Here is a 115,343-nt window from a genome sequence, read left to right on the forward strand (position 1 = left end):
CAAGATCAAGGCTAATGAGGATTTTTAATGACTACTATAACGTTGATAGGTTTATATTAGATGAAAGTATATTCGGCAGCTTATTATCAGACTATTCAGGTAGAAAAGTTGAAAAAGATGGACCAGTGTTATCGTTTGGAAGAATAAATTTTTTCAGTTCTAGAGGTCCGTTAGTAGAGATTGTAGACAACTATTTAAGAGAGCATTATGAACAAACATTTAGTAATGACATATATCGATTAGATGTAGCAGTACTTGGAGAAACAGAGCCTCACACAAAGAATTATAACGGTATTTATGAAAGAAATCATTTGTGGTACAACTTAAAAGCACTATATCCATTACCACAGAGTTTATTACCATCGATTAAATTTGCAAAAGCGCAGATTGTACTGTCAGATAGCTGGAAATTAGGAGAAATAAATAGCTGTTTTCCGGTTGGTAGAATAGAAGAAGAAGGAAATAAATTTGTATTGGGAAACGATAAACTTTCAGGGCAATATTGGAATTTAAAACACAAGCCAATTTTAGAAAGATTTAGCGTTACTCATAACTATAAAGTAGAAAATTATACAGATCAGAAGGTCAGAAAATATGTTTTAGCAGAACACAACGTTTACTATAAAAATGATTTGGATTCAGAGCAAAAAGACTCAATACACGAATTAGAAAATTACATTTTAGTATTTTATCCAGGAGTACTGAAGTGGCACGAACATCGACATTTGCACAGAAGTTGGAAAGATAGTCGAATAATATCTCTAATAAGTTAAGCACTTATATTTAGATCCTCATATATTATATTAATAATAGGTAAAAGTGTATGAAATAAAAAGAAAAGGACTTGCTTTCTCATGCTAAAAAGGACATGACTTGAATAGCAGCAGGTAAATATAAGAAATTTGTCTGGCGCTAGAAAAGCTAATTTTGTGAGGTATGAAATGAGTTTTAGCAAGAGTAAGTTTTTTAAAGAAGTATCAAGTAAAGATATTAATAAAAGAAATGAAGAAGGAGAGACGATCTTGCATCAAGCAGTAGAAATCTCTGATTACAAAACAGTGAGATTATTAATAAAAAAAGGAGCAGAGGTAAATGCAAGAGATAAAAAGGGTTATACACCACTGCACTGCGCAGTATTCGCAAAAAGTTTAGAAAATGTAAAAGTGCTGATAAGGAAAGGAGCAGAAGTAAATGCCAGTCAATATGTCAGTGGATGTACGCCACTGCACTCTGCGTGCAAAATGGGAGGAGCAGGAGTTGAAATAATAAAAGAGCTGGTAAAGGCAGGAGCTGAGGTTAATCAACTGAATAAATATGGTGCAACACCAATGTATTACATTTGGGAAAGTGAAAAGTATTGTTCATGGAATAGAGAAGAGAGTGAAAAGGCAAGTAAATTTTTGAGAGAAAAAGGAGGAGTAATAAAAAATAGAGAACTGACATGCTATGGAATAGAGAGGCTAGTAGGAGAAATAGCAGACATGTTGAATGGAAGCTACATGCCGGAGCTAAAAATAATAGAGATAGGGGAAATAAGGAAGAGAGACAAATCGCTAATAAAGAAAGAATGTCAAAATTTAGCAAGCAAGATAATGAGCCAAGTAAACGAAATGATAGATGAGGTGGTGAGAAGGAAAGCTTAAAAAAAAGGTCAAAGAAAAGGTGAGGTAGATTATGTTAAAGTTTGGTAAGAAAGAGGAGTCACTATTAGAGAACTCATATAAAAATATTTATGAAAGAGACGAAAAGGGGAGAACAGCTCTACATTATGCAGTAGACGGAAAAATAGTGAGTTTATTAGTTGAAAAAGGAGCGAATGTAAATGCAGCAGATATAGGAGGATACACAGCACTGCACCTAGCAGTAACGGAGAAACGTCTAGAAATCGTGAGAGAATTGATAAAATCAGGAGCAGAAGTAAATGCTGAGGAATATGGAAATAAATGCATACCTCTACACCTTGCGTGCATGGTAGGAGAAAAAGAAATAGTGGAGGAGCTAGTGAAAGCTGGAGGAGAAATAGAACAAGCAGATAAATTTGGAATGAAAGCAATGGATTATGCGAAAAATAGCAAAGAAGTAACCAAGGTGTTGAAGAAAGAAACAGACAGAATTGAGAAGCTATTTATGAAGGGCTAAAAATATGGAGAAAGAAATAGAAAAGAAAGTAATGAATTTAGAGAAAAAACCTTTGAATGAGCTGAGAAAAATATGGAAGAAGGTATTTGTGGAAGAAGCACCTAGATACTCAAAGAAATATCTGATACCAAGATTAGCTTATAGAATGCAGGAAAAAGCATATGGAGAAATGTCAAGAAAGGGGAGAAAAAGACTAGAGTATCTGGCAGATCGGCTAGAGAAAGGAAAAAGAATAAGTAGCGATAAATTACCAGTAGAAGGGACAGAGCTAATATTAGAGAGAGGGGAAGAAACGCATGCGGTAATGGTAACAGACAAGGGTTTAATCTACAAAGAAGAGTTTTATACATCATTGTCAGCAGTGGCAGGAAAAATAATGGGAATGAGCTACAACGGACCTTTATTATTTGGGATGCGTGATAAAAATGAAAATTGAAGAGAATAAAATGCTAAAAGAAGTAAGGTGTGCGATATATACAAGAAAATCAAATGAGGATGGACTAGAACAAAAGTTTAACAGTCTTGATGCGCAAAGGGTAGCATGTGAAAAATATATAAAGAGCAAAGAAGGCTGGGTAGCATTGGCAAAAAAGTACGACGATGGAGGATATTCAGGAAAGAATTTAGAAAGACCAGCGATAAAGGAATTATTTGAAGATGTAAAAAAAGGAGAAGTAGATTGTGTAGTAGTATATACTCTGGATAGGCTATCAAGGGAAACAAAAGACAGCATTGAAGTAACATCATTTTTTAGAAGGCATCGAGTAAATTTTGTAGCAGTAACGCAGATATTTGACAATAATACGCCAATGGGAAAGTTTGTACAAACAGTGTTATCAGGAGCAGCACAACTAGAAAGAGAAATGATAGTAGAAAGGGTAAAAAATAAAATAGCAACATCAAAGGAACAAGGTTTATGGATGGGAGGAACTTTGCCGCTTGGATATGATGTAAAAGATAAAGAATTAATAATAAATGAGAAAGAAGCAAAGACGGTGAAACATATATTTGAGAGGTATATGGAGCTGAGATCAATGGCAGAATTGGCAAGGGAGTTAAATAGTCAAGGCTACCGAACAAAATCAGATATTTTTAAAAAAGCAACGGTGAGAAGAATAATAACAAATCCAATATATATGGGAAAAATCAGACATTATGAGAAAGAATATGAAGGAAAACATGAGGCGATAATAGAGGAAGAAAAATGGCAAAAAGCGCAGGAATTGATAAAGAATCAACCATATAGAAAAGCAAAATATGAGGAAGCATTGCTTAGGGGAATAATTAAGTGCAAGAGCTGTAGTGTAAATATGACGCTGACATACTCAAAAAAAGAAAATAAAAGGTACCGATATTACGTATGCAACAATCATTTAAGGGGAAAAGGTTGTGGATCAGAAAACCGAAATGTAATAGCAGGAGAAGTAGAAAAAGAAGTAATGAGGAAAGCGGAGCAGATATATGAAAATTGGAGAGAAAAGACCGAAGAAAAATGGGAAAATTTAAGCTTTGGAAAACAGAAAGAAGCAGTGAAAAAGTTAATAAAAGCAGTATTGGTGAGAGAGGATGGAATAGAGTTATGTTCTGAATCGGAGGAAAAATTTATACCAATGAAGAAGAAGGGAAACAAATGTACAGTAGTAGAGCCAGAAGGTAAAACAAACAATGCGTTACTCAAAGCAGTTGTAAGAGCCCACCTATGGAAACGGCAACTAGAGGAAGGAAAATACGAAAGTGTGAAAGAGCTGAGCGTTAAAATTAATATAGGTACAAGACGTATACAGCAAATTTTAAGGTTGAATTATTTAGCTCCGAAGATTAAAGAAGACATAGTAAATGGAAGACAGCCAAGAGATTTGAAATTAGTTGATTTGAGGGGAATGTTCAAAAAAGTGTGTCAAGCCGCATTTTTAGTTCAACTCAATTTTCAATCTATCTGGAAAGAAAATATCAAGTTGAGACATAGTTAAAGCCCAATTAGGTAGAGCCATAATCCACTTTTGCTCTACCTTTTTTATAGCACAATATACCTGTTTGTACAAGGCATTTGTACTAGTAAATGAACCCTTAGTTTTAGTAAATTTCCTGATTTGTCTATGCAACCCCTCAATTGGATTAGTGGTATAAATCAGCTTCCTAACTGGCCCAGAATACTTAAAATAACTGGATAAGTTTTCCCAATTGTTCTGCCAGGATTTTATAACTAAAGGATACTTTTCTCCCCATTTTTCTTCCAGCTCAAGCAGATAATTCTCAGCAATTTCTTTACTTGAAGCACGATATATTTTTTTCAGATCATTCATGAAAACTCTCATATCTTTACTAGATACATATTTCAGAGAATTTCTTATTTGGTGTACTATACATAGCTGCACTTCTGCACTGGGAAATACACTGTTGATGGCTGCAGGAAAGCTTTTTAGCCCATCTACACATGCAATCAGAATATCTTCTACTCCTCTTTCTTTGAGGTCATTTAAAACTCCCAACCAGAAGTTAGCTCCCTCACTTTCAGCCAGATAAAAACCTAATACTTCTTTTCTGCCATTTTGATTTATACCCAATATATTATACATGCATTTACTTACGCAATGTCCGTCCTCCTTGACCTTAAAAAACATGCCATCCATGAACACTATTGGATACACTGATTGCAGTGGACGGCTGCGCCATTCATTGATTATTGGTAGCAGTTTATCAGTAATATTGGATATCTCTGCTGCTGATATTTTATGGTCATATATTTCCTCAACGTGTGAAGCTATGTCTCTGTATCCCATGCCACTGGCGTATGTACTTAAGACCTTTGCTTCAAGTTCTGGATGTAGGCTTGTTTGCCTTTTTTTGACTATTTGCGGTTCAAAGCTTCCTTCTCTGTCTCTTGGTGTTAATAGTTCAAATGAGCCTGAACCTGTACGTAAAGTTTTTGCATTCCTTCCATTTCTTCGGTTATTTTCTTCACTTTTAGCTGACATGTGGCTTTCTATTTCACCTTCCAGACTTGCCTCTAGCAGCCTTTTTATAAACGGTGTTAATGCTCCATCTCTTCCTGTCAATGGTCTTCCTTCTCGTATAGATGACAGGATATTTGTTTCTAATTCTTTATAATCTACCAAACCAGTAGTTCTATTTGCTTGACTCATATCAAACCTCCATTTTTTATATCAATTTATTACTTTTTTTTCGGTTTGACACACTTTTTTGAACATTCCCGATTTGAGAGAAATACCGATGCTGTGGAGTGAGCAAATAGAGAAATTTTACAAATTAGCACTATCTTGTTCCTAAAAACCAGTCGCGATAACCTATACTAATCACAGAAAATTAACAAATTGTAATTACTTACGCTGTATTAAGTACACATTCTGATAATATAACTTAATATATCAGATTTTAAAAGTGTTAAGGTATACAAATATTATGTCTAACAATGAAATAACTCCTGAGCAACAGGAAAAATTGAATAAAGAATTGATGAGGTCTGCATATGGAGGAGATATTGCAAAAGTTACAAAGAGGATATCAGAGGGAGCTGACGTTAATTATAAGGATGATCATAGTAAAACTCCATTGCATAAAGCTGCAGAGAAAGGTCACTTAGATATAGTAAAAAAGCTTATAGAAAGTAAAGCTGATATTAATTCTAAGGATGATCAGGGTGAAACACCACTACACAAAGCCGCATACTATGGTCACTTAGCTGTAGTAGAAAAGCTTATAGAGAAGGGTGCTGATGTTAATTCTAAGGATAATACAGGGCAAACTCCACTTCATGAAGCTGAATTCAAGGGTCACAAAGAAGTAGCAGACAAGCTTATAGGCGAGAAGTTATTATTAAGTTTAACAGGGAGAATATCAGAAACACTTATGAAAGACGACGGTTTCAAAGCAAGCATAAAAGGTGAACCAGGACCAAAGGGCGAAAAGGGAATGAAAGGTGATGCAGGATCAACAGGTCTTGAGGGAAGAGATGCGGATCCTGAGAAAGTTGCCGAGAAATTGGTCACTGATCCATCTCATAAGAATAAGTTGTTAACAGAGATTGCTAATAATTCGGATTTTCAGGGTGCAGTAGTAAAGAGTGTAAAGGGTGATACTGCGTTTCAAAATTCTGCTAGGGGGCCAGCGGGTAGCCCAGGGCCAGAAGGTCCTAAAGGAGAAAAAGGAGATCCAGGACTTAAAGGTGAAGATGCAAGACCAGAGAAGGTTGCAGAGCAACTTGTGACTACTAAGTCAAAAGAATTAGGAAAAGCAGTACTAGATGTTGCTAATAATGAAAACTATAAATTTTTAGATCACAATAACACACAAGCAAGTATGTCATTTAAGATCGTCAAGGGAGAAAATTATGGTGATATCAGTAGTACAAAGGTATCAAATGAGAAAAATAACGATGTTGGTAACTTTTCAAGTATAGGATACTTTTTTCAGGATAATGAGTTATATATACGCAATTATTTCACTGATAGGAATATCAAAATACCTCAGGAATTTAGCTTTTTAAGAGTAGTGCGTGATGATGATGGAGAACTAAAGTTGGCATTATGCAACAGCTTAGGAAATTTACTGTCCGAATATAAAAAATATGATTCAGAGTACAGAGAATTGCCAGATTTCGTTGAAAATTCTCATATATGTTTACAGAAAGGTAGAACTTTAAATTTATCCTATGATTGGAGACCATTATTTCAGTTAAAGAACGATTCTGAGGGGCGGAGTGTAAGTGTTTATAAAGTTATAACAAATAGAAAAGTAGGTCAGCTTATTGATGAGTTTATCTATTATGATCGTAATAATAATCTTCACTACAAAAATTACCATAATCTAGAAACAAATAAAGACTGCTGTTATCGCGAGAATTTATATGTTAATTTTGGTAACAAGCTATTCATATACGAAAATGATACAGAAAATGATAACATACCTGTTCAATTAGAACAAAGCCTTGATTTATTCTGATAAGTCAGATAGTACAACCAACATAACATTTTATAATCCTATTATGTATATTTTAACTAAAGTTAATAGGTATACAATAAACCCATATTTAAAATTTGGTTATACTTAAAAAAAGAGTAAGGATTTTTAACAACTTATCTAAAATATAATCGAAAATCTATATTGTAATAAGAAATAAAAGGACATTACTGAATAAGTAACATCCTTTTGAAGAAGGTGAGCTGTTTTGTTTATCTTGATGTTTGCAAAGATTGTGTCACCTGAATTGGCTCTTGACCAGACATGAATGTAGAAGGCTGTTGTTCACCTATTTTTTCCTGCGAATTTACTTTTCTCAATTGTGACCTAGTTTTAATTAAGTCGTCCGAAGAAATAATCATCCTCTCTGGTGTAGAAGGAATAGATGTACCTTTTCCACTATCAGAACCACCAAGGTAACTGAAAGAACTGCTTTTAGACTCAATACTGTCATCGATATCACTGAACGTACTAATGGCACTAAAATAGCTACTATTAGAAGCTAAGCTACTAACAGAATTACTGCGAGTTGGAGTTCTATTAGATAAAATATCTAGATTTTGTTTGACAGTGGGATGATTGAAAACATCTTCACTCAGAGAATTTTGTGAAAATGAATTTATAACCTCATTCAAATTAGTCAGTGAGGCACTTATATTTTGTACTTTTTGAGTGAATGCCTCAGTAAGGTTGCCAGTGCTATTACGTCGCGTTGTTCCTATTTTACCTCCTATTGTTGCAGTTGGTGTTTCACCTTGACACTTCACATTACTTACTTTTTTGCTTTTACTACACTTACTTGCTGCCTTATTAAGGTTCTCTATAGAGTTAGAAAGTTTATGCTCTATTTTACATTCTCTAATAATCCTCTCAATTTCATCATGATGTTCAGAGAAAATTTCATAGAGATTGTTATCATTTTGAGCTAACAAATTTTGCAACTTTTTAGCATCTAATTTATCGACAAAACTTGCTTGAGAACCAGCTTTTTCTGATATTTTTCTGTTTAATTCAGAGAATATTTCCTTAATTAAAGCAGACTTATTTACAGTCTTGTCTTGCAAAATTTCACTAACAAGCATCTCCTTCACATTGTTGAAATTTTTCGTTTTTTCTTCTGTTTTTAAAACAACAGTTTGACTCTGTAAGTCTATTGAATATGGAATGCTATCCAAATTAGATATACTTGAACCCAAATTACCCAATTTACTTCCCACTTTTTTAAGTGTATCACTTGTGCCCTCCCTTGTTTTCTGTGCTACAGAACTTCCAGCTTCTTTTAATGAATCTCTAGCATTTATAAAGCCTTTTTTTATTGTGCCTGCAGTATATTGTGCTCCTTCAACAGTTTTTTCAGCTGACCATTTAAGTCCTTTATATCCAGATTGAACTGATTTTACAGCGACTTTTACAGCGAAATATAAAGTAAGACCAACTATAGCACCTGGTATAGCAAGTGTTACACCAACTGCTAAAAGTGGTAATAATGCTGTAAATAACCCACTTGCTGTACCTACTACAAGAGCCTGATCTCCTTGTTTCATTCGAGAGAATTCTGTATCTCCTTTTAACAGGTCAGTGATTCTTTCCTTTAGCTTTTTGTGATTATTAACACTCTTCATATTCGATAGATCTTCAGTAAATTTCTTAAAATCAAGATCATTTTCTTGTTGAGTTACAAGAGAATATGAATTTGTTTCATTAGGTAACATTTTCAACCTCACTATTAATTCAATATATTATATTTTATATATGTCATCATTAAATTAGTGTTAACTTGATTACTAATATTGGTATAGCTTAAAATAATTTAGCTGGACATGATTTTATAGAGACTCAAATTTACGATTAGAGCCTAGAGTATAGTAATTATAAATGACTCAAGAGACTTTGTTCAGCCAAAATAATTAGATTCAAACTGATAAGGCTGTATATAGAATATCAGAGGATTATCCTGATAATAGTGTTAAATCAAGATTGGAATATACGAGTAATTATGCTATTTATTAGAAATGATTTTGTTAAAAAGTAATTATGCAAAAAAGTGAGAATTTGACTGAAGATAAAAAATTAGCATCTGAGATTCTACAAGAGGTTGCAGATACTGGTAATACTAATAGTAATAAAGTGACGTTGTTTGAAATTAAAACAGCTCTACAAGAACGTGGTTTTGGTATTTTAATAATTATTTTCTCCTTGCCACTGTCTGTACCCATACCAGTTCCACCTGGCTATACAACTATACTTTCCATACCTTTAATCCTATTTTCACTGCAGCTTCTGCTTGGGTTTCATTTTCCCTGGATGCCAAATTGGTTAGAAAGAAAATCCTTTAAACGTTCAACACTAGACCTTGTGGTCAAAAAAACTTTACCTGCATTAAAAAAAATAGAAAAGTTCATGAAACCAAGAATGTCCTTTATCTTCCTAGAGCCAGGTGAAAAGATTTTGGCATTTATAATGTTAGTTTGTGCGTTGGTGATAGCCAATCCGTTTCCGTTAACTCACTTTATTCCAGCAATCGGTACAACTCTTATTTCACTTGGTATTATGAGTAAGGATGGGCTTGTCTCGATACTTGGAGTGTTGGTATCTTTATGTGGAATATTATTTGCTCTTATTGTAATAGTTAAAGGCCCACAGCTTATAATGAGTGCGTTTTCTTTTCTAAAAGTTTTGTGCATGGTTAATCTTTAACTGTGAGAACCTATTTTGAAAGGGAATAAAGAAGAGAATAAGATGAGGTAAGCAAAAAATAGGAGAGTAACAAGCGATATAAGTGATAAAGAATGAGAGCCAAGTGTTACACTAAGGAGCGATAGGTCGGCTGAGAAAGCATAATATCAGAATAATTATTAATGCAATAAGATATATAATGAGACGTGGTTGCCAGTGGAGCAAAAGATTTTTCACCATTGGAGACAGTGTACGACTATTTTCTCAGGTAGTGGCAAATTGGAAAAAATACATGATATGCTAGTAAAAGAGGTAAGAAAAATGGTTGGCAAAAATGAAACACCATCAGTAGGAATAATTGATAGTCAATCAGTGAAGACTACTCAAAAAGGGGATCTATAGCTGGCAAGAAAATAAAGGGTAGAGAACGTCATATTGTTGTAGACACAATAGGCCTAGTTATTATGGCAGATGTTCACAGTGCAAGCGTTCAAGATCGTCATGTTGCTCTAGATCTTTTTATTCGAGCTAAAGTAAAGCCTTAAAAGATAATTATATCATAAGGATTATTAATATTACCATAATAATATCTGCCATATATAATGAAAATTAACCTTGTTCATAGAAACTAAAACAAAATGAAGAATGTTTCTAAAATATTCCATATACCTTCACACTATAGTGTAATACATCTAAGTTACTACTGATCACTTGCAAAAAATATTTAAGTGTAATATACTCAAAGTACTATGTATTTGTGTGGGGGCAAAAATGAATCAACACTTCAAATTAACTAATCAAGAATTTAATAATAATACTGAGCTATTCGATTTATTAGAACTAAAGGCTGTACAGGTTGTAGGTAAGAATTATCAGGAGCTTAGTAAAATTTTAAAGAAACAATATAATAAGCTAGTGCTTGTAAATCACCCTGATAAAGGTGGAGATAAAAATAGATTTAATCAAATTTATAATGCTTATCAAGGACTAAAAAAATACATTGAACCTTTAGAGTCAGGGAATCCTTGTATTAAAGTGAGTGTTAATGCTGAAAGTAATGGTCGTTTAACAGAAAGAGAATTTTGCTATAGGCAGAAATTGTTTGTGAAGTTGGGAATAGGTAAAGAAGCTATAGGCAAAGATTTTGAAAAATTGAATTCTATGTTAGAAAAAAAGCTTTCTTATGATCCTTTATCAAGAGATTGTATTGCGCAATTACGTTCTTATATTTTGCCTCTAGACAAAAAAGAGGATCTAATAAGAGAAGACAAAAAAGCATTAGCATTAAAGTTTATAGAACGTAAAAATGCCTTATTAACTTTTCAAAATTTTGCTTGTTTGCCCTTGTCTCTACTAATTACTATTACTATAGCTTGCTACTTTTCATGTGTGATCATACTACTCAACTTCTTTGTCAACAAAGTCACTGGTTTATTACTAAATTACTATATGAAAAAATATGAAAATTCAGAGATTTCTACCGATGAATTTATAAGTAAAATGAGCTATATTGTGCTAGGCAGCAAATTTCTTATTATGTATCCTTCAGCTGCTTTTTCTATCTATTTAATTACAACAAATTTCATTGCTAATGGAATAACTGTTGGTGGAGTTATACTTGGTCCAATGGTGTTATTAGCAACATTTATTGAAACACTAGCTCCTGTTTTTTCGAAAGCTTGTGAAATATACACTGAAAAACATACAAAAGATTTGTTAGAAGAGGATCCAAGGGATAGAGTGGAAAAGGAAACTGACTTATTGGAATGGTACGATCCACGAAAACTATTAATGCCAATTATCATGCCTCTTGTTAGGAAATGCTTTGCAGAATTGGCAAATGAACTTGCTGAGAGAAATTTTGATGAGATAAGCACTGATTTGTCTGGTGCTCGCACTGAGCAGTTACCTAAAAAACCTCAAACAATTGAATTTGCAGAGCGGAATATTACAGTATAGTACGAGTTCCTTCATTGTGGAGAGTAGCTTGCGTTTCTTGGAAATTTGAGGCTACTTTCATCTTTTCAGAATGAATTAATCCTCTAGATCTATCGAAAGAACCTCGGTTTATAGCTTCACTTACTGACAACCCTCCTAGTAAGCAATTCTTGCCTATTTTTTCGTCATAGTTTTCTACTTCCTCTAGTAGATCTTCATCATTCACTTCTACTATTACCAAATTTTCATTTTCCTTATCAGGATATAATCTCACTTCTAACTCTCCAAAACTAGTATCGAAAGTCAGTACTATATCACTACCATCTGCAAGGTCTGTGTAATTCCTTATTCCTCCTTGAGTAATAATTTCTACTTCACTTTTACCGATCTTTATTACACTTCTTGCATGCTCTATTTCTTTCTGAGTTAGTACTAGATCTCTTACTTTGTTTGTTACTTTTGCAACATCTATTATACTATCTTCTGAATATTCCAAGTAGAAATTAGAGTTGTCTATTCTTATGTCGTTCAGCTCACAATTGGTTGCACTTTTTGCAACTTCAATAAACTTATGAGTCTTTCTAATATAATCTTTATATGCTTTTATAATATTAGTTTTGTGGTCTTTGAATTCCGATTCCAATGTAATCATTACTTCCATGCTATCCTGAGAATAGAAGACAGCTCCTCTTGCTACCAATTTATATATTATATCATTGGCAACTTTAGAATTCTTTTCTAATCTATTAATTTTTTTTGTTACATAATCTAGAAAGTTGTATTTTTTATTTTTAGAAGATTTTTTAGCAAAATTTAGCACTATCCCAGAAACTATAGCCTTATTGACTAATTTTTCTAGCTGTTCCATATCTTTAACTTGAGATATTTCATTTAAAAATCTGTCTAGTACTATCTCTTGATTTTGTATGTTCCATAAAGTACTTGGTTGAAGTAAACACTTTCTCTCCTTACTGTGGATTTTTGAGTCCTTTTTTTCAGGATGAGTTGCTCCTGCTTTTAGAAGTAAATCCTCTGCTTCTTTGCACGCAGCCTTGGCATAACTAAGTACTTTCGACATACCTGCTCTATTTTGAATAGTGAAAATCATTTTCAGATCCTGACTACTATTGTGTTTATTAAGAAATTTTTCTAAATTTTCAATAGCTCGAGCGTTAGCAGATTTACCTATCATATGAGGTTTTTTACTATCTTTAGATAATACTGTACCTAGGAGTATATCATATACTTCCTTACTCAACTTCTTCTGATTTTTAGTTAAGAAGCATTCTAAACTGTTGACGTTATTATTATCAATCACAGTTTGTAAAGGGGTTTTTCCTGTATTGTCTTGTATGTTAGGATTAGCTTTTCCCTCTAAGAGTAGATCTATAATAGGATAAGCATAATTTCTATTAGCAGCATAATGTAAAGGTGTTTTCCCTTCATTGCTTTTTATATTAGGATCAGCTCCTGCTTGTAAAAGTAAATCTACTAAAATAGAACCGTCATGATTGAGTTTTGAAGCAGCATGTAATAATGTTAATCCAGACTCTCCTCTTTTAAGATTAAGAACAACTTTTAAATCTTGATCGTTCTTATTATCTTTTAAGAACTTTTCGAGTTTATCAGTATCGTACTGATAAAAACACCCTATACCCTTAAGAGTCTTTAATAATTCTTTATTTAACTTTTTTTGATTTTTGGTCAAATTCGCTGTACAAGCAAGCCAGATACACACTAGCTCCTCAAATGAGTATTTACTAGCCAGTAGAGATCTACCTCTACTGAGTTCAGATGGAATCCATAAATATTTTTTAATTAACTCATACTCTTCATCCAATAGTTTGTTTGCTGCTAACCACTCTTGCTTAGCACTTAATTCTTTTCCTTGTTCAAATAAACTATGATAACCTTCATCTAAAAACTCATCTTCATAATGAATTTCTTTCTGGTTACAATTACCTCTATCATAACTAATTTCCGTTTTAGTCAATTTGTCTGCTTTGATATTTGCTTCACTGAGCTCATCTAAGAGTGATCTTCCGGGTTGAAGATGTAGAGCTTTTAATTTTAGATCTTCATTTTCTTTTTGTAGTGCATTTAACTCTCTAGTTAAATCCTGCTTTTCTAAATTCAATGGCCTGTTTGGTTCTAGACACTTTTGCTCAGAACTTGACTCTGGTTTTATTCCGTCAAGAAAAGAAGCGTAACCTAAATCTGATTCCTGACTACACCCACCTTTATCACAATCATTTTCCGTTTTGATATTTGTCTCACTGAGCTCATCTAAGAGTGATCTTGATGATTGAGATTGTTGAAGTTGTAATTTTAACGAATTCCATTTCTTATGTAACATTTTTAACTCCCCAGTCAAATAATGATTTTCTGTTACCTTTTGGTCAAAAGCACTTCTTAGATGGTTAATGTCTAGTGAATACCTCTGAGCATTTGCTAATGTTAAATCTTCCAGCTGCTTTTCCTTCTCTCCCAACCGCTCTTTTAACCGATTTATTAAAGCCTTAGCTTGATCCAAATCTTGATTTAGCTCTTTAATTTCTATATTTATGTAATAAATGTTATCTTTTTCATTCTTTAACTCCTCATTCAAGAGGTTAATTGTAGAATTCTTAGTACGAGATTCATCTTCCAGATCTCTCTTGAGCTTTTCTACCTGTTGTTCTAATCCTTCACTTTCTTCACAGATGTTACGTGCCTTTCTTTCCTGTTTCTCCATTGTAACTTCAAGCCTTTTAATTTTCCCTGTTAGGGTTTGTATTTCTCTGGTCAGTTCAATTACTTCTTCGTAATACTCTTCTGCTCTTTTCTTATAGTATTTTTGTAACTCTAGATTTTTTTTAAGATCAAAATTTTCTTGTTGTAGATTTTCTATTTTACTTTTTAAACTATCTATTACTTGATTTTTTTCGTTGATAACCTTAAATCCTTCTTCAAGCAAACCTTCAAATCCACGAGACGTAGTGTCTTCAAAACCATTACTATCATGTGCTATCTGATTTGAATTAAGCATACCTATACCCCCTACTAAAATCAACATATAGCGTATTATATATCATAATTATAATTAATTGAAATATGAATTTTATAGAATAGGTTTATATGTAAAACATTATGATACCATTAAAGCAGATTGATAATTCACAGTCTTTTTGAAGGGATAACTTTAATGAGAGGAATATACTAATTAGTGTTATAGAGAATTGAATTATTTACTGCTTCAAAAAAGGTCGTATATTTGTGAGAACAAGCCGCGTGAAAATAGGATTGTGAAAATAGAAGATTTAAATTATTTCCATAAGCTTAGGCAAATTAGTTCGTATGTAGATTTAACAAAAGCAAGCTAATATAGCTGATTTCAGCGTATAATAAAATCACCATATAAAAAAGTTCGTATGTATCGTTTGGTAGACCAATCCATCCCAAAACGAACTCTTCTCTCACTAGCCGGTTTTAGTTGTTGGGAATGGTTGTTTTATTTAAATTTTTAGTAATATATACTATTAAGTCAGTATTAATTCGTTAAGAACTTTCATTAAAGATTATCAAAAAAACTTCTAAATAGGGATTGACAAGTTTTAGAGATGGAGTATTTTATGAAAAGTATATTGAGCTATTAATTTTTTATGTATAATAAATATGATAGTGAAAATATTTTTCTTTATATTATGAGGTAGCTGTTTTATTCAGAAAAAGATTTTTTTCTTACTTTGAAATTGAGTGATTTTTATCGAGGGTTAAATGATTAATGAATTATTTGCTGCTGTACGTAGTGGAGATGGTGCGACCTGAAAGTCTTCGGTCATATTGTTTAAAAGGAGAGGAATTCATTCAGAAAGAAACTGAAAGGATTCTAAAACTTATTAAACCAGATGTTTTGCCGTCTGAGTCTACGCATCAGTGCGAATCGGGCAACCGGTTGGTGCCAAGCGATGCGGACAATGAACCTCCTCTTGAAAAAGAAGATGCTCAATCGTGAGAGGGGCATAAACTGCAAGCATCATGTGGTTGGAGGGCTAGGCTAGTGGTATGGTGAACGTAAGTGAAGCTTTATAAGTACCGATACGATGAAAGAGCTAAAGATGCTGATAAGCTCTGACCAAAAGGTAATGTGGATAAGTTACATTTTTCATTTCTAGATGTACGCAAATAATAACTCCACCGGTATAGAGAAGCCACCTAACCCACTGTTGTATGACTGGAGAAACAGGGTAAGCCTGTATTTTCGCCTACATGGCAAGCAAACCGCAAGGAATGCTGATGGAAGTGCAGGTAAAGGAGAATGGAGAAAGCGAATGCCATTTTGTAACGAAATGGATAGAATTTGTAACATTAATTCGCGTGAAAACGAGCAGACTTCCATTTGGTCCCTCGTGACAAGAAACTTTGTTAACCACTTAAGGTAGGAAAGCAGATGATTACAAGTAAACCTGTAAGTGCATCTACCGAAAGCTTTGAAGCATGGAAGCAATTGCCATGGAAGAAATGCCAGAAAGTTATTGTGAGGCTACAAAGACGTATTGTTAAGGCTGTCCAAGAAGGAAGATGGGGTAAGGTAAAAGCTTTACAACATCTTCTCACACGCTCTTTTAGCGGAAAAGCTTTGGCTGTTAAGAGAGTAACTGAAAACCAAGGAAAAACCACAGCAGGTGTAGATCGTCAACTATGGTCAACTTGCAATGCTAAATTTCAAGGAATAAAGCTGTTAAAACAAAGAGGATATAAACCTTCTCCGCTCAAACGAATTTATATCAGTAAATCTAATGGCAAAAGAAGGCCTCTCGGTATACCCACGATAAAAGATAGAGCGATGCAAGCATTATATCTGTTTGCTCTGGAACCGATAGCTGAAACGATCAGTGATCGTCACTCCTATGGCTTTAGACCTAAAAGATCCTGCGCGGATGCTATTGCTGCTTGTCACTTATTACTGGCAAGACGCAATCGACCACAATGGATACTAGAAGGTGATATCAAAGGGTGCTTTGACAACATTAACCATGAATGGCTTATGAAGCATATTCCTATGGAAAAGAAAATTCTTCATAGATGGTTAAAAGCTGGTTTCCTAGAATCGAAAACTCTGTATCCCACAACTGCTGGCACTCCGCAAGGAAGTATAATTTCTCCAATACTAGCTAACTTTACCTTAGATGGTCTTGAACAGTTATTAGAAAGTCGCTTTGGTAAATTAGGTAGCAAAAGAAGAGGAAAAATCAGAAGTGGAGTGAATGTAATCAGGTACGCAGACGACTTTATTATTTCAGGTTTCACACATGAAGTACTGGAAAAGGAAGTTAAGCCTTTAGTATCATCTTTTCTTCATGAGCGAGGTTTAATTCTGTCAGAAGAGAAGACAAAGATTACATCTATTACAACAGGGTTTGACTTTCTTGGTTGTAATGTACGTAGATATAATAAGAAGTTAATTATTAAACCTTCGAAAGAAAGTATTAAAAGACTTCTTAATAAAGCACGTACATTGATAAAAGCAAATATAGCGAACACTCAGGCTATAGTAATTAAGTCACTCAACTCTCTACTGAGAGGATGGGGAAATTACTATCACCATGTGTGTGCTAAAAAAGCGTTTAGAAAGATCGACAATGAAATTTGGCATAGTTTATGGAAATGGGCAAAGAAAAGACATCCTCGTAAAGGATTACGTTGGATAAAGAATCGTTACTTCAAAGTAATGGGTCAACGCCAATGGGTTTTTGCTGCACCCATATGCAAGAACAAACCAAAAGAGATACGGTATTTAAGACTGCTTAAGCTGATTGATATACCTATCAGACGACATGTTAAAATCAGAGCGGATGCAAATCCCCTTGACTTAAAATGGAAAAAGTATTTTGATGAGAGAGTGAAACGAACAAGAATGTTAGCAAGCTCCTTTTCAAGAGAAGGTTCTCTACTGTTGGTGTCACCATTAAGAATGATGTTTCCTGAGGAATCATGAAGGACAAGCCGGTTCTAGAAAAGAAGAACTTAGATAAGGGGCTCAAGCGTAGTGTGGGGAAACCTGCATGCTGCGTTTCTAAGGGAGGGGGTAGTAGTAATACTGCTTCCTTACCTGACCTAATCAAGTTGCGGATCTTATCAATAAAGGGGATGATGTTAATGCCAGGGACAATAGAGGCAATACTCCTCTACATTTAGCTGTTCTTGCAGATAAATTACAGGTAGTAGAAAAGCTTATAGAGAGAGGAGCTGATATTAATGCTAAGAATAATCATGGCGCTACTCCTCTGCACTGGGCTGCTCTTAATCAGAATGTCAGTATAGTAGAAAAGCTTATAGAGAAAGGGGCTAATGTTAATGAGAAGAATAAATATGACAATGTCCCTCTGCACTATGCTGCTTTTTTTAATGGTTGCTTAGGTACAGCAGAAAAGCTTATAGAGAAAGGAGCCAATGTTAATGCTAAGAACAATGATGGCGCTACTCCTCTGCACTGGGCTGCTCTTCATGATAATTTACAAGTAGCTGGTCTTTTTATAAATAAGCGTGCTAATGTTAACGCTAAAGATGAGAATGGTTGGACACCTTTGCATACTGCAGCTGCTCGTGGCAATTTGGGTGTAGTTAAGCTCATTCTTGATAAAAGTGATTATGTTGATGATAGAGGAGCTTTAGCCGTAGCAAATACGCTTAATGAAGAAAACAGCTTAGAAATACGAAACCTTCTAGAAAAAAGAATAAGAAGAAATGAAGAAATCACCCAACATCTTAACTTGCAAGAAGAAAGCAGCTCCCTATCAACACGTGTCCATAATCGCCTCAGTATTGCACAAGAAGATGAAAATTCGTTGCAAAATGATAAGATAGGTCCTGATAAAATAGGAGTTACAAGCGGAACAAGTAAGCCATCTTCATTTATCAATATTTTTGCTTACACTACGGTAGATACTATTAAAGGTATTTTTCAGTTTGTTTCTTCTCCTTTTAAGGCAGCTATAAGTATGGAACCTTCTAAAGCTATTACAGTTCAAGGTATTGATAACAACGGTATACTTCTTTTATTAGATGTATTTATAAGGAAAATCACAGGTCAGAAGTATATTTCCACAGTAGTTCAGTCTATATCACCATTAGAAGCACAGGGCTATGCATTAAATATTATAGAGGAATTTGAGAAAGTAGTAGAGCAAGCTGCATTAAAAAGTGGGATATCAATACATCGGTTAAATATTGATTGTGTAGAAATGCAGAAAGAGGTTACTGCAAAAATCACGGGTGGTAAGTTTAATGACATTTCAGGAGTTTTAAACTCATATGTAGAGCAAGCATGCCACGATAGAGAAACAGGTAAGTTAAGTCCAAAGAAGTTTAACAAATTTATGGTTATATTTAATAAGGAACTAGATTTAATAGTAAATCAATCAATGCAACAGATATTACACAATAGAGATAGTACATTAGAAGTTGAAGAACAGCAAATAAACTTAGAGCCTCAAAGTTATTTAAGTAATACTTCTGTTCAAGGTCATTTAATTCAGGATAGAGGTTTAATAAATCAAGGTAAGGCTTAATTCCTTAGCTTTTTGATTTCATCTAGTAAAAGGTTGGTAATTTGATCTTATAACATCAATGGGCACACCAGCCTTTATTTTGTATGCATTCAAGCAATGTGTCTAAAAAAATAATCATACACTGTCTTCCATAGAGGAAAATCTTTTGCTCTACTGGCAAATACCTTTCATTATGTATTGTATAACATTAATAATTGTTCTTATTTTGTGCTTTCTTGGCCACACCTTGTACAACTCTTGGCTCAAGAAATTTCCATTTTTTGTCACTTACATCACCTGGATATATTTTTTACTGATCCTATCATATTATCTTCCTGATTTCCTTTCAAGATATGTTCTAAAAAGTAGAATCCGTTCAGCAGGGTGACAAAATAAGATAGAAAAGACAGCCATAGAAATAAATGGTGTCATTTCAATATGATGCTTTCTCTGTCATCCCAGTACTTGACACTGGAATGACAACATTTTTGCTTCGATATTTACACATTAGCCATGCATCTGAACGGATACAAAAGTAGAATTTAGAATTCTATCTAAAAGGATACCGAAAAAGAGCAGGAGTCCTATCTGGGAATTATTTTTAAATATGGACATGCATTGATTAGAATCGTCTGGATTGAAATTTTTGTGTTGGTGGTGAAATATGAATCCTATGGCAAGTAAAGCAATATAAAAGATGTTATTTAATGATGATAGTATACCAGCGTACAACCATGCCATTAAGGATATTAAGTAAAATCTTTTCAACCAAGATTTTGTTGTATTGCCAAAATATAATGCAGTAGATTTCATTCCTAATTTCTCATCATCTTTTTTATCTTGATGAGCGTATATAGTATCATAACTAAGCGTCCAAAAGACGCATCCTATATAAAATAGCAAGGATTCTATGCTAATCTGGTTTGTTATTGCTGCTGAACCCATGAGTGATCCCATGTTGAAAGTAAACCCTAAAAACAATTGTGGCCACCAAACGTAACGCTTTAGCAAGGGATAGATAACTATCATGCACATTGAAATTATTCCAAGTATAAGAGTAGTTTTATTGGTTAATAATAAGATTACCAGGGCAATAGACAGTAACAGTGAAAGTAAAGCCAAAGCCTGCTTTATGTTTAATGCACCACTTGCAAGTGGCCTATATTTTGTTCGTTCAACGTGCGCATCTATTTCTTTATCGAAGATATCATTGATTATGCACCCTGCAGGTCTCATTAAAAATGCACCTATAGTAAACAAAACAAGGAGAAAAAGAGCCTGATACGATAGAGAAGTTGAGGCTAAAAGAATGCCGCTTAAGCTAGAAAATAGCACAAGCCATAAACCTGTTAAACTGTGTATTCTCATTAATGAGAAATAATGGTTGAAATACATTAATTAAGTGTGATTATGTAATATTTTGCTTACATTGACAAAATTATCGAATGCTAAATCAGGCTTAAAAACTAACTCAGGTATAAATCGCAAATCAACATAACACAATATAGATTTACGTATTGACCATGCAGATTGGTTCATTTCATTAACAACAGTGCTGATATCATCATTATCATTTTGGATGTTCAATGAAGATAACACAATATATACATCTGCTTTCTTCAAATCTTTGCTTAGCTTTACATCAGATACTACTACTTTTTCATTAAGAACATTACCTTCCATTAAGACTTTTGATATTGCCCTATGTAATACCGATGCTACTTTTAGGTTTCTAATTTCCTTTTTCATATTCAACTACTATAACGTCCTTTCTTCTTGCACTAATTGATAAGCTTCCAAAATATCTCCAACTTTAATATCGATATTACCCTCTAGCGATATTCCGCATTCAAAGTTTACACCTACTTCTTTAACGTCATCTTTAAATCTACGTAGTGCTTTTAACTTTCCTTCATGCACCAATTTGCTGCCACGTACTACCTTAATTAAAGAATCTTTTTTTATAACTCCATCAGTGACATAACATCCGATTATATTACCGGCTTTGGATGCATTAAATATTTGCCTTACAGATGCAGAACCAACACGAACCTCTCGTGTAACAGGCTTTAACATTTTAGTTAGATACATCCTCATGTCTTCAATAAGCTCATATATTATATTGTAAGTATGTATTTCTATACCTTTTTGTTTTGCTAATTCTCTTATTTTTGAATCCACTTTTACATTAAAAGCTAAAATTACTGCGCTTGATGCTTCTGCAAGCAGCACATCTGAATCTGTTACTCCTCCTACTGCTTTGTGTAGAATATTTAATTTCACTTGCTCTTTACCAAGCTTATCAATTGAGCTTGATATTGCTTCAATAGAACCAGTGACATCGCACTTTAAAACTACAGATAGTTCTTCTGTTTCACTATCATTACGACTGAATATATATAAATTACTGTCGTCTAAATCTTCTTGCTTTTTCTTGATTAATTCTAACCTGTATTCAACAATTTCACGAGCCTGCCTTTCAGAGTTTACAACAACAAATTTATCTCCAGCATTTGGTACACCATTTAAACCAGTAACTTCAACTGGAGTAGAAGGTAGTGCCGCTTTTTCTCTTTGACCAAGGTGATTAACCATACTGCGTACTTTGCTGTATGTTGTACCAACTACCAATATGTCACCAATCTTTAATGTCCCTTCTTCAACTATTAACGTAGCTGATATTCCTTTAGCTTTATCTATTTTGGACTCTATTACCCATCCAAGTGCTCGACAATCCTCTATTCCTTCTAGCGTCATTAATTCAGCAATGAATAAAATTGCCTCTTCTAGTTTATCTAAGTTGATTTTCTTTTTTGCTGATACTGGCACAATTATAACATCACCACCAAGTTCTTCGGGGATGAGGTCATACTGAGGCAAACTATTAATTATTCTTTCTACATCGCCAGGTTGTGATTTATCAATTTTATTAATGGCAACTATAATAGAGACATTTGCTGCTTTTGCATGGTTTATTGCTTCAACTGTTTGTTTCATGATTCCATCATCAGCTGCAACTACTATCACAACTATATTAGTAATATTGGCACCACGTGCACGCATTGCAGTAAACGCCTCATGCCCTGGTGTATCAATGAAAGTAATTTTTTGCTTATTTTTTGTCGTTAATTGATAAGCACCTATATGTTGAGTGATGCCACCTGACTCTTTTTCTGCAACATTGGATTCACGAAATGCATCAAGCAATGATGTTTTACCATGATCCACATGTCCCATAAAAGTAACGATAGGTGGTTTTGGTCTTTTAGGTAAGTTTTCTCTGTTGCTTATGAAGAGTAAATTCTTTTCTTTATCAGCATCACTTACTCGTTTAGCCGTATGATTAAATTTTTTTGCTATTTCGCATGCTATATCTGGATCTACTAGATCATCTACTCTATAGCTCTCCCCAACTTCTTCTTTGAGCATTTTTAGCACACTCTTGCTATCTTCTGCCATACGAATAGATAACTCCCTGATAGTTATTTTGTCTGGTATAATAACTTCTCTTGCTATATTTTTACCCTTAGTAAACTTTGATTGTTTACTTCTTATACCAAATTTTTGCTTAAATACAGGGAGGTGTTCATTTCTTTCATCTATTGCCTGTGTAATTACTAGCTTAGAATGCTTAGAATATATATCTTTGCTAGCTTTAAAAGACTTTTTATCATTGTTCTCATATTCAATACTATCTTCTTTTTGTTCAACTGAGTTAGTATTACTTAAAACTTCCTTATTTATTTCTTTAGGTACAGAGTGTGATTCATTTTTATCTTCAGCTTCTTGATTGCTTTCTTCTTTTTTTATTTTCTCTTCTTGTTCTCTCTGATTCCTTTCTTTCAGCAAAGTAGCATTCTGTACAGCATTAATGCGGGAAATTTGTTCTTTTTCAGTTAAAGAGCCTAATTTACTCTCGTCAAATAAACTATATTCTTCTGCAGAATGAATTTTTCTTCTTTTTTTTACTATTGTAGTACCAGTACTTTGACTATCTAAAGAGTTTAAATTAATGTCTAATTTAAGCTTGCTTAAGCCTTGTAGGGTTAATTTTTTATTACTGATATCTTCATTATTCATATTGTTTTTATATTAATCCAAGCTTTTTACGTGCTTCTATGATTATTAAATCTGCTGTATCTTTTAGATTGTCTTTATTATTAGTTGAGGAAGAGAGTATGCTACAAAACTCATAATTTGATAAATCTGCTATGTCCTCTAAAGTTTTAATATTATGTTTACTAAGAGCAATTTTATTATCTATTGATAAGGCTAAGTTGATTACATCGTCTTCCATACCTAAATTTTTTAGCTCTTCTATTTTTCTATCATTCTCTGCTTTCAGGTAATTATTTGCTCTATTATGAAGTTCATTTGCAATATCTTCATTGAAGCCCTCTATTGAAGCAAGTTCCTTAATTGAAGTGTTAGATATATCTTCTACACTTGAAAAACCTTCTGTTACCAATAATTGGCCCATAATCTCCTCTAAGTTTAAAGCTTCAGCAAATAAAACTGAACATTGACTAAATTCTTTGTTTCTTCTTTCTGATTCTTGCTGAGTGCTTAATATCTCAATTTTCCATCCAACAAGCTCTGAAGCTAATCTTACATTCTGACCCTTTTTTCCTATAGCTAAACTCAATTGATCTTCAGCAACTATTAACTCTATACAATTTTCATTTTCGTCAATAATGACCTTTGATACTTCTGCAGGAGTAATGGCTTTAATAACAAATTGACCCAAATCTGATGAGTAATGTATGACGTCGATTTTTTCACCGTTTAATTCGTGTATAATAGTTTTTATTCTATCTCCTTTAACTCCAACGCAAGCACCTACTGGATCGATATTCTTATCAGATGAAAAAACAGCAACTTTAGATCTTGAACCAGCGTCTCTAGCTATACCTTTAATTGTTATCAATCCGTCAGCAACTTCTGGTACTTCTTGATTCAACAATGCCTCTAAAAAGCCTTCATGAGTCCTAGAAAGAATGATTTGACGTCCATCGTCAGAGCGCTTAACAGCCTGTATGTAAGCTTTAACCTTATCGCCTTCACGAAATGACTCACCACCAATTAAGTTTCGTAAAGGGAGGTATGCTCCAATTCCGTTTATGTCTATAATAAGATCTGAATATTCTACTTGTTTAACGATGCCATACCTCATTTCTCCTACCTTATCTTTAAATTCCTCATATTGCTTTTTTAACTCTTCATTTTTGATTATTTCAGAAATCTTTTGCTGGGCAATTCTTGCTGAAACAAGATCAGTGTTAAGAGAAATCAACTCACTAATAGTATCTCCAACTTTTGCATCTTCTTTTATTAACTTAGCTTGTGTCAACTTAATTAAGTCACACTCATTTTCATTTGATTCATCATTAATGACTTTTAGTTGTCTATATGAGGTAACTTTGCCTGTGTTTCTATCTATATTAACTACAATTTTACTTTTGCTACCATACTTTTGTTGAGCTACTGCTTCGATAGCACTTTTAAGTGCATTTATTATAATATTAAAATCCAAACCTTTTTGAAGTGAGAGCTCTCCCGCTGTTTTTATTACATCAAGGCTCCCAACTATGTTATTCTTGTTGCTTTTCTGCTTAACACTGCTTTTACGATTAGCAATCATATAAATAAATCCAATTTAATTAGTTATAATTATAGCTTCAACAGGTAAAGAACGCTATCTTAAATGTTAAATGATTGCTAATTTAAGTCAAGTTTTTTCATGTCTTTGTATGACAAGCAACGCCGGAGTAAAGAGTAAAGTTAAGACCGTTGCAGCCAATATTCCACTTGCTATGGTTGCTGAAATATCAACCCACCACTGGCTTGATGGAGCATCATATGTGATTTGTAGCGTAAAAAAACTGATATTTAACCTAGTAATCATAGGTATTAAACCAAGAACTGTAGTTGCAACGGTAAGTAGTATTGGCCTGATGCGAGAAATTGAAGCGTTTATTATACATTGCTTAATGTTATTTTTGCGCACCTTAATTTGCTGATGAAAGGCATCAAGCAATAGTATATTATTATTCACTATAATTCCTGCTAAAGCAATTATCCCCACTCCACACATGACAACTACAAAAACTTTCTGAATAAGAAAGAAAATGAAAAATACACATGTTGTTGATAAAAACACTGCTGTCATTACGATAAATGTATAGTATATGTTGTTAAACTGTGCCACTAGCACCAATATCATCAATGTAATTGCTAATATAAAAGCCTTTAATAAAAATGCTCCTGATTTTTGTTGATCTTCCTTATCACCTTTGAAATCAATCTTTACTCCTTTACTACAGTCTTGAGTAATCGAATTTTGAATGAACTTAACTCTTTCATCAACAAGATAGCCAGTATCAACGTCAGCAGAGATTGTTACTGTGCGTGATCCATCAATCCTACTTAGTTTATTTGCCTTTTTTTCGGGAACGTATTTCACTATGCTACTCATAGAATATGGTCCATTTGCTGTATTAATAAAAAGGTTATCTATAGTTTTCATGTTGCGATTCTTTCTGGGAAAGCGTAGTACAATATCAATTTCTTCATCTGCGTTATTTGGTCTATATTTTCCAATTAATACTCCATTTGTAACCATCTTTATAAAATCACCGATGGTTGCAACACTTACTCCAGAGCTTGTAGCCTTACTCTTATCAATACTCATATTCCACTCTATTTCAGGTGCTGATCTACTATCTTGAATATTTATAAATCCAGATGAAGGTTGGTCCATAATTTTTAGGATTTTCTCTGCTACTGAATTCAAGTTGGATGCACTTCCGCTTAAGTTAATTTGTATTGGCTTGTCAGCTGATGGTCCTGACTTTTGTTCCTGTACATCAATTATTACTCCTTTTATGTTTTGTACACTACTCCTTATATCATTTAGTATTTGCTTAGCTTTGCGCCTGCAGCGCCAATCTACAAGTTCCAATTGAATTTTGGCAATAACGTTGTCTGCAAATTTTCCTGATCGAGCATAAAAAACATAAATTTCTTTTTTAACACCCAAAATACGTTCTTCTACTTTCTTAAGTATCAAATCTCGTTCTTTGGCTGATAAGCTTTCTTTTACTTTAACGCTGATTAAAATGTTATCTGAATCTACATTCGGAAAGAACTTTAATCCAGGACCAAAAGTAAAATATAATATACTAGACAAAAATAAAACAAATACAACAACACATACAAATTTTTTGGGGTGATCTAAGACTTTCTCTAACATACGTACATAAGTTCTTATTATAAGCCCAGTATTTTTTATCTCACCACTTTCTATAGCACTCATTCTTATTATTTCTTTTTTTGAAGTTATGGAAGGTTTACCAAATATTGTACCAAGTGTTGGTATAAAAACCAAAGCCATAATTAGCGATCCAGTCAAAGTTAAAATTATTGTAATTGGTATGTACTGCATAAATTTACCGACCGTATCGGGCCAGAGTAACAGAGGGAAAAACACTGCTAATTTAGTTAATGTTGATGATAAAACTGGATAGAACATATCATGAACTGAGGTGCAAAAGGCTTCTACTTTATCCATGCCACAAATCATCTTTCTATCAGCATATTCGCTGATTACAATTGCATCATCAACCAGCATGCCAACTGCCATAATTAAACTGAAGAGGACAACTATATTTAGAGTAATACCCATTAGGTAAAGAGCCATTATTCCTATGAGAAAGGAGCCAGGTATTGATAGTGCAACAAGAATAGCAGCCCTTGTTCCCATAAAGAGCATTATTATGGTTAGTATTAGTAATACGGCAAATATTATACCATTTTCCAAGTCGTCAAGCACATCACGTACATTTTTTGACTGGTCATTCAAATAAACTACTTTTAAATTTTCAGGTAATTGATCTTTTGCTTTGTCCATTAAGTATTTTACTTGATTTACCGTATCTATTATGTTTTTTCCATTACGTTTTGAAATTTCTAGTACAATGCTAGGTAGTCCATTAATACGAGCAGATCCTTGATGATCCTCAAACCCAAGGTATACTTTTGCTATATCTTTGATTCTCAAAACTGCATCACTTTGAGATCTAATAGGAATATTCATAATATCTTCTATATCTTTTAATAACCCTGATATTTTAATCGAATATTTACCGGTATCATTTTCTAGTGATCCGGCTCCTACCAATCTGTTGTTGTTTGATATAGCTTGAAATATCTCATTTGATTGAATGTTATATTTTGTTAGAACTGTGGGCTCAATTATAACTTCCACTGTTTCTTTACGCATACCTGCTACTTCAACTTTAAGAACATTTGGCAGAGATTCTATTTCTTTCTTTAGTTTGCGTGCTATTTCAGTTAAAGCTCTTTCCGGCAAATTACCAATCAAGCCAACGTTTAGTATCGGAAATAAGCTCAAGTCTATTTCATTGATTATCGGAGATTCTGCTTCAATAGGTAATTTTGATTTTATGTTTAAAAGCTTTGAACGGACATTATCGAGCACTTCTTTATTATTATACTCTGTTCTAAATTCGATTATCATGTGAGCACCATCATTAGTTGCAAAAGCTCTCAATTCTTTTACACCTTCGATGGATCTTAGTTCATTTTCTATAGGAAGCACTAATAGCTTTTCACTATCCTCGACAGAAATACCAGGAAACCCGACAAATACACTAATTATAGGAATCTGTATATCAGGATTGCTTTCTCTTGGCATCTTTATATAAGTGTATGAGCCGAAGGTAAAAATCACGATAAGCAATAATATTACTGTTCTATTCCTCTCTACAAGTAAGCTTTTCATGCCAAACATTATACGTATTTATATCATATTATAGCTAAGATAAATTATATATTAATTAATCCTTATATGTCTTTATGTAAATGATTAAAATTTTTACAGTTTTGCAAGCGTAAGAAAATTTCTATATAATATGACTTTAGTATGGTATTTGAGGGATTATTATGGTAGCAGTTTTAAGTGTGACAGAAGGCAAGAATAAAGTGATCGTATCTGGGTTGATTGGGCTTTCATCAACCTTAGTATTTTTGACAGTGATTCACATTGCTGCAAAAATAGCCATTATAGTTACTGCTGCTGCAGTTACTTACTTATTACTTTTGCTGATTCATAAAATAAGAACTAAAAAAGAACAGCCTGCTGAAATTACTGGTGTTTCAGGAGATAAAGTTTCAGAAGATGAAGGGTATAGCAGTGTTGATGAAGGTGAAGAAAAAGATACCGTAAAAGAACCAGAAAGAACTGAAACTGAGTTAGAAGAAGAATTAAAAAATAAAAGAGCAGAAGAAGAAATGAAAAGTGGACTACCTGAACATATGGACCTTGACGGTAACTCACTTGCTGGGGCTGATGATACAAGTCAGACTAAATGCGCAACGAATTATATGGATTTAATGCTATCCCCTCCTATGCATATGGATGGATATTACCGAGAAATCAAAGAGGTTAATGCTCTGAGAACTTCTGTAAATAATTATCCAATGATAGTACCAGAGCGGCTAACTATGGAAGATATTGTTAAACAACGTGGTTAGAGTTTATATCAAACTCTCCATCTTGTATTGAGAATCAGATGCAATGCCGTAGACTCTACTTGGTGGAATGATTTTGTTCTCTATACCGAAAGCCATGCCTTCAACTATTGCTGCAAGCACCTTTTCAAGGTTGCAATCTGCTCCAGGAACACGGTGCTCTAGGCGGCATCTTTTGGAATCGTTGCCAAAATAGGGAATTCTTATCGCAGCAGTTCTGTTATTCACTCCCCAACTAATCGTAGTTGGAGTATGAATATCTGGGTACTGAAATCTTAAATATGAATCATCATTTGGAGCAAAAAACAACATATGTTTTTTCATCATTGCACATAATCCACCTATGCTGTGAATCAGGTGGTCACTATATTTTTGCTTGTTGCCATAAAATAAGTTATGATTATTTGAATCCATGAGGCTAACATGTACATTTAGTGCGCTGCCTGCTCTATCCAAATAAGGTTTTGCTTTAAAAGAAACATTACCATCGAACTCTTGTGCTGTTCCAATCAGTAATTTTTTTACTAACTCAAAATGCATAATTAAATTATCAGGACTCGTATAACAATCACTTTTTATCTCGTATTGGTTTAAAGAACTCTCTTTCTCACAAAAAAATCCAAGAGAAGCTATTTTATTTTTGATGCTATTCAGAAATAAATATTCTTTTTTTATTCCCTCAGTGTAAAACTCCAGTTCAATACCGAATACAGTATTATGACTCAAATTACTTAACATAATCACAAATTTACTTCAATAAATTTATACTAAATCAGCTATATTTATACAAGTACTTTACTTATTTATCAGTAAATTTAATATCTTATTTATACATAATATATTACTATTTTTTAATAACATACTTCTAATCCTCGGTACAAGCGACATTTACAAATTGATTGTTTTTATTTCAAAAAAATGATCAATTTTAGTGCTTTTATACTCTTTACAACTCGTCAAAAAATCCTCATAATTTTAAGTATGTATTAAGTAGTGTTAGCTTTTTATCTTACATTAAGCTATTGATTATCTTGCATCTTTCTGATTATTGTTCTTTCTTGGTGTGGTATATGAACTTAACTAACCCTAAGGTTTCTACTATGTTTTTTGATCAGATTATTACAGTAACGGACCACAATGTTACTTGGGAAAAAATCCAAAATTATCTCCATAATCTCTATGGAGAAGCAACATATAACAGCTGGCTGAGTTCACTAAGATTTATCAGCAACAGAAATGGAGAAGTTTTGTTGTCTGTACCAACAAGATTTATAAAGGAGTGGATTACAGTTCACTACATGGAAAAAATATTATCATTATGGCAAAGCGAAGATCAAAGTGTATGTTCTATTGATATTCAATTAATTGAAGAAAGAAATTCAAATTCTAATACGATACTAAAAAATAGAGAGGAAAATAATCATAATCTTGGTTCACCACTAGATACCAGATTCACTTTTGATAATTTTGTGGTAGGAAAGTCAAATGAGTTAGCATTTACAGCGGCAAAGCGTGTAGCGGAATCTATAGATCCAATATCAGGAAGCAACCCTTTATTTCTATATGGTGGAGTGGGACTTGGTAAAACACATTTAATGCATGCTATAGCTTGGGACATAGTCAATTCTCCGTCAGCAAAAAGAAAAGTGGTATATTTATCAGCAGAGAAATTTATGTATCAATATATTACGGCGCTGCGGAGCAAAGATATTATGTTATTTAAAGAGCAATTTAGATCAGTAGATGTATTGATGGTAGATGATGTGCAATTTATCAGTGGTAAAGATAGTACACAAGAAGAATTTTTTCACACTTTCAATGCATTGATAGACCAAAATAAACAATTGGTTATATCAGCTGATAGGTCTCCTAGTGATCTTGATGGAGTAGAAGAAAGAATAAAATCACGACTTGGTTGGGGATTAGTTGCAGATATTAATGAAACAACTTTTGAATTAAGACTTGGTATATTGCAGGCGAAAGTGGAACGAATGAATATGTATGTTCCCAAGGATGTCCTAGAATTTTTGGCAAGGAATATAAAATCCAATATAAGAGAACTAGAAGGAGCATTAAATAAGGTTGCTCATACCTCTTTAATTGGAAGAAGCATGACAGTAGAATCAGCTAGTGAGACCCTAATTGATCTTCTTAGGTCAAATCATAGGTCAATCACAATAGAAGAAATACAGAAAAAAATAGCTGAATTTTTCAATATAAAGATTGCAGATATGCAATCTAATAGAAGGCTCCGCAGTCTTGCGAGGCCGAGACAAATAGCTATGTATTTCGCAAAGAAGTTTACGCAAAAAAGTTTACCAGATATTGGAAGAAATTTTGGTGGTAGAGATCATGCTACTGTTATACACGCAGTCAAACAAGTGGAAAATTTCATAAGAACTGACCCAAAATTTGCTGATGAAATCAATCGATTAAAAAAGATGTTTAAGTAGCACTTTATTAATGACAACCAGGCTGTTTTCATTTTTTTGATCAAATATCTTTTTCAAGTAGATTAAGTAAATCAAAGATCATTATTAGTATAAGCTAAGAGAAAATAGCTAGTCGATTGCTTAAAAAGTATATAAAATCACAATTTAAGTAGGAAATATGGCAATTAGACTTATTCCAGATAATCTTGATATAAAATTTAGTAAATATAGAAATTTGACAGCACTTGTTAGCGTTATTCTTATCATTTTTTCAATGCTTACTTTTATGCTGCGAGGAATGAATTTGGGTATAGACTTTACAGGTGGAATTTTGATAGAGATAAAATCTTCAAGCAAGGATGATGCTATTCTCGGTATATTAAAAGAGAGTGGATTTACGATACAGAGTTCAAAAGCTGGTGATAACTTAGTTGTGCGGTTTAAAGATGAGGGAGATGAAGATAAAATTAAAAAGGTTAAAAGTATATTAGAGAGCAAATTAGGTAATTTAGTAACTTATCGCAAAATAGATTATGTTGGTCCACAAATAGGCTCAACGCAGATATTTGAAGGGATATCAGCCATGTTAATTGCAATTATTGGAATATTTTTTTATGTTTGGCTTAGATTTAACTGGCAGTGTGGACTTGGTGGAATAATGGCACTGATCCATGATGTGATTTTAACTCTTGGCTTTATCAGTTTAACGAGTATTGAGTTTAATATTTCATCAGTTGCAGCTCTCCTTACCGTAATTGGCTACTCAATCAATAACTCAGTGGTTATATATGATCGGATTCGAGAGTATCAAAAAAGTGGAAAAAATGCAAAAATAGGTGAAGTAGTTGATGCCAGCATTAATTCGACGCTATTTCGCACTATGTTAACTTCAGGTACTACTCTTCTTGCCGCTCTTCCTTTAGTGCTGATTTGTACAGGTGTGGTCAGAGACTTCTGCTTAATCATTTCTTTTGGCATTGCAATCGGCACCTGTTCCGCAATATTTATCTCTGCTCCTATATTGACCTGCAGAGCGTTGATAAGTAGAGTATAGAACGTTTAACTACGATATAATATTAGCTTGTTATCCCTAATAGTGAAATGAAAATATCTCAAAAAGCTCATACCAAGTAATGAATGGGACATAGAGTGAGTATTAACACTAGCGTGCACATCATTAATTAAAAAATTTCCTATTTTAACTTGAGGTATTTGAACCACTCCAGCTTTTATTTGACCTTTTGCAGTTTCATATATTTTAAAGTCTTGAATGTTTTGTAAGTTAATACCAGCATGTAACGCATCTTTTTGCGATAGAACAATATCAGTTGCTCCGGTATCAAGCAAAAACGTTATATTACGATCATTGACTTGAGCTTGAATATAAAAATGTCCATCGTATGACTTTGTAAATTCGATACTTCCGCCATTTTGAACCCTTCCTTTGTACGGTAGAAAAGTGCTCAGAAACCTATTGCTTAGTTTATCTCCTTGTGAATCAATAAACATTGCAGTAATGACTATTATCAGTAGCCAAATAACTAGATTTTTTGCTGCATTCATATTATTAAAATTTGAAGCCATAAGAGTAAATTTTTAAGATTAGCGTTAAAAGCTATTATTAAAAATAAGTAAATTTTATTGTTTTAGTACAATATTTAATATATACTTTAAGGAGGTATATTCGATTTAATTTCATGTCAGAAGCAAAAAATTTAATTTTAGCAACAATTCTTTCTATATTGATTATAGTATTATGGCATATTATTTATGATAATTTTCTTAACACGAGCCAAAGCCAATCATCGATTGAAAATATTGAACATATCGAATCTTCTAACGACCTTGCTCCTATGATATACCAAAATCGTTCTGAAATTATTAATTCTACTAGAGAACAGAGAGTTAATTTAACCAATAACATGCTTGAAGGATCAATTTCTCTGAAAGGTGCAAGGTTTGATGACTTAATCTTAACTAACTACCACTTAGAACCGAGTTCTTCTTCTCCACAAGTGGTGTTACTGTCACCTGCAGAATCAAAAGATGTATATTTCGCAGAATTTGGGTGGCTCGATCCGAATGAAAAGATTAAAGTTCCAGATTCTAAAACAGTATGGCAAGCAGATAAACTCAATCAAAAAGAGGTCAATTTATTTTGGGATAATGAAAATGGCATTTTATTTAGAATGAAAATTAGCCTTGACGATAACTACATGTTTAAAGTTGAGCAAATTATTGAAAACAATACAAAAGATAATGTAGTTTTGGTTCCCTATGGTAAAATCAATCGTAAACGTGATAATATTAACGAATCCTATTGGATATCACATGAAGGAGTACTAGGTGCATTTAACAATAAACTAGAGGAGTGGACATATAAGGATATTTCCAAGAAACGTTTAATAAAGGCCAGCACAAGTGAAAAAAGTTGGTTTGGTTTTGCTGATAAATATTGGTTTACAGCTATCATACCTGAAAAATCTGATCAAATAAATGTAAGTATTAAGCATACGAATGTTAATAACATTGATAAGTTTCAAGTAGATTTTGTTAAACCTTACAAACACATACTCCCTGGTGCAAGTGTTTCTACTCTGAACTACTTTTTTGCTGGGGCAAAGAAGTTGAATTTACTTGATTCTTATAAAGACACTCTTAATATACCTTTATTTGATAAGGCTGTAGATTTTGGTGTACTTTATTTTATAACCAAGCCAGTGTTTTTACTGCTTGAATATTTTAACTTTGTTTTGAAAAATTTTGGCTTAGCAATATTATTGCTAACTTTAGTAATCAAACTTTTGATGCTTCCCTTATCTAATAGATCATATATTTCGATGTTCAAGGTGAAAAGCCTGCAGCCTGAATTAACTCGTATAAAAGAGTTGTACAAAAATGACAGCTTAAAGCAGCACAAAGAGACAATTGCGTTGTTCAAGAGAAACAATGTAAATCCAATGTCGAGCATTTTCCCTATGCTCATACAAATACCAGTATTTTTTGCTCTGTATAAAGTATTATTTGTTACTATAGAGATGAGACACGCCCCTTTTTATTTATGGATTAAGGATCTTTCAGCTTCTGATCCAACAAACATTTTTACATTATTTGGGTTGTTTAATTATAACTTTCCTATTTCTATAGGCATTTTACCTATAATTTTCGGCGCTACCATGATAATTCAGCAGAAGCTAAGTGAGAAAGATCAAACCAGTAAAGATGATATTCAAGTAAATGTTATGAAGTTTTTACCTTACATTTCTGTCTTTATTTTTTCTTCTTTTCCTGCCGGCCTGGTAATATATTGGATATTTAGTAATATTATAACTCTGGTTCAACAATCATTAATAAAGTTGCTTTTAACAAGAAAAGTAGGAATGAATGTCGAAAATACTAATAGTTAATTCAGTTTATTATACTGAAATAGCAAACCTTTTGCTTGAAGGTGCAACCGATAAATTAAAAGGCAGCAGCGCAAGTTACGATGTAATTGAGGTTCCCGGTGCATTTGAGATACCAGCTACAATTCTCTTTGCGGTCAAAGGCAAGAATACTAATTATGATGGTTATTTAGCTCTTGGATGTGTAATTCGTGGTGAAACTGATCATTATAAATACGTTTGTAAAGGAGTAATCGAAGGCTTAAATGAAGTTATTATGCATTATGCAATACCCCTTGGTATGGGCGTAATTACCGCTGACAGTAAAGATAAAGCACTAATTAGAGCTGACAAAAATAAAAAGAACGTTGGTGGCCATGCAGCCTCAACTGTTTTGCATATGATAGATCTACACAATAAATTAAAATAATGGAGGAAAAACCAGTAGATAAAAAGTGGCGCATAAAAAGAAGTACGGCAAGATTTCTTGCTGTACAAATTGCTTATTCAAATATTTTTGTAAGTTACAACAAAAGCACTTTTAAATTGGAAAATTGTGAGCTTAAGGACTACATAAGTAAGTTGAAAGATATATTTGAATGTGAAGAATTTGAACATCAGTTCTTAGAAAACTTGTTATATAAGGTTATAAAAAGCAGTGAAGAATATGATAAAATAATAGAGTCTTACTTACACCCAAGCTGGTCCCTTTCACGGTTAAATCTTATAAGCTTATCTATTTTGCGTGTTGCAATATGTGAGTTGATTAATTGCGATACACCAGTTCCAGTTGTTATCAATGAGTATACTAATATTGCATCTGATTTACTTGATAAACCAAGCGAAATTGGTTTTATTAATGGGTTATTGGATAAGGCAAAAGATGCAGTTAAATTAAATAAAAATCCTTAGCAATTATAGCCAGCAAACACAGGGTGTCATCCGAGTAGCTGACACATAGCTGTATGAACATTGCAATTTGCGTGGCAGGCGGTGTCATTCCAGTCTGGAATCCAGCTTTTTCATAATCATCAAAACGTTGTATTTTAACATAAAATGGCTGCTTTTATGCTTACCAACTTAGTAAAATTCCTGGATCCCAGACTGGGATGACACCATAGTCAAGCTTTTTCGTAAGTTACCTGCCACTTGAGCCAAAGCCCCCTGCATTGCGACCGGTTTCTTCTGTGCAGAATTCTTCTCTGTCATCCCAAATTACCTGAGATACAGGAGAAATAAGGATTTGTGCAATTCTATCTCCTCTTTTTATTTCATATGGCTGATTACTTAGATTGATTAGGCAAACTTTAACTTCACCTCGATAATCGGAGTCTATAGTGCCCGGAGAATTTAAGACAGTGATTCCATGTTTTGCAGCAAGCCCAGAACGTGGGCGAACTTGTCCTTCAAAACCGTTTGGTATTGCAATCACAATGCCAGTTGGAATAAGTAACCTTTCAAGTGGATTTAAAATAATATAGTCGTCCAATGCAGCATAAAGATCCATGCCAGCACTCTGCATAGTTGCATAACAGGGAAGAGGCAAGCTTTTGCCATGTGATAACTTTTTTATTTCTACTTTAATTTTATCTCTTTGCATTTTTATTCACCAGTTATGAAAATTTGATTGTAGCATGTAAATTATGCCTGTAAAAGATAAGAAAACTACTTGACAAATCTTTCAGCTTCCTTACTATAAAATTCAAAGTGTTTTATTACCTTCAATCTGTTCAGATTAAACGACAAAAGTATTATACAGTTGGCGTCTTATAAATCTTTCCGCTATGTGCACTTTATGTCTTCACAATAATTTCTACCTAATATAAGCTGAAGCGGGCTTATAAAATGTTTAAATACAGTATAGAACGCCAATTTTTAGGATGAGAGAGTAACAACTAGCTAACGCTTTTGCCTTTTTTTATTAGTAAATTTCTTAACGTTTATATAGAGGGTGTCATTCCAGCACTTGATGCTGGAATCCAGCCTTTCTGCAATCTCATCGAAAACGTTGTACCACCTTTCTATGCTAGTTTGCTTGTGAGCAACTTAGATCCCAGTACTGGGATGACAAAAAAGGGGTACTTGAATGACAGTAAAGAGTATCAGGATGATAGGATTTACGCTATAAAGCGAACCGATTTGGTGTGCTGATTTTGTTTGCAGTTTCATAGTACGAATTTTTTACTTCGGTAGTCTTTTTATTGTCATTATAATTACAAGAATAGTTGAGGCCAATTAATATGAAAACTTTTGCAAAAAATTTTAAAGGTAAGGAAAGAAAGCTAGAAGAGTTCAATGAGAAAGTTGAAGACATATCAGCTGTAGCTCAAGATAAGTTTGCACATGAACTTGAAAATATCGCATATGAAAGTGTGCAGAAATTTCGCAGTCTACTTGCTAAAGAAATAAACTCCACTTTCAATAACATTCATTCTCAGAATGTCAATCTACTAAAATCTGGCTTAGTAAACTTGATCAATAAAAAAGGAGAAACAGCGTTAATACGTTCTCTTCTCAATATACTTGTACGATAGAGTTGCTGCTGCAATTTAATATTAAGTGATAACTAAAATAAGTAAGATTTTTTATGGATAAGTCTTACTTATTTTAGCTATATATAGAAAAGGAGGGTTGTTATGTCAACAAGACTAAAGTATCCAATTATAAATATACAACGTAAGTCTAAGCCTAAATCTTTTCCAGTAACTTTAGGAGAGGTTAAATCTTTTTTACGAATTGAAAATGATCAAGATGATAAGTTGATTTCAAGTTTTATTTTTATGGCAACTGATTATGCTCAGTGGCATATGGAAAAGTCTCTAGTAAAGCAAACGTGGCAAGTTTCATATGAAGGTTATATACCTCGTAGAATCTATTTAAGCTATGGTCCTGTGAATAAAATAATATTGGCTACTGATAAGAATAGAAAACTTAGTTATTATTTTAGTGATATAGGAAGCTATATTGAATTTTTCAATTATTTGAACATAATAAGGGCTGATGTTGTATACGAAGCTGGCTATGACAGCGTTCCTGAGCAAATAAAGCTAGGTATTATGCAGCATGTTTCTGCTCTCTATAAAAATCGTGAATCAGAAGTAAGTAGCCATTTATCTGAGGTAAAGAAGGTGTATTCTCCATTTCGCGAACCAAAGGTTGTTTTGTAGTTCCTGTTTGTCATTCAATAGCAGATACAACAGATGGTGTCATCCGAGTAGCTCTTTCTTGTCATCCCAGTACTGGGATCCAGTTTTTTCATGATCATCAAAACGTTGTATTTTAAAATAAAACGGCTACTTTTATGCTTACCAACTTAATAAAATTCCTGGATCCCAGCACTGGGATGACAAGAAAGAGCTACTGGAACGACATCATTATAAAGTGAACCAGTGTCTGGGGATGTGATGACACCATCTGTTGTACCTACAAATTGCAATGTTCTTAGCCGTATCTGTGAGATGGAAAAAATTCAAATTATAAATGAGTTGTATAATAGTATTTATGCAGCATTAAAAGCAAACTCTAATTTAAAGAAATATGTTACTAACATCTATGATTACCTGCCTAAGCAGGTTACTATTCCTTATCTGAGATTGCGCATAGTAAATTATGTTAACCTGCATATGCTATCTAATTTTGCTACAAAAGTAAGATTTTCATGCGACATATATACTTATCATATAAGCAGCATGCTTGCTGCTATAAAGCATGTTAGCTTGGTGGTAAAGAGCATTAGTAGTGAGACCATTTTGGAAAGTAATTGTGCTATAAATCAGCATGATGAAGTTTTACATTCAACAATTAATTTTGATATTTTAATACAAGGAGGTAGCGATGAGCAAATTACAGCTGAAAATTAAAGGTCATGACAATAATTTTGTTGTGCTGAATAATATACGAAACTTAAGGTTTACTTTGCGTAATAACAAAGAGGAGATGAAAGATATTTCCTCTTTTGGCTGGAGAAAAGTGCTTGATTGTGTTGGAAGTAGAAAGATTACAATAAAAATTAATGGCATTTTAAATTCAGTATTGGCTGATGAATTATTGCGTAATTCTGCAATGTTAAACTCTAATAATGATTATGAGATTAGTTTTAATGCTAAGGAGAAGATAAAACTCAGGTGTTCGGTTGAATTGTATGAGAGATATTATGATCCTGCCACTTTTGACAGCTTCACTGTAGTTTTAGCCAGTGCTGAAGTTGTGAACACTTTTCATTAGTGTTAATTTAATTTTTTCATATACAATAATAATAAGTGGGAATAAATTAAAAAAAAATTATGAACGATGAGGATCTTTTCGAAGAAGGCGATGATAATGTTGAAGAGAATAGCGATGACAGAAGAGAAAGGAATTTGAAGAATGAAAATCAGCTCGAAGAGCAATTTAAAGAGTATTTAAAACCTTTCGAGGATATTTTAAGTCAAATTGATGAAGGAGTTGATAATTTAGATAGTTACGAAAGGACTATGCAAGTAAAGCGAAGTATAGATAGGCTCATAGAAACCTTATATAGCCAAGCAGCATCTGAGGATATTGATGTAGAACTTGAAACCACAAAACACACTCGCGATAAATCAGAGTCCAAGAAAAGAGTTCTGGAAAAGAGAAAGAAACAACTGATGGAAGAGATCTTAAGTTTTCAACAACAAAAGGAGCTAATGAATAGTAGGGAAAAACATGAAGTAGCAAGTGATGAAGATGTTCAGAAGGCAAAAGCACGAGTGAAGTCTTCAATTAGGGGGGTGTTGTTTTCAGTTATTGCTCATAGAATGGATCCACGAAGGAGGGCAGGGGAAACTGCTGATGACAATGAAAAGCAAGCTCGTATGTACGGTAGAGAAGCAGTTGGTGGAGTTTTAGGTGGATTATTCAAGGCGTTTTTAACTGCAGTTGCTGCTGTTGTGCGCGAAATTGCTAAACCACTTCAACATATGAATACACAAGAGACGTCTTTTGCAAAACAAGTTGAAGAAAGCAGAAACCAGGATTCACAGAAAGGTCGATCTGTGTAGGTCAAAGTATAGTTTCAAAAATTTTTTTGAAACTATACTTCTTACATTTCCACCTAATCAAAGTTCAGTACTATAATACAGAATACTCTAACTCTGAAGGAAATGTATTTTCCATAATTTCTTGTACTTTATCAAGAAACCCTTGTTCCATTTTACTGGCATCAAATTTTTCTTTTGATGTGTTATTTTTTATTTCCTGATAGTATTCCTTAGCTGCACTCTTTATATCTTCTTGTTTTAAATAACATCTTCCTTCACATTCGTATTTTTTAGATTCTTTTTCTTTTTGACAATTTGTTTTACATTCTTTATACTCTCTGTCGTTGAGAATCTCAAATTCCTTGCTATCCTCGCATTCTGAATTGCATTTAGAAAGTTCTTTTTCTTCTTGTTTATTGCAATAATCATTTTTACATACTTTATCTACCACGTAATTCTCTTTAACAAGTAAATTTAAAAATTCTTGTTTTGGACTCATAAGCTCTTTTATTTTATCAAGCAATTCTTGTTTCATTTTCTCAGCATCAACATTTTGAGTTACTACTAACGTTTCTTTTTTTAATAAGTTTATTCTTTTTTCTTGATCTCCTTTCATTTTCTCTGCGTTTAACTGACTTTCTCGGAATTGTTTATTCGCGTCTTCAATTAATTTATCGTACTTCTTATCTATTAATAACTTCATATGGGTTTTATGTTTTTCAATCTCATCATCTGATAATTTTTGTGCTATTTCTTCTTTTTTATTTTCATAGTATTCTTTAGCTGCACTTTTTATAGCTTCTTCATTTTTGATACATTTTTTTTTACAAGAATCATGTTCAACTTTATCACGTGGTTTCAAGTTATAATGTTTACTACAACGGCTATCGCATTCTGATTTTGCTTTACCTGGGATAGCTTGTGCCTTTCTCAAATCCGAGCATTCTCTTTGGCATGATGAAAGGTCATTTCCTAATGCTTCGCCTGATTTAAATTTCTCTAATATTTCTTCAATGGTCTTATTTAATATTATACGTTTTGGTGCTGCATGTAATGTACTTATGCAATATTCCTTTTTACATAAATCTACCACGTTAGTGTTTTCAATAAAGTCTCTAAATTTAATTTTTGTATCTACTGCGTTGAGTTTGCTGGTTTCTCCAAACATAAAATTTCTCCTAGTAAATTAATATTTTAATACTTATTAGTAAATTTATTATTAAAATAGCATGTTATGCAGTATGTGTATTAAATAATATCTACTCAACGCAAATTACAACAAACGCAGTAGCATAATCTTGATCATCACTTAGAGAAAGGTGTATCTTGTAGTCTTTCGAGATGAAATCCTTTGTCATAGCAAGATGTGGTTTTCCCCTGATGTTACTGTATATTTCTATATCTTTCATTATAATTCCTTGGCTGAATCCAGTGCCTAGCGCTTTAACAAAAGCTTCCTTTGCAGCAAAGCGTTTAGCAAAATATTTTGCTCTTACTTCTTGGCTATTATATTTTTTGCTTATCTCTATCTCCTTCTTAGTATAGACTTTATTGAGAAATTTTTCCCCGTATTTTTGTGATATTCTCAATATTCTGGGTATATATACTATGTCAGTGCCAATACCGTATATCATTTTGCGCTAAAACGATTTATTGCTTCTTCAACTTGTATTTCCTCTACCTCGCCAGTTGCTCTATTTTTTACTTCAACTGTATTTTCACTTACTACTTTTTTTCCAACAATTATTTGCCACGGCAAGCCTATCAGATCCATTCTGGCAAATTTCACTCCTACACTTTCGTCCGTATCATCGTAAAGCACTTTATCACTTTTCAAAGCTTTGTATATTTTATCTGCGGCCTCCGTTACTTTCGTTTGTAGATTGATTAAACCAACTCTAAAAGGAGCTACTGCCTCTGGCCAGATAATTCCTTTATCATCATGGAAAGCTTCTATTATTGCGCCAACAAGCCTTGAAACTCCAATGCCATATGAACCCATATGTATGTTAACATTTTTTCCATCTTGAGAAGTAACACTTGCCTTCATAGGTTTCGAATATTTATCACCAAAATAAAAAATATGCCCTATTTCAATACCTTTACTAACATTTAACTGTTCTTGCGGTATAGGACAAATTTTAGGATCATGCATATCGTCTGCAACTGCATATATGCTCTTCAGGCTTTCAATATCTTCACTCTCTAGCAGTTCAGAAAATTTATTGTCATAATATAGAGTGCTCTCACCGGTGTTTGCCAATATATGAAATTCATGACTTAAATTTCCTCCAATTGGTCCTGTATCTGCCCTCACTCCAATTGGAGTAAGCCCCATGCGTTTGAAGATTTTTATGTAAGTTTTATACATCAAATTATATGAATTCAGTGCACCTTCGTAATCTACATCAAAACTGTATGCATCCTTCATCAGAAATTCCCTGCCTCTCATAACGCCATAACGAGGTCTTACTTCGTCACGAAACTTCCACTGAATTTGATATAAACAAAGTGGTAAATCTTTGTAACTTTTTACCGTATTTCTAATCAAATCAGTTACCACCTCCTCATGTGTTGGACCAAAAAGCATATCGCTTTCATGCCTATCTTTAATACGTAGCATTTCTTTGCCGTAATCATCGTAACGTCCTGACTCTCGCCAAAGACTTGCTGGCTGCACACAAGGCATCAACACTTCAATTGCACCAATTTCATCTCTGATAATATTTTCAATATTTTTAAGTACCAAAAGACCAAGCGGCAGCCAAGAATAAATTCCAGATGCTGTCTGCTTGATTAAGCCTGCACGTAATAAATATTGATGAGAAATAATTTCAGCACCAGCAGGGGTTTCTTTTAAAGTTGGCAGGTAATATTGAGATAAGCGCATTTGATAAATCTGATTGTACTAAGTAATCTTAATACAATCAGACCTGTAGGTAAACTTATTTAAAAAGGAAAGAGAGAGGAGCAGTCTTCTAAGAAGAAATAGAAGCTATCTTAAACCTCAAGTCATCACTTTGTTATCACAGCACATCATCGATGTTTTGGTATAGAGTAATCAGAATCATAAAAATAGCTTAGTGTTAGCTATTTTTATGATAACCTCTCTTAAACAATTGATATTTTACAGTGTTTTTGGTAAAATAATAGCTTAAGGCTTAGAATAAAAGTTTATGAGTGAAGCACAAGGTCCAAATATTGCAGAATGGCAGGCACAGCAGCAACACCAGGAAGCCGCTAGTGAGAAAAGTGGTTTCGGTCTTGGTCATAGTGACTCTGTTGCAACAATTGTGGATGGAATGAAGTGGATGTTCAACTTTCATGAAGGAGCAATTGCTGCTTATAATAATGTGTTTGAAGGTTTGGTCAGTGGTAGCAGTCTAGTAACTTTATTTGGGAAATCAGGTAATATGTTTGGCATAAAATTTCTTGAAAACCTTGCGGAATATTTTTCAGGTGGAGGTGGAGAAGATATGCCATCAGAAGGAATGGATATGGATCACGGTGATGGAGGACTTAATCCAGATGATTATCCCCACGCTAGCAATGAAATGGCTCATAGTGCTGATGGTTTGCATGATATGCATGATGCAGGTGATCATCATGGCCAATCTTTTTCACCTGGTCCTTCACCATATGTTGGTGATGATCATGAGCTTGGTTACTAAATAACTAAGAAGATTTTATTGTAATTAGTGAAAAAAGTTTCAGTTTTAGGATCAACAGGAAGCATTGGAAAAAAGACTGTAGATTTGCTCTTAAAGAGAAAGGAAGAATATCAGGTGGAAGCACTAAGTGCCAATTCGAATTTTAATTTACTTGCATATCAAGCAAAACTGCTTAATGCAAAATATGCTGCCATTTCTGATGAAAGGTTCTACAAAGATTTAAAAGAAGATCTACTTGGTACAAACGTCAAAGTAGAAGTTGGTGCTCCAGGTCTAGCAAATGTTGCTTCTCTACCCGTTGATCTCTCAGTTATTGCAATAGTTGGCATCGCAGGCCTTGAGCCAGTTATAAAGGTTATAGAAAGCGGTACTAAAGTTATTGCTCTAGCAAATAAAGAAAGCATTGTTTGTGGTGGCAAGTTACTGCTTGAAAAAGCTAAAGAAAGGAGCGTACAAATAATTCCCATCGACTCTGAACACAACGCAATTTTTCAAGTTTTGCAAAATGATGATAAATGTGTAGAAAAGATTATACTCACTGCCTCTGGTGGACCATTTTTAAATTATAGCCTTGAACAATTAAGAAATATCACAGTAAATCAGGCACTAAGTCACCCTACTTGGAAAATGGGAAAGAAAATCTCAGTTGATAGTGCAACAATGATGAATAAAGCACTAGAAATAATAGAAGCACATCATTTGTTTAATATTAGTCCAAATAGAATTGAAGCAGTAGTGCACCCTGAATCGATAGTACATGGAATTGTCGTTTATCACGATGGATTCAGCTTTGCTGTGCTTGCAGAAACTGATATGGAAATTCCCATTGCATATGCTTTGTCTTGGCCAGAAAGATCAACTTTGAACTACAAGTTAGACTTAACAAAACAAAAAAAATTGACCTTTCAAGAACCAGACCACAAATGTTTTTCTTCACTAAAGCTAAGCATGGAAGTGTTAAATTCTTCTTCTTCACATACAAATAGTATTGTTTTGAACGCTGCAAATGAGATAGCTGTTAATGAATTCTTGAAATCACGAATCGGCTTTTTAGAAGTAGTAGAGGTAGTAAAATCAACAATAGAAAACTTTGACAAGTACTCTGATATTAACTCACTATCCGACATAACAAGTATCGATTTTGAAAGCCGTATTCTTGCCAATGAAATCATAAAAAGTAAAGGTATCTGTTCAGCAGAGTGATAAAATAAGGTAGACGAGAAAAGACAACTAAATGGGTGTAGCTATCCAGCAAAATTCATTGCAGATAAGACAACATTTTCGATCAAAAAGCTGTATTCCATAATGTCATTCCAGTAGCTGACAACGTGATCCAGATTTCCATAATGTCATCCTAGTAGCTGACACTGGGATCTAGAAAAATTTACAAAGCTTATGCTAAATTCAATGAGATTAAATGAAAACCAGCATCAAGTGCTGGAATGACACCTTACCTGAACAGATAAATCACTTAGCATGTTCGAAATCAATCTGAGAGAAATTTACATCGTTAAGAACTGTATTTGCTCTATACAGAAAACCACATCCTATTGCAAAGAACAGCAATGCAGCTGCAGCAAACGGAACTGGGTTATAAACTGTGAAACATAGACCAACAGCAAGTACTCCAGATAACAAAAAAGCACAAGCATAATTAGTTTGTTTCCTTTTTTGAGCAACTTCTTCTACCTTTATGAACTCTGTTTCTATTATTTCCTTAACATGTTCTGCAATACAATCTCTTGGACTTTCGTTTTCATAGTTTTTAATATTAGGTTTGATATTTGGATGTGTGAGTAATATTTTTACCATATCTATATTACCAAACTGGCAAGCAATGTGTAAAGCTGTGTTTTTTTTCTTCTTACCGGTCTTAATTTCCTCCTCTGCACGAGCATAATTTTGAGGTATAAATCTTTTATTAACAGGTTGTGAATTGTTAAGGTATACACAACCCCCTCTACCCTGATCTACTACTTCTTTCCCCTCAAATTCGTACACTGGATAACCATCATGTTCCTTTGGTTTTTTCTCAATAATAGCTTGCTTGCTTTTAATATTTAAATCGATTTTTTTATGTTCTACAAGCAACTTAGCCATACTCTCTAACTTAGACTGCTCTTCATAACTACTAGAGCTAAAAGCTAGGGGGATGGACATCAAAGGTGTCATTCCATCTTCAAACGCGTTAACATTCGCTCCTTCTTTCAATGCTTGTTGAAAATGATACCAAGCTTCCTCAGGTGTTATTCTTTCACCACTAGCATTTTGAAATTCAATAGCTTTAAACAACTTTTTTGTTGCCTCACTTGTACTAAACATTTTACTTTCCTATAATTAAAACTTTGATAAGTTATACATAGAAAAAATTAAAATATCAACTATTAAGCTAATGATCCAGAATATACTCCTTCGTTAAAGGAGACTGAGCATTTTCAAATATTTCTTGAGTACTTCCGAATTCAACAATCTTGCCATTGCAAAAGAAAATTACGCTGTCAGATAATTTTTTAGCCTGCTTCATCGAATGAGTTACCATAATTATGGTGAACCTCAATTTTAACTCTTGTATAAGGTTTTCGATTGCGTTGGTTGCCATTGGATCAAGGGCAGAGCATGGTTCATCCATTAATAAAATAGTTGGCTTTACTGCAATTGCACGAGCAATGCATAATCTTTGTTGCTGGCCACCAGATAAATTTAGTGCACTATCTTGCAATCTATCTTTCAACTCTTCCCATAAACCAACCTTAGTTAAACTACTTTCTACTATTTCATCTAATTTTTGCTTATTTTTCACCATGCCATGCAATTTAGGCCCATAAGCAACATTATCATATATTGATTTTGGAAAAGGGTTGGGTTTTTGAAATACCATACCAACTTTTGCTCTGAGCAATACAACATCCATATCACGTGAATATATATTACCCAGCCCATCGATTACCAGTTCACCAGTCGCTCTACATCCAGGTACGTAATCATTCATACGATTAAAACAACGCAAAAATGTCGATTTACCGCACCCAGAAGGTCCGATAAAAGTTGTGACTTTCTTTTTGCAAATATTCAAATTTATATCGAATAAAACTTGTTTAGAGCCATACCAAAGATTTAAATTTTTAACGAAAGCGTATTTATCGCTCATACTAAATCCTGCATTGAATAAAGTCCTGGTATTTCCTGTTTATTCTCGCACAACCATATTGCTGCTTGAACCGCCCCTCTAGCAAACGTTGTGCGGTCAATTGCCTTGTGATTTAATTCTACTCGTTCATCGGAATTGACAAACATGACACTGTGATCTCCTATTACTCCACCTCCACGAGATACTGCAAAGCCTATTCCTCCTTTCCCTCTTATATTTGAATTATTATGTGAATATTGATTGAGCTCAAAATCCACTTTTGCAGCGTTAGCAACTGCTTTACCAAACTCTATAGCTGTTCCAGATGGTGAATCCTTTTTTAAATTGTGATGCATTTCCCAAATTTCAACGTCATACTCATTACCTAAAAGCTTGGCAGCTTCTTTTACCAATTTCAGCAACACATTAACTCCAACACTCATATTTGCTGACCATAATATTGGAACTTTAGCAGCATATTCTTTAAAATTTAGACCTTCTATTCCAGTTGTGCCACTAACTAGCGGTTTTTTAAATTTCACGGCCGCCTTAAGGCATTCTAGCATACATTCTTTAGTTGTAAAATCTATTACAACATCGGACGATTCAAATACCTCACTAATAGAACTTGTAACTTTGATTCCTAAATTGCAATTATTGCCTACAATAGGCCCAATATCTAAGCCTATATACTCACTGCCCAAGCGAGCAACAGCACCTGCTATTTCCACTTTGGTATTCGTAATTAATTCATTGAGTATTTTCTTACCCATTCTGCCTAAGCAGCCTATTACTCCAACTTTGATTTTCATAAAGCTTTTTCCACTATGTTAGGCTTTTTTTGAAGCTTTGTCATCTTTATAAGCTTAGCATATTTAGCCTTACACTGATAAAACTATAGCTATACATCGATGAATCTATTGAAAATTGATACGAAAAATTGTAATTAGTCAATTTTCTCCTATGGAGAAAACTTATAAAGAAAAAAAGAGCACCAACTTTGGTGCTCTTTTGTGAAGGATTTGGTTTAATAATAACCGTTTCCTACTATACTCGGATTAGAGACACAATGTCTTTCTGTTGCTAGTGCTCGAGTTGTTGAACTTGGTTATGTAACTTCTGCATCATAAAACTCCTCTGATTCAGTAGTCACTTCCTCAGAGTAAGATCAGATAAATCTTCTCTAAACTTAGAAAGAGATGCAGTAAAAGCATTTATTAACTCTTGTTTTTTTCTTCAATAGTAGTTTTACCTGAAGATTGTCCTTGCTGTGATATGCTTTGTTTCGCAACACTTGTTTCACTTTTTTTACCACCAAACAGCCGCTTACAGCCTGATGAAATTTTTCTTGCAATCCATGAAATTCCTATGTGATCAGCAATCCACTTAAAAAAGTTTTTTATTTTTTTAAACATATTTTACTCCTTAAATTAATAATTTTATTATTATATAAAAAGCATGGTAAGTCAACTATTTTATAAAATAATATAAAGTTTTAGTACTTACTTGCAATTTTCAACAATTTAATAGCGCTGGTGTTTACAACTTCTCCACCAACGCGCTTAGTGACAAAAAATCTAACATAAGGTTTGTTTGTATAAGGGTCTCTCAATATTCTCATTCCTCTGTTATCTACGATCTTATAAGCTTGTTTGAAATCCGCTACTGCAATCATTGTAGGTGGCATATCAGCAGATTGATATACCGGTATTCCCATCAAAGTATCTGGAGTTTCAAGCGATAAACTCGGCTGCCAAAGATACTGACCTGTTTCAGATTTTAGTAGCCTCACGTCCTTTAACGTACTCCTGTTCATCAAAAATGATGCATTTTTAGAGTAATGTTCATTTAGAGAGTAGTACAATATCATTATGGCGTCGCTGTCTAGCTTATCAGCTTTAATTTGCTCTATCTTATTATGACCATTTCCATTTTCGTAAGTTAAAATTCCTTTAGGTTGAAAAGTGCCATCACCTTTAATAAAGGCTTCATTCTCCTTCTTACTGAAAGTTTCGGCAACCTTTTCTACAAGCCAATTTTCAACATTGACAAATGCATCATCGAGCAATTTTTGTGATATTTGCGGCTGAGCATAGAGCTCATAAGTTGTGATGGAAATCTTTTGAATTTTAGGTGTACTTGTGTCTTGTGCAAAATCATACTTGGATTTATAGCCACCATCTTCGTCGTCTACTACTTCACCACTCCAACCTGCACCAGCACGGTCACAATCTTCTATAATATAATCCAGCGTTTCAGTAGAGATTCTTTGACTAGAACATATCTGCCGCATTGGAGATGAATCAGTTATACGCTTGTTTATCCGTTTTACAATATGAGGAGTAACTAAATACCCTCCAATATCATTGTCATCTCCACTTAGGGTTTTGTGTGATAACCTGTTTTCCATTCCTTTGCGAATATAATCAGAAAAATATTTATCACCTGTATTAAAATCTGTGCTAATTTCTGGACGTTGAGCTGAAGTTTCAATAAAATCTAAGCGCTCTTTGCAATTATCAATATTACTATTTATCTTGCATAGCTGCTCAGGTCCTTTGCTTTCGATTTCTTTTAGTTTGCGATCATTTATTAATTTAAATTGCTCCCATGATGAAGCGAGTTCATTAACACGGTGAGCGATATCAGTAAGTGACATAATAGCCTCCTTTAAAAATAAAATTAGAATAGTTATTGTAATTTGAAGGTAATCTTTAATCTCAGTACCTTTTTGTTGTCATGCAAACTGCATTCAGAAAAAAGACCGGTGAATGGCAGCTTAGTATAACTCAAACGCTTTGTTTACAATATGGATCCCAGTGCTGGGAGGCGCCCTCATGGTAAACAACGTTCATACAACTGTATATGTATACTGCCATTCACCGGTCTTTTTTCTGGATTCTAGCATTGGCTTCATGGTAGATACAAATGAACGTAAGCTGCTTGGTAACGAGAGAAAAATGATAATGATTACTTGTTGAAGTAAAAAAAGCAGTGTAGTATTACACCACGCTAAGTATTATACTTAATTGTCAGTACTATACAGCATCCATTTTTTTGTGTCAAGCACTTTTTTTTCACTGAGTATCTGTTCAGGAGAATGTGCAAATAAAGTACGTAGCCGTACAAATTTGCCAAAACAACAAATGATATCCTTTAATTATCCTCTTTTTATCATTTCAGTCACAGCTGTACGAACATTGTGGCAATTTGCATAGTAAACAGTGTCAAGCACTGCCTTTGTGTTCGAGGCAAAATTAGTTTAACATACTGTTTTTGAAACAAGTAGCTTTGCGTGTCTATGATGTCATCCCAGTGCTTGACACTGGGATCTAGTTTTTGGACATTGTTTTTGACATATGTCCTTAAGGACTATTGTTTACTGCATAATTTGCAAATACTTTTTATATCTGGATCCCAGTGTCAAGCACTAGGATGACACCCATTTAGTTATCTTTTCTCGTCTACCTTGTTTTGCCACCCTGCTGAACGGATACATACCGTTTGTTGCTTTTACTCTATATCTGCCCTGCTTCAATCAGTAAGAGATTTCAATATTAATTCTGCACTACTTGCGGGATCACCACTTTTTGTAATGGGTCTACCAATTACGATATAATCAGCTCCTGAATTTATTGCTTCTTTTGGTGTTGCTGTCCTTTTTTGATCATCATGACCTCGATTCATACGGATTCCTGGAGTAATAATTTTAAAGTCTTTACCACATTCTTGGCGCACTTCTTGAGCTTCTAGTGCAGAGCAAACTACTCCATGTAGTCCAATCTTTTTTGCAAGCTTTGCTAGCAAAATTACCTGTGATTTTGCTTCCCTTGCTACTCCGAGTTCACTCAGATCTTCATTGCCCATACTAGTTAGTACTGTTACTCCAATTAGCTTTATTTTCTTTCCTTGCACTATACTTAGTGCTTCTTTAAGCATTTTTGTTCCACCACTGATATGCAATGTTAGCATTTCAACATCTAGAGCTTTTATTGCTTCAACTGTTCTAGCTACAGTGTTTGGAATATCATACAATTTTAGATCTAAAAAAATTGGTACATTGCATTTTGCAACTTCTCTCACTCCAGAAGGACCATGTGCAGCAAAAAATTCTAACCCAAGTTTTACCATGCCAACCTTATCACGCAGACCATTAGCCCAAGATATGGCTTCATTCAAATCTTGTGTATCCAGTGCGCATATTATTGGGTTCATTATCTTGTATAATTTTTTTTATAATAAGAGTAATTGTTGCATTTTACAATCCATATTCAGGGATTGGTCCACTTGCAATGCTTTGTACAGACACTGAACACGATAATCTGGTCGGAGTGGGTGAACGACTGGCATATCCAAGATCTTCCTGTAAAGAATCAGACGTTTCCTCCGATGTTTTGGAACCTTTCATTGGCTTGAATTGCACAAGCTGCCCTAATATAAATTTTATTTTCTGAGTCTCCCCTAATATTATTTTTTTGCTATAATCTTTAATTGTTTCATTTTCTCTTATCGATTCTTCTATCTTATCTATCACATATTGAAGTTGTTTTATTTGACTGTCTCGCTCTAAAAGTGAATTTCTTAAATTTTTCACTTCGTTATTACAATCTTGTCTTATTCTGTCTAACTCAAAAGATTGATTTTTAATTAAACCGTCTGCTTTATCTAGCTCTTCAAATTTCCTTTTTAACTCTTGAGATAAGTTTTTATTTTTCTGATCAATTTCTTTAAATTTACATTGTAATTCATCTAATTTCACACAAAGTTCTTCTTTTCTTTTATGTAATTCTTCTTTTTTCATATATAGTATATGTTTCTCTTTACGTAATTTGTCTATTTCCTTAGATAACTCCTCTTTTTCTTTAGATAATTTCTCTACTTCCTTATATAATTCCTCATATTTATCATTGTCTATTTTTCTTTTCAATTCGATTATAAGTTTTTTCCTCTCAGTTAGATTAGCTTCTTTTTCCTGTAACTGTTTACACAAATATGAGATTTTATGGAGTAGTTCTTTTTCTTGTGCAGCAAGCTCATCTTTCTCCTTCGTTACTTTTTCTAATTCGTCTGTTATTCCAATTATATGGATCATTTTTGCTTCTAATTTCTCCTCCAAAGATTTTTTTTCTTTAAGAAAAGATTTCCTCTCAGCTTCTATTTTTTGACCAAATTTTCTTTCTTCCTCGTATAAATTGTGCTTTTCTTGAGTCAACTCACGCTCTTTGTGAGCAAATTTCTTCTCCACTTTACTAGTGTCAATAATTATTTTATACAAAATCATAAAAGCCAAAACAGATAATACAGCTAAAGCGAGAATTAAAGAACTAGGTACATTAATAAGCGCTAAAGATGTAAGTAACGTGAGAGTAGCCAGAGAACTAGCTATAAAATAAAATGTATTATATTTATTAAGTAAATTGCTCATCACCCATATACAAAACTTCAGCAGTCTTGTATATATTGATTAAAATTGTCTTACCTGTAGAGGAGAACACTTATCACAATTGTACCAGTGATAAACTTTAGTTGATATTCTAACTAAACTCAAAATGCAAGGTGGCATCAGACAGGAGTAGAACATCTAGGAGTAGAACATCTACTAGAATATCCAAAATCTTCTGAATATGAAGCTTCATCCAGCTCTTTATTTGGTAGTGCTGATAAATCTCCATTACTTATATCTGAAGGAGCAAGGCTATCATTAGTTTGTACAGATATTTCTTCAATTACTCCTTTTATTTCTTGATCACTGACTCCAACATTCTTGATTAATTCCTCCAATCTATTCAAAATCTCTAATACAGTTTCCTGCGATATAATCACTTTATCTCCTTCTCTTACATTCTCTTTGAACAAATATATCATGTTTTTTGCCAAATCTTGTGCTAAGCTCACACGATTCTGATGAACTAATGAAGATTGATCATTCAAATCTGAAATTTCTTCTTTTATAGAATGCTTCTCAAATAGTAACTCTTTGTACTTTTCATGTTGAATTTGACTTTCTTCCTCCAGATTGATGCTATAATTTTCCAACTCTTCACTGTTTTTTCTTTCTTTATTAAGAATTTTTTCTAACTCTTTAATCCTACTGAAATATTTAGTTTCTTTCTCTTCCGATTGCTTACTTAGTTCTTCTAAATCTACAGTTAGTTTAATCACTTCTTGAGTTTTTTCATTTAACTTTTCTTGTAATCGTCTTTTTTCTTCTTCTAAATCCGATGATTTAAGTATTAAATCATAAGTTTCAGAACTTTCTTTTTGCAACTGCGCTTCTAACTCTGCTATTTTTTTCTCTTTCTTTTCTAAACATGTCATCAATTCTGTTACTTTTTTAGATTCTAATTCATGTGATTGACTTTCTAATCTCTGGATTTCACTATATTTATCACCTAAATCTTTTTTAGTATCATTCAATTCTTGTTCTAACCTTTTATTTTCATTTATTGATTCATCCAGTTTAAGCTCTGATCGCCCTATTTGATTAACTAGTTTTTGTATTTTGACAACTAGAATTTTAGCATATTCTTCCAAGCCTTGCTTTTCTTGCACTAATTCAGCTTTTTCTTTACTTAACTTTTGTATCTCTTTTTGCGCTTTCCTTAACTTCTCCTCTAACTTTTCCTTCTCTACTTTTCTCCTTTCAAATTCACTCTCTACCGAATCACTTAGCTGCTTGAGTTTTTGTGTTACTTCAGCCAAAACTTCATCTTTTTCCCTTACCTTTCCATTTAATTCCTCCACCTCTCTCATTTTTTGCTGTAATTGTTCTAATATAGTTTGATTATTTCCAGTTAATCTTGTATTTTCTTTTTCCAATTTATTAATTCTTTCGTTTAAGCTGTCATCTACAACTTGTGCAATTTTGTCTTGCATTTTAGTACTGCCTATTTGAGCTTCTTTGCTGCCAAGCTCAATTTCTTGAGTTGTTTGAATGTTAATATTTCTATTACTATTTTCTATCACAATCTCAGATGATTTATGATTGCCTTTCTCCTTATTTCTAAATTTTATTTGATACAAGAATAAGTTACCTATTTTTACATCTTTATTTGCTTTCAATTGATCATCAGTAACACGATTACGCTCGATAAGTTCTATACCATTAGCATCAATATTAATTATAATAGTGCACTTTTTTCCGTCCTCATCACACCAATTCAGAGTCATTTCGTATGCACCATCAGTTACAACATAGTGCCTTATTCCTTCTTCAGAAACAAAACCGTGCATTCCATTTTTTCCATTGCTATGCAGAGTTGAAAACCCTGAAATTCCATTATCTTGACAGAAATTACTATTCAAAAACTCACTGACTTTGAATTTGTTTTTATTAGCTCCCAATTTAACTTCTGCACAACTACCATATATTGACACTGTTTCAACACCACTTTCAATATACCCATTCAATACTTTTTTAGCCTTATCTTGAAGCTCTAGTCTCGCCTCCTTTACATTATTGAAATCTTGGATAACGGCTTTATACACTTCATCTTCATTAAAATTGGCATTGTATTTTATTAAAAAAGATAATATGTGAAAACTAGCTACAGCAGTGTGAATTGATTTATTCTTTTCTTTTATCTTACCGAGCAAAAACAAAAACCTTTGAATGAAGTCATGATAATCATCTTTTTGTTCTTCAATTTTATTATTATATGAATTACCAATCATTATTACCTCACAACTAAATAATTAGTATAGTAATACGAATGCTAAGTTACATCAATCAATAAACTTACAGTAAATTTTCCATTCTCAGTTATAAGCTCTGCTTCTGTACTCTCAACCCATTCTATCACTTCAGCATTGCAAACTGACTGCAAATCATGCTGAGCAGAATAATTTAACTCATCCTCTTTTACACTCGCTTTTATCATCAACTTTTGTATAAGATGCTTAACTGATACGTTATTATCTGCTTTTATTTTTCTCACAAGGTTTAATATCTGCACGAAATTATCTCCCATTTCCTCAGAATACTTATCATAGATAAGTTCTTTCTTGTTAGGCCAATTACTTTTATTGTGAACGGAGTTATAACTATACAACTGATGATATATTTCCTCTGTAATGTATGGCAAAAATGGTGCAAATAACCGCAAAATAATATTGAGTACATATGCCAAACTCTGTTTCGCACTCATGTTTGCCTCGCTGTCCAATGCATCTCCATATGCACGTTTTTTAACTAACTCTAAGTAATTATCACAAAAATCTTTCCAAAAAAATTCTTCTATTGCGCTCAAAGCTTCGCAGTATTCAAACTGTAATAGGTTGTTCGTCGTTTTTTCTATCACTTTATATAATTTGGACAATATCCACTTATCCATCGTCTCACTGATGGAATTTATGCTCAATGCTTGATATTTTTCCATAAATATGGAAACAAATTTGCTGGCATTCCAAAGTTTCGTAACAAGTCGTTTGCCAATTTTGAAGATATTTTCAGAGTAGACTGTGTCAACTCCAAGTCTTGAGTTTGCTGCCCAATAGCGTACTACGTCAGCTCCATAGGTTTCAAGCATTACATGAGGAGTGATGACGTTACCTTTTGATTTACTCATCTTTTTTTTATCATCAGCCAAACACCAACCGCTAATCATGATATTTTTCCAGGGGAGTGAATCTGCATGATAATGCGCCTTCAAAATCGTATAAAAAGCCCAAGTTCTTATTATCTCATGGCTTTGGCTGCGCAGATCTGCAGGAAATATCTTATCATACCGATGGCTTGGTAAACCGAGCTCACTGTTTACTGCTAGTGCACTTAGTTGAGGAGTGATCGCACTTGTTGCCCAAGTATCCATCACATCTTGATCTGGAGTAACTTCTTCTTTAATATACCCTTTCGGCAAATCTTTGAGTGGATCTACAGGTAAATCCTTTACTTCAGCTAGAATGATTTTGCCTTCTTCTCCCTTACGTTTTGAATACCAAACTGGAAATGGTACACCAAAATAACGCTGTCTTGAGATGCACCAATCCCAACTTAGCCCTTCTATCCACACCTCCATACGTTTACGCATAGATTCTGGATGCCAACTACATTCACTCACTTTATCTAATACTTGAGTTTTTTGCTCTAAAGTCTTGACAAACCATTGATAAGTAGGTAATATCTCAAGTGATGCACCAGATCTTTCTGCACACTTTACGGAATGAGAAATGTTAGTACTTTCTATCAAAAGGCCCTTTTCAGTTAGGATTTCAATTATTTTCTTTCTTGCTTCTTTAACTTTTAGTCCATGGATCCCAGTGTCAGCTACTTGGATGACACCGGCATGTGGCTCCTCTGTCATCTGAGTATCTTGACACTGAGCATCTTTCTCCCCTGTCATCCCAGTGCTTGACACTGGGATCCATTTTTGATCACACACTGCATGCAGATTCATCCTTCCATCCTGATCAATTATAATTGTTACCGGCAGATTATGCTTTTGCTGCCAATATATGTCGAGCTCATCACCGAATGTACAGCACATAACAAGCCCAGTGCCTTTATCTATTTTGACCTTATCATCAGCTATTATTGGAACTTTTTCCTCTGTAATTGCCACTATGGCTATTTCTCCAATCAGATGGGCATATCGTGCATCTTCTGGATGACAAAAGACTGCAACACATGCAGGAAGTAATTCAGGTCGCGTAGTTGCAATATGAATCTGCTCATTTTTTTCAGTGGAAAAAACTATCGTGTTCAAAGATGACTCAAAGACTTTATCCTCTATTTCCGCTTGCGCAATTGCGGTTTTATCAACTGGGTCCCAAAGAATAGGTTGCATTTTCCTGTAGGCATATCCTTTGTTATATAGATCAATGAATGACATTTGAGAAAGTGTCACAGCTTCTTTACTAATTGTGTGATACTCTAAATTCCAGTCATAACTAATACCGACTGATTTAAACAATTCCTTGAATTCCTGCTTTGACTTCTCAATAACTTCATGGCACATCTCTATAAATTCTTCTCTGCCAACTTCTTTTGCACGGGTTTTATAGGTCTGCTCAACTAACCTTTCAGTGGGAAGTCCATTATCATCAAATCCAATTGGATAAAACACATCTTTCCCCAGCATACGTTGAAACCTTGCAATAAAGTCCGTATGGCAATAGCTAAATATATGTCCAATGTGCAACTTTCCCGATATCGTTGGTGGAGGCGTATCTATAGTGAAAGTATTATCCTTTTCACCATTCCATTTATAAACTTTACTACCTTCCCATAATATGTTGTATTTGTCTTCAATTTCTCTAAAGCTGTATTTTTCTTCTAACATAAATATTTTTCAATTTTAAGCTTTAAGTTAGCACAATTGAGCAAATACAGCAATTTTAATGTCTGCCATTTTGATTTAGCATTGTTATGATACAAATCCTCCTTGACTTTATAGTTTTAAACATATTCCATAATAAATTTTTAATATTGAGGTTTATTATGTTTGAGTTTCTTTGTTTAAAATATCTTAAAGATATTCTAACTAGCCGACGCTATATACCCAACTCAGCGAAAATAGAACTAGCAGAACTGATTGAAGGCGTGCTGGAATTAGAGGGTAAAAAAAGTGTAGAAGAGGTAAACAATATATTAAGAAGCAAAATGACAAATGAACTAAAAAAAGATCTTAGAAATGTTCTACGTGAGCGATACTCTTTGCCTAGCTTAGCAAAAGTAGGCTTAGCAAAACTGATTAATGAAGTATCAGATGAAATGAAACAAAAAATAAATAAACTTGAACAGCTAGAGATAGAGAATAAAGACTTGCAAACTAAAAAGGATAGAGCTGAACGGTTAAATAGAGCTTTAGAATATGCAAGGAATACAGCTCAGAACGAAAATATAGAATTAAAAGCTGAAAAGAATAAACTAAATACTCAAATCCAGCAATCACAGCAAGAAAAGAAAATATTAGAAGTCAAAAATGAAGCAAATAAACAACTAAAAGAAAAAGCAACATATATCGCTACTGCTAGTACTGGTCTTGCTGTTGGGTTAGTAGTGTATATTACACTTGAACATACAACTAAATTGGACATGTGGTTAATCGTTGTTATAGCAACAGTATCTGCATTCTTAGCTGGTGATTTAATAATGAAACCTAGCTCTCAAGTAAATGGAACACAAGAACCACAAGGAGTAGCAAATAAGAATTCAGTGTAGCTTGATATAGTTTTTTTCATTTCACTGCCTTTCCAAATTTGAAGCAGGTTGTTTGAGCCATAGTACAAAGTAAATATAGTAATTTTACACTAAAATTTTTAGTTTTGTTTCTGTGGGTTAGTTGGTACGATCCTTGCCTTTAAGAAGATGTAAAATCACAATTATTACGAATAACATTCCACCAATAACTGATATAGCTCCACCCGTAATAAAACAAGCACGTGCCAACATTGATGAAATACTTGGCAGATCTGCAACTTTTCTTAAGGCACCATATCCACCAAGCCAAACAAGTCCAGTAATGTGGAGAAAATGTCCCAAGCTATATGCATAAATCTGTAATCTTACTATGGAGCTTTTTATTTCTTTACAGCCCAATTTTGGTAACAGCCAGTAGACAAAATTCATAAAAGCTATAGTAATACCAACTACAGAACCATGATAATGCGCAGGAATAGTGACATTTCCTTCAATAGTTAGCACTCCAAGCACACCTCCATAAATGAACAATACAAACGAGTGAAGAAGATAATTGCCCTTATCATTGAGCAGAGTTTTTATGTTGCAATACACTAATATTGTTAAAAAGCACGGCAGAACTGCTCCAGCAATTCTCATATGCCAGGTAAAAAACTGTATCAATTCAGCACTATCCGCCGAATAAATAAAGTATATAAACGGCGCACCTACGGTCAAAACTGTGTTTATAAATAGTGGTAAAATGGTAATTTTATTTAGACTAATATAGCGAGCATTCAGTATGATCAAATAAACTAAAAACATTGCTTGAGCAAAGGCAAACTGCAGTAAATGTCCGCCTCCCCAAAAGAGATATTCATAAAATAAATTCTTGTCTGAGTGATATAGACCTGGAGGCATATTTTTATGTGCTAAAACAACACAAAGAAATGATGACACAAGTATAATGATCAGGCCAATTTGTCCGATTGAAAGATATGAGTCTTGTTTATTTGATATGTAGGCTAGAGCTGTATTTATCAATATGCTGGTAATGAAAAGACTGAGTCCAAGTAAAAATAATTTGTTTTGTAATACAGGTATATAGTTACTTTTGATAACTTCAGTATTTGGAACAAATGCAGATATAAACATTAGCAGCATGGAAAGGATTGAGAGAATCCATGAGAAGTTAAACCAATGATTGGTGTTTTTTAAGTTTATGATGAAGAGCAGAGATATTATAGAGCACATCCATACCAAAATTGACAAATTTACGTGTATCACCAGTGCATTATCAAAGATATATTGTGCAGAAGGAATGAGAGAAGAAATAAAAGGCAATCGTAGAAAAATAACAATTATTGACAGCACTCCAGAACAAGCAAGAGCAAGTACTGCCAAGAATATCCATTGCCTGCAAAGTGAAGCGTTATTTTGTATGTTGAGCATTTACTTTTAGGTACTATAGCATAAGATAGTATACATTTTTCAAATTGATATGAGTAGTTCAAATGAATGACATCACAACAATATCTTTCATCCTGAAAATGCTGCCTGTTTCATATTGGAGTAGTATTACTGACAGCATTAGTTTGAGCTATAGATATTTCTTTTAGTCCATACTTGATAAAAGTTATTACAGTAAGAGAATCTTTACATAATGGTATGACATTACGTTAATGCTTTTGATCCACAATTAAGAACATTTTCGTTGTGATTTACGTTTCTAGTATGTATATTAATGAATCTTGTTTTCACTAAATAATGAAAATAATAATTGTCATGATAATGTTATTGTATAGTAACTATACAATGGCAAGCGAACGAATAAGTTTAGTAGATAAAAAATTATCTCAAGGATATGTAGCTCCAATACTTACAGAAAATAGCGTTATTTTACCAGACAAGAACGGTACCTTATATTCCTTTGATATCGATAACCCAAGAGTTATAAATTGGAAATTATACCTCTCAAGTAGGAAAAAAATTGGTAATATGAGTTTATCGAGCTACAAAGAAAATGTTTTCTTTGTAGTGGATAACATTCTACACACAATAGATGCGAAAACAGGGGAGATTCAATGGGAAAAAGAATTAAGAGCTCCGGCAAGAGGGAAAGCAATAGTAATAAACAATAAGTTGGTAGTATTGACTATTGATAACTATCTACATGTATTTGATATAAAAGATGGCAGACCCATTTGGGCTTATCAAAATGGTATAAATGAGGTTCGAGGTTTATATTCCATCTCACCAGCAGTCTCTAATGATAAAATAATGGCACCATTTTCAAATGGCGAGTTAATAGCTTTTAATGAAGAAGGTAAAAAACTATGGAGCCAAAAATTAGCTACAAATCTTTTAGACACACAGCTTACAGATGTAACTACTACACCTAGAGTACACGATAATATCTTAATAGCTACGAGCAACTCTTATATTTATAGCATTGACGTAAACTCAGGAAATATTTTATGGTCAAGGCCACTACAAGTAAAAAGTATATCAAACATTGAGTCATATTATAGCCCTCTTATTCCTGCAGAGAAACAAAAAGAAGGCGGAAGAATTTTCATGGTGACTAAAGATAATAAGGTAATTGGCATCGACATACAAAGTGGAAAAACAGTTTGGACATCTGATTTTATAGAGAATGTGCAATTGTTTGTTCCAATTATGTATGCCCATACGCTTTGGGTAACAAGTAATAAAGGTTCAATATTTGCTTTTCCTGGATCTGAAAGTACAGGAAGGGTAATTAAAATACCCGGTAATGTGTTTCATGCTCCAGTATTTACCCATGGTAAGATGTATATAACGACTGAAGGAAATGGTGTTTATTCTTTAGAAAATAGGTTTGTTTTTTATGACTGATTATGATTTGATTATTATAGGTGGTGGTCCAGGTGGTTACAAATGCGCTATTGCTGCTGCAAAACTTGGACTCAAAGTTGCTTGTATAGACAAAAATAGCATTTTTGGTGGCACGTGTTTGCGAGTTGGGTGTATACCATCAAAAGCATTACTCCATTCCTCTTATCAGTATGCTAGCGCGAAAAATAATCTATCAAAACTTGGGATAAAAGTTAAGGATGTAAGTCTCGATTTGAGAGAAATGATAGGCTATAAAGACGCTAGAGTTCAGGAACTTGGAAAAGGCATAGAATATCTGTTTAACCTTTACAAAATTACTAAGATCAATGGACTTGGAAAAATTACTTCTTTTGATCAAGGCAACCTTGAAGTTTCAGTTGAAGGTAAGGTGCTGAAGACAAAAAATATAGTAATTGCAACCGGTTCTGACGTTATTTCTTTGCCAGGAATTAATATCGATGAGAAAAGTATTATTTCATCAACTGGTGCATTGTCTTTAACTGAAGTACCAAAAAAACTTGTCGTAATCGGAGCCGGGGCAATAGGGCTTGAAATGTCTTCTGTATGGAGGAGGCTAGGGTCTGAAGTCACTGTAGTAGAATTTTTTGACAGAATCGCTGCAGCAATGGATGGAGAATTAAGTAAGTCTCTACTTTCTAGTCTACAAAAACAAGGAATAAAATTTTTACTTAGAACTAAAGTTGAGGGAATAAAACAAAGTAGTAACTCTTTGAGTGTGAAAGTTTGCTCTGTAAAAGATAATCAAACAAACACTATAGAGGCGGATAAGGTATTGGTGGCAGCAGGGCGCAAACCATGCTCTGAGGGTCTTGAAAAAATAGAAAAAGACAGTCGTGGCTTTATTAAAGTCAACAATAGTTATGAAACCAACGTAAAAGGAATATTTGCTATTGGTGATGTGATTGGTGGAGCAATGCTTGCTCACAAAGCTGAGGAAGAAGGGGTGGCAGTTGCAGAGATACTAGCAAGGCAATTGCCTCACGTTGATTATGAAATCATACCGTCAGTCATTTACACCCACCCTGCAGTTTCTTCAATCGGTAAAACTGAAGAAGAACTAAAAAGTGCTGGTCGAAAGTATAAAGTTGGTAAATGTCAATTTGCTGCAAACGGTAGAGCAAAAGTCACTGACGATGCTGAGGGATTCGTGAAAGTTCTGACTTGTAGCAAAGCAGATACAATACTCGGTGTACATATCATAGGAGCATACGCTGATACGCTAATCAATGAAGCAGCGGTTGCAATGGCATATGGTGCAGCAGCAGAGGATATATACAGAATTTGTCACTCTCATCCTGATATAAATGAAGCCTTTAGGGATGCGTGCATCGATGCTTTCTTTAAAAAGTAACTGTGGACCTCGGTTCAATCATTGAAAAATGGTATGATTGGCTAAAGTACAACAGGTCTTACTCACCAAACACTTTGGAGTCATACATGAGGGACCTCAAAGATCTTATAAGTTTCCTAAATACTCACATTGGTGAAGAAGTAAATGTTGGCTCTTTAGAAAAATTAAGCATACCTGAACTGAGAAGTTGGTTTACCTCTCGTTATGCAAGAGGTGTAAATGCGAGATCTAACACTCGCGCATTGTCAGTAATCAGAAATTTTTTCAAATATATAAAAAACAATTATGAAATAAATAATGAAGCGGTATTTTCTTTATCAAGGCCAATTCAGAGAAGAACTCTACCTAAAGCACTTTCAATATCTAACATAGAAACTCTATTGAAAGAAATGAAATTGCCTGATCTAGGCGAGCCTTGGGTGGTAAAAAGAGAAATTGCAATTGTCGTTCTGCTATATGGTACGGGCTTAAGAATCACTGAAGCACTGAATCTTAAGGTTAGTGATATTAGCAATGAAAGTTTAATAGTAACAGGTAAGGGAGATAAACAAAGGCAGGTATTTATTCTTCCAGTAGTAAAAAAGTGTATACAAAAATATATAAAAGCTTGTCCCCACTTTGACGAAGCGGGACATCTTTTTGTCGGGGTAAGAGGAAAAAAATTGGGAAGAACTTATGTTGCTAATCGTTTGCAAAAAATAAGAAGATTTTTAAACTTACCAGAAATTTTATCTCCACATGCATTTCGCCATAGTTTTGCTACTCATTTGCTTCAGGAAGATATTGACATAAGATCAATACAACAGCTGCTTGGCCACTCAAGCCTTGAAACTACTCAAGTTTACACTCACCTAAATTATCAAGATGTCTTCAATATGTATAAAAACTTTCAGAAGAGTTTGAATAAAAAATCGAAATCTTAACTTCGTCTTAAATCGATAATATTGCCGAACTGAGTGCTTGCAACATCATTCAGTACTATACTTGCTTTATATAAGCAATAGTGACCAGCAGAGAAGAAAGCAAAAACGTTTTGCAAAAGGTTATGAATGAAAGAGAATAGACAGCAGAATTTAAATTAGAAGCTATGTAAAGAAACAAGTCAAGCAAATAGCAAAAGAGCTAGGCTCTGTGTACAAAATGTTAGCAGGTCAAATTAATTGAGGACGGGGATTTGCGACTAAAGTTCATGCACTTGTTGACGTACTGGGAAACCCATTCAAATTTATTTTGACCTCAGGCTAGAGGAACAAAATTACTCAGTTGACTAAAAATGTCTCTAGCTACACTATATGGCTTCTTTAAAATTTTGTTTACAGAGCCTAGAAAGAAAGCTGAGGAAAAGTAGAGGTTACCTTTACATATGAACTACATCTCAACCTGATATTGTCGTTCCTAATATGTTGGATTTCTTGCATAACTCGAATTCAAAAGTTGATGTCATTCCAGCGCGTGACACTGGAATCCAGATATTGGGTTCCAGCTGGGATGACACCTGTTTATGCAAGAAATCTATTGAAAATTGAGTTAAACTAAAAATTCAGTTTGACACACTTTTGTTAAACATTTTTGGGACGTTAAAATAAACAGATAAATAATTTTCTCTTAAGCTACTTCAACACTTTCATCATGGGTTAAAAGCAACTCCACAAGTTCTTGGCAGTTATCAACTGCACAGTCCAGTACTGTATTCCCTAAATTATTTCTAGCGTTAACGTTTGCATTGTGTTTTAGTAGCGTCCTCGTTATATCAACCTTTTGCCTAATAACAGCCAAGTGTAGTGCAGTGTTGCCATCTTTATCCTTAGCATTAATATTAGCACCTTCTCGAATAAGGCATTCTGCAATATTGCAGCTTCCAGATAAAGCAGAGTAGTGTAATAGAGTTCTACTATTTCTATCTCTAGCATTAACATTAGCACCTTTATTGATTAGAAACTCCACTATTCTTAAGTCTCCACTGAAAGTGGCTTTATAGACAACGCGGTGTAACGCTGTTTCGCCATATTCATTCTTGGCATTAACATTAGCACCTTTTTCAATTAGGCACTTCACTACATTTAATTTTCCATTCTCAGCAGCAAAAAATAATGGGGTTCTGTAGTGTTCGTCCCTAGCATCAACATAAGCATCCTCATTAATTAGGTGTTCCACTATACCCAATTCCCCAACGTCAGCAGCTAAATGTAATGGAGTCATACCACAATTGTCTTTAGCGTCAATATTAGCATACCTTTTGATTAGATATTCCACCATATCTAGATCTCCATTTATAGCAGCAATGTGTAATGGAGTCCTGCCATATTCGCCTTTAGCATTAATGTTATTATTTTTAATAATCAGGTATTTTACTATATCCAATTCCCCAGCGTAATAAGCAGCTGAATGCAATGGAGTATTATCATATTTATCTTTAGTATTAGTGCTAGCACCTTTATTGACTAGACATTTCATTACATTCAAATTTCCACTCTTAGCAGCAATATGCAACAAAGTTTGACCGTGATTGTCCTTAACATTAACAATTTTTACCAATTCACCTGGGTAATATTTTTCTATATGTGTTATTATTGCACTAATTGCTTTACAATCACCACTTTCAGCAAGCAAGTGCAAAGGGGTGCTTTTCCTTATAAACAGTGTTCCTCCATATACATAAAATGAGTTAAAGTAAAAGTTATCAATCAACTTACCGTATGTACTTGCGTATCCCCATACAAATGTAATATGGCTCATACTACCTTGTGCTAAACCACCACTGTTTATCAATTCCAAAGCTTTCCTTAGAACTTCCTCTTCTTGGCCCTCCTTTTGTAATTTTAATCTAGTTATTCCCTGCACTACTCTGTGAATACTTGCCACTTCCTCTTTCAAGTCAATCATTGAATATCTATCGAGTAGCTCAACAGCCTTCCATAACTTTTCCTTATCCTCTGCTATTAACTTTGAAAAGACTTCTTCTATATGAATCTTGTCAGGAGCAAGATAAGCCATTGTTTCCAGAATATTCAACGCTTCACAGCCATATTCTTTTTGTATATGTGTCATCGTAGTATTACAAGTTATTGAAACTGCTTCAGTATAACGATCTTCGCCTTCACAATCTCCTTCTTTAAGTGACTTTCTTGTATGTTGTTGGAACTCCTTTAAGTAATCACTTACCTCAAATCTTCCATAACCTCTCAACTTTGATTTTTTATTTTTGTTGCAAATATATACGGTTGCTTGTTTTAAAGCCAAGGGAACATACTGCAGCTTTTCTGTTAATTCTTCTATTTCCTGATCCTGTAAATTGTCCTCTATGTTCAAAGCTTTTTTAACAAACTCGCAAGCTTCTGTTTTACAAAATTCATTTAACCGTATTACTTTTATATCTCCTTCTTCTACCGAATCCCATTTTTGATCATGAGAAGTAATTAAAACATAAGGTTTTTTATGTCTAGAATGTAAAGATGAAGGTAAAAACTTTCTAATGTATTTATATTCTCTTGCATTATCGAAAATAAAAAGACTTTTTATATCTTCGAAATACCTATATACGTCTTTAATAACAGACCTGATTCCCTTTTCTTGTTCAGTGTCTTCTTCTGTAATAGAAATTTTTGAACCTTCAGGTAATCTTTTATTTAGCTTTTTAGCTAATCCTTTAAACGACTCTTCAAGATCCTTTGGTGTTTCTGCATTTATCCGTACAAGGTTACCATCATAATCTTCTTTACGTTTATAAGCATATTCTATAGCCAATCCATTCTTCCCTACTCCGTCAGGACCGCTAATGACAACTATTTGTGATACTTCCGCTTGCTCATTTGTAGTTTTGTGCAACTCTTTGTATATCTTTTGTAATTCACTCCTTCTACCAGTAAACGTTTTAACTGGATACCTCATATTAAACCAAATAGGTTCTTTACGTGCTTGCTGATTATTTAATACTTCTCCTATCTCATCAACCTTTCTTTCTATTCTCTCTACTCCTTGTTCTATCTTACCTAAAGTACTAGCCCATAGCTCCACTTCTCGAAAAAGCTCTTCTCCCTCTTTGTGCGAAAAAGGACGCGCTTTTATATCTTTTACCCAGTCTGATATTTTTTTTAGAAGATCATTACAAAAGATTTGATTGTCACCAGTATAGCCAAACTTTTTGTTCAACCTACTACTCAACTTACCTAGCAATAATTCTCTTAGCTGAGCTTCATGGGGTAAATTAACCACAAACACCGATTCATTTAAAAAGTCTTCTATCTCTTTATTGCTAACTTCCTTGCCTATCTCACGCTTTATAAAATCCATATTTTGTTTCAAGTATTGAGCAACACTACCACCTGAATCACTAATTCTATATCTTGCACTATCACCTATATCCAGAAACTCATCTTTCGTGTCTATCCTTACAAATGAAAGTTTTTTTCCTTTATTTTCTCCACTTAACATTGCTCTTAGGTTTCTTACTTCGTGTTGTATTGAATATGGTGAATCAAGATCCATATTCGTAGCAAAAAGAAAATGCTTTATTCCATCACTAAACTTTTCACTATTTTTGATTTTTAAATAGGCAGGAAAAAGTTTTAAAATACTAAACTCACCACTTTTTGTTAATAAGCTACTTACACTGATTTTTTTAGTTCCATCTTGGTTGTGCTTAGCTTGTGTAAACTCATATACTATACCTTTATTTTGCTCATGCCGGACAACAATATCATCAAAACCTTGAGCTGGCTCTAACTCTGTGTCTATGGAAAAAGAACATTCTTTACCCATCTTAGACATTAGAGATATTACGATCAATAACTCTTGAAAGGTAATACCATGGTAAAAGCGTTTGACCCCCCACTTAATTAGAATCATCTTCTAGATACATTACCCCTGTTTTTATCCTAATCTTTCACTCAAAACCAAGTTCACCACATCGGGGCTGGCTTTTCCTTTGGTGAATTTCATGACTTCACCAACAAAGAATCCATATAATCTTGTTTTACCGCTTTTGTATTCTTGAACCTTATCTTGGTTGTTATCGATGATTTTATCTATGATCTCTGATATTTGACCTTTATCGGTTATTTGCTTGAGGTCCTGTTCTTCTATAATCAAAGACGCAGGTTTGCCAGTTTCAAACATAATATCAAAAACTTGTTTGCCAAGTTTAGCAGAGATCGTTCCATCGACGATAAAGTCGAGGAGTTCGGATAAAGCATCTGCTTTAATTGGAGAGCTAACAATATCAATATTTGTTTTATTTAAACGACCGAAAAGCTCGACGGTTAACCAGGTAACTGCAATCTTTGAATCATGCTTTTTTGCTAATTTTTCAAAATAATCGGCAATTTCTTTATCAGAAGTGATAACGTCTGCATCATATTCATTGATACCTAATTCCGCTATGTATCGAAGTTTTTTTTGATCTGGCAACTCGGGTAAAGATGATTTAATAGAATCAATTTTGTCTTGGCTTATTTCAACAGGTAGCAAATCAGGTTCAGGGAAATATCTATAGTCACTTGAATCTTCTTTGCTTCTCATCACTTTTGTTTTTCCTAAAGTGACATCAAACAATAAGGTATCTTGACTTATTTCTCCTCCGCTTTCCAAAATTTTGATCTGCCTTTGTGCTTCATAATCTATAGCTTGTACAATATAACGTATTGAATTTAAGTTTTTTATTTCACAACGAGTGCCAAATGTGCTACTACCCTTTGGGCGAACAGAAACATTTGCATCACAGCGAAGTGACCCCTTTTCCATATCACCATCACATGAACCGATGTAACGCAAAATCTGCCTCAATTTTTTCATGAATTCTGCAGCTTCTGCAGATGAACGAAGATCTGGCTCTGAAACAATTTCCATTAAAGCAACACCTGCACGATTTAAATCTATGTAAGTTTTGCTTTCTTCATGAATACTCTTTCCTGCATCTTGCTCTAAGTGAATTCTTGCGATTCTTATTTCTTTTTCATTATTTTTGATAAAAACTTTGCCATTTTTAACTATTGGCTCAAAGAACTGGGTTATTTGATAACCTTGTGGTAAATCGGGATAAAAATAATTTTTCCGGTCAAAGTAAGAGCATTTATTAATTTCTGCAGAAATTGCAAGTCCGGTGCATATTGCTTGCTCTATGCAGCTATAATTTAATACTGGTAGTGTACCTGGCATTGCTGCATCAACTAGAGAAACTTGAGTATTGTGCTCAGTGCCAAATTCCGTTAGTGAACTAGAAAATAGCTTTGTCTTAGAAGAAACCTGAGCGTGTACCTCAAGTCCAATTACTGTCTCCCAGTTTTCTTTTGTCATGTATTTTATTCAATTAATAACTTTATATTCTGCAAACTAGCACAAAAAGTCAAATAAAACTCATTTAACCTATGATCCAAGAGCGGTGTATATCAATAATATAAGAGTTACTACAGTTTCTATTGACTAGGCTGTTATATAATAAAGTTAAGTGCTGCCAAAAAATATCTATAGTAGGCCAAAACATAATTTTGATGGCAACTGATTAGCTAACAAATTTATAAACATCAGTATATAGTTCATCAATGCCTGGCTCTTTACTATTTTTAGCAAAATCTTCTGACTTTTTTACTAAATCTCGTATTTCCTTATCAATAGCTTTGCATTCTTCATCAGAAGCGATTTTATTGTCTGTTATATAATGCTTTAAGGTGCTTATAGGATCATGATTTTGCTTCATATCTTCAACTTCTTCTTTTGAGCGATAAGTAGCAGGATCTGACATCGAATGGCCACGATATCTATATGTCTTCATTTCAAGCAAGAGAGGTCCTTTTCCCCCACGTACGTGCTCAGCTATTTCACTTGTTACCTCATAGACAGAGAAAAAATCCATTCCATCAACTTGTTTTCCAGGAATACCAAAACTCTCTCCTCTTTTATATAGTTCAGTTACTAAAGTTGATCTTTGCACAGAAGTTCCCATTGCGTATTCGTTATTTTCTATGATATAAACCACAGGTAACTTCCACAAAGATGCCATATTAAATGATTCATATACTTGTCCTTGATTTGCAGCACCGTCACCAAAATATGTGAATACAACGTTATCTTTTTTCTTGTATTTATTAGCAAATGCTATTCCTGTACCAATTGGGACTTGTGCACCTACTATTCCATGTCCACCAAAGAAATTTTTTTCAACATCAAATATGTGCATGGAGCCACCTTTGCCTTTTGAACACCCTGTTTCTTTGCCGGTTAGTTCTGCCATCACAACATTCGGATCAGAATTACATGCAAGCATTAAGCCATGGTCTCTATAGCTTGTGATAAAAGCATCACCAGATTTTGATGCAGCTTGAGTCCCAACTGCAACTGCTTCTTGCCCTATTGATAAGTGACAGAATCCGCCTATTAATCCCATTCCGTATAATTGTCCTGCTTTTTCCTCAAATCTGCGTATGAGAAGCATTTTTCTGTAGAATCCAATCACCTGTTCTTTAGTGAAATTTTCTGCTTTCATATTGACTTTCTTTTATTAAATTGAGATCATACCAGAAATTTTTAACATTTTATAATACTATCTATATGGACTACTATCACTGGCTTGAAGCTTTTCACGTTATCTCTGTAATTATGTGGGTGGCAGGTATGCTCTATTTGCCAAGGCTTTATGTTTACCATGCATCTGTAAAACCAGGGTCAGAAAATGACAGCTTACTTCAAATAATGGAGAAGAGACTCCTTAGATATATCATAAACCCTGCAATGCTTTTCTCCCTTAGTTTTGGAATTATGCTAATGATTATTAGGGAAGCATATCGCGAAGGGTGGTTTCATATAAAAGCGCTAGCATTATTCTTAATGTTTGCTATTCATGGCCTACTTGCAAAGCATAGGAAAAATTTTGCAGTGGGCTTGAATAAGAAAACTCACGTTTATTTTCGTGTTTTAAACGAAGCAGTAACAGTGTTAATAATAATTATAGTTATTATGGTTATTGTAAAACCTTTTTGATTTTCTAGCCTAATGCTGAACCATTGAATGGAGTATAAGAATTGTTACTAAATAGTTTATTCTGATGTTCCGTAGTCTAAGTAAAGTACTTAAGGTATAGATTCTTTGTTTTTGTGTGTTATCCTGGTTAACAAGAATTCGCAGTAGTATTATAATGAGTAAGTTAAAAAAGCTTAGTGCTGGACTTTCTTTGACAGGCCTGATTGGTAGTGATGATATAGATATGCAAAGGGCAGGAAATAGAAAGAAGAAATATCAATTTTTGGATAAGACGTTCGCATGGATTGATGCGATGATAAATTTTATTTTTAAACGTGAGAGTAATAACGTAAATGAAGTCCTAAAAGTCACATGGGGACCACTATTTTTTGGTTTAGTGGTGATATTCATCTTTTTTGGAATAGGTGGTATTTGGTCAGCTATAGCTCCAATTGACGGAGCAGTGCATGCAAGTGGAGAAGTTATTGTCTCTTCAAATAGAAAAATAGTGCAACACTTGGGTGGGGGAATAATAAGCAAAATTTTAGTAAAAGAAGGTCAAACAGTTAAAAAAGATGAGCCTTTAGTTTTATTAAGTGATGTTAACGAAAAGGCAAATTTGAGTATAATTAAAGAAAAACTCTTATCATTTTTGGCAACTGAAGCAAGACTTATTGCAATTAGGGGAGACTTAGATACGCTAGAATTTTCTGATGAGGTTAAAAGATTATCTAACGATGAACTTGTAAATAAAGCGATAAAGAATCAGGTAAAGTTGTTCAACTCTCAGAGAAAGAGTATATTAGGAAAAACTGACATACTGCAACAACGTATAAAGCAGTTAAATGATGAATTAGCAGGGCTAAATTTTCAACTAAATGCAGCCCATAAGCAATATGACTTGATAACTGAGGAGTTAGAAACAAAAAGACAATTACTTGATAGTGGCCATATAAGCAAACCACACATTTTAGCTTTAGAAAAACAGTTTGCTGAAATTGAGGGTAGAGTTGGACATTACCGTTCTGCAATATCTCAAGTACAGCAAAAGATTGGAGAAAATGAGTTAGAGATTATAAATGTGAAGAATGATGCTCAAGAAAGAGCAAATGCTGAGCTTAAGGAAGTTAATACATCTATTGCAGACTTAAAAGAGAGGCTGATGGTTGCTGAAGATTCGTTAGCACGTACAATAATTAAATCACCTCAAGATGGTATAGTTACAGATATAAGATACCACACTGAAGGTGGTGTTATACAATCTGGAGTTCCAATCATGAGTATAGTACCATCAGATGATGATCTAATAATAGATGCTAAAGTTCTAACCAGAAACATAGAAGAGATACTGTCAGCAAAAAAGAAAGATAGCAATATAGTCTCTATCGACGGACTAGAAGGGCTGAAAGTTAAAGTAAGGCTGAGCGCTTATAGTGCACGTCGCTTAAGTTTAATTAACGGTATAGTAAACCATATTTCCCCTGATGCTCTTGATGATCCAAGGATGGGGCGTTATTATTCAGTGCGAGTGGTGATACCAAAATCAGAACTTGCTCAATTTAAAAACGTATACCTATATCCTGGTATGCCAGCAGAAGTATATATAGTTACTCAATCCCGCACTCTTTTATCGTTCTTGTTTACACCTATAATTGCAACATTCGATAGATCTTTCATAGAGAGATAATTTATTTTGCTTTTCTAAAAATTTGTTTACAGACCCCAACTATGGATTAAATAAAGAGATAAAAGTGCAGCTAAGAAGAGGAAAACAGGGTAAGCTCGAGTATTTTAGCAATAATTAAGAGGTTACCCATGAAGAAAGATATTTTACTGTTGCGTCGAGGATTTTTGTCGCACAGTCGATGATAATTTTGCTAATATGCTCCTATCAAAAGGCAGAAAACCCACTAGAATACCAGACTTCGGAAATTCTCACCATAATTCTATTATATCATCAATCCCCTTGCAAAAATTTCAAAGCTTTTTACCTACTTTATCTGCCGCTTTATAAATCTGAATTTTCTAAGTTGCCAACATATGACCGATTTATCGCTCTTAAATCACGAGTTTTATGGATTACTTTTGCAATGGTTCTGTAAACAAGCAAAAATCTTCCTACATAGACACTTCTACAATCGCTGTTTGCCAAAAAAAAAGGATCTCCAAGAACAAATGGTAAGAGCACGTATGGTTGGTTTTTTGGCTTTAAATTGCACTTGGTGATTAACGAAATTGGAATCACTTACTCTAACTAAAGGTAACGTTGATGACAGAAAACCTTTGCCAATTCTTACTAAAAGACTGACCGGACTTTTGTTCAGAGATAAGGGCTATATAAAGAAAGAGCTCTTTGAGAAACTCTTCGATAGAGGCCTAAAACTCGTCACTAAAGTAAAAAAAGGCATGAAAAACGTACTCATTTCACTTAAAGAGAATAAGGAAAAGATCGATTATTGAGACTGTTTTCGACTCCTTGAAAAACAAATTTGAGATTGAGCACACAAGACACAGATCGCCAACAAATTTCCTAATTCATGTTTTTTCTGTTCTGATTTCCTATTCCATGCAGTCGAAAAAGCCCTCTATTTCTATGCCTTTCTTTGCTGGCTAATCCATAGTTGGGGTTACAGAGTTTGATATGCAAAAAAATTTACACACAAGTATAGTATTTCCTAAAGTAAATGATAAAGGTATAATGAAGTATTTGAGTTATAATGGCATATAGTGTGGATTTAAGGGAAAAGGCAGTATTGATGATAGAAAAAGGGAAGACAAAGGTTGAGATAGCAGAGCTCATGGAGATAGGAATAGCAACTCTGTACCGCTGGTTAAAAAAGAAAGCTGCTGGTGAAAGCCTAAAGCCATCTAAAAACGGTAGCTTTATTCGAAAAATAGACCCAAAAATACTCGAAGAATATGTTACAAAGAATCCAGATCATACTCTGGCAGAGATGAAACAAAATCTTGGATTTGGAATAAATTCAATTTGGTATAGACTAAAACAGCTAAAAATTACTTTAAAAAAAAGTCACACTATATCAAGAGCGCAATCAAGAAGATAGGCAGCAATTTATTGATAAAATCTCAAAAATAGACCATTCCAGCATCTTATATATAGATGAAGCAGGAGTTGATAATAAGTTATACCGAGAATATGGACGTGCTCCAAGAGGAAAGAAAATTTATGCAGATATTCCAGGGAGAACTCGAGAGAGAATCAGTATAGTAGCCGGGTGGATTGGAATGAGATTTATTGCACCAATGACTTTCAAAGGTGGGTGTGACAAAGAGGTATTCAATATATGGTTGGAGAAGATGTTATTACCTAAATTGCCACTTGGCACAACCATAGTTATGGATAATGCTACATTTCATAAGACCACTAAAACAAAATCATTAATAGAGTCTTTTGGCTGTCATGTGCTGTATCTTCCAACATATTCACCAGATTTGAATCCCATAGAACACTGTTGGCATACCATCAAAAGCCGCCTCAGACCTCTAATGTATAAATGTACAGACTTACAACTTTTGGTTGGTAATACCATAATGGAAATTTATCATTCATTTTAGAAAATACTATAGTGTATTATTTTATAATTATTTTCTATAATATGTAAATCTTTGATTTAAGATGCAAATGCTAACGTAAACATTAAAGGTTAATTAGTAAACTCAGCTGTATAATAGAATTAAAGGAATTAGTAAGATTTTTACCTCAATGAATTATAAATAGGCAAACTTACCTAAAGTTTAATAGTGTCTGTTACTGCTTTTAGGTGTGAGGCTAGAGGGTTATTAGCAATAACAGACACTATTAAACTTATTATAGAACTTCCTTAAAGTAAATACTTAACTTAAAATATTATAATATTTTAACTTAAAATAGATTCATGTAAATGCTTTTTCCTCAAGTTAGTATCGTATTAGTATATTTATTAAATGCTAAAAAAACATTAATCATCATTTACTTTTGATTCAATATTTAGCAAAACACTTGTGTACATTCTATAATCTCTGTTTGCATAGTAAGTGTATATATATTATTATACAGTTAGTTTTACAGCAAAAAATATGGTGAAGTTATTTGCATTATTGATAATGTTTTACTCAAACATATCAATTGCTTCTGCTCCTACTTCTTGGCAATTTGGATTTCCTACGCCTGCAACTGAGATAATGGAGGCTGTAGTTAAGTCACATTCGTTTGTGATGAGTGTAATGATTGCAATTATGCTTTTTGTATGGGCCCTGCTTGCTTATGTAGTATTTCGCTTTCGTAAGGGCAAAGTGAAAAATGTCAGTAAAATAACTCATAATATCTTTGTAGAAATTGTCTGGTTTGTTATACCAACGATTATTGTTGGGGTATTGGCTTTTAAAAATGCTGAATTAATTAAACTACAGGAGAAAGTGCCAAAAGCTGACATAACACTAAAAGTTATTGGTCATCAATGGTATTGGAGTTACCAGTACCCAGAATATCAAGGTATTTCATTTGACAGCTATATAAAAGGAAAAGAAGACTTTACCGAAAGAGATTTAAAACTATTCTCTGTTGATAATAACGTTATTTTACCTATCAATACTAATATTCGTTTACAAGTGACAGCAGGAGATGTAATACATAGCTGGGGAATACCGGCTTTTGGTATAAAAATTGATGCAATACCAGGTAGGCTGAATGAAGCATGGTTTAACGTTACAAAGCCCGGTATTTATTATGGGCAATGTTATGAACTATGTGGTCAAGGTCATGGATTTATGCCAATTGTTGTTGAAGCAGTGAGTAAAGAAGATTTTAATAAGTGGATTGAAGATAAAAAATTAGTAAGTTAAGTTTGGAGTATAGATATGAGTGATGTACCAAAAGGTATAAGACGTTGGCTGTTTTCTACTAATCACAAAGATATAGGGACACTATACATTATTTTTTCCATATTAGCTGGAATTATTGGTGGATTATTATCGGTAATTATTCGTACTCAGCTAATGCACATTAATATACTTAACAATAATTACCAGCTATATAACGTAATGATTACAGGGCATGCGGTAATAATGGTGTTTTTTATGATAATGCCAGCCTTAATGGGAGGATTTGGTAATTGGTTCGTACCTCTCATGATTGGTGCACCAGATATGGCATTTCCTCGTATGAATAATTTAAGTTTTTGGTTGTTAGTTTCATCTTTTATTTTGCTTATCCTCTCGGTATTTGCTGGCGAAGGTCCTGGAACAGGATGGACTTTATACCCACCTTTGTCGCAAATTATGTCCCACCCAAGTGCAGGAGTTGATCTTGCTATACTTGCACTTCATGTTGCTGGTATGTCATCAATTGTTGGGGCGATCAACTTTATAGTCACTATATTCAATATGCGTGCAAAAGGTATGTCACTCACTAAAATGCCACTATTTGTTTGGTCTGTTTTACTAACGTCATTTATGTTAATTGTTGCCTTACCGGTACTTGCTGGTGCTATAACTATGCTGCTAACTGATCGCAATATTGGTACTTCCTTTTTTGATCCTGCTGGTGGCGGTGATCCTGTGTTATTTCAACACCTGTTTTGGTTTTTTGGTCATCCAGAAGTTTACATAATTATTTTCCCTGCATTTGGCATCATAAGTCAAGTTGTATCAACTTTTTCCCATAGGCCAGTATTTGGCTATAAAGGGATGGTTTATGCTATGATAGGTATAGCAGCATTTGGCTTTATGGTTTGGGCTCATCATATGTTTACTGTTGGGCTTAGCGAAGATGCTGCTGTGTTTTTTAGCACTACAACAATTTTTATTGGTGTTATAACTGGTGTAAAAGTCTTTAGCTGGATTGCAACTATGTGGGGTGGGGCAATTGAATTTAAAACCCCTATGCTATTTGCGCTAGGTTTTATTTTTATGTTTGTTGGTGGGGGTATAACCGGAATAATTCTTTCTCACGGTGGAATAGATAAACTTTTACACGATACCTATTATGTCGTTGCTCACTTTCACTATGTCATGTCGCTTGCTGCATTATTTGGAGCCTTCGCTGGTTTTTATTATTGGATAGGCAAAATGTCAGGTAAGCAATATAACGAGTGTTTAGGAAAGGTACACTTTTGGCTCACTTTTATTAGCACCAATGTTACTTTCTTACCTCAGCATTTCCTGGGATTAGCCGGCATGCCAAGGCGTATACCTGATTATCCCGACGCGTTTATCCCTTGGAATTATATATCCTCAGTTGGCTCATATATGTCCTTTGTTTCAGTTATGTTTTTTGTGTTTATAGTTATACATCTCTTCAAATGGGGCAAGAAAGCTGGAGATAATCCTTGGGAAGGTGACACTTTAGAATGGACGGTATCTTCACCACCGCCTTTTCATACTTTTGAAAAACCACCAGTGATAAAATAGAATGTACACAAGTGTTTTGCTAAATGTTGAATCAACAATACTGGATTTTTGGCATTTGCTAAAGCCAAGGATAATGTACCTTGTAGTGTTTACTGCAATTGCTGGAATAGTTGCTGCACCAGGTAGCATTCATCCTTTCCTTGCACTAATATCTCTTATGTGCATTGCTCTTGGTTCAGGATCTGCAGGTGCAATAAATATGTGGTATGACAGAGATATAGACTTGCTTATGGAGAGAACAAAAAACCGCCCTATACCTTCAGGTAGAGTTTCTGCAGAAAGCGCGCTTGAATTTGGCATAACTCTTGGAATATTGTCAGTATTTATCATGGCAATAGCAGTGAACTATGTTTCTGCTGCTTTGCTTGCAATTAGCATATTATTTTATGTTTTTGTGTATACAATTTGGCTCAAAAGGCGTACTCCGCAGAATATTGTTATTGGTGGTGCAGCAGGTGCTTTTCCTCCAATGATTGGCTGGGCGGTTGTAACTGACTCTGTAAGCTGGGAAAGTTGTATTCTATTTTTAATAATTTTTATGTGGACTCCACCACATTTTTGGGCTCTATCCTTAAATAGATCTGAAGATTATACAAAAGCATCGATTCCAATGTTCAATATCGTTTATGGTCCAGAAAAAACGAGGAAATATATATTAATCTATAGCGTGTTACTCGTATTAACTAGCTTACTCCCAGCACTATTTTTGAAAAAGGCTCTATTTTACCTCAGTATGGCAATTATTGAAGGGTGTGTTTTTATTTGGTTTGCTGCATCCGTTATAAGGCTTAAGAGTCATAGCTCGCAGAAAAAAATGTTTTCTTATTCGATTTCTTATCTATTTTCTCTGTTTGCCAGCGTTATTTACTGCTCTATTGATTTGTTTTAACCATGAAAGAACATAAAAACTATCTTTTACTTTCTCTTCTAATAATGCTCGTTGTAGCACTTTTTTTTATTTCCATAATAAAATTTAAAGGTGCGGCTTAAATTGCCTCTATATCTATAAAAATTGTGATTTTATAGAAGCAACGATATACTTTATTAATTCACTACAGTTAAAGATGAAGAAAAAGGAAGTGACAATATACACAGATGGAGCATGCTCTGGTAACCCAGGGACAGGAGGGTGGGCAGCAATCATATTATTTCAAAATCATAGAAAGAACATCTGTGGTAGAGAAGAAAATACTACAAATAATAAAATGGAGTTAACAGCAGTGATCAATGGACTGAAGGTATTAAAATTTCCTTGTAATATCAGTTTGTATACGGATAGCCTCTATATTAAATACGGTATAACAGAATGGATAAATAAGTGGAAAATGAACGGCTGGAAGACAAGTAATAAGAAGTCAGTAAAAAATATAGAATTATGGAAAGAATTAGACGATGTTGCTTTGCAACATGAGATTAACTGGAAGTGGGTGAAAGCGCATAATGGTGATAAATACAATGAAGAAGCCGACAGCTTAGCAAGAAAAGCAATAATCGATGCTTAAAAAAATAGCTATATCATTTTCTATAATTTTATTATTTATATTCTGCTTCTTTATCCCTTTTAAAGGGGAAGGTCCTTTAGAAATCAATATTAGTTATATTAATTTTTATATAAAGAAAAAAATATTAAAGATATTTACCAATTCGGATGTCAGCATGGAGAGTACCTCGGTTATTTGGCAGAAAGATGGCAAGCTAGTCATTACAGATTTAAAAATAACAAATCCTGACTTTACCATAGAAGTTCCTGAGCTTTTCGTACACTTTAAGTTAAGTTCCAAAAAGTTCTCTCAGGTTTTAGCTGGTAATGTACACATATATATCAAGAAGGAAGAGACCAGAGGAATAACAACATCTGTAATGACAGATAAGATGAGTAGTACAAAAAATCTGCTGAAGACAATAAGAAAAATTTTTTTCTACTTAAATGCAGACTCAAGGATTGAAATTACTAACATTGCTGTCAATAAAAGCACGGAAGGTGAATTCTTCATTGATAAAGTATATGTAGGAAAGGAGGAAAATTTTAATGTTTTGAATATTCGTGTTCATACAAAAGATAAAAAGGGGATTCTAGATGATTTATCTATTATGATAAAAAATCGCAATAATTTGTTAAATTTGTATGGAACATTTTATAACCTAAAGTTGGGGCTATTTAACAAGTTTTCCACACTAGTTAAAAGTTACAATTTGGACAAAGAAATAGGGTTCAAAGGGAACTTCTCAATGAGAATTAATGGAAAGGATGAAGTTATGGATGGAAACATATACGTGTTAAATACAGAGAGTCACTCAGGTAAAAACTTAGCCTTGACTAATGTAAATGTAAATTTGACATATAGTGATGAAATCATTAGCGTAAAAAACTTTCATTTTAAGTTAAATGATACTTACCTTTCTTTGATTGGCAAAATGAACTTTGGCACAAATCATGCTTTGCTTAGAGTTAATATTAGTAAACTTGTTGCAAAAGATTTATGTACTTATGTACCAGATGGTCTAGTGAACAATGAATTTAGAAAGTGGTATTGTAATAATATTGATGGGAATATTATAAATACAATTATAAGTTTTAACGGTAAAATCGATAGTTTAATAAATGATGATCTGTCAGGTATTGTAATTGTTGCTGATATAGAAAATGGCAGCGTTCAATTTGATGAGGATTTTGAACGAGTGGAGAAGTTGAACGGTGAGTTAACTCTCAAGGATAACAATCTCAAAATTATTGTAAATAGAGCTAAGTTTCAGAATTTTACTATCAATAGTGGTCATATTGAAATGAACTCTCTCAATAAAGAAGATTCTGTTCTTACCATTAATGGTCAGGCTGTAAGTGATGCTTATGGGTTATATGAGCCTATAAGATTTAAGCTGGATGATGTGGTAAAACTTGAAAGAGATAAAGTAGGTGGAATAGCAAAGTCTGTATTCAATTTTCGCATTTTTAATCTAAACTCTAGTGATAAAAAAGTAGATTTTTCGGCCAAATTTCATTCTGAAATTGATAATTTGGTGGTGTATAATGGAAGTTTTGGTAAGTATGATATTAAGCTCGATTTTGGGAGTGACTTTATAGATTTAAATGGCAGTGGTATGGTAAATAATACACAGCTTCTATTTGACCTCAAAAGTAGCAATAAAAATGAAAATTTTGTCTGGAGTTTGACTGGAGATTTACCTGCTCAAATACTTAATTTCGGTGATGGTTACATAAATGCAAATATAGAATCAGTGGTATATCAAGATAAGACGGGATATATTAATGGTAATATAGATTTATCAGAGCTTGAGTCACGTTCAAGCTACTTAGGGTGGAAAAACCATTTTGAAGATCACAATAAAGTTTTATTTTCTACAAGGCTAAAAGGAGTAGGTGAGTTGCTAATAGACAAACTAGACGTTGTAGGAAATGATCTAGACATAAAATTCAGCGGAAGAGTAGAAAATGGAAATCTATATTTAAATTCTAGCAACTTTAAATTACCTGATAATAATTTTAGTATAGAGATTGAGTCAGGTAAGGAGAAAAATGCCATAACTATTCATGGTGAGAAAATCAACTTAAGTGATGTTTTAGGTTTACTTGGCAAAGATAGTAATCGATTAAATAACAACATAGAAGTTACTATGAATGTTGATAATATAATTATGAAAGAAGGAATTATCATAAAAGATGCTAAGCTAAATGTAACTTGTGCTAAAGGTGATTGTAGTGGAAGTCAATTCACAGGACAGTTTTTAGAAGATAACAGTAATATACTAGTAGAACATAGTGAAATAGGGCTTGAAATATATTCGGATAATTCAGGTATGCTTTTGCGTTCTTTAGGTATTGGTAAATCAGTTAAAAATGGCAAATTATCTCTTTATCTATCTTCTAAGAGAGAAAATGGAGAACATTATGGTATGTTATCTATCAGCAATTTCTATATCAAAGATGCTCCACTGCTTACCACTTTATTATCAATGTCTTCACTGCCTGGTATTGTAAATGCTATAAAGAACGAAGGTGTACATTTTTATAAGTGTAATGCACCTTTTTCATATAAAGATGGCACTGTTGAAATTGAAGAATCTTGGCTTGAAGGAGCGGAACTAGGCATTAGCACTAGTGGTACACTCGATATTAAGGGTTATAAATTCCAGGTTGAAGGACAAGTAATACCAGCATATTCAATTAACAAATCTTTGTTGAAAATCCCTATAATCGGAAAACTTCTGACTGGTGGGAAGAGTAGGGGGATTATTTCAATAGACTACAAAGCAAATGGTGATGATAAAAACAACAACGTATCTGTTAATCCTATCTCTTCGCTAACCCCAAGCTTACTTAAGAGGTTATTAGGAGTATTTGATCGTATTATGACAAAAACTAATAAAAGCATTTTAAAAGGTAGTTTGAAGAAGAAATTTAGCTCAATATGACCAGAAGAAAAGTTATTTATTGATGTTTAGTTAGATGGTAAACGTTAGATACAACAAACAGAGGAAGTTAGATAAAATAATTAAGGGAACAAGAATATAAAGGTTTAACTTGAAGTAACCGGATAAAATCTGAGTCACACTTCCAAGTGCTGGTACCCACGAAAGCAATGCAACTGCACAAATCAGTAGGTGCCTTACGATTTTTGGTGTTTTGTCTTCATTCTCTAATTTGTGATGTGATCTTCTGATAAAAATTGTTATTCTACCTAAATACCAGTTAGCTATTCCACCAAGACTGGATCCTAATACTCCAAAAAGTAATATAAGTAGTTGATCGTAGTTTGACCTAAAGCATAACATAGTGTAAAGTACAAAACCTTGATGTATGGGTAAGATAAGCGATGATACTAGGCTATCTATAAACAATAGGAGATAATTTTCCATACCAAGTTGTTGTACCATCTTCGTTGTCAGAAATTGTAACCCCCATTTGTTTCAATTGCTCTCTTATTTTGTCTGCAGTATCATAATCTTTATTTTGTTTTGCTACTTTTCTTAAGTCTATCAACCTTTCTATTTCTTGATGACTCACACCACTTGCAAACCACTCTTGATAACTTGACTCAAGAATACCAATGAACCTTGCGCTTTTAACAAACTTCTTAGTTAATTTGAGCCTCTCACATTCATTACTTGTCTTATTGATTTCTGTAGCCATTTCATGCAATATGGCTACAGCTTCAGGAATGTTTAAATCGTTTTTCAAAGCCTCTATAAAATCTTTAGAGACTTCTGCATCACTTTCCTCAATACATGTACTACGTAATAACCGATAAAACTTGTTTAAAGTTTCTTGCGACTCAGAGATAACATTTTCTGTCCAATCAAGTGGTTTTCTGTAGTGAGTTTTAAGCAGCGCATAACGTATTACTTCACCCTTTATTCCACTATCTAACAAATCCCTTACTTTGACTATATTAAATAAGGATTTGCTCATTTTCTCTTCATTTACCGTAAGAAACCCGTTGTGTACCCAATATTTTGCAAACGTTGACTCAGCAAATGCAGATTTACTCTGTGCAATTTCATTCTCATGATGAGGAAATTGCAAGTCTATACCCCCACCGTGAATGTCAAAATCTTTGCCAAGGTAAGCATATGACATGGCTGAACATTCTATATGCCACCCTGGTCTTCCCTCTCCCCATGGACTATTCCAGTGACTTGAAAGTTTATAGTCAGTTTCGTTTGCAGGTTTCCAAAGTACGAAGTCTCCTGGGTGTTTTTTATTTTCACCAACTTCAACTCTACTACCGTAGTTTAATTCATCAATTTTTTTTCCTGATAAAACGCCGTATTCAGGGTAAGATTCTACACTAAAATATACATGTTTATTGGATTCATAAGCATGACCAGCTTGCAGCAAAGACTCAATTAACTTGATAATGTTATCTATGTTTTCCGTTGCTTTTGGTTCATATGTTGGTTCTGCACAATTTATGCTTTCCATGTCTTCATGAAAAGTTTTAGTGTAATATTTGCTAATGCTTTCTATATTACTATTTTTCTCATTTGCTGCATTGATTATCTTGTCATCGATGTCGGTTATATTACGCACATAAGTAACTTTTCCATAACAAAATTTAAGCAGTCGAAATAATACATCGTAAACAACAATAGAACGTGCATTACCTATATGTGCTGTATCATATACTGTTGGCCCACAAACGTACATTTTTATATGATCTTTATCGATCGGTGTAAAGGGCTCTTTTTTTTTTGTTAAAGTGTTGTAAAGCTTAACCATATACAAAGCTTTTTAGAAAAGAAAATGCTCCAAATATAAGCTGTGGTCCTTTAACTATTACGACAAGAGTAAGTAATAACCCACACAATGATACTAATACTCCCATTATAGAGAGAAATCCATCTTTGCTCATGATACCCAGTGAAATGAGAGTTGTACCAATTGCAGGAATGAAGTTAGTTAAAGGAAGTGGGATTGCTATCGATAATGCACAAAGCAGCATTATAAATGCTAAAATATTTTCACCAGGACCACGAAAAATGAAAGACATTCTTGGTTTCATGAACTTTTCTATTTTTTTTAATGTAGGTGAAGTTTTCTCTACCACGAGAGCTAGTGTTGAACGTTGAAAAGATTTCCTTTCTAGCCAATTAGGCATCCAAGGAGAATCAAACCCAAATAGAAGCTGCAGTGAAAATAAGATTAAAGGTATAGAAAGAATGGTTGTATAGCCAGGTGGAACAGGTATAGGTACTGATAGCGGTAAAGAGAAGATGATTATTAAAATACCAAAACCACGCTCATGTAAAGCTGTTTTAATATCAAATAATGTTACTTTATCATTATCGTTATTATTAGTATCTGCAACCTCTTTTAGAATATCAGAGGCCAATTTTTTATCTTCAGTCAATTTCACACTTTTTTCCACAGTTACCCTTTAATAACAATATAACTTCTAACTAACATAGTTATTGCTATATTTCAATATCGATTATTCATTTCATGCTGTACTTCATTCTTTTATTAAAGTGTTGTAAAGCTTTTAAGTTATAAGGCTTTTAAGAAGAGAAAGTGTTCCGGCTATAAGTTTTGGTCCTTTAACTATTACAATAAGGGTAACCAATAACGCACAGAATGAAACTAACACTCCTAACGTAGATAAAAATCCATCTTTACCCATAATGCCGAGTGAAATAAGAGTTATACCAATTGCAGGAAGGAAGTGAGTAAAAGGTAATGGAAGAGCTATTATTATTGCACAAAGCAACATCATAAAAGCTAGAATCTTTTCACCCGGACCAAGAAAAATAAAAGACATTCTTGGTTTCATGAACTTTTCTATTTTTTTTAATATAGGTGAAGTTTTCTCTACCACGAGAGCTAGTGTTGAACGTTGAAAAGATTTCCTTTCTAGCCAATTAGGCATCCAAGGAGAATCAAACCCAAATAGAAGCTGCAGTGAAAATAAGATTAAAGGTATAGAAAGAATGGTTGTATAGCCAGGTGGAACAGGTATAGGTACTGATAGCGGTAAAGAGAAGATGATTATTAAAATACCAAAACCGCGCTCATGTAAAGCTGTTTTGATGTCGAACAATGTTACTTTATCACTATCGTTGTTATTGGTATCTGCAACCTCTTTTAGAATATCAGAGGCCAATTTTTTATCTTCAGTCAATTTCTCACTTTCTTCCACGATTAACCTTTAATAACATTCTAACTAACATAATTATTACTGTACTTCAATCATACCTCTTCAATTCTTTAGCCTTGTTTAAACAAATGACACGCACTTTAGTGCGTGTCACGAAACATAAGGAAGCTAACGATCTGGTTCATTAGATGATAGTTTCTCTGAATCCTTAAGTTCTTGTTTAAGGTTTTTAATGCCTTTGCCTAAATCACCCATAACTTGTGGTAACCTACCTGCACCAAACAGAACTAAGATTATTATTAAGACTAGAAACAGCTGCCATGGACCTAAACTCATTTGTACCTCCGTTGAAAATATTAACTTTTAGGTATTAAAACTTGACTGAAGCCAAGTGATACATAAATTATATCACTTTTATTGAATTATAAATCAAGAGTTTTTAATTATCTTATAATAGTTTTAGCCTAACATTAAGTTTAGTTTAGCTGTAGAGTAAAAGGAAGCTCACTAAAAAATTTTGCTAACGTATCATCTTTAGGTCTGTGGTATATGTAGCTAGGAACTCCTGATTGAATAATTTTACCATTTTTCATCACGTAAATAAAATCTGCAACTTTCAACGCTTCTTGCGGATCATGAGTTACCATGAGTACAGGAATATTTTTGCTTCTAAAAAGTGACAATATATGGTGCCTTATTCGATATTTGAGCAGTATATCTAAATTAGAAAATGGTTCATCGAGCAAAACAACATCAGGATTTTGCGCCATTACTCTTGCTATTGCAACTAATTGTTGCTGTCCTCCTGATAAAGCATGAGGGTACATGTTTTCATATTTTTCTATATTAAATAGCTTTAAGATTTCCAATGCAGTAAGGTATTTTTCTTTTTTAGAAGTACTGCAAATAGCAAAAGTTATATTTTCTATTACTGTTTTATGAGGAAATAATGCAGAATGCTGAAAAATCAATCCGATATTTCTACGCTCTATAGCAATTGACACTTTGTTACTTGCAACTAATTTATCATTTATAACAATGGTTCCAGATTTTGGATTTTCTATTCCTGCGATTAATTTTAGAATTGTTGACTTGCCACAGCCAGAATGACCTAGTAAACAGGCAACACTTCCTTTCTTCACTTGAATGTTGATGTTGCTTAAAGCAAAGCCATCTTGATTACTATAAAAGTAACTAATATTGTTAACTAGCATTAATCTTTCAATTGGAATCGTATTATTAAATATAACAGTATTACATTCAAGAAATACAGAAATATTTTTTATTATTGTGAATTAATTGTACAGGGTGCCTAGAAAAATGCGAGACTTTTTGCTATAATTTTGCATAAATAGCAGAAGACATGGGACTATAGCTCAGTAGGATAGAGCGTTGGATTCCTAATCCGAAGGCCGTGCGTTCGAATCGCACTAGTCCCACTTAATTTTGATAAAGTGGTTTAACAATCAAGAAATTATAATTGGTTTGAAAAGTGATTCTAGGAGCTAGATTGCATGGTTTCTCAAACTTGAATTTACAGGTTCAACCTTATTTTCTCTCATTTCGCTGTAACTTGGAAGTGTAAAATTTTTTACATGTAATCCAGTTACTATTACAACTAAAATAGCTAGGACACTGCAAACTAATGCACCAGCTAAAGATGGAACCATCACAGCAGCAGCAACAAACAATCCTGCAATAACAACTCCAACAACATCACTCCTTAATGAGGCGTAAAAACTCTCCTTACTTTTTTTGTATTTAGTTTCTTTTTCATGTGGTGGAGAAAATTGAGCCTCTACAAAGCCGTTAGCTTTCTTATCATTATTTGGTGTGACAGTTGGGCCAGTCCTTGTTGATACAGGTGCTTCATTTTTGTTATTATTACCATTAGTACTAACAGGGAGCACTGTTGCTACAGGTCTATTACCAATATTTCCATTACTGCTGCAAGGTTTTGCTCTATTTTCTTTTACATTGGGTGTTTCTGGTGTAATAAAGTTTAAAAGTACCTGAGTAATTTCTTCTTGTGTATTATTTTGTGTATTATTCACAGCACACTCTAAAGCTGCTTGTCTGCTTTCAGCATTTACATAACCTAAAAATGCTTTAACTTCTTGAACATTGCCTTGAATAATAGCAAGACGCAGAGCGTTAAATTTTTCTTCTTCATTAAATTTACCACTATCCAAGAGTATCTTTATAACATCAGCTTGTTTATTTATTGCAGCTGTACCCAACACAGTTTTGGAAGCAGTATCTTTAAAATCGATTCCGATGTTTAAATTTGTGAGTAACTCAACAATCTTTAGGAATATAATGCGATCGTCGATAATACCAGGTCCTTCTGAACGGACAGCATAATAAAGCAAAGTCCAACCATCTTGGTTTGTTATTTTTATATCTATTTTCTCTTTTTCAAGCTCATTACAAAACTCCTCAGCAGTTATATTAGGGTTGCTAGCTACAATTTTCTTTATCTTGTTGTATGAAGTAGAAAATTGATCATCTTCATTTTTGTTGCTAAGTTCTGCTCTATCTTCTTCTAAATTAGGTGTATTTTGCTCTTCCTTTTCCTTGTTTTCATCAGCAGTTACTTGTTCTTGCTCAGGAAGCTTGAATCCGTTTTCAAGGAAAAATTCTCTAACATTTAGGTTGTCATTTTCATCTGCAAGTTTTAGAAGTAAGTCTCCTAATGAATTGTTCCCTTCGCATTTACTTTGCAAATCAATGTATTTAAATTTAGTCTTTCTTCTTAACCTATTTTGCAAGCTTTCAAGGGTGATTTTATTGTTGTACCTATTATCATTAATTAAAAACCTACCTGCATCTAGACACAATTCCTTGATTTCTTCCTGACTGTACAATATAATTAAACCTACTATTACAATGCTCTATTATACCAACTTTATCAAAGTCAGTCAAGGAATCTTGCAGTATCAAATGGCATGATATATATTGATTTATAATTCTCGAGCAAATGATGGAAGATTTAGCTTATAAGTTAGTGAAAGTAACCGAAGCTGCAGCACTTGCTGCATATAAATTGGCAGGCCTTGGTAATGAAAAAAAGGCCGATCAGGTTGCAGTTGATGCAATGCGTACGGTGCTAAACTCAATGGAAATAAATGGTACAATTGTGATTGGGGAAGGGGAGAGGGACGAAGCACCGATGCTATATATCGGAGAAAAAGTTGGCACAGGAAGTGGCCCTGAGATTGACATCGCTGTTGATCCACTTGAGGGCACTACGATTTGCGCTCATTATAAACAAGGGGCAATGTCTGTTCTTGCTGCAACAAAAAAAGGTAATTTTTTACATGCACCTGATGTTTATATGGAAAAGATAGCAGTGGGAAAAAATCTCCCAGAGGGTGTAGTCTCACTAAAAAATAGGATTGAGAAGAATCTGGACAATTTAGCCAAGGCAAAAGGATGTAAAGCAAGTGATCTTATAGTAACTGTACTTAAACGTGAAAGGCATGATGAATTAATATTGAAAATCAGGAGATTGGGAGTAAAAGTTAAACTAATAGATGATGGTGATGTTGCAGCCGTAGTTTCACTAATAAATGGCAACCACGATATGTATATCGGCATAGGAGGAGCACCAGAGGGAGTGCTTGCAGCTGCAGCACTAAGCTCAATCGGTGGACAGATGGAAGGAAGATTGATATTTGACACCGATCAGTTAAGAGAAAGAGCAAAAATTTTGAATATCACGGACCCAGAAAAAATCTACACCATAAAAGATATGGCAAAGGGTGAATCAGTGTTTATTGCAACTGGAGTAACAAATGGAGAACTTGTGGATGGAGTAAAACTTAATCGAGATATCTGCTTGACCCGTTCATTAATAATATTACCTGGTAAGGTAGTAAAAATACAAACGAAATCAATATCTTGAACATTTATTATATACTAATTATATAATTTTGTAGAAGCTACCTGTAGCTGTCTTGTAAAAAAATGAGTTTACATATTAATTTTAGCTTTACAACATTTGGCATCAAGTTATAATTAAGCTTATTTAGATATAAGAGGTGTGAAATGTTTTCTTGGGTTTCTAGTTTTTTAAATCGTGAGGAGAAAAACTCACCGCTTGAAAAAAATAATAATTCTTCTTTAGAAAGCAAAGAAAGTTTAGCTATCTCATCCACTCAAAGAGATTCTCAATGTGTTTTACCTGATAATCAAAGTGGAAAGAATACAACTAACCCATTTCTTCAAACAAATCTTCAATTTAGTGAGGATGATGTAAAAAGCGTGCTCCAAGACTTCGAAAAATTGGATTATAATGATAGTAAGTGTTTTAACAAAATAGCAGAAGATTATAAAAATGAGGAAAAGAGTGACCTTTTTAACTACGTAATATTGAATAAGCGAAAATACATAACAGATATATTAGATCAGAGGCTTGCCCACAAAGATCAAGAAAATTTTAGGAAGAAATTTAGTGAATATCTTCTTAAAATAAACGAGAAAATGAATTATGGGAAAGAATTTCAAAATAAACTTCAATTGTTTGAAGATAGGGCAGAAGAAGTATTATCAGATTTTAGAAAATTGAATTTTGGCCTTAAGGATAATTTGTGTACAGATGATAAGGATAACGTAAATTATAATAAAGGCTGGCCTGCAGATCCATTTGACAAAATAGCGAATTATTATCGATGGAATAAGAACATTTTCCTTTTTAATTATGTGGTATTAAGTAAGCAAAAAGAAATAATAAGTATATTGAATGAAAAGTCTATTCCTGAAGACAAGCGAAAGAATTTTAAAAAGAGGTTGGGTAGATATCTTCTTCGAGTCGAAGAAGGGATGAGTAACGGACAGGAATTTCTCAAAACTGATAGTGCAGTTGCCTTTTTTGATGGATGTTATGTGCCATGCGCATATGCAAAACGTTCTCTTAATCATTATGATCATCTTAGTATTAATATTTCTAAGCCTGGGTGTAGCTTAGAAATCAGCCGTCTTTTCACTGACAAAATTGAAGGGATGGAAAGAAATAAAAATGAGGTAAAGATAGTAGAAATATACAGTAACGATAAAAGAATAGCAACGGTTGAGAAGAATGATAATGGAAAAAGAAATTACTGCTTTGAAGAAGATGCAATATGCAACATGGAAATTAAGTGGAGTGCAAAAAATGAAAAAGGTGAATTTGTTGACTGCTTTATTAGTTTAAATGCAAATTCTAGTAATATTGAGATTGGTCAGGTAACTATTAATGGTAAAGATGTTCAAGTAAGGGAAATTTTAGAATTAGCTAAGCAAAATAAGGATATGCTTATAGAAAATCAAGCTTTATATGAATTTTTAGAAGAATGTCTGGAGAACGTATTATGTGAGGAAGAGAAGAATATACAACCACAGGGAAAAGAAGTTGTTACAACACCTAGCTCCATTCTCCATGGCGTGGAACTAGATAAGATCAGCGAAGAGGAAGCCATAAAGAAAGGCTAGACTCCCGGGTACTTTGGTAGTTAGATGTATACTACACATTAAACCTAAAGTGCATTATATCACCATCTTGCACTATATAGTCTCTGCCTTCGAAGCGAATCTTCCCTGCATCTTTGCAAGCTGATTCGCTTCCATATTTTATATAATCTGCAAAGCTTATCGTTTCTGCTTTTATAAAGCCCTTTTCAAAATCAGTGTGAATTACACCTGCTGCTTTGTCAGCTGTTGATCCTATCTTTATTGGCCATGCACGTGCTTCTTTGGGGCCCACAGTAAAAAAAGTTATCATACTTAGCACTTCATACATAATACGTGCTACTCCATCAAGTCCTGATTCTTGTAAGCCAAATTCTGATAAAAAATTCTGTTTTTCCTCTTCACTATCAAGATTTGCAATATCTGCTTCAAGTTTCGCTGAAATACAATAAAATTTGCTTTTATTTTCTTCCGCCATTTTTTCCACCCTTTTAGATAGTTCATTACCAGTTATGATATTCGTATCTTCAACATTGCATACATACATAACAGGCTTTGTTGTTAGCAATTGAAGCAACTTCATCTCATCTTCATCGATATTCTCCAAGCTTCTTGCCGGTTTACCTAATTTTAAAGTAGCTAATACCTCTTGCATTAATTCAAGTTGTCTCTTTAGCTCTTTATCACCTTGCTTTGCTTTCTTTTCCAATTGAGGAAGCCTTTTTTCTATGCTATCAATATCAGCTAGAATTAACTCCATTTCCACTATTTCAGCATCTGATATTGGATCTATTTTACTGTTTACATGGCTGATATCGTCATCCGTAAAGCACCTGAGCAGATGAACAATGGCATCAACTTCTCTGATATGACTCAAAAATTTATTTCCTAGTCCTTCACCCTTGCTCGCACCCTTAACCAAGCCGGCAATATCGACGACTTCCAGTTGATTGTAGATTATTTTCCCTGAGTGAGCAATCGCGGCAATTTGTTTCAAACGCTGATCTCGTATTGGCACTTTGCCAACATTTGGCTCGATTGTGCAAAAAGGATAATTTGCAGCTTCAGCTGCACTTGACTCTGTAAGTGCATTAAATAAAGTTGATTTTCCTATATTTGGCAGTCCAACTATACCACAGTTAAAGCTCATATTTGCTATTTAAAGCCTTAATTATTGCATAATTAAAAAATTTTTGCTATACCTAATTAGTTACTTATTAATAAGTTAGTTAATATAATAACATATAGCTTGAATTAAGGTAGAAATTATGGTTGGGCTTAGAAAACGGAAATTACCAAATGGTTTTGACAGTATTGAAAATGCTAAAGGACGCAAGACTTCAGAGAGTAATGTAGAAAAAGAACCTTCTAATAACCAAGTAGTTAAATATGATACTGCAGGTGATGGCAATTGCTTTTTTCATGCAGTGTTTGGTGATAACAGTTCTGGTACATATAAAGCTGAAAGAGCGCAAGATATGAGAATGGAATGGCACAAATTTTTAAGTCGATTTACGTCTTTAGATGATCCAAGTATGCCAGCTCCTTTAAAGGATCAGCTAGAAAAGGTTTTTAATATGTTTTTTAATAAGCCAGGGGATTTAACTGGCAAGTCTGATAAAATAAAGGGTCTGGTTAAGCAAACAAATAGGAAAATTGAAAATGCTGAAGGTAATGTGAAGAGGTTGGTAAGTAGAGCTGTTAGCAAATTTAATATATCGCATAATCAAGCTGTGCTTAATCTAAGTGAATATGCAGAGGCTCTTGATGGCATTGGTGAGAGTGACTATAATGCCGAATATAACAGTGATTTTATTACACGCTCATTTCTTGACAAACCTGAACTCTATCAATCCTATCTAGAAGCAATAGAAAGTAAAAGTTATTTTCCTTTTATTGAAGAAATTCAATTATTAGCTTCTTTAGCTAACATTGAAATTAATGTCCATTGTAAAGTTAGCGGCAGAGAGAAACAACAAAAGTTTGAACCAAATCCTGAAATGATAAACAATGATCAACTAAATCAGATGTTTAATCGTGAGAGTTATAAATTAAATGACGAGTTATGGGGTAGTAAAGAGAGAGAAACAATATATCTTGAAGGAAATCATTACTCTAGGGCTAAAATTGTAACTCAAGAGTTAATAAAACAGCAGCAGGAGCAAGAAGACTTTCTATTAGCAAAACAACTTCAGATAGATGAAATTTTGGAATATTGTGATCTTTCAAAGGATATCTCTGAGAGAGTAGAGATTGAGAGGGAGTTTGATGAGTTATTGGTAGGAAATGCTAATGGAAAAATTGGTGATGTTATAGGGCAGTGCATTAATGATGTACAACAACGTATAAAATGCCTTGAGGAGCCAGTCTTATCAAGAAGGTGCAGTGTGGAAGAAGCACGTGTAGAAAAAACATTTTATCAACAACAAGTACCACAACCTGTAAGATAAGTCTTCATAGTCTATATACTTCTATAGGGGGGCATTCTATAATAAAAGCCATGCTCATTTTTAACCACTGCTTAATAAGAATAAAGTCTTAGCAAAACAAACACAAGAACAATAGGATTTCTTGCTTGCAAAGCAACTCCAAGATCGGGAGGAAAAAGACTTTTTCCTTGCAAGGCAACTTCAAGAGCAACCCTCACGCACAATCTCTTAACCCAAATGGAGGAAGTAAAAATAGAAGATCAGCAGCAACAAATACTTATAAAATAATAACTCTATGGTTAATGTGCGAGATTTAATTAAAAAATGTTGTCATTCGAGTAGCTGACACTGGGCTCCAATGTCAATTACTCGGATAACAAAAAAACACAGGCTTCACATGCATCTGCAGTACTGTATTAGTCTACTATCTTCATTCCCACAACATTATACCCTGAATCAACATGTAAAATTTCTCCAGTTGTACCACTACTCAGGTCGCTTAATAAGTATAGTGCTGCCTTGCCAACATCTTCTATTGTAACATTACGTCTAAGTGGAGAATTACTTCTATTCCATTCCGATATGGAGTGAAAGTCACTTATTCCAGAAGATGCCAAAGTTCTGATTGGACCAGCAGAAATTGCATTTACTCTGATGTTCTGTGGTCCGAGATCACATGCTATATATTTTACACTTGCTTCAAGTGCTGCTTTACATAAACCCATCACATTATAATTTGGCATAACTTTTTCAGCACCATAGTAAGATAAAGTAAGTAAACTACCGCCATTTAACATCATTTTTTCCGCTCTTTGCGCTAAAGCAGTAAAAGAATAGCACGATATATGCATTGCATTAATAAAGTTGTTTAGTGAAGTATTGACATATTTACCATTTAGCTCATTTTTATCGGAGAATGCTATTGCATGTACCAAAAAATCAATAGCACCCCACTTCTCCTTTATTTCCTTAAAAGCATTATCTATAGTTTCCTCATTTGAAACATTACAGTGCAATATTAACTCTACATTTAATTCACTTGCTATTGGTAATAATTTCTCTTTTATTGTTTCATTTTGATAAGTGATTGCAAGCTCAGCTCCATGTTCTGAGAGGGTCTGTGCTATACCATATGCTATTGACCTTTTATTTATTATTCCGGTTATTAACCCTTTTTTGCCCTGCAATATCATAGAATTATTTGCCTTTTTTATAATTTGAAATATTAACTAGGCAAAGTCAATTATGTTTTAACTGTAGCTAACGTATAAAAAAGGTTCTGTCGCATCTATAAACCATAGGAAAAAAGGTGGGATTATAGGAGTTATGAAGCCATTAACATAGCAAAATTCTCAAAAGTAGAAACATTATTTTAATAATTTGTCTTTTTTGAATCATACGAATATTTTCTATGCCTGTGATGGTAATCTTTGCGAAATGGAAGCTTTTAAACCCAAGCATTGGCTTTATTAGTTTTTTGATAAATCTATCAACAATATTATTTAGATATTTTATTTGAAGAACTGTAATCTTCAGAAATTTCTGCATTCAAATCATCAAGAGCAGCAGTATTACTGCCGCTTTTATCAATTACAATTTTCTCAGGAAGATAGTTACTCCTGAAGGCTTTACGAAAGAATGCAAGTGCTGCAGACTTGTCTCTACTAACACACAAGTCTACAGTATATAAATAAACCCATTTACCGTTTAATTTAATGTAAGTCTCTCCAACTACTACCAACCTGCTTCTTTCTTTTCCTTACTGCCTCATCTATCAGTCGTGATAACCCACCTTTGTAACGTAGCATTTTGCTCCCCTTATACTCATCATTTCTTCCAAATCTCGATAGCTCAAAGAGAATCGACATTTCATGTATACAGATAACATCCGCTGAAAAGCTAAATCCTTTGAAATATGGCAACAATTTTTGATTGATACGAAACATCTTTGCTTTTTTTTTAGACAATTATATCATTCTTCTTTCTACTTCCCTACAAATGCGACAGAACCTTTTCATGATACTGTTTATAATCCTCAAGACTCTTTGATATTTTGCCTTTTAACTCTTCTTGCGAATCTTTGCTTTTTAACGTTTCTTGCAAATTTTTGTCTTTTAACAACTCGTTAGCTTTAGATTTTTCAATTTTTGGCTTCCACTCATCATATGTATATTTTTGTTTCCCACCATATTTTGTACCATAACACTCGCTTCCTGCATTAAATATTTCTTCGTTACAGATTTTATCACCCTGATAAAAGTAATCGCTTATATTAATTTTATCGCTAGTTAAAGTTTGTCTAATTGCTGCTTTATTTTCTGCAAATTCTTCTCTGTACTTGTTAATGCAATTTAGTAATTCTTTTTTGCAATCTGTAGTCATAAGCTGTTTCCTTTAATAAAATAATTAATACTTTATTACTAATCTGAGGTATACTAAGGTAGTGATAAGAAGTCCAGCATCTACGAAGTTTATTTAAACTATTTTCAAAACGAATAAAATGTAATTTTAGGTAAATAAAATGAATTACGATGTAATCATTTCAGGTAGTGGGCTAATTGGTCTTATTACTGCTATTGGCCTGAGTAATGACTCTGTATCTGTAGCCGTAATTGAGAAAAATAGTTTACCACGTGCAGTTGATGATAATCGAGCATTTGCTATTTCTCAAGGATCAAAAAAAATACTAGAAAAATTAGGGATTTGGCGGCTCTTAGAAGGCGAAGCTGAACCAATACTTGATATATGCATATTAGATGGAGATAGTCCATTTACTGTGCATTATGACCATAAAATGGTTGGTGAAGAGCCAATGGGCTACGTAATCAAGAGCGCTATTATATGGAATGCAATCAATAACAATTTTTTGCATAAACTCAATATATATTCTCCACGTTCCTATAAAACAATCTCTTGTGACGAAGGATACATGGAAGTTACTCTTGATAATGATCAAAAATTGATATCATCACTATTTATCTGTGCTGAAGGTAAAAACTCTAAGTTGCCAGAGTTGTTTTCTATACCAATGATAAAATTTGATTATAAACAAAATAGCATGGTATTTAATGTAAAACATGAATTACATCACCAAAACTTAGCTGTAGAGCGGTTTTTTCCTGGTGGTCCATTTGCAATTTTGCCAATGAAAGGTGGCTATACTTCTTCAATAGTTTGGACAGAAAAATGCGAAATTTCAAAAATGCTGATGAGCTTATCTGAAGAGGAGTTTATCATAGAACTCAAAAAAAGATTTGGTTCTTATTTGGGAGAAATTGAATTAGAGGGTGAAAGAAAATCTTACCCTTTGAGTTTTACTTTTGCGAGAAAGCTTCATAAAAGCAGAATTTTGCTGATTGGCGATGCAGCACATTCAATCCACCCGGTTGCAGGTCAAGGACTTAACCTTGGAATGAGAGATGTAGAGAGTGTTATTAGACAAATAACTGCTGCAAAATCCTCTGGCATTGATGTTGGCAGTAATTATCTATTGAAGAAAATTTCACGTGATAGATACTTTGATAATTTTACTATGGCACTTGCAACTGATGGACTAAATAGAATATTTTCCAACAGAATACTTTGCGTTAAAGTTCTGAGCAATCTTGGTTTAATGGTAGTTGAAAATTCAGATTTTCTTAAAAAAAGCTTCGTTCGACATGCTATGGGGTTGGTTCTGTCGCATTTGTAGGGAAGTAGAAAGAAGAATGATATAATTGTCTAAAGAAAAAGCAAAGATGTTTCGTATCAATCAAAAATTGTTGCCATATTTCAAAGGATTTAGCTTTTCAGCGGATGTTATCTGTATACATGAAATGTCGATTCTCTTTGAGCTATCGAGATTTGGAAGAAATGATGAGTATAAGGGGAGCAAAATGCTACGTTACAAAGGTGGGTTATCACCACTGATAGATGAGGCAGTAAGGAAAAGAAAGAAGCAGGTTGGTAGTAGTTGGAGAGACTTACATTAAATTAAACGGTAAATGGGTTTATTTATATACTGTAGACTTGTGTGTTAGTAGAGACAAGTCTGCAGCACTTGCATTCTTTCGTAAAGCCTTCAGGAGTAACTATCTTCCTGAGAAAATTATAATTGATAAAAGCGGCAGTAATACTGCTGCTCTTGATGATTTGAATGCAGAAATTTCTGAAGATTACAGTTCTTCAAATAAAATATCTAAATAATATTGTTGATAGATTTATCAAAAAACTAATAAAGCCAATGCTTGGGTTTAAAAGCTTCCATTTCGCAAAGATTACCATCACAGGCATAGAAAATATTCGTATGATTCAAAAAAGACAAATTATTAAAATAATGTTTCTACTTTTGAGAATTTTGCTATGTTAATGGCTTCATAACTCCTATAATCCCACCTTTTTTCCTATGGTTTATAGATGCGACAGAACCTTTTTTAGTGCTGTGCATATTTGGCAATAGACGTTTACTTATTACTAAATTTATTATAGTATAATTTAAAATCCTCATGGTATCGAACCATTTCACTAAGTACAATGATAAAAAAACTAGCCTTTCTATGTCTAATATTCGTTTTGATGAGTAGTTGTAGTTTTAGCAATAGGTGTAATCACACTGCAGGTCATTATAAAATTGGCAATAGCTATACAATAAATGGTATCACCTACCACCCAAAATACTTTAGCTGTTACGAAGAAGTAGGAATAGCATCGTGGTATGGAATAGAAGATCATGGCACAATTACAGCCAACGGTGAAGTGTTTAATCGTCACTTGATTTCTGCAGCACATAAGACCTTGCCCCTACCCTGCTTTGTTCGTGTTACTAATTTAGAAAATGGAAGAAAGCTTGTTATAAGAGTTAATGATAGAGGGCCATTTGTTGAAGGTAGAATAATAGACTTGTCAGAAAAAGCAGCACAAGTTTTAGGACTTCATAAGTCTGGGCTTGCGAAAGTAAAAGTCGAGTACTTAAGAAAGAGGTCAGAACAATTGATACAAAATACTCCTCATTACAAAAGGCAATATGAAAAAGAAATGCAGAAACGTCACCCAAAACAAAACAATGCAGAAAGTAAGGGATATGTAGCATTTTTTGTAAACGCTCAAGTAGCTAAATCAGCTGCATCAAAGCTTCGTAATCAAGGAATAGAAAATGTTAGATTGCTTTTCAAGAATGATCAATATTGCGTAAAAGTAAGTTAAAACCTGCATTACAGATTGTGTAGCATGCCAGAAACTATTTGACAAATGAGAATGTTCCAAAAGCATGTGCGTCAAGTTGAGAAACTATCGTAAAATATAGCAATATTTAAGATTGGTATTTTATTTGTTACATTTCAGGTAGTGACAGCTACCTCAGCTAGAGCTGTAAAAAATAATCTACCACTCAAGAAATTTCATTAAGAAAATAGCATAATCTTATTTCTTGGGAGTGTTAAATAAACCATACGCGTCAAGTTAAGGAAAAATGAACAAATTTAGTGCACTCAAAGTTGATATTCTTGTTTTTCTATATTTATCTTTTAAGGAGAATTTTGACCAGGTTGAGATGAGTTTTTTGAGGAAAATTTGAACTTTACTGACTACACAATTTAATGTTAAGAATAACTCTCTAACCCGCCTTTTTAGCTCAATAAATGCCTTTGTTAAGCTAAGTTCTGTATTCTTTTTCACTTCTGTGCAACCAACTATGCCGTGAAATATAAGAATTGCGCACAATTTAGCATATAGTTCACATAATACTCTGCATGGCTTTCCTTTTAGCTTATCAAGTCTGATATGGCTTTTATACAATTTAAATAATAACTCAATTTGCCACCTTACTCTGTAAATCGTTAATACTTGCTCAGCACTAATTTTATTTTCTGGAACATTAGTTATAAATATTGACCAGTTCAACAATTTTTGATTTCTTTTAGAGGATGTATATCCCTGCGATCTTGCTAATCTATTAGCTTTCCTTCTTCTGGCCATAGACTGTTCTTCAGTTAGTTTCTGACATATAATTCTTACTCTAATTTTTGCTTCTTTTCCTAACAATACCTCGTTTTCTAAAAATAACTTATCCTCTAAACATTCTAATAACTCCATTTTTTGATTTGTTTCTACATCATATATGTTGGTATCGGATTTATAACGACTTATGAAATAAGCTCCTATTTCATTGATTTGTTTAAAAGAACTTGACACAAAATAACCGAGATCAGATATTAGCAAATCATTGCTTAATATATTACTTAAATGTTTCCTATATCCCTGGTCTGATCTTACTCCCTCCGTTAAATTAAGTTGGTCTATTATCTGATTCATGTAGTCGAAAACTAATTGTAACTTTATTCCAGACTTAGTATTGCTTTCATAGCCACTGTAGCTAGTACCATAACCTTTATACATCTCTTCCATACTGTTAGGTAGAGTAATATAGCTACTGTCCAATAATTTAACACTATTAAATTGCTGTAAGATTTTGCAATCAACTTGCAAGATATTTTTGAAGAGAACCACAGATTCATTATACATCCTTTTCATAAATTCCACTGCTTCTTCAGTAAATCTAAAATCCAAACCTTGTTTTGTTATATCTATCGAGTCCTCGTTTAGTAATTGACACATTGTTTCTACGCTACAATTATCAACCCCTATATTACCCAAGACCATGGCTTTTACGAACGATGAACCTTTTAGCTTTCTCTTTCTTTTTATAAACCTTGTTGTAGTTGAGATTTTATCTGCTTTTTCATTAAAAAATTCTTTGAGCTTTTTTGATAAGCTAGTTATTTTATTCATTGGTTCTCTCACTAAAAGTATTTCTGGGAGAACTTATACCTTATTATTCTATCTCTTTCATACCTTTATTTCCTTAACTTGACGCGTATGGTTTATTTAACACTCCCGATAGCTTGCTTAAACCCATAAAATCTCTTCATTTGCTCACTCCATAACATTGGTATTTCTCTTAAATCAGCTAGCTTCAAATCTCTTGGCTGCCTTCCATTTACTATATCTTCTTTAATTTTTGGTGCTAAATAATTTAATCTTAAAATTTGGTGTATACGTCTTGTACCTATATTAATTTTGGCACTCAGCTCTTTCACACTTCTGTATTTTCCTTCTTCTAGTTGCCGTTTCCACAGATGGGCTCTTACCACTGCTTTGAGTAACGCATTATTTGTTTTTCCTTCTGGCTCGATTACTGTGCATTTCTTTCCTTTCTTCTTTATTGGTATAAAATTTTCCTCTGACTCAGAATGCACTCCTATTCCATCTTCTTTTATCATTACTCTCTTTATTAACTTTTTCACCACTTCTTTCTGCTTTCCAAAACTTAAATTTTTCCACTCTTCAGCTTTTTCTTCCAAATTTTCATATAGGAGTTCAGCTCTTTTCATTACTTCTTTTTCTATTTTTCCAGCTACTACAGTTCGGTTTATCGATTCACAACCTTTTCCTCTTAAATGATTGTTGCATACATAGTATCGATACCTTTTATTTTCTTTTTTTGCATACGTCAGCGTCATATTTACACCACAGCTCTTGCACTTAATTATTCCCCTAAGTAGCGCTTCCTCATATTTTGCTTTTCTATATGGTTGATTCCTTATTAATTCTTGTGCTTTTTTCCACTTTTCCTCTTCTATTATTGCTTCATGTTTTCCCTCATACTCTTTTTCATAATGCCTAATTTTTCCCATATATATTGGATTTGTTATTGTTCTCCTTACCGTGGCCTTTTTAAAGATATCTGATTTCGTCCGGTATCCTTCTCTGTTTAACTCCCTTGACAACTCTGCCATTGACTTCAGCTCGGTTCTGTCGCATTTGTAGGGAAGTAGAAAGAAGAATGATATAATTGTCTAAAAAAAAAGCAAAGATGTTTCGTATCAATCAAAAATTGTTGCCATATTTCAAAGGATTTAGCTTTTCAGCGGATGTTATCTGTATACATGAAATGTCGATTCTCTTTGAGCTATCGAGATTTGGAAGAAATGATGAGTATAAGGGGAGCAAAATGCTACGTTACAAAGGTGGGTTATCACGACTGATAGATGAGGCAGTAAGGAAAAGAAAGAAGCAGGTTGGTAGTAGTTGGAGAGACTTACATTAAATTAAACGGTAAATGGGTTTATTTATATACTGTAGACTTGTGTGTTAGTAGAGACAAGTCTGCAGCACTTGCATTCTTTCGTAAAGCCTTCAGGAGTAACTATCTTCCTGAGAAAATTGTAATTGATAAAAGCGGCAGTAATACTGCTGCTCTTGATGATTTGAATGCAGAAATTTCTGAAGATTACAGTTCTTCAAATAAAATATCTAAATAATATTGTTGATAGATTTATCAAAAAACTAATAAAGCCAATGCTTGGGTTTAAAAGCTTCCATTTCGCAAAGATTACCATCACAGGCATAGAAAATATTCGTATGATTCAAAAAAGACAAATTATTAAAATAATGTTTCTACTTTTGAGAATTTTGCTATGTTAATGGCTTCATAACTCCTATAATCCCACCTTTTTTCCTATGGTTTATAGATGCGACAGAACCATATAATATAACCAGTGTATTAGGTTACTATGTAAAAATGATTAACATAGAAGCTTTATCATCAAAATATTATTTACTTATTAGTTTAAAATACGTCACAATATAAAAATGAAAAATAGCCGATTAGCGGTAGTATTCGATTGGGATAATACCTTAGTTGATACTCAAGATAATATTTCTAATGCCATTAAGCATACTTTAGATTTGATGGGATCTGGCAGTAAAGTTATTGATAGAAATTCTCATGAATCAAGAAAGAGCTACATGGTCAATTTGTTTGGTGATCAGTGGAAAAAAGCGAATCAGATATATCAAAAATACCTAGATAATGCATTGTTACAAAATATTACTCTGAATGAAGGAGTAGAGAAAATGCTGCAGACACTGAAAAGCCACAATATTTACCTAGCGATAGTTAGCAATAAGAAAAATACTAATTTACGTCAAGAAGTTGCCTACTTTAAACTAGATTCTTACTTTGAAAGAATAGTTGGATCATGTGATACTGCAGAAGATAAGCCATCTGCAACTCCACTGCTATTTGCACTAGAGGAGAGTACGCTACCTGTAAATAGAGAAAATGTATTTTTTGTTGGTGACAGCATCACAGATATTCTATGTGCACAAAATGCAAATTGCTTACCTATTGTATACGGACAATCAATAAGAGGTTATGAAGATTTGTTATATTTTCAACATTTTAATAAACTTACAGAATTCATAGTAAAGTATTTGAAAGATAGGTGGTAATGACAGAGATCGCTAGTGTACACAGGCGCTTTTGCGCATATTTAATAGATGTAGCAATTTTATTAATTCCAACCTTACTAATTGTGTTGTCATTAGGGGATTTTCCATTAATTTTACATCTGTCATACATGTGTCTAAATTGTAGTTATTTCACATATTTTATATCTTCAAAGGCCCAAGCAACTCCAGGTCAACAGTTAATGAATATATATACTATCACTTTAGATAGTTCTAAAATAGGTTTGAGCTTAGCATTTGATCGCACTATCTCTCAGTTTTTCCTTCCTATGCTAAATAATTCAATTATCACCTTTATCAAACTTTTTCAAACATCAGTAAATGCTTTAAGTACACTAGAAGTGATTATAGTTATGCTTACCTTCAGTTGGTATTTAGTTGCTTGCTTCTCTCAGAGGAAACAGGCATTTCATGATGTGCTATTTGATACGATTGTTGTGAGAAAAATGAATTGATGTTGCCTTGATTGTTATGTAGATTACATTGGTATATTAGCTAAAGAAAGGTTATGAATAAAGAAATAGTAGAACATTTAAATAAATTACTTACAAATGAGCTGACTTCTGTACGCCAGTATCTTTTGCACTTTGCGATTCTTAAAGATAGCGGAATTAATAAACTTGCAGAAAAGATGAAAAACGAGCTTAATGAAGAACTTGAGCATGCAAATAGGCTAGCAGAAAGAATTTTACTGCTTAAGGGCATGCCAAATTTTCAAGATACAAATAAAATCTCAAAGTATGAAGGAAAGTTCACAAAAGATACAATGCAGAAAATCTTAGAAGATAATTCTAACTTAGAAGAAGAAGGTATCAAGGGCATCAAAGAGGCAATTTCCGTTGCTGAAAAAGAAAAGGATTTCGTGAGTGTAATGTTATTAGAAGGACTACTGAAAAATGAGGAAGAGCACTTACATTGGATCAAAGAACAGATTGACCTTATTGAGCTTATGGGTATTGAAAATTACTTGAGAACACAAATATAGAGTGTTAAGAAAAACAGTATTTATTTTCATTATACCTTTTTTACTTCTTTTTTCACTCGGGTTATGGCAGTTATTTAGATTGAGCTGGAAGAATAATATTATCAAAAATATGGATCTTCCAGTTATTCATCTACTGCCTAGTGATAATCTTTCAAAGTTTAACTACAGAAACGTTAAAATCGACGGAATTTTAAGTGATATAGAACTATATGTTTTCGCAGGTCAACGTGGCTATCATGTGCTGTCTCCTATGTTGCTTATCAATGGACATTACATGTTAATAAATAAAGGAATAGTCAGAGAAAAAAAAGAAGAAAAAGCAAAAATTGAAAAAGTAGCTGCTGATGGCGTTTTGTATTGTGATGGTAGCAAAAATTGGTTTATCAAAAATGATATTGCTTCAAATACGTGGTTTACCTTAAGTACAGAAGAAATCTCCAATGATCTAGGTATTAAGCTAGAAAAATGTATATTGTGGCAAGACAATTTTGGTGGCAAATTGACTATACAGCCAATAAAGCATCTTGAATACGCAATTACTTGGTTTGCACTTTCCTTGATTTGGCTCATTATGTGCGTATTTTACTATAGGCAAAATAGATATAAGTCGTAGAGAGGCAGTGTGGAAAAAGAAAAGCTGCAAATAGAAAAAATGCAACAAAGTGGAAGTAAATACTTATTACAAGAATTAATTGTATGTCAGTATTGTAAATATACTTATTGTGGAATAAATAATGCTAAGGGAGGAAAAAGTTACTATCGTTGTTCTAGAAAACGTTTTGGTGAATGTAACAGCAAATCAATACGCGCGGATATACTAGAAGAGGTAGTATGGGAAGAAGTTAAGATGGTAAGAGAGCACATAACGAAGGAAAAGTGTGATTTATCAGAGGCAGATTGGGAGACTAAACTTAATATAATTAGAAAATTAGTTCAACGCATTGAAATTGATGATGATAATGTACATATAGTGTTTCGATTAAAAGAACTCGCTCTCGAAAGACAAAAAGAAGATATTCAACCTTGTACCAGAATTATAAAGAATGTAGTGCTATCAAATGCAATAGGAATGCATAAAGTTAGCAATGCCCTGGCTGCAATATCAGTTGCAGTGAAACTTGGAATTAGTGATGAAGAGATTAAAAAAGGTCTTTTGGAATTTAAAGGAGTAGCAAGGAGATTTTCTTTAATTGCCGATATTAAAGGTGTTAAGTTAATTGAGGACTATGCTCATCATCCAAATGAAATACAAGCAACCCTGGCAGCAGCACGTTTGACCACTAAAGGAAAGGTAACAGGAATTATCGAGCCGCTTCGTTTTGCTCGTGTTCGTAATTTTTTTGATGAGTTCGTACGAATTTTCATGATGTTTGATTATGTAATTCTTACTCCTGTCCATCCTCCAGAAGATAAGCCTATTCCTGGCTGTGGAATTGATGATATAAAAAAAGCCTTGATCAGTAATGGGTTTAATGATGTGAAGATTATGAATGATGCTTTACTCATTTCACATTTTATTAGTAATTCGACAAGTTCAGGAGATGTAGTATTATTTATTGGTGCTGGTAGTAATATAGCTAAACTAGCAAGAGAAACTGCAAAGCTGCTGCTAGTAAAATAAACTTAAGCATTGGTGATTTATATGATAAAATTGTGTAGTAAAACTGGATCCCATTGTCTAGGCAAACAACTGTACAGACATTGCGATATGGGGATAGCTTCCATTAAGAATGGTGTCATCCCAGTGCCCAGACACTGGGATCCAGAAAACTTAACTTTAAATAAGTGGCTGTATAATAAAAACTGGATTCCAGTGTCAAGCACTGACCATCCGCTACTCAAATTACCTGTATATTGCAATGTTCGTACACTGAAATGTTACAGCGCTGGGGTGACATTTCCCGAACGTGAACACAATTGTGAATCTAGTGGAGGTTTAGCATGATGAAAAAGACGATCAGCAGTGTATTTGCAAGAGAAATTTTAGATAGCAGGGGTTACCCAACAATTGAGGTAGAAATAGAACTATGTGATGGAGCAACAGGTAGAGCCGCTGTCCCTTCTGGGGCTTCGACCGGTAAACTAGAAGCATTGGAGCTGAGAGATCAAGATGAAAAAAGGTATTGTGGTAAAGGAGTGCTGAAAGCTGTTCAATCTGTGAGTGGAGTGATAGCAAATAAAATCATTGGCATGGATGCAGCAAACCAGAGTGCAATTGATAAAGTTTTAATTGAACTAGATGGAACAAAAAATAAATCTAAACTTGGAGCAAATGCAACTTTGGGTGTGTCTCTTGCTGTTGCAAAAGCAGCAGCAAACAGCTTTAAAATGCCGTTATATAAGTATTTGGGAGTAGGGGAAGAGCAGATGCCAGTTCCGCTAATTAACGTCATTAATGGTGGAGTACATGCAGATAATAAACTCGATTTTCAAGAATTTATGATTCTTCCGGTTGGTGCTGAAACTTTCAGTGAAGCAATCAGAATATCTGCGGAGGTATTTCATAACTTGCGCAGCATTCTTAAGAAAAAAGGTTATAGCACAAACGTAGGAGATGAAGGTGGTTTTGCACCAGACATTGGTAGCACTGAAGAAGCTCTTAATTTGATAATTCAGGCTGTTGAATCTGCCGGTTATTCGATGAAAAATCACTTTGCACTGGGTCTTGATGTTGCTGCATCTACTTTTTATGAAGATGGAGTTTATAAATTTGAAAACAGAGAACTCACTTCAGAGGAATTGGTTCAGTATTATTTTGACCTTGTAGGCAAATATCCAATAATTTCTATAGAAGATGCAATGAATGAAGACGACTATGAAGGTTGGAAATTACTTACTGCAAAATTGGGAAGTAAAATTCAATTAGTCGGGGATGATTTATTTGTTACAAATTGTGAACTAATAAGTAAGGGAATAGAGGAAAAAATGGCAAATTCTGTACTAATTAAACCAAATCAAATAGGAACACTTACGGAAACTTTTGCTGCTATTGAAATGGCAAAATCAAATGGCTATAGGGCTATTATTTCGCATCGCTCAGGTGAAACAGAAGATACAACGATATCCCACATAGCGGTTGCATCGAATTGTGGACAAATCAAGACTGGCTCGCTGTCGCGTTCTGATAGGCTTGCAAAGTATAATGAATTGATGAGAATAGAAAGTTCATTAGGAGAAAATGCTAAATATTATCGTGAGTTGGCATGGATTTCATAGACGAAGTTAAATTATATTTAAAAGCAGGTGATGGTGGCGATGGTTGCGCGAGTTTTCGTCGAGAAAAATTCGTTGAATTTGGTGGCCCAAACGGTGGTAATGGTGGCAGGGGAGGAGACATAATTTTCATCAGTGATGCAAATCTCAACACTTTGCTTAATTTTCGTTGTCGAAGACACATTAAAGCGAGTAATGGAAAAAGTGGTACGAGTAGAGATAGATCTGGCACGGCAGGAAAAGATATTATACTTAAAGTTCCAGTTGGTACACAAATAATCGATGAAGAAAGTGAGGAAATAATAGTAGATCTTGATAAACCTGACATGGAATTTCAAGTAGTGCAAGGTGGAAAAGGTGGACTTGGGAATACCAATTTTAAATCTGCTACCAATAGGGCACCAAGACATTTTACCCATGGTCAGCCTGGCGAAGAAAGAAATATAATATTGAAGCTAAAAGTTTTATCTGATGTTGGCATTATTGGTATGCCAAATGCAGGTAAATCTAAATTTTTAACCCGCTGCTCGAATTCTGATACGAAAGTAGGCGATTATGAATTTACTACTATAAGACCACATTTAGGTGTAGCAAAAGTGGATTATAGCGAAATTGTAATAGCAGATATTCCTGGAATAATCGCTGATGCTCATCTTGGAGTTGGGCTCGGACACAAATTTTTAAAGCACATAGAAAGGTGCAAAATTTTACTGCATTTAATTGATGTAACGCGCGATGACGTTATCTCAGCTTATAATTGTACACATAATGAACTGAAGCTTTACAATAGCGATCTTGTTGAAAAAGAGGAAATTGTAGTGTTAAATAAATGTGACTTATTGGAAGAAACAGAAATTCTTGAGAAGAAGAATCATTTAGCCAATTATCTTGATAGAGAAGTACTGTGCTTATCAATCGACGATGATTTACAGCCCATTCTGAGGTTATTGAGTGAGAAAATGAAAAAAAGCGACCCTAAAAAAATTGATGTGTATGATCCTTTTAAGATGTGAATTTTTTATTTGACAATCAAAGTCTGGATTCCAGTGGGTAATTTTCCACAGTTGTCTGCATTTTTTGTTCCACAACTTATCTTTTTTTCGGCTTGTGCCATTTCTCACACTGTCTCTTGCTTTCTTGAACTCAGAAATTCAATAGCTACAAAAGCATTTGAGTAGTTTTTTGTTAAGAATTAGGCATAGAATCCCCCATATTTATTAATAAAGAACAGAAAAAATGTAACGCACATACGACAGAGATTAAGCATATGTGTGCACCCATGTGCGCTGAAGAAGATACGCTACATTCTTTACTTAGTTTGATTATTTGATAGAAAAGTCTGCAGACGAAGATAGATTTTGAGCTCTAAAAATACCTCTACTGTGAGTATACTAAGATTAGATAAATAGGCGAAGTAATTTTTATATTAGTTTTTTAGTTGCCAATCAATTTGGAGTTCAATAACTTGACATTTATTCAATACTACTGTATAATAAGCATGTGTATTTTTTATACACTATGGCAATAAAATTACCTTGTAATAGGTGTATTGGACCCGAGGGCAGTACTCGGCGCCTCCACCATATTTTTTGATTGATACGGGGGCGAGTAAGGATCGACATGCATAGTAAAGATGGTAGCTTTGCTCGGTTAGATACCACCGCTAAGAGTTCACAATTTAGATGCAAACGATAACTTTGCTGCTGAAGACAATGTTGCATTAGCTGCTTAATTTAGGCACTATAACTTCATTGCTATAAGCACGGTTTAGGGAACGCCGGGTAACAGAAGTTCCCCCAAACATGTAAGGGTTATATGGATAAAACAGATTATCAGAAGTCGCTTAGTTATGCTAAATTTCAAGTTATCAAAAAGGCTTTGAATACTATATTAGATAATGTTTTTACTCCTCACTTAGAAATAGTATTTTTTACGTGCTTTAATGGTGTTGTCATGCCAGACTACTTGAAAGAATCATACCCTACTCAAATGCTTATTATATTACAGCATCAATTTTTTGGTCTAAAAGTTCTTGAAGATAAGTTTAGCGTCAGTTTGAGCTTTCGTGGAAAACAAGAACAAGTCACTGTACCGTTTTTTGCTATTAGTGAGTTTCATGATAAAATTTCAGGAGATACTTTAGTATTTAGCGTTGATTCTGATAAAGAATATGAAAGTGAGAAATGTGCTGAAAAGTCATCAAATGGTAGTATTATATCTATAGATCAACTTTACGATAAGTAGTTACTTCATTTTATAAATAAAAGATATTGTATCTGTTCAGGATATCGACAAGACCATAGAGTAAAAGTGAGTTTATAACAAATGGTATCATTTGAGTAGCTGACATTGGCTTTCACATAAAAAACGTTGTAAAGCGCTTTCATGTTTACCAACGGTTCTGTCGCATCTATAAACCATAGGAAAAAAGCTGAGATTATAGGAGTTATGAAGCCATTAACATAGCAAAATTCTCAAAAGTAGAAACATTATTTTAATAATTTGTCTTTTTTGAATCATACGAATATTTTCTATGCCTGTGATGGTAATCTTTGCGAAATGGAAGCTTTTAAACCCAAGCATTGGCTTTATTAGTTTTTTGATAAATCTATCAACAATATTATTTAGATATTTTATTTGAAGAACTGTAATCTTCAGAAATTTCTGCATTCAAATCATCAAGAGCAGCAGTATTACTGCCGCTTTTATCAATTATAATTTTCTCAGGAAGATAGTTACTCCTGAAGGCTTTACGAAAGAATGCAAGTGCTGCAGACTTGTCTCTACTAACACACAAGTCTACAGTATATAAATAAACCCATTTACCGTTTAATTTAATGTAAGTCTCTCCAACTACTACCAACCTGCTTCTTTCTTTTCCTTACTGCCTCATCTATCAGTGGTGATAACCCACCTTTGTAACGTAGCATTTTGCTCCCCTTATACTCATCATTTCTTCCAAATCTCGATAGCTCAAAGAGAATCGACATTTCATGTATACAGATAACATCCGCTGAAAAGCTAAATCCTTTGAAATATGGCAACAATTTTTGATTGATACGAAACATCTTTGCTTTTTCTTTAGACAATTATATCATTCTTCTTTCTACTTCCCTACAAATGCGACAGAACCGAAAATATTCGTATGATTCAAAAAAGACAAATTATTAAAATAATGTTTCTACTTTTGAGAATTTTGCTATGTTAATGGCTTCATAACTCCTATAATCCCAGCTTTTTTCCTATGGTTTATAGATGCGACAGAACCGTTTTTATAGGATTGGGGCTAGAGAAAACTTGCATGTAAATGTATCAAGGTATAAAATTATAAATATTAAGAATGAATAGGTTAGTTATGAATCTTGTAACAAAATCCGCTATCGATTTTACTGCTTCGGCTGTTCTTGCTAGTGGAAAAATAGTTGATGATTTCTGTTTAAGTAAACATATAAAGGATAAGTATGCTGTCCTTTTTTTCTATCCACTTGATTTTACTTTTGTCTGTCCAACTGAGTTGATATCATTTAGCAACAAAATAGAAGATTTTTCAAAACGTAATGTTGAAGTGATAGGAATAAGTATAGATTCAAAATTTTCACACTATAAATGGCGAAACACTCCAGTTAATGATGGTGGTATTGGAGAGGTTAGCTACAATTTAGTGTCTGATATCAAAAAGTCTATATCAAGAGACTATGGGGTCTTATATGATGACTCAATTGCACTAAGAGCAACTTTTGTTATTGATGATAAGTTTGTTGTACGTCATCAATCGATAAATGATTTTCCTTTAGGGCGTAATATCGATGAGTTTATTAGAATTATTGATGCAATAAAACATAATGAAGAGCATGGTGAAGTATGTCCAGCAGGGTGGAAAAAAGGTAAGCCAGCAATGCAGGCAAGCGATGAAGGAGTGGCTGATTATCTAAACTCACACAGTGCAGAATTATAAATTGAGTACAAAAGTTCTTATTATTGGATCTGGAGCAGCGGGTTATGCTGCTGCTATATATGCAGCACGTGCAAATTTAGAGCCAATTGTAGTAACAGGAATGCAACCTGGTGGTCAGCTTACAATTACTACGGATGTTGAAAACTATCCAGGTTTTATTTCTATACAAGGTCCAGAACTCATGGAACAAAAGAGGTTGCATGCAGAGAAGGTGGGGGCAAGGATAATAGATGACGAAATAAAAAGCGTTGAACAACTTGAGGATTCTAATGAGTATAGATTTAGATCTTGTGGTAATGCTAGTGACTACTATTCGAATGCAATTATAATCGCAGCTGGTGCGCAAGCGAAGTGGCTTGGCCTGGAGAGTGAAAAGAAATTTCAAGGTTACGGAGTTTCGGCATGCGCAACTTGTGATGGTGCATTTTTTAGAAATAAAGTTGTAGCTGTGGTTGGTGGTGGAAATACTGCTGTTGAAGAAGCAATATTTTTAACTCGATTTGCTAAGGAAGTTATACTGATACACAGGCGTGATAAGTTAAGAGCAGAGAAAGTAATGCAAGACAGGCTCTTTAAAAATGATAAGATAAAGGTAATATGGAATCATACCGTAGAGCAGATTCTTGGAGAAGAAAATCCTAAAAAAGTTACTGGCATTACAATTAAATCGACAGACATCAATAAAACCCAGGAATTGAAAGTAGATGGAGTGTTCATTGCAATTGGGCATGCACCAAATACAGGTATTTTTAAGGGCTTTGTTGAAATGGATCAGCAAGGTTATATAATTACGAAACCTGGAACAACTCTAACCAGTAGGGCAGGGGTGTTTGCTGCTGGTGATGTTCAAGATAAGGTATATCGCCAGGCAGTAGTTGCAGCAGGTACAGGGTGCATGGCTGCACTTGATGCAGAAAAATTTTTGGAATCATAATTAGTTCTAAAATTTTTAACTAAATTACTTGCAATTTTCTTTGTTTTTTTTATAATTATGTCAATAAATTATAGGTTAGGGAGAATTTAGTATACTTTCGAGAAGTAATGTAGGTTTTAGAAGAAGTGTTGTTAATGATACAGGATTACGAGCTCAAAATCAAACAACTTCAGGACAATCAACAAAAAAATTATTTAAAGCTATTCAATTTCAAGGCACTGATGATGAAAGAGTAACACCTGAAGAAGCTTTGAATCATTTTCAACAAGCATTGCAAGAAGGTGCGGATGTTAATGCGTTTAATGAAGAAGGCATGACACCTTTGATATCTATAATTTATGATTTATCTGCAGGCTCTGAAACAGAAGAAGAAAAAGAATATCAGAGTATGATTAGGTTACTTCTACTTCACCGAAGCATAGATGTTAATATTCAAAAAAAAGGTGATGGCAATACAGCTTTGCATCTAGCAATGTCCTTTCAACAAAGGAAAGTGTTACAACTCTTACTAAGTCATACGAGAATAAGTATGTATCTACTAAATAAAAGACTTCAAGATCCTGAGAAATGTGCTAAAAAAAATCGTGCTGAGCATTTGATCATAGAAATACAAAAAGCAGAAACAGGAAAACAATTATTGAATGCTCTTTCTAACAGAAATATTGACCGAGCAAAAGAACTATTAAATCAAGAACTCAACCCTAATTGTTGGAAAAGAAATTCAAATGGAGAAATAGAAACACCACTTAGCCTGATTATCAAATCATGTTTACAAGGAATAACAGAAAGTAACGAAGAAGTATTGAGAAAACTTTTAAAACATAAGGAGCTAGATTTTAGTCAAATAAAGCCAATATCAGCTATAGAGCAAAATCCATGGGTGAAGCAAATAATTGAGCAAGTTATGAAAGAGCGATTAACTGATGCTATTAATAGAAAAGATTTGGATGATATAAAAAAATTAGTAGAAGATAATTGCTTTATGAATGATCAAATTGTTATTGAGTTGCTTAAAAGTTTTAATCCTGTCAGAGAATATCTAAATGGAAAATTCCCTGCAACTGTGGAACAGTCTTCAGCAAATGTACATAATGTTGCCCCGGAAATAAACGACGATTTGATTGCTCAAGAATTGCAGCAGCTCGAAAACCTTAGAAATGAGCTTGAAAGAACAAAAATTCGACTTAGAGAAAAAGAGCAAGAGTTGAATAGGGTTGTAAGTGAAAGAGACACTAACAAAATTTCACAGTTAGAAAGGGATTTTAGGCAAGAGAGATTAGAACTTCAAGCTCAAAATCAAGACTTAAAGAACAAAAACAGAAAACTTTCAGAAGCAAACATTTATAATAGAAGGCAAAGTAACTATGCCTCTGCTTCTTTTGTGTTATCTGGAGCGTTTGCTGTTGGTACATGTTTAACAATATCGAATTTAGAAATATGTATTTCACTTGCTGTAGCTGCACTTGTTTTCATTGCAATTGGGTGCTACTGTTCATATAAAGCAAGTACAGTACTGAGTGATGTGACAAGCACTGAATTTGGTAATGTTATCAGTTTAAGATAGAGTTAAGGTTTTTACTTCTTCTCTAAACTCTGCTGAAAGTTTTATACATCCTGAAAATACCTTGATAATTCGAGTGAATGTGAACCTGAGTGGTTTCAAGACTTAAATAGTTGTTGTAAACTTGCTTTTATTATCTTTTAGTTCAAGAAATTAAAAGTTTAACGATGAGAATTATAATTACAGACCAAAGTAAAAAGTAGGCTTTTCCATTTGATCTATTTTTCACCTGTAATTTTTTGTCAGCTATTAGGTTTAATTTTTCTATAAGGCTAAATATTCCTTGGATTGTTTTGATGGGATAAGAGCTTTTAATTTTTTCCCTATACCCTATTTTACTTTCATGTTGACTGTTTATCCATGTTTCAACTACTTTCCACATATTGATTTCTGGATAGACTTTCCTACATGTTCCTTCTAATAAAATCATAGTTTTCTGCAGCAATAACAATTGTGTTTGAACTTTCATATCAAAATCACCAGTTATTTTTAGTAGCTGAGTAAGTAATCGAGCAAATGAAATCTTCTGTATAGGCTGTCCAACAATGGGCTCACCTATTGCTCTGCAAGCTGTAACAAAATTTCTATGCTGTGATGGAACATAACCGGCTCTAAAGTGCATTTTTGCAACGTGATCATAATCCCTATTTAAAAAGCCTTTGAGTATCTCTATAACGTAATAGCATGTCTCACGATCTATTCTACCCATGATTCCACAATCCAGGGCAATAATATTGTTATTACTATCGATCATTAAATTTCCAGGATGCATATCAGCATGAAAAAAACAATCCCTATATACCTGATTACAAAAAGATTCTATAAGATTGATAGCTATTTGCTTTCGGTTATTCAGCTTTTCAACTTCGTATATTGGTATAGCTTCCATCCATTCTAATGTTAAAACCTTTTTTGAAGTTCTACTCCAATCTATTTCAGGTACGTAGAAACCTCTGTCATGTTTAGTATTTTCCTTCAGTTCCGAAGAGTGGGCAGCCTCAAAGCGCAGATCTAACTCTAATCGGCAAATTTCAGCAAAAGTTTTGACTAATTCAACTGGCTTCAGCCTTTTTGATTGTTCACTAAATTTTTCTGCAATTTCTGCAAGCCAAGAAAGCATTTTTATATCCCTTGAGAATGTTTTCTCAATATTTGGCCTCAAAACCTTTACAGCAACTTCCTTACCCTCAATTGTAACTGCTCTATGCACCTGAGAAATTGATGCTGCTGCAATTGGCTTTTCAGAAAAACTTGAAAAAATGTCGCTTAATTTACAATTAAACTCACTTTCTATAGTTTTAACTGCTATTTTATACGAAAATGATGGCAATCTATCACATATCAATAGCAAGTTATTTGTTATGTCCTCATTTAAAATATCAGTGCGTGATGAAATGGATTGCCCAAATTTAATGAACACCGGACCTAATCTTTCAAGAGCACGCTTTAGTTTATGACCTTGTATTTTATTTATTGATTTTTTTGATGGTGGAAGTAAATAAGGTAACACATTGTAGCGTGTTAGCACTGTAGTTATTTGCAGAAGACGTAGAATATTTTGAATCATTTCGCTGCGTAACTGCCAAATATTTCATTTATCTCCATAATTTCATCAGGTTTACCTTGATAATAGATAGTATTATTTATGCAAATTATGTAATCTGAGGATGGTAGAGCAGAGTTAAGGTCATGAGAAGTCATGAGAATCGACACTGATCGTTCTTTTGCGATTTTATTTATAATATCATAAAATTTAGCTCGTGCGTTAATATCCATTGCACTGACTGGTTCATCTAAAATGATCAAATCAGATTCTGAAATTAAACAGCGTGCAAGCAGCAGTAATTGTGTTTGTCCTGCAGAGATTTCTAATACTTGATTTTTTAGGATGTTACCGATACCAACCAATTCTATTGCTTCTGTAACAATGGGTTGATTTTTCTTCAATTTCTTCGAGGAGCTATTGAAAAGGAAAGACTCAACTGTTATTGGCATCAAATTACCAATACTAAAATTTTGTGGCATATAGCTAATTTTTATATTGTCAGCGAATACAATACTGCCAATAAAACCTTTATTTATACCAGCAACTGCTTTCACTAAAGAGGTTTTACCTCCGCCATTTGGACCAAGTATTGTAACTATATCTCCTCTTTGTACTGATATGTTGATATTATCAAGAACTTTTTTATTACCGTATGAAAGAGTAAGGTTTTCTATTTTTAGAATGCAGTTATTGACACTACTTAATTTTTTGGCAAAAATTGACTTCTTCTCAATATTTATATGAGACATTTACTGATTTTTTTTCTATTACTTTCACTTACACTATACTACAATAGTGCCTTTTCATCCAATTTAAAAATTGTAGCTACAATCAAACCTATACACTCACTTGTAGCTTCTGTTACAGATGGAATTTCAAAGCCAGAACTACTCATGTACGAAGTAGTGTCTGAACATAACTACATGCTCAGGCCTTCAGACGCAAGTAAATTAGAATCTAGTAATATTATATTTTATATCGATGATTCTTTGGAAACATTCATTAAAACTTTCGCTAAAGAAAATAAGAAGTTAATACCGCTATCAAGTGCAATCGATCTACTTCCTGCTCGACCACATTCATTTTCTAGTCACATTCAAGATGAAAAAGATTTGCATATTTGGCTGAGTCCTGAAAATGCAAAAAGTATGATACTTTCTATCAGTGCAACATTATCTAATATAGATAAAGAAAATGCCTATCGATACAATACTAACGCAGAGGAGGCTATAAGAAAGATAGACCAAGAAGTAGAAAAAATTACGAAAGAATTGGATGAGTTAAAAAATCAAAAATACATAGTTACTCACGATGCTTATCAATATTTCGAAAAATATTTTGATTTAAGTTACCCAAGCGCCATTCTTTCTATAGAAGAGGATTCTTACATAGGTATGAAGAGTTTAATGAAATTAAAAAAGGTAATGAAAGAGGAAAACGTTAAATGTATTGTTTCTCATTCACGAGAGGATAGCATAAAGCCTAATGTCTTTTCTAGTGACGTAAAAATGGTGATTCTTGATCCTATTGGATCAGATGTAGAGCCTGGAAAGGATGCATATCTAGATATAATCAGCAGCATTGCACAAAATTTCAAGTCTTGTTTCACTGAGTAATGAGTTCTTTTATCTATTCAGATAGCATTGCAAACTTAGTGCTTTCTATTCCAATCACAACTATACCGACATTATCTACCAGAAGTATATCATCCCAGTATCAAGTACTGGGATGACACCTTCTACTACGCAAATTACCACAATGTCCGCACGGCTATACACGTGATGCTAGAATTCTTAGCACACCTTTTGATTTATGAAAAATCAGTGTCTGCATTTACTTCTATTTTTTTATCTATTTTATTTTGCCATTTTACTGCTTACTCTGTATTCAAATTACATGAACCTTTTTATATTAGGCAAGCTCAGGTTATTTTTACGTTTATATATTGATCCGATCTAGTCCAATAAACCCTCTAAGGAAAACCCTTAGATTTTTGACCTACTAACGTGTGACACTTTAGGTTTTAGAGCGTTTTCTATGTTTTATACTTTATGTTTATTAATTGTGTAATGATCAACACTATGAGTTTCACCTTCCATTCCATTATATCTCTGAGCTCTATTATTAGAGTATAACTTGATTATAAACTATATATAACAATAAACTTACTTTAATTTTTCTTCTTTAAATAATACGTGTCTTCTGACCACTGGGTCATACTTCC

At 33.7% G+C, this 115,343-nt stretch carries 100 protein-coding genes, 1 tRNA gene, 1 other RNA gene and 7 pseudogenes (2 of these 109 only partly in view); 65 read left to right on the plus strand and 44 right to left on the minus strand.

Annotated elements, in window-relative coordinates:
* From AAGD65_RS03430 to AAGD65_RS03450, 5 genes are all read left to right on the plus strand, one after another.
* Window positions 1–773 carry the 3' portion of a phage tail protein gene (locus AAGD65_RS03430; RefSeq protein ID WP_341810863.1) on the plus strand. The gene continues 394 nt to the left of window position 1, outside the view, so 773 of the gene's 1,167 nt are visible here — the last part of the coding sequence; its start codon lies off the left edge, out of view; the stop codon is at window positions 771–773.
* A 168-nt stretch (window positions 774–941) separates the two neighbouring features.
* On the plus strand, window positions 942–1,643 hold the full coding sequence (locus AAGD65_RS03435; RefSeq protein WP_341810864.1) for an ankyrin repeat domain-containing protein: 702 nt from the start codon (window positions 942–944) through the stop codon (window positions 1,641–1,643).
* Between the two features lie 31 nt (window positions 1,644–1,674).
* Entirely contained in the window at window positions 1,675–2,139 is a 465-nt protein-coding gene (locus AAGD65_RS03440; RefSeq protein WP_341810865.1) for an ankyrin repeat domain-containing protein, read from the plus strand.
* A gap of 4 nt (window positions 2,140–2,143) precedes the next feature.
* Window positions 2,144–2,575 carry a DUF2924 domain-containing protein gene (locus AAGD65_RS03445; protein WP_341810866.1) on the plus strand — a complete coding sequence of 144 codons (432 nt, stop codon included), beginning with the start codon at window positions 2,144–2,146 and terminating at the stop codon, window positions 2,573–2,575.
* Window positions 2,576–2,585: 10 nt separating this feature from the next.
* Entirely contained in the window at window positions 2,586–4,109 is a 1,524-nt protein-coding gene (locus AAGD65_RS03450; protein WP_341811027.1) for a recombinase family protein, read from the plus strand.
* Here the strand turns inward: AAGD65_RS03450 and AAGD65_RS03455 are convergent.
* A complete protein-coding gene (locus tag AAGD65_RS03455; RefSeq protein WP_341810867.1) occupies window positions 4,050–5,282 on the minus strand; it encodes an IS256 family transposase in 1,233 nt (410 codons plus the stop codon). The genes AAGD65_RS03450 and AAGD65_RS03455 overlap by 60 nt on opposite strands.
* Window positions 5,283–5,559: 277 nt before the next feature.
* Between AAGD65_RS03455 and AAGD65_RS03460 the strand changes: the two genes are divergently transcribed.
* Window positions 5,560–7,098 (plus strand): ankyrin repeat domain-containing protein, encoded by a 1,539-nt coding sequence (locus AAGD65_RS03460; RefSeq protein ID WP_341810868.1) that lies wholly within the window; start codon window positions 5,560–5,562, stop codon window positions 7,096–7,098.
* A 230-nt stretch (window positions 7,099–7,328) separates the two neighbouring features.
* Here AAGD65_RS03460 and AAGD65_RS03465 read toward each other — a convergent pair whose 3' ends face one another.
* Window positions 7,329–8,828 carry a hypothetical protein gene (locus tag AAGD65_RS03465; protein WP_341810869.1) on the minus strand — a complete coding sequence of 500 codons (1,500 nt, stop codon included), beginning with the start codon at window positions 8,826–8,828 and terminating at the stop codon, window positions 7,329–7,331.
* Between the two features lie 322 nt (window positions 8,829–9,150).
* Between AAGD65_RS03465 and AAGD65_RS03470 the strand changes: the two genes are divergently transcribed.
* From AAGD65_RS03470 to AAGD65_RS03480, 4 genes are all read left to right on the plus strand, one after another.
* Entirely contained in the window at window positions 9,151–9,813 is a 663-nt protein-coding gene (locus tag AAGD65_RS03470) for an exopolysaccharide biosynthesis protein (RefSeq protein ID WP_341810870.1), read from the plus strand.
* Window positions 9,814–10,008: 195 nt separating this feature from the next.
* Window positions 10,009–10,194 carry a hypothetical protein gene (locus AAGD65_RS03475; RefSeq protein ID WP_341810871.1) on the plus strand — a complete coding sequence of 62 codons (186 nt, stop codon included), beginning with the start codon at window positions 10,009–10,011 and terminating at the stop codon, window positions 10,192–10,194.
* Window positions 10,195–10,226: 32 nt separating this feature from the next.
* On the plus strand, window positions 10,227–10,337 hold the full coding sequence (locus AAGD65_RS06985; protein ID WP_410542125.1) for a hypothetical protein: 111 nt from the start codon (window positions 10,227–10,229) through the stop codon (window positions 10,335–10,337).
* A 226-nt stretch (window positions 10,338–10,563) separates the two neighbouring features.
* The gene (locus AAGD65_RS03480) at window positions 10,564–11,751 is read left to right on the plus strand and encodes a molecular chaperone DnaJ (RefSeq protein WP_341810872.1); all 1,188 of its coding nucleotides are present in this window, start codon (window positions 10,564–10,566) and stop codon (window positions 11,749–11,751) included.
* On the opposite strand, the gene AAGD65_RS03485 is transcribed toward AAGD65_RS03480, so the two are convergent.
* Window positions 11,741–14,758 carry an ankyrin repeat domain-containing protein gene (locus tag AAGD65_RS03485; protein WP_341810873.1) on the minus strand — a complete coding sequence of 1,006 codons (3,018 nt, stop codon included), beginning with the start codon at window positions 14,756–14,758 and terminating at the stop codon, window positions 11,741–11,743. The two genes, AAGD65_RS03480 and AAGD65_RS03485, sit on opposite strands and share 11 nt — an antisense overlap.
* Window positions 14,759–15,493: 735 nt before the next feature.
* On the opposite strand from AAGD65_RS03485, the gene AAGD65_RS03490 reads away from it, so the two are divergent.
* The 5 genes and pseudogenes from AAGD65_RS03490 to AAGD65_RS03510 all read left to right on the plus strand — a co-directional run bounded on the left by AAGD65_RS03490 (window position 15,494) and on the right by AAGD65_RS03510 (window position 19,280).
* Complete coding sequence (locus AAGD65_RS03490) at window positions 15,494–15,724, plus strand: hypothetical protein (protein WP_264377333.1); 231 nt, start codon at window positions 15,494–15,496, stop codon at window positions 15,722–15,724.
* 435 nt (window positions 15,725–16,159) lie between these two features.
* On the plus strand, window positions 16,160–17,707 hold the full coding sequence (gene ltrA / locus AAGD65_RS03495) for a group II intron reverse transcriptase/maturase (RefSeq protein WP_019236826.1): 1,548 nt from the start codon (window positions 16,160–16,162) through the stop codon (window positions 17,705–17,707).
* On the plus strand, window positions 17,704–17,907 hold the full coding sequence (locus tag AAGD65_RS03500; RefSeq protein ID WP_264686115.1) for a hypothetical protein: 204 nt from the start codon (window positions 17,704–17,706) through the stop codon (window positions 17,905–17,907). The genes ltrA and AAGD65_RS03500 overlap by 4 nt, the downstream gene beginning before the upstream one ends.
* Window positions 17,847–18,296 (plus strand): annotated as a pseudogene (locus AAGD65_RS03505) (ankyrin repeat domain-containing protein); the annotation flags it as partial. The gene AAGD65_RS03500 and the pseudogene AAGD65_RS03505, both read left to right, overlap by 61 nt.
* Complete coding sequence (locus tag AAGD65_RS03510; RefSeq protein WP_341810874.1) at window positions 18,297–19,280, plus strand: latrotoxin-related protein; 984 nt, start codon at window positions 18,297–18,299, stop codon at window positions 19,278–19,280.
* 486 nt (window positions 19,281–19,766) lie between these two features.
* On the opposite strand, the gene ubiA is transcribed toward AAGD65_RS03510, so the two are convergent.
* The 5 genes from ubiA to AAGD65_RS03535 all read right to left on the minus strand — a co-directional run bounded on the left by ubiA (window position 19,767) and on the right by AAGD65_RS03535 (window position 28,062).
* The gene (ubiA, locus tag AAGD65_RS03515) at window positions 19,767–20,654 is read right to left on the minus strand and encodes a 4-hydroxybenzoate octaprenyltransferase (protein ID WP_264682714.1); all 888 of its coding nucleotides are present in this window, start codon (window positions 20,652–20,654) and stop codon (window positions 19,767–19,769) included.
* 3 nt (window positions 20,655–20,657) lie between these two features.
* The gene (locus tag AAGD65_RS03520) at window positions 20,658–21,008 is read right to left on the minus strand and encodes a ribosome-binding factor A (protein ID WP_006015187.1); all 351 of its coding nucleotides are present in this window, start codon (window positions 21,006–21,008) and stop codon (window positions 20,658–20,660) included.
* A 9-nt stretch (window positions 21,009–21,017) separates the two neighbouring features.
* Entirely contained in the window at window positions 21,018–23,339 is a 2,322-nt protein-coding gene (infB, locus tag AAGD65_RS03525; protein WP_264682715.1) for a translation initiation factor IF-2, read from the minus strand.
* Between the two features lie 7 nt (window positions 23,340–23,346).
* Complete coding sequence (nusA, locus tag AAGD65_RS03530; protein ID WP_010407241.1) at window positions 23,347–24,900, minus strand: transcription termination factor NusA; 1,554 nt, start codon at window positions 24,898–24,900, stop codon at window positions 23,347–23,349.
* A gap of 87 nt (window positions 24,901–24,987) precedes the next feature.
* A complete protein-coding gene (locus AAGD65_RS03535) occupies window positions 24,988–28,062 on the minus strand; it encodes an efflux RND transporter permease subunit (protein ID WP_319803492.1) in 3,075 nt (1,024 codons plus the stop codon).
* A 161-nt stretch (window positions 28,063–28,223) separates the two neighbouring features.
* On the opposite strand from AAGD65_RS03535, the gene AAGD65_RS03540 reads away from it, so the two are divergent.
* The gene (locus tag AAGD65_RS03540) at window positions 28,224–28,814 is read left to right on the plus strand and encodes a hypothetical protein (protein ID WP_264682717.1); all 591 of its coding nucleotides are present in this window, start codon (window positions 28,224–28,226) and stop codon (window positions 28,812–28,814) included.
* A 3-nt stretch (window positions 28,815–28,817) separates the two neighbouring features.
* Here the strand turns inward: AAGD65_RS03540 and AAGD65_RS03545 are convergent, their stop codons facing one another.
* Entirely contained in the window at window positions 28,818–29,555 is a 738-nt protein-coding gene (locus tag AAGD65_RS03545; RefSeq protein ID WP_264682718.1) for a glutamine synthetase, read from the minus strand.
* A 326-nt stretch (window positions 29,556–29,881) separates the two neighbouring features.
* Between AAGD65_RS03545 and dnaA the strand changes: the two genes are divergently transcribed.
* Together dnaA and secF are read left to right on the plus strand one after the other, a co-directional pair.
* A complete protein-coding gene (gene dnaA, locus AAGD65_RS03550; RefSeq protein WP_012481713.1) occupies window positions 29,882–31,264 on the plus strand; it encodes a chromosomal replication initiator protein DnaA in 1,383 nt (460 codons plus the stop codon).
* A 157-nt stretch (window positions 31,265–31,421) separates the two neighbouring features.
* The gene (gene secF, locus AAGD65_RS03555) at window positions 31,422–32,297 is read left to right on the plus strand and encodes a protein translocase subunit SecF (protein WP_010401100.1); all 876 of its coding nucleotides are present in this window, start codon (window positions 31,422–31,424) and stop codon (window positions 32,295–32,297) included.
* A gap of 5 nt (window positions 32,298–32,302) precedes the next feature.
* Here secF and AAGD65_RS03560 read toward each other — a convergent pair whose 3' ends face one another.
* Complete coding sequence (locus tag AAGD65_RS03560) at window positions 32,303–32,827, minus strand: TIGR02281 family clan AA aspartic protease (protein WP_010401102.1); 525 nt, start codon at window positions 32,825–32,827, stop codon at window positions 32,303–32,305.
* Window positions 32,828–32,940: 113 nt separating this feature from the next.
* Between AAGD65_RS03560 and yidC the strand changes: the two genes are divergently transcribed.
* From yidC to nusB, 3 genes are read left to right on the plus strand one after another with little or no spacing between them, the layout of a single operon-like run.
* Complete coding sequence (yidC, locus tag AAGD65_RS03565) at window positions 32,941–34,650, plus strand: membrane protein insertase YidC (protein WP_264682719.1); 1,710 nt, start codon at window positions 32,941–32,943, stop codon at window positions 34,648–34,650.
* A complete protein-coding gene (locus AAGD65_RS03570; protein WP_264682720.1) occupies window positions 34,628–35,056 on the plus strand; it encodes a 6,7-dimethyl-8-ribityllumazine synthase in 429 nt (142 codons plus the stop codon). Before yidC ends, AAGD65_RS03570 begins: the two co-directional genes overlap by 23 nt.
* Window positions 35,056–35,538, plus strand: coding sequence for a transcription antitermination factor NusB (nusB, locus tag AAGD65_RS03575; RefSeq protein ID WP_187297213.1), 483 nt, complete (start codon window positions 35,056–35,058; stop codon window positions 35,536–35,538). Before AAGD65_RS03570 ends, nusB begins: the two co-directional genes overlap by 1 nt.
* 226 nt (window positions 35,539–35,764) lie before the next feature.
* On the opposite strand, the gene dut is transcribed toward nusB, so the two are convergent.
* A complete protein-coding gene (gene dut, locus AAGD65_RS03580) occupies window positions 35,765–36,226 on the minus strand; it encodes a dUTP diphosphatase (RefSeq protein ID WP_264682721.1) in 462 nt (153 codons plus the stop codon).
* A 640-nt stretch (window positions 36,227–36,866) separates the two neighbouring features.
* Between dut and AAGD65_RS03585 the strand changes: the two genes are divergently transcribed.
* From AAGD65_RS03585 to AAGD65_RS03605, 5 genes are all read left to right on the plus strand, one after another.
* A complete protein-coding gene (locus AAGD65_RS03585) occupies window positions 36,867–37,160 on the plus strand; it encodes a hypothetical protein (RefSeq protein WP_139686435.1) in 294 nt (97 codons plus the stop codon).
* Between the two features lie 102 nt (window positions 37,161–37,262).
* On the plus strand, window positions 37,263–37,793 hold the full coding sequence (locus tag AAGD65_RS03590) for a head-tail connector protein (RefSeq protein ID WP_010401151.1): 531 nt from the start codon (window positions 37,263–37,265) through the stop codon (window positions 37,791–37,793).
* Window positions 37,794–38,084: 291 nt separating this feature from the next.
* The gene (locus tag AAGD65_RS03595; protein ID WP_264683431.1) at window positions 38,085–38,486 is read left to right on the plus strand and encodes a DUF3168 domain-containing protein; all 402 of its coding nucleotides are present in this window, start codon (window positions 38,085–38,087) and stop codon (window positions 38,484–38,486) included.
* Window positions 38,461–38,850 (plus strand): phage tail protein, encoded by a 390-nt coding sequence (locus AAGD65_RS03600; RefSeq protein WP_264377753.1) that lies wholly within the window; start codon window positions 38,461–38,463, stop codon window positions 38,848–38,850. The genes AAGD65_RS03595 and AAGD65_RS03600 overlap by 26 nt, the downstream gene beginning before the upstream one ends.
* A 59-nt stretch (window positions 38,851–38,909) precedes the next feature.
* Window positions 38,910–39,644, plus strand: a complete 735-nt coding sequence (locus AAGD65_RS03605; protein WP_264682722.1) for a hypothetical protein — start codon at window positions 38,910–38,912, stop codon at window positions 39,642–39,644.
* A gap of 70 nt (window positions 39,645–39,714) precedes the next feature.
* On the opposite strand, the gene AAGD65_RS03610 is transcribed toward AAGD65_RS03605, so the two are convergent.
* From AAGD65_RS03610 to proS, 3 genes are all read right to left on the minus strand, one after another.
* Window positions 39,715–40,791, minus strand: a complete 1,077-nt coding sequence (locus tag AAGD65_RS03610) for a hypothetical protein (protein ID WP_341810875.1) — start codon at window positions 40,789–40,791, stop codon at window positions 39,715–39,717.
* 91 nt (window positions 40,792–40,882) lie between these two features.
* Window positions 40,883–41,257, minus strand: a complete 375-nt coding sequence (locus AAGD65_RS03615; RefSeq protein WP_264331129.1) for a holo-[acyl-carrier-protein] synthase — start codon at window positions 41,255–41,257, stop codon at window positions 40,883–40,885.
* A complete protein-coding gene (gene proS / locus AAGD65_RS03620; protein ID WP_264682724.1) occupies window positions 41,254–42,513 on the minus strand; it encodes a proline--tRNA ligase in 1,260 nt (419 codons plus the stop codon). Before proS ends, AAGD65_RS03615 begins: the two co-directional genes overlap by 4 nt.
* Before the next feature lie 286 nt (window positions 42,514–42,799).
* Here proS and AAGD65_RS03625 point away from each other — a divergent pair, with 286 nt between their 5' ends.
* Both AAGD65_RS03625 and dxr read left to right on the plus strand, forming a co-directional pair.
* Window positions 42,800–43,294, plus strand: a complete 495-nt coding sequence (locus tag AAGD65_RS03625; RefSeq protein WP_264682725.1) for a hypothetical protein — start codon at window positions 42,800–42,802, stop codon at window positions 43,292–43,294.
* Between the two features lie 27 nt (window positions 43,295–43,321).
* Window positions 43,322–44,497 (plus strand): 1-deoxy-D-xylulose-5-phosphate reductoisomerase, encoded by a 1,176-nt coding sequence (dxr, locus tag AAGD65_RS03630; RefSeq protein WP_264682726.1) that lies wholly within the window; start codon window positions 43,322–43,324, stop codon window positions 44,495–44,497.
* Window positions 44,498–44,761: 264 nt separating this feature from the next.
* On the opposite strand, the gene AAGD65_RS03635 is transcribed toward dxr, so the two are convergent.
* From AAGD65_RS03635 to AAGD65_RS03675, 9 genes are all read right to left on the minus strand, one after another.
* Complete coding sequence (locus AAGD65_RS03635; RefSeq protein ID WP_264682727.1) at window positions 44,762–45,616, minus strand: ankyrin repeat domain-containing protein; 855 nt, start codon at window positions 45,614–45,616, stop codon at window positions 44,762–44,764.
* Window positions 45,617–45,683: 67 nt separating this feature from the next.
* Window positions 45,684–46,442, minus strand: coding sequence for a phosphate ABC transporter ATP-binding protein PstB (gene pstB, locus AAGD65_RS03640; RefSeq protein WP_264682728.1), 759 nt, complete (start codon window positions 46,440–46,442; stop codon window positions 45,684–45,686).
* Window positions 46,439–47,233: a 4-hydroxy-tetrahydrodipicolinate reductase gene (dapB, locus tag AAGD65_RS03645; RefSeq protein WP_264682729.1), complete on the minus strand. Its 795-nt coding sequence runs from the start codon at window positions 47,231–47,233 to the stop codon at window positions 46,439–46,441. Before dapB ends, pstB begins: the two co-directional genes overlap by 4 nt.
* A 405-nt stretch (window positions 47,234–47,638) precedes the next feature.
* A complete protein-coding gene (locus tag AAGD65_RS03650) occupies window positions 47,639–47,836 on the minus strand; it encodes a hypothetical protein (protein ID WP_149168885.1) in 198 nt (65 codons plus the stop codon).
* A gap of 80 nt (window positions 47,837–47,916) precedes the next feature.
* A complete protein-coding gene (locus tag AAGD65_RS03655) occupies window positions 47,917–49,080 on the minus strand; it encodes a phage major capsid protein (protein ID WP_319606767.1) in 1,164 nt (387 codons plus the stop codon).
* An 875-nt stretch (window positions 49,081–49,955) separates the two neighbouring features.
* Window positions 49,956–50,636 carry an orotidine-5'-phosphate decarboxylase gene (gene pyrF, locus AAGD65_RS03660; RefSeq protein WP_264682732.1) on the minus strand — a complete coding sequence of 227 codons (681 nt, stop codon included), beginning with the start codon at window positions 50,634–50,636 and terminating at the stop codon, window positions 49,956–49,958.
* A gap of 43 nt (window positions 50,637–50,679) precedes the next feature.
* The gene (locus AAGD65_RS03665) at window positions 50,680–51,846 is read right to left on the minus strand and encodes a hypothetical protein (RefSeq protein WP_341810876.1); all 1,167 of its coding nucleotides are present in this window, start codon (window positions 51,844–51,846) and stop codon (window positions 50,680–50,682) included.
* Window positions 51,847–51,983: 137 nt separating this feature from the next.
* Window positions 51,984–54,095, minus strand: a complete 2,112-nt coding sequence (locus AAGD65_RS03670) for a hypothetical protein (protein WP_341810877.1) — start codon at window positions 54,093–54,095, stop codon at window positions 51,984–51,986.
* A gap of 41 nt (window positions 54,096–54,136) precedes the next feature.
* Entirely contained in the window at window positions 54,137–56,701 is a 2,565-nt protein-coding gene (locus AAGD65_RS03675) for a valine--tRNA ligase (RefSeq protein ID WP_264682736.1), read from the minus strand.
* A 158-nt stretch (window positions 56,702–56,859) separates the two neighbouring features.
* Here AAGD65_RS03675 and AAGD65_RS03680 point away from each other — a divergent pair, with 158 nt between their 5' ends.
* On the plus strand, window positions 56,860–57,582 hold the full coding sequence (locus tag AAGD65_RS03680; RefSeq protein ID WP_264682737.1) for a hypothetical protein: 723 nt from the start codon (window positions 56,860–56,862) through the stop codon (window positions 57,580–57,582).
* A 117-nt stretch (window positions 57,583–57,699) separates the two neighbouring features.
* On the opposite strand, the gene AAGD65_RS03685 is transcribed toward AAGD65_RS03680, so the two are convergent.
* A complete protein-coding gene (locus AAGD65_RS03685) occupies window positions 57,700–58,905 on the minus strand; it encodes a cbb3-type cytochrome c oxidase subunit I (RefSeq protein ID WP_264683433.1) in 1,206 nt (401 codons plus the stop codon).
* Between AAGD65_RS03685 and AAGD65_RS03690 the strand changes: the two genes are divergently transcribed.
* From AAGD65_RS03690 to AAGD65_RS03705, 4 genes are all read left to right on the plus strand, one after another.
* The gene (locus AAGD65_RS03690; RefSeq protein ID WP_264683435.1) at window positions 58,823–59,002 is read left to right on the plus strand and encodes a hypothetical protein; all 180 of its coding nucleotides are present in this window, start codon (window positions 58,823–58,825) and stop codon (window positions 59,000–59,002) included. The two genes, AAGD65_RS03685 and AAGD65_RS03690, sit on opposite strands and share 83 nt — an antisense overlap.
* Window positions 59,003–59,307: 305 nt before the next feature.
* Entirely contained in the window at window positions 59,308–60,417 is a 1,110-nt protein-coding gene (locus tag AAGD65_RS03695) for a PQQ-binding-like beta-propeller repeat protein (protein ID WP_264682738.1), read from the plus strand.
* Window positions 60,410–61,789 (plus strand): dihydrolipoyl dehydrogenase, encoded by a 1,380-nt coding sequence (gene lpdA, locus AAGD65_RS03700; RefSeq protein ID WP_264376823.1) that lies wholly within the window; start codon window positions 60,410–60,412, stop codon window positions 61,787–61,789. Before AAGD65_RS03695 ends, lpdA begins: the two co-directional genes overlap by 8 nt.
* Window positions 61,790–61,791: 2 nt before the next feature.
* Window positions 61,792–62,712 (plus strand): tyrosine-type recombinase/integrase, encoded by a 921-nt coding sequence (locus AAGD65_RS03705; RefSeq protein WP_010401376.1) that lies wholly within the window; start codon window positions 61,792–61,794, stop codon window positions 62,710–62,712.
* Window positions 62,713–63,394: 682 nt separating this feature from the next.
* On the opposite strand, the gene AAGD65_RS03710 is transcribed toward AAGD65_RS03705, so the two are convergent.
* The 3 genes from AAGD65_RS03710 to pdhA form a co-directional block, all read right to left on the minus strand.
* Window positions 63,395–66,634 carry an ankyrin repeat domain-containing protein gene (locus AAGD65_RS03710; protein ID WP_341810878.1) on the minus strand — a complete coding sequence of 1,080 codons (3,240 nt, stop codon included), beginning with the start codon at window positions 66,632–66,634 and terminating at the stop codon, window positions 63,395–63,397.
* A 24-nt stretch (window positions 66,635–66,658) separates the two neighbouring features.
* A complete protein-coding gene (gatB, locus tag AAGD65_RS03715; RefSeq protein ID WP_264682740.1) occupies window positions 66,659–68,080 on the minus strand; it encodes an Asp-tRNA(Asn)/Glu-tRNA(Gln) amidotransferase subunit GatB in 1,422 nt (473 codons plus the stop codon).
* Between the two features lie 205 nt (window positions 68,081–68,285).
* Window positions 68,286–69,266 carry a pyruvate dehydrogenase (acetyl-transferring) E1 component subunit alpha gene (pdhA, locus tag AAGD65_RS03720; RefSeq protein ID WP_264682741.1) on the minus strand — a complete coding sequence of 327 codons (981 nt, stop codon included), beginning with the start codon at window positions 69,264–69,266 and terminating at the stop codon, window positions 68,286–68,288.
* A gap of 65 nt (window positions 69,267–69,331) precedes the next feature.
* Between pdhA and hemJ the strand changes: the two genes are divergently transcribed.
* The 10 genes and pseudogenes from hemJ (at window position 69,332) to AAGD65_RS03770 (ending at window position 80,578) form a co-directional block, all read left to right on the plus strand.
* A complete protein-coding gene (gene hemJ, locus AAGD65_RS03725; RefSeq protein WP_264374712.1) occupies window positions 69,332–69,760 on the plus strand; it encodes a protoporphyrinogen oxidase HemJ in 429 nt (142 codons plus the stop codon).
* A gap of 154 nt (window positions 69,761–69,914) precedes the next feature.
* Window positions 69,915–71,426 carry an HlyD family type I secretion periplasmic adaptor subunit gene (locus AAGD65_RS03730; RefSeq protein ID WP_264374713.1) on the plus strand — a complete coding sequence of 504 codons (1,512 nt, stop codon included), beginning with the start codon at window positions 69,915–69,917 and terminating at the stop codon, window positions 71,424–71,426.
* Window positions 71,427–71,564: 138 nt separating this feature from the next.
* Window positions 71,565–72,353: pseudogene (locus AAGD65_RS03735) on the plus strand (IS982 family transposase).
* Between the two features lie 103 nt (window positions 72,354–72,456).
* Entirely contained in the window at window positions 72,457–72,804 is a 348-nt protein-coding gene (locus AAGD65_RS03740) for a transposase (RefSeq protein ID WP_264336399.1), read from the plus strand.
* Between the two features lie 28 nt (window positions 72,805–72,832).
* Entirely contained in the window at window positions 72,833–73,315 is a 483-nt protein-coding gene (locus tag AAGD65_RS03745) for an IS630 family transposase (protein ID WP_252154099.1), read from the plus strand.
* Window positions 73,316–73,816: 501 nt separating this feature from the next.
* Window positions 73,817–74,581, plus strand: a complete 765-nt coding sequence (gene coxB, locus AAGD65_RS03750) for a cytochrome c oxidase subunit II (RefSeq protein ID WP_264683439.1) — start codon at window positions 73,817–73,819, stop codon at window positions 74,579–74,581.
* A gap of 15 nt (window positions 74,582–74,596) precedes the next feature.
* Entirely contained in the window at window positions 74,597–76,147 is a 1,551-nt protein-coding gene (ctaD, locus tag AAGD65_RS03755) for a cytochrome c oxidase subunit I (RefSeq protein WP_264682742.1), read from the plus strand.
* Window position 76,148: 1 nt separating this feature from the next.
* Window positions 76,149–77,036: a heme o synthase gene (locus AAGD65_RS03760; RefSeq protein WP_052264838.1), complete on the plus strand. Its 888-nt coding sequence runs from the start codon at window positions 76,149–76,151 to the stop codon at window positions 77,034–77,036.
* A 175-nt stretch (window positions 77,037–77,211) separates the two neighbouring features.
* The gene (gene rnhA / locus AAGD65_RS03765) at window positions 77,212–77,649 is read left to right on the plus strand and encodes a ribonuclease HI (protein WP_010401349.1); all 438 of its coding nucleotides are present in this window, start codon (window positions 77,212–77,214) and stop codon (window positions 77,647–77,649) included.
* The gene (locus tag AAGD65_RS03770; RefSeq protein WP_264682743.1) at window positions 77,642–80,578 is read left to right on the plus strand and encodes a DUF3971 domain-containing protein; all 2,937 of its coding nucleotides are present in this window, start codon (window positions 77,642–77,644) and stop codon (window positions 80,576–80,578) included. Before rnhA ends, AAGD65_RS03770 begins: the two co-directional genes overlap by 8 nt.
* 30 nt (window positions 80,579–80,608) lie before the next feature.
* Here the strand turns inward: AAGD65_RS03770 and AAGD65_RS06990 are convergent, their stop codons facing one another.
* The 6 genes from AAGD65_RS06990 to AAGD65_RS03795 form a co-directional block, all read right to left on the minus strand.
* The gene (locus tag AAGD65_RS06990; RefSeq protein ID WP_012481730.1) at window positions 80,609–81,022 is read right to left on the minus strand and encodes a YqaA family protein; all 414 of its coding nucleotides are present in this window, start codon (window positions 81,020–81,022) and stop codon (window positions 80,609–80,611) included.
* Window positions 80,991–82,385, minus strand: coding sequence for a cysteine--tRNA ligase (cysS, locus tag AAGD65_RS03775; RefSeq protein WP_064085935.1), 1,395 nt, complete (start codon window positions 82,383–82,385; stop codon window positions 80,991–80,993). Before cysS ends, AAGD65_RS06990 begins: the two co-directional genes overlap by 32 nt.
* Entirely contained in the window at window positions 82,378–83,034 is a 657-nt protein-coding gene (locus AAGD65_RS03780) for an exopolysaccharide biosynthesis protein (protein WP_007302767.1), read from the minus strand. The genes cysS and AAGD65_RS03780 overlap by 8 nt, the downstream gene beginning before the upstream one ends.
* A 114-nt stretch (window positions 83,035–83,148) precedes the next feature.
* Complete coding sequence (locus tag AAGD65_RS03785) at window positions 83,149–83,802, minus strand: exopolysaccharide biosynthesis protein (RefSeq protein ID WP_007302768.1); 654 nt, start codon at window positions 83,800–83,802, stop codon at window positions 83,149–83,151.
* Between the two features lie 126 nt (window positions 83,803–83,928).
* On the minus strand, window positions 83,929–84,096 hold the full coding sequence (locus AAGD65_RS03790; RefSeq protein ID WP_006013840.1) for a twin-arginine translocase TatA/TatE family subunit: 168 nt from the start codon (window positions 84,094–84,096) through the stop codon (window positions 83,929–83,931).
* A 140-nt stretch (window positions 84,097–84,236) separates the two neighbouring features.
* Window positions 84,237–84,974, minus strand: a complete 738-nt coding sequence (locus AAGD65_RS03795) for an ABC transporter ATP-binding protein (protein WP_007302769.1) — start codon at window positions 84,972–84,974, stop codon at window positions 84,237–84,239.
* A gap of 151 nt (window positions 84,975–85,125) precedes the next feature.
* On the opposite strand from AAGD65_RS03795, the gene AAGD65_RS03800 reads away from it, so the two are divergent.
* Window positions 85,126–85,199, plus strand: a tRNA-Arg gene (locus tag AAGD65_RS03800).
* A gap of 66 nt (window positions 85,200–85,265) precedes the next feature.
* Here AAGD65_RS03800 and AAGD65_RS03805 read toward each other — a convergent pair.
* Window positions 85,266–86,627: an ankyrin repeat domain-containing protein gene (locus AAGD65_RS03805; protein ID WP_341810881.1), complete on the minus strand. Its 1,362-nt coding sequence runs from the start codon at window positions 86,625–86,627 to the stop codon at window positions 85,266–85,268.
* Window positions 86,628–86,743: 116 nt separating this feature from the next.
* Here AAGD65_RS03805 and glpX point away from each other — a divergent pair, with 116 nt between their 5' ends.
* Both glpX and AAGD65_RS03815 read left to right on the plus strand, forming a co-directional pair.
* On the plus strand, window positions 86,744–87,667 hold the full coding sequence (gene glpX, locus AAGD65_RS03810) for a class II fructose-bisphosphatase (protein WP_254230082.1): 924 nt from the start codon (window positions 86,744–86,746) through the stop codon (window positions 87,665–87,667).
* A gap of 143 nt (window positions 87,668–87,810) precedes the next feature.
* Window positions 87,811–89,232: a hypothetical protein gene (locus AAGD65_RS03815; protein ID WP_341810882.1), complete on the plus strand. Its 1,422-nt coding sequence runs from the start codon at window positions 87,811–87,813 to the stop codon at window positions 89,230–89,232.
* Between the two features lie 31 nt (window positions 89,233–89,263).
* Here AAGD65_RS03815 and ychF read toward each other — a convergent pair whose 3' ends face one another.
* Entirely contained in the window at window positions 89,264–90,358 is a 1,095-nt protein-coding gene (gene ychF, locus AAGD65_RS03820) for a redox-regulated ATPase YchF (RefSeq protein WP_341810883.1), read from the minus strand.
* 118 nt (window positions 90,359–90,476) lie between these two features.
* Here ychF and AAGD65_RS03825 point away from each other — a divergent pair, with 118 nt between their 5' ends.
* Window positions 90,477–91,658, plus strand: a complete 1,182-nt coding sequence (locus AAGD65_RS03825; RefSeq protein WP_264682753.1) for a hypothetical protein — start codon at window positions 90,477–90,479, stop codon at window positions 91,656–91,658.
* Between the two features lie 395 nt (window positions 91,659–92,053).
* Here AAGD65_RS03825 and AAGD65_RS03830 read toward each other — a convergent pair whose 3' ends face one another.
* The 3 genes and pseudogenes from AAGD65_RS03830 to AAGD65_RS03840 all read right to left on the minus strand — a co-directional run bounded on the left by AAGD65_RS03830 (window position 92,054) and on the right by AAGD65_RS03840 (window position 94,019).
* Window positions 92,054–92,830, minus strand: coding sequence for an enoyl-ACP reductase (locus AAGD65_RS03830; protein WP_010406361.1), 777 nt, complete (start codon window positions 92,828–92,830; stop codon window positions 92,054–92,056).
* A gap of 131 nt (window positions 92,831–92,961) precedes the next feature.
* Window positions 92,962–93,583, minus strand: a pseudogene (locus AAGD65_RS03835) (IS6 family transposase).
* Between the two features lie 46 nt (window positions 93,584–93,629).
* Entirely contained in the window at window positions 93,630–94,019 is a 390-nt protein-coding gene (locus AAGD65_RS03840) for a hypothetical protein (protein ID WP_264682755.1), read from the minus strand.
* Between the two features lie 139 nt (window positions 94,020–94,158).
* On the opposite strand from AAGD65_RS03840, the gene ubiH reads away from it, so the two are divergent.
* The 3 genes and pseudogenes from ubiH to AAGD65_RS03855 all read left to right on the plus strand — a co-directional run bounded on the left by ubiH (window position 94,159) and on the right by AAGD65_RS03855 (window position 96,818).
* Window positions 94,159–95,328: a 2-octaprenyl-6-methoxyphenyl hydroxylase gene (gene ubiH / locus AAGD65_RS03845; RefSeq protein ID WP_264374827.1), complete on the plus strand. Its 1,170-nt coding sequence runs from the start codon at window positions 94,159–94,161 to the stop codon at window positions 95,326–95,328.
* Between the two features lie 46 nt (window positions 95,329–95,374).
* Window positions 95,375–95,996 (plus strand): annotated as a pseudogene (locus AAGD65_RS03850) (IS6 family transposase).
* Window positions 95,997–96,149: 153 nt separating this feature from the next.
* The gene (locus AAGD65_RS03855) at window positions 96,150–96,818 is read left to right on the plus strand and encodes a septal ring lytic transglycosylase RlpA family protein (protein ID WP_319803472.1); all 669 of its coding nucleotides are present in this window, start codon (window positions 96,150–96,152) and stop codon (window positions 96,816–96,818) included.
* 255 nt (window positions 96,819–97,073) lie between these two features.
* On the opposite strand, the gene AAGD65_RS03860 is transcribed toward AAGD65_RS03855, so the two are convergent.
* Complete coding sequence (locus AAGD65_RS03860) at window positions 97,074–98,402, minus strand: IS4 family transposase (RefSeq protein ID WP_264682442.1); 1,329 nt, start codon at window positions 98,400–98,402, stop codon at window positions 97,074–97,076.
* Window positions 98,403–98,494: 92 nt separating this feature from the next.
* Window positions 98,495–99,421 (minus strand): annotated as a pseudogene (locus AAGD65_RS03865) (recombinase family protein); the annotation flags it as partial.
* Between the two features lie 65 nt (window positions 99,422–99,486).
* On the opposite strand from AAGD65_RS03865, the pseudogene AAGD65_RS03870 reads away from it, so the two are divergent.
* From AAGD65_RS03870 to AAGD65_RS03920, 11 genes and pseudogenes are all read left to right on the plus strand, one after another.
* Window positions 99,487–100,108, plus strand: a pseudogene (locus AAGD65_RS03870) (IS6 family transposase).
* A 157-nt stretch (window positions 100,109–100,265) separates the two neighbouring features.
* Window positions 100,266–100,907: an HAD-IA family hydrolase gene (locus AAGD65_RS03875; RefSeq protein WP_341810885.1), complete on the plus strand. Its 642-nt coding sequence runs from the start codon at window positions 100,266–100,268 to the stop codon at window positions 100,905–100,907.
* The gene (locus AAGD65_RS03880; protein WP_264682759.1) at window positions 100,907–101,380 is read left to right on the plus strand and encodes an RDD family protein; all 474 of its coding nucleotides are present in this window, start codon (window positions 100,907–100,909) and stop codon (window positions 101,378–101,380) included. Before AAGD65_RS03875 ends, AAGD65_RS03880 begins: the two co-directional genes overlap by 1 nt.
* 53 nt (window positions 101,381–101,433) lie before the next feature.
* Window positions 101,434–101,910 (plus strand): bacterioferritin, encoded by a 477-nt coding sequence (gene bfr, locus AAGD65_RS03885; protein ID WP_007302660.1) that lies wholly within the window; start codon window positions 101,434–101,436, stop codon window positions 101,908–101,910.
* A 1-nt stretch (window position 101,911) separates the two neighbouring features.
* The gene (locus AAGD65_RS03890) at window positions 101,912–102,523 is read left to right on the plus strand and encodes an SURF1 family protein (RefSeq protein ID WP_264682762.1); all 612 of its coding nucleotides are present in this window, start codon (window positions 101,912–101,914) and stop codon (window positions 102,521–102,523) included.
* A 9-nt stretch (window positions 102,524–102,532) separates the two neighbouring features.
* The gene (locus AAGD65_RS03895) at window positions 102,533–103,531 is read left to right on the plus strand and encodes a glutamate ligase domain-containing protein (RefSeq protein ID WP_264682764.1); all 999 of its coding nucleotides are present in this window, start codon (window positions 102,533–102,535) and stop codon (window positions 103,529–103,531) included.
* 123 nt (window positions 103,532–103,654) lie between these two features.
* Window positions 103,655–103,855: a WPE palindromic element domain-containing protein gene (locus AAGD65_RS03900; RefSeq protein WP_341810886.1), complete on the plus strand. Its 201-nt coding sequence runs from the start codon at window positions 103,655–103,657 to the stop codon at window positions 103,853–103,855.
* A complete protein-coding gene (eno, locus tag AAGD65_RS03905; protein WP_264682768.1) occupies window positions 103,852–105,126 on the plus strand; it encodes a phosphopyruvate hydratase in 1,275 nt (424 codons plus the stop codon). Before AAGD65_RS03900 ends, eno begins: the two co-directional genes overlap by 4 nt.
* Window positions 105,114–106,136, plus strand: coding sequence for an Obg family GTPase CgtA (gene cgtA / locus AAGD65_RS03910; RefSeq protein WP_264682770.1), 1,023 nt, complete (start codon window positions 105,114–105,116; stop codon window positions 106,134–106,136). The genes eno and cgtA overlap by 13 nt, the downstream gene beginning before the upstream one ends.
* 448 nt (window positions 106,137–106,584) lie before the next feature.
* Window positions 106,585–106,924: a transfer-messenger RNA gene (gene ssrA, locus AAGD65_RS03915) on the plus strand.
* 14 nt (window positions 106,925–106,938) lie between these two features.
* Entirely contained in the window at window positions 106,939–107,367 is a 429-nt protein-coding gene (locus AAGD65_RS03920) for a ClpXP protease specificity-enhancing factor SspB (RefSeq protein WP_264682772.1), read from the plus strand.
* Window positions 107,368–107,569: 202 nt separating this feature from the next.
* Here AAGD65_RS03920 and AAGD65_RS03925 read toward each other — a convergent pair.
* A pseudogene (locus AAGD65_RS03925) lies at window positions 107,570–108,191 on the minus strand (IS6 family transposase).
* A 287-nt stretch (window positions 108,192–108,478) separates the two neighbouring features.
* Between AAGD65_RS03925 and AAGD65_RS03930 the strand changes: the two are divergent.
* The 3 genes from AAGD65_RS03930 (at window position 108,479) to AAGD65_RS03940 (ending at window position 111,576) form a co-directional block, all read left to right on the plus strand.
* A complete protein-coding gene (locus AAGD65_RS03930) occupies window positions 108,479–109,078 on the plus strand; it encodes a peroxiredoxin (RefSeq protein WP_010401485.1) in 600 nt (199 codons plus the stop codon).
* A complete protein-coding gene (gene trxB, locus AAGD65_RS03935) occupies window positions 109,065–110,012 on the plus strand; it encodes a thioredoxin-disulfide reductase (protein WP_264682645.1) in 948 nt (315 codons plus the stop codon). Before AAGD65_RS03930 ends, trxB begins: the two co-directional genes overlap by 14 nt.
* 250 nt (window positions 110,013–110,262) lie before the next feature.
* Window positions 110,263–111,576 carry an ankyrin repeat domain-containing protein gene (locus AAGD65_RS03940; protein WP_264682646.1) on the plus strand — a complete coding sequence of 438 codons (1,314 nt, stop codon included), beginning with the start codon at window positions 110,263–110,265 and terminating at the stop codon, window positions 111,574–111,576.
* A 142-nt stretch (window positions 111,577–111,718) separates the two neighbouring features.
* Here AAGD65_RS03940 and ubiB read toward each other — a convergent pair whose 3' ends face one another.
* Together ubiB and AAGD65_RS03950 are read right to left on the minus strand one after the other, a co-directional pair.
* Entirely contained in the window at window positions 111,719–113,140 is a 1,422-nt protein-coding gene (gene ubiB / locus AAGD65_RS03945) for a 2-polyprenylphenol 6-hydroxylase (protein WP_264682647.1), read from the minus strand.
* Entirely contained in the window at window positions 113,137–113,868 is a 732-nt protein-coding gene (locus AAGD65_RS03950) for a metal ABC transporter ATP-binding protein (RefSeq protein ID WP_264682648.1), read from the minus strand. The genes ubiB and AAGD65_RS03950 overlap by 4 nt, the downstream gene beginning before the upstream one ends.
* Here AAGD65_RS03950 and AAGD65_RS03955 point away from each other — a divergent pair.
* On the plus strand, window positions 113,860–114,735 hold the full coding sequence (locus AAGD65_RS03955) for a zinc ABC transporter substrate-binding protein (RefSeq protein WP_264682649.1): 876 nt from the start codon (window positions 113,860–113,862) through the stop codon (window positions 114,733–114,735). The two genes, AAGD65_RS03950 and AAGD65_RS03955, sit on opposite strands and share 9 nt — an antisense overlap.
* A 549-nt stretch (window positions 114,736–115,284) precedes the next feature.
* Here AAGD65_RS03955 and rpmG read toward each other — a convergent pair.
* Window positions 115,285–115,343: the final stretch of a 50S ribosomal protein L33 gene (gene rpmG, locus AAGD65_RS03960; protein WP_012481745.1), read on the minus strand. The gene runs 142 nt beyond the window's last position; the window shows 59 of its 201 coding nt (coding positions 143–201); its start codon lies beyond the right edge, outside the window; its stop codon occupies window positions 115,285–115,287.

The organism is Wolbachia endosymbiont (group B) of Chesias legatella (assembly GCF_964026945.1).
Lineage (GTDB): Bacteria > Pseudomonadota > Alphaproteobacteria > Rickettsiales > Anaplasmataceae > Wolbachia.

Bases quoted from the DNA above. Each gene is read 5' to 3' on its own strand.
- AAGD65_RS03770 (WP_264682743.1), top strand. From the start codon at position 77,642: ATGCTTAAAAAAATAGCTATATCATTTTCTATAATTTTATTATTTATA.
- AAGD65_RS03875 (WP_341810885.1), top strand. From the start codon at position 100,266: ATGAAAAATAGCCGATTAGCGGTAGTATTCGATTGGGATAATACCTTA.
- bfr (WP_007302660.1), top strand. From the start codon at position 101,434: ATGAATAAAGAAATAGTAGAACATTTAAATAAATTACTTACAAATGAG.
- AAGD65_RS03595 (WP_264683431.1), top strand. From the start codon at position 38,085: ATGGAAAAAATTCAAATTATAAATGAGTTGTATAATAGTATTTATGCA.
- AAGD65_RS03615 (WP_264331129.1), bottom strand. From the start codon at position 41,257: ATGATATACGGTATTGGCACTGACATAGTATATATACCCAGAATATTG.
- dut (WP_264682721.1), bottom strand. From the start codon at position 36,226: ATGCAAAGAGATAAAATTAAAGTAGAAATAAAAAAGTTATCACATGGC.
- AAGD65_RS03480 (WP_341810872.1), top strand. From the start codon at position 10,564: ATGAATCAACACTTCAAATTAACTAATCAAGAATTTAATAATAATACT.
- AAGD65_RS03855 (WP_319803472.1), top strand. From the start codon at position 96,150: ATGATAAAAAAACTAGCCTTTCTATGTCTAATATTCGTTTTGATGAGT.
- AAGD65_RS03535 (WP_319803492.1), bottom strand. From the start codon at position 28,062: ATGAAAAGCTTACTTGTAGAGAGGAATAGAACAGTAATATTATTGCTT.
- AAGD65_RS03665 (WP_341810876.1), bottom strand. From the start codon at position 51,846: ATGAGCAATTTACTTAATAAATATAATACATTTTATTTTATAGCTAGT.
- AAGD65_RS03675 (WP_264682736.1), bottom strand. From the start codon at position 56,701: ATGTTAGAAGAAAAATACAGCTTTAGAGAAATTGAAGACAAATACAAC.
- cysS (WP_064085935.1), bottom strand. From the start codon at position 82,385: ATGGTTAAGCTTTACAACACTTTAACAAAAAAAAAAGAGCCCTTTACA.
- AAGD65_RS03445 (WP_341810866.1), top strand. From the start codon at position 2,144: ATGGAGAAAGAAATAGAAAAGAAAGTAATGAATTTAGAGAAAAAACCT.
- AAGD65_RS03490 (WP_264377333.1), top strand. From the start codon at position 15,494: ATGAATTATTTGCTGCTGTACGTAGTGGAGATGGTGCGACCTGAAAGT.
- AAGD65_RS03930 (WP_010401485.1), top strand. From the start codon at position 108,479: ATGAATCTTGTAACAAAATCCGCTATCGATTTTACTGCTTCGGCTGTT.
- proS (WP_264682724.1), bottom strand. From the start codon at position 42,513: ATGCGCTTATCTCAATATTACCTGCCAACTTTAAAAGAAACCCCTGCT.
- AAGD65_RS03470 (WP_341810870.1), top strand. From the start codon at position 9,151: ATGCAAAAAAGTGAGAATTTGACTGAAGATAAAAAATTAGCATCTGAG.
- AAGD65_RS03485 (WP_341810873.1), bottom strand. From the start codon at position 14,758: ATGCTTAATTCAAATCAGATAGCACATGATAGTAATGGTTTTGAAGAC.
- AAGD65_RS03730 (WP_264374713.1), top strand. From the start codon at position 69,915: ATGAGTAAGTTAAAAAAGCTTAGTGCTGGACTTTCTTTGACAGGCCTG.
- ctaD (WP_264682742.1), top strand. From the start codon at position 74,597: ATGAGTGATGTACCAAAAGGTATAAGACGTTGGCTGTTTTCTACTAAT.
- AAGD65_RS03680 (WP_264682737.1), top strand. From the start codon at position 56,860: ATGTTTGAGTTTCTTTGTTTAAAATATCTTAAAGATATTCTAACTAGC.
- AAGD65_RS03740 (WP_264336399.1), top strand. From the start codon at position 72,457: ATGGCATATAGTGTGGATTTAAGGGAAAAGGCAGTATTGATGATAGAA.
- AAGD65_RS03950 (WP_264682648.1), bottom strand. From the start codon at position 113,868: ATGTCTCATATAAATATTGAGAAGAAGTCAATTTTTGCCAAAAAATTA.
- glpX (WP_254230082.1), top strand. From the start codon at position 86,744: ATGGAAGATTTAGCTTATAAGTTAGTGAAAGTAACCGAAGCTGCAGCA.
- AAGD65_RS03440 (WP_341810865.1), top strand. From the start codon at position 1,675: ATGTTAAAGTTTGGTAAGAAAGAGGAGTCACTATTAGAGAACTCATAT.
- ltrA (WP_019236826.1), top strand. From the start codon at position 16,160: ATGATTACAAGTAAACCTGTAAGTGCATCTACCGAAAGCTTTGAAGCA.
- yidC (WP_264682719.1), top strand. From the start codon at position 32,941: ATGTCAGAAGCAAAAAATTTAATTTTAGCAACAATTCTTTCTATATTG.
- AAGD65_RS03760 (WP_052264838.1), top strand. From the start codon at position 76,149: ATGTACACAAGTGTTTTGCTAAATGTTGAATCAACAATACTGGATTTT.
- AAGD65_RS03830 (WP_010406361.1), bottom strand. From the start codon at position 92,830: ATGATATTGCAGGGCAAAAAAGGGTTAATAACCGGAATAATAAATAAA.
- AAGD65_RS06990 (WP_012481730.1), bottom strand. From the start codon at position 81,022: ATGGAAAATTATCTCCTATTGTTTATAGATAGCCTAGTATCATCGCTT.
- coxB (WP_264683439.1), top strand. From the start codon at position 73,817: ATGGTGAAGTTATTTGCATTATTGATAATGTTTTACTCAAACATATCA.
- ubiH (WP_264374827.1), top strand. From the start codon at position 94,159: ATGAATTACGATGTAATCATTTCAGGTAGTGGGCTAATTGGTCTTATT.
- AAGD65_RS03710 (WP_341810878.1), bottom strand. From the start codon at position 66,634: ATGATTCTAATTAAGTGGGGGGTCAAACGCTTTTACCATGGTATTACC.
- AAGD65_RS03655 (WP_319606767.1), bottom strand. From the start codon at position 49,080: ATGTCACTTACTGATATCGCTCACCGTGTTAATGAACTCGCTTCATCA.
- AAGD65_RS03840 (WP_264682755.1), bottom strand. From the start codon at position 94,019: ATGACTACAGATTGCAAAAAAGAATTACTAAATTGCATTAACAAGTAC.
- AAGD65_RS03825 (WP_264682753.1), top strand. From the start codon at position 90,477: ATGGTTGGGCTTAGAAAACGGAAATTACCAAATGGTTTTGACAGTATT.
- AAGD65_RS03955 (WP_264682649.1), top strand. From the start codon at position 113,860: ATGAGACATTTACTGATTTTTTTTCTATTACTTTCACTTACACTATAC.
- AAGD65_RS03585 (WP_139686435.1), top strand. From the start codon at position 36,867: ATGAAAACTTTTGCAAAAAATTTTAAAGGTAAGGAAAGAAAGCTAGAA.
- hemJ (WP_264374712.1), top strand. From the start codon at position 69,332: ATGGACTACTATCACTGGCTTGAAGCTTTTCACGTTATCTCTGTAATT.
- AAGD65_RS03435 (WP_341810864.1), top strand. From the start codon at position 942: ATGAGTTTTAGCAAGAGTAAGTTTTTTAAAGAAGTATCAAGTAAAGAT.
- AAGD65_RS03540 (WP_264682717.1), top strand. From the start codon at position 28,224: ATGGTAGCAGTTTTAAGTGTGACAGAAGGCAAGAATAAAGTGATCGTA.
- AAGD65_RS03635 (WP_264682727.1), bottom strand. From the start codon at position 45,616: ATGTTTAGTACAAGTGAGGCAACAAAAAAGTTGTTTAAAGCTATTGAA.
- AAGD65_RS03670 (WP_341810877.1), bottom strand. From the start codon at position 54,095: ATGATTGGTAATTCATATAATAATAAAATTGAAGAACAAAAAGATGAT.
- nusA (WP_010407241.1), bottom strand. From the start codon at position 24,900: ATGATTGCTAATCGTAAAAGCAGTGTTAAGCAGAAAAGCAACAAGAAT.
- AAGD65_RS03590 (WP_010401151.1), top strand. From the start codon at position 37,263: ATGTCAACAAGACTAAAGTATCCAATTATAAATATACAACGTAAGTCT.
- AAGD65_RS03600 (WP_264377753.1), top strand. From the start codon at position 38,461: ATGAGCAAATTACAGCTGAAAATTAAAGGTCATGACAATAATTTTGTT.
- rnhA (WP_010401349.1), top strand. From the start codon at position 77,212: ATGAAGAAAAAGGAAGTGACAATATACACAGATGGAGCATGCTCTGGT.
- AAGD65_RS03455 (WP_341810867.1), bottom strand. From the start codon at position 5,282: ATGAGTCAAGCAAATAGAACTACTGGTTTGGTAGATTATAAAGAATTA.
- dnaA (WP_012481713.1), top strand. From the start codon at position 29,882: ATGAACTTAACTAACCCTAAGGTTTCTACTATGTTTTTTGATCAGATT.
- cgtA (WP_264682770.1), top strand. From the start codon at position 105,114: ATGGATTTCATAGACGAAGTTAAATTATATTTAAAAGCAGGTGATGGT.
- infB (WP_264682715.1), bottom strand. From the start codon at position 23,339: ATGAATAATGAAGATATCAGTAATAAAAAATTAACCCTACAAGGCTTA.
- AAGD65_RS03880 (WP_264682759.1), top strand. From the start codon at position 100,907: ATGACAGAGATCGCTAGTGTACACAGGCGCTTTTGCGCATATTTAATA.
- AAGD65_RS03790 (WP_006013840.1), bottom strand. From the start codon at position 84,096: ATGAGTTTAGGTCCATGGCAGCTGTTTCTAGTCTTAATAATAATCTTA.
- ubiB (WP_264682647.1), bottom strand. From the start codon at position 113,140: ATGATTCAAAATATTCTACGTCTTCTGCAAATAACTACAGTGCTAACA.
- AAGD65_RS03650 (WP_149168885.1), bottom strand. From the start codon at position 47,836: ATGTTTAAAAAAATAAAAAACTTTTTTAAGTGGATTGCTGATCACATA.
- dapB (WP_264682729.1), bottom strand. From the start codon at position 47,233: ATGAAAATCAAAGTTGGAGTAATAGGCTGCTTAGGCAGAATGGGTAAG.
- ychF (WP_341810883.1), bottom strand. From the start codon at position 90,358: ATGAGCTTTAACTGTGGTATAGTTGGACTGCCAAATATAGGAAAATCA.
- nusB (WP_187297213.1), top strand. From the start codon at position 35,056: ATGGAGGAAAAACCAGTAGATAAAAAGTGGCGCATAAAAAGAAGTACG.
- AAGD65_RS03465 (WP_341810869.1), bottom strand. From the start codon at position 8,828: ATGTTACCTAATGAAACAAATTCATATTCTCTTGTAACTCAACAAGAA.
- AAGD65_RS03815 (WP_341810882.1), top strand. From the start codon at position 87,811: ATGTTTTCTTGGGTTTCTAGTTTTTTAAATCGTGAGGAGAAAAACTCA.
- pstB (WP_264682728.1), bottom strand. From the start codon at position 46,442: ATGAGCGATAAATACGCTTTCGTTAAAAATTTAAATCTTTGGTATGGC.
- AAGD65_RS03570 (WP_264682720.1), top strand. From the start codon at position 34,628: ATGTCGAAAATACTAATAGTTAATTCAGTTTATTATACTGAAATAGCA.
- AAGD65_RS03860 (WP_264682442.1), bottom strand. From the start codon at position 98,402: ATGAATAAAATAACTAGCTTATCAAAAAAGCTCAAAGAATTTTTTAAT.
- ubiA (WP_264682714.1), bottom strand. From the start codon at position 20,654: ATGTATTTCAACCATTATTTCTCATTAATGAGAATACACAGTTTAACA.
- AAGD65_RS03920 (WP_264682772.1), top strand. From the start codon at position 106,939: ATGGATAAAACAGATTATCAGAAGTCGCTTAGTTATGCTAAATTTCAA.
- AAGD65_RS03695 (WP_264682738.1), top strand. From the start codon at position 59,308: ATGAAAATAATAATTGTCATGATAATGTTATTGTATAGTAACTATACA.
- AAGD65_RS03500 (WP_264686115.1), top strand. From the start codon at position 17,704: ATGAAGGACAAGCCGGTTCTAGAAAAGAAGAACTTAGATAAGGGGCTC.
- AAGD65_RS03460 (WP_341810868.1), top strand. From the start codon at position 5,560: ATGTCTAACAATGAAATAACTCCTGAGCAACAGGAAAAATTGAATAAA.
- pyrF (WP_264682732.1), bottom strand. From the start codon at position 50,636: ATGAACCCAATAATATGCGCACTGGATACACAAGATTTGAATGAAGCC.
- AAGD65_RS03605 (WP_264682722.1), top strand. From the start codon at position 38,910: ATGAACGATGAGGATCTTTTCGAAGAAGGCGATGATAATGTTGAAGAG.
- AAGD65_RS03795 (WP_007302769.1), bottom strand. From the start codon at position 84,974: ATGCTAGTTAACAATATTAGTTACTTTTATAGTAATCAAGATGGCTTT.
- AAGD65_RS03610 (WP_341810875.1), bottom strand. From the start codon at position 40,791: ATGTTTGGAGAAACCAGCAAACTCAACGCAGTAGATACAAAAATTAAA.
- AAGD65_RS03520 (WP_006015187.1), bottom strand. From the start codon at position 21,008: ATGAAAAAGGAAATTAGAAACCTAAAAGTAGCATCGGTATTACATAGG.
- lpdA (WP_264376823.1), top strand. From the start codon at position 60,410: ATGACTGATTATGATTTGATTATTATAGGTGGTGGTCCAGGTGGTTAC.
- AAGD65_RS03560 (WP_010401102.1), bottom strand. From the start codon at position 32,827: ATGGCTTCAAATTTTAATAATATGAATGCAGCAAAAAATCTAGTTATT.
- pdhA (WP_264682741.1), bottom strand. From the start codon at position 69,266: ATGAAAGCAGAAAATTTCACTAAAGAACAGGTGATTGGATTCTACAGA.
- secF (WP_010401100.1), top strand. From the start codon at position 31,422: ATGGCAATTAGACTTATTCCAGATAATCTTGATATAAAATTTAGTAAA.
- eno (WP_264682768.1), top strand. From the start codon at position 103,852: ATGATGAAAAAGACGATCAGCAGTGTATTTGCAAGAGAAATTTTAGAT.
- AAGD65_RS03450 (WP_341811027.1), top strand. From the start codon at position 2,586: ATGCTAAAAGAAGTAAGGTGTGCGATATATACAAGAAAATCAAATGAG.
- AAGD65_RS03625 (WP_264682725.1), top strand. From the start codon at position 42,800: ATGAGTGAAGCACAAGGTCCAAATATTGCAGAATGGCAGGCACAGCAG.
- gatB (WP_264682740.1), bottom strand. From the start codon at position 68,080: ATGACAAAAGAAAACTGGGAGACAGTAATTGGACTTGAGGTACACGCT.